We start from the raw sequence: 115,343 nt of genomic DNA on the forward strand, positions 1-115,343 counted from the left end.
CAGTATGGCTCTGGTTGCGAAACTAACCCACGAACTCGGAGGTCAGCACCTCGTGGGGAGTCATTATGTCTATGTTCTCTTATGATTTCTTCGAAAATTGATAGGCTGGCGAACTCAGGTATTGATATATCCGGCTTTCATGAGTTGGAATTTGAATTCTATGTTGTTGGCAAGGCCAAACTTCCGTCGCTGGCCGCTGAGTTTTATCACCCCGACAACAGCATGAGAGTGAGCACTCAAAAGCACCCTAATGGCTTTGGTTATTCATTCAGGCTTCGGATTGACGGAATTTTGCAGGAAAAGGATATTGCTAAAACACTGGTTTGGCTCAACAACGTGGCAAATGAGCACAGTGTAATATTGGAAAACTGGCGTGTTGTTCAAAAAACATAACAAGGCCAAACACAACGCACTAGCTTCGCTAGTGCTGGACTCGCAACAAGTTGCTCGCCTGTGTTGGCGGCGTTATGCAGTAATGGAAACTCAAGATGAAATTTAAATATCTCTTATCGTTAGCACCTTTAATCTTTTGCTTTAAAGCGACAGCCGAAAATTCAATACTTATTCATGCCATTCATAAAGAGACTTTTGCTTGCACAGAGCATTATGAGGGGCAGTTCCAATATGCTGGTGATGCTTTAGGTACTGATTGCGTAATTGGTGGTTGGTATGAAGACGAGAAAAGATTATTTCAAAGAACTTATGTGAATGATGGCTTTAGCAATGAAGATTGGTTTGGCTTTGACAAAGAGGTCTTGTCGCCTTGTGACTGTACAGTAGAGAAAATCAATATCAACTCAATTACTAATCAACCGGGCATTATGAATCCTGGGCGGGCCAGCTCAATAACCTTTAAAACTAAAGAAGGACACTCAGTTTTACTGGCTCATGTGCAGGGTGTTAACGTCAAAGAAGGTGATACTGTGAAAAGAGGCGTTGCTGTAGCCAAAGTTGGTAACAATGGCTATAGCCGCAATCCACATATTCATATAGGTGCATGGGATGCTGAAGGGACGCCGTTGCAAATACGTTTTGATCAAAGCACTCTTGCTCTCTCTGATAGAGAATAGGTAAATATTCATTAATGCATAACAAGCGCCATCAAAAACGCGCCCTTTGGGCGCTCGACTCGCAACAAGTTGCTCGCGTTTGTGGCGGGCGTTATACATTACGTAGGTTCTCATGAAGGCTTTATTGTTCATATTATTTACTCTACTGAGTAACCATGTAGCGGCTTGTGATAAAGGACCGTCAAAAGATCAGGCTTTTGCGTTAAAGCATGAAGATCGAGGAGTTGATAGTGAGTTGAATTACTACTCGCTATACATCCCAATCAAGCTAAAGAAAATGTATGTGTATTCCATATATGCGCAACTCGCTTCGACGTTTGATTTAGGTTTAAATTTCATTGAACAAGGTGAGTATGAAGGGGATTATTATATTACCTATTTAGGAGTTGCTCCCTCATCAGAGAATGAAGTTACTATTAAAGTGAGCTACAACGCGCCTTACAAAGACCGAAGAGCTATAGCTCTTTGCGGTAACTTTAAATTTTATAAGCTTTCTGATTTATTAAAGGTGATACCTCCAGCCAAAAGGCCAGAGATGCCTCCACCACCGCCACCACCTCGTCCGGAGAGTGACGATGTATAACAAACGCCATCAAAACGCGCCTTTGGCGCTCGACTCGCAACAAGTTGCTCGCGTGTGTGGCGGGCGTTAGAGAGTTATCATGAAATGTCGTACCCATTTAGATAATGAAGCAATGAATATTAGGGTCAGATCAAAATTAACCTGACTTTCAGCTTCTCGCTCATAGCTGCCGCTGGTTTAGCATCAGCGTGGTGCTGCTGGTATGCTTTATTTTGCTGTTGGGCATCATACTGTGCTTGGGGAAATAAGCTGAAAGGTCGCTAATACCATGCACCATCGCTTTTCCCGCAAACATTGCCTTAAATTACTTGCTGCCGCTATGGCTGCTCGCTTGCGCTTTTTATAGCAAAATCCTGCAAAAGCAGCGTTAAAATATGCTAATTTTGCCGGTTTTAAACAGTAACGGGCGTGCTATGGCACATTCTGCAGCAATAGGTATTTTTGACTCCGGTATTGGTGGGCTGTCGGTGGCCCGAGCGGTGCGTCAACTACTGCCCAATGAACAGCTTATTTATGTTGCCGACAGCGGCCATGCACCTTATGGCGAAAAAACGGATGAGTATATTTATCAGCGCATGCAAGCGATTACGCAGCATCTTATTGGTTGTGGTGTTAAGGCCATAGTGGTGGCGTGCAACACCGCGACCACGGCGGCGATAAAAGAGTTAAGAGCGCAATATTCGCTGCCTATTATCGGTGTTGAGCCTGGCGTAAAGCCGGCGGTACTAGCCAGCAAAACCGGTGTAGTGGGCGTGCTTGCCACGCCGCGTACCTTGTTAACACCGGCGTTTGCCAATTTAGCTCAGCGCTATGCTGGTAAAGCAAAAATAGTGCTGCAACCTTGCCCGGCGCTGGTGCCAAACATTGAAGCGCTTTCGCTGGATGGCGCCGCCATGCGCGAGCTTATAACAGGCTATATTCAGCCGCTTTTAACGCAGGGTGCCGATACCTTGGTGCTGGGCTGTACGCATTACAACTTTATTGCTGATGTCATCGCCGATATTGCCGGGCCTGATATCAACATAGTGCGCACTGAAATGGCAGTGGCTAAGCAGTTGCAGCAGCGGCTGGTACAGGCGATGTTGTTAAACGCAGGCGCAAAAATGGCTGCAGACAGGTTTTATAGCAGCGGTGATCTTGTTTTATTTACCCGCCAGTTGCTAAGGTTATGGCCTGATACTGCGATGGCTAACCCGCTGTAGTTTCCATAAAAAAACAGGTGGCCAAGGCCACCTGTTTTAAATGTTGTTTAAAGGCGTAAGACTATTCAGCCATTGTTGCCCATAAATCATACTCATCGGCTTCTTCTACTATCGCGTCAATAATATCGCCGGGTTTAACCGCAGTTAAACCATTTAAATATACAGCGCCATCAATCTCTGGTGCGTCGGCAAAGCTTCGGCCAATGGCGCCTTCTTCGTCTACTTCGTCAATTAACACTTTAATGCGTCGGCCAATTTTGGCTTGCAAACGTGCAGTGCTGATGGCCTGCTGAGTTTGCATAAAGCGGTGGTAGCGCTCTTCCATGATGTCATCTGCAACCGGGTCGGGCAGGTCGTTAGCTTTGGCGCCTTCTACCGGGCTGTATTTGAAGCAACCAACGCGGTCAAGTTGTGCTTCTTGCAGCCAGTCGAGCAACATTTGGAAGTCTTCTTCGGTTTCCCCGGGGAAGCCAACTATAAAGGTTGAACGGATGGTAAGCTCCGGGCATATCTCACGCCATTTTTTAATGCGCTCCAGAACACGGTCTGCCTGTCCCGGGCGCTTCATCAACTTTAAAATACGTGGGCTGGCATGCTGAAACGGAATATCTAAATACGGCAACACCTTGCCTTGCGCCATTAAAGGGATAATGTCATCCACGTGCGGGTAAGGGTAAACATAGTGCAAGCGCACCCATATACCCATTTCACCCAATGCTTCACACAAGGATTGCATAGAGGTTTTAACCGGTTGGCCATTCCAAAAGCCGGTGCGATGTTTTACATCTACGCCATACGCGCTGGTGTCTTGCGAGATTATCAATAGCTCTTTAACGCCAGCATTTTTTAAACGCTGTGCTTCGTCCAGTACTTCACCTACCGGACGGCTGGCTAAATCACCCCGCATGGATGGAATAATGCAGAAGGTACAGCGGTGATTACAGCCCTCAGAAATTTTTAAATAGGCGTAATGTTTTGGCGTTAATTTAACGCCGTGATCCGGAACCAGCATGGTGAACGGGTCGTATTTGGGTTTAGGCACAAACTCATGAACTTGTTTAAGTACGTTTTCGTAACTGTGCGGGCCGGTAATGCCCAGTACGTTTGGGTGTACCTGGCGAATTTCATCTTCGCGCGCGCCCAAACAGCCGGTAACAATAACTTTGCCGTTTTCTGCCAAGGCTTCCCCAATGGTTTCTAACGATTCTTGTACTGCGCTGTCGATAAAACCGCAGGTATTTACGATAACTAACTCAGCATCATCGTAGGTCGGAACAATGTTGTAACCTTCGCTTTTTAACTGGGTAAGAATGCGTTCAGAGTCGACCAGATTTTTCGGACAGCCCAAACTGACAAACCCAATGGTATTGCCTTTACCACTGCCTGTTTTTACCTGATCAGACAGGCTTTTAGCGGCGGTATCCAAAGTGGTGGTTTGTGTCGGATCAAAGGTCTGTACTGTCATAGTGTCTCTTAAAATGGGCTGAGCCGGAAAAAAGTCGGCGGATTATACCTGAAAGCGGCAGAAGAAACAGGTATGGCTGGCGATAAAATAACCACATTTCAGCAGATATTGGTATTGCTGAGTGTATAGAACGGCCAAAAGGTATAGAACGCGTTAAATTACGGCTCAACTGACAGATCTGGTCAATACTGTTAGCTGTACATGTTTAAATGTATTTTGGGTAAACAACACAGGAGTTCTTATGATAAAGGCATACGCAGCATTAGAAGCTAAAGGAAAATTAACCGCTTGGGAATATGAACCCGGTGAACTTGGCCGGCATGATGTTGAGATTGACGTGGATTATTGTGGCATTTGTCACTCAGATTTATCAATGCTGCATAACGAATGGGGCATGTCGTCGTTTCCGTTGGTTGCTGGGCATGAGGTAGTAGGGCGGGTAGCCGCAGTTGGTGCGGATGTTAAGCATTTACAGCAAGGCCAGGTGGTTGGTCTGGGCTGGCATTCTGATTATTGTAAAGTGTGCTCAAGCTGCGGTAGCGGCGATCAGAACCTGTGTTCGACTGCCGAGGGCACCATAGTAGGTCGCCATGGTGGTTTCGCCGAAAAAGTTCGCGCCAACGCCAGTGCCGTAATCCCACTGCCTAAAGGTATGGATGCAAAAACTGCCGGCCCACTGTTTTGTGGTGGTATAACCGTGTTTAACCCTATGGTGCAGTTTGACGTTAAACCTACCGATAAAGTGGCGGTTATTGGTATTGGTGGGCTTGGGCATATTGGTTTGCAGTTTTTACGTGCCTGGGGCTGTGAGGTGACGGCATTTACGTCAAGTGACAGCAAAGCTGCTGAGGCGAAAGAGCTGGGAGCCCATCATTGCATTAATTCGCGTAATGCTGCAGAAATTGAACAAGCGGCTGGTAAGTTTGACTTTATTATATCTACTGTAAACGTGAAGCTGGACTGGAATTTGTATTTGTCGACGTTAAAGCCAAAAGGCCGTTTGCATTTTGTTGGTGCGACATTAGAGCCGCTTGATTTGAATGTGTTTAGTTTAATTATGGCGCAGCGCAGTGTGTCAGGCTCGCCTGTTGGTAGCCCGGCAACCATTGCTAAAATGCTGGAATTTGCGGTACAGCACAATATTAAGCCTGTGGTTGAGATGTTTAAATTCGAGCAGATTAACGAAGCGTTGGCACATTTAGAAAGTGGTAAAGCGCGCTACCGAATTGTGCTTGAACGGTAATGCCATATTGGTATTAAAAACACCGGTCTATACCCAGTACTAATCAATTTAGCATAATCGGTTTGCCCTTAACTAACCGTTGAAGCCCTGGACGGGCTGAAACGAGCCCCCAGGGAGGGGGGGACGGCGTGTTAGTGTGGGCAAACCAATGGCTACCTAAAATTAACTAACTGACATTGCGGTTTATACCGGCGTTTTGTGTCTTTAAACCTTATATGGCATGGCGCCAAGGTAATCTTTTTTACCTACATCAACACCATTATGGCGCAAAATTGCATAAGCCGTTGTAATGTGAAAGTACACGTTTGGCATTACATGCTGAATTAAGAATTCATACCCATGCAGGTATTTACCTTCCCAACGCGGTTGGGTGATATGTTGTGTGGCGGCAGTAATAAAATCTGCTTCACTAAAGGTAGCCAAATAATCCACTGTATCGCGGATGCGCTGCTGTAAGTCTGCCAGCGTGGTTTCATCATCGGCATGTTTTGGGGCGCTATCTACTTTACCGGTTAAACGCGCTGCACCCAGTTTGGCACTGTCACAGGCAATTTGGATCTGCCGTGTCAGGTTAAACTGATCTGGTGCCAGTCTGGCATTTAGCAGCACCGTGACATCAAATTTTTTGCTATCAGCAAAGGCGGCAGCTTTATCTAATATAGCGCTAAGGTTTTGCAGCATTTTACTGTTTTGTACTACGGTCAAATCATAAAACATGGTACAGACCTCTTCTAAGGTTAATGATGATACTGACTAATCAATTGGGGCGTAAGCAGGCACTGACAATAGCAAAATGGAATTAAAAATGTACGATTAGTCTTACCGTTGCAAAGTTACTGGTTTTTCTTAAAAAGCGGGTTTATGCTGCAATAAGATTAGGTTAAAAGTATTAGCAGCATGCTTAGGTAACTATAACAACGGAATATAAAAAGGTTACGATGGATCAAGATGAATTAACCGCTTATAACAAATTAAATGTATTGATTATTGATGATCAGGTATTGGTACAAAATGTCATTAAGTCGGCTTTAGTTGAACTTGGTATCGAAAATATTAAATGCGCCGAAAATGCCTATTACGCCCTACGATTATGCGAACAAACCTCATTTCATGTTGTCATTTGTGCCTTCAATGTCAAAAGCGATAAAGATGGCTTCCATCTGCTGGAAGAACTTAAGTTTAAGCGGCACATAACCAAATGCACCATTCTGATTTTTCTTAGTGCAGAAACCAGTGAACATCTGGTGAACAGTATTGTTGAGTTGCAGCCGGATGATTTCTGGGTCAAACCGCTAAACACTAAGCATGTACAAAGTCGTCTGCCCTTAACACTGGAAGTTAAGCGCACTTTATTTAATGTGTATCAGGCTATTGACCGTCAGGATTACAGCAAGGCGATGTACTTTGCAGAGCGGCACTTATTAAACCCGGCATTGGCTAAGTACCATTTACAGATGAAACGATTGACCGGTGAATGTTTGCTTAACTTACGCGAGTTTTCTGATGCAGCTCAGTACTACGAGAATTTGTTGCAAACTCATAAAGTGTCCTGGGTGTATTTGGGCTATATCAAAGCATTATTACAACAAGACAAACTGGAAGACATTACGTCGTTGCTTACAGAGCTAACCGACAAAACAGATACCCGTTTTGCTACTTATGACATGCTGGCACATTACTATATTGGCAAACAGGACTTCGCGCAGGCGTACGAAGAAATTAAGAAAGCGACCCGGTTAGCACCGCGTAATATTGAACGCAATAAACGCTTGCTCGACCTGGCGAGATTGAACCATGATCATGTTGGCCAGTATCAAGCTGCCATTGCTATGGCAAAATATGCAAAAAACTCTATTCACGACTCACCAATTTTAAGACTTAATGTCGTACGTGCAGGCATCGATTATGCCACTACTTTGGAAAAAGCAGAGTCAATTAAAGTACTTAATCAAGCAGATTTGTTGTTAACCGAACTGGAAAAACAAATACCGTTATCAACGCAGTTAAAAGATCAATTGTTGGTAGTAAGAGCCCGACTACATACCGCAAAAGAAGAACGTCCTAAAGCTGAAGCGATAATTGATAACCATATCAGTTTGCGACCAGGGACGTCGGTAGAGGACAATCTGGATAAAGTGAAAGCACTGCACGAGTTAGGCCGTCGGGAGGACGCTGTAACCCTATTAGATGCGATAAAGCGGCAAATTAGTGGAAACGGTTTGACTGATCAGGTTGTAGGGAAGTACATAGAGCAGGAATTGGCTGAGCGTGCAGCTGTGCATTTTACGCCACAACAGCTAAACCGGATGGCAGTAGAGCTGTTCAAGCGCGGCAAATTTCATGCGGCGTTAAACTCGTTAGAGCAGGCGTTTTCACTGACACCAAGAAATATGAGTGTGGCACTGAATATTCTTAAAGTATTAGTGGTTATGCTAGAGAAAAAGCAGCTGGATGAAGGGCATAAAACGCTGATAGAAAAGCTGTTATTGCAGTTACAACATGAAACATTAAATGCCGAGCAGCAAGTGCTGTTTACTGAATACCAGCAGAAACTGCAGCCGCACTAGCGGCAACAGTTGCTGCTATTTACGCTACTACCTTGCTTTGCGATTTACCAGCTTATACAGCGCAGGTAATAACACCAGCGTTAGCAGGGTAGCGGAAATAATACCGCCAATAACCACTGTAGCAAGCGGGCGCTGAACTTCTGCACCGGTGCCGCTGTTAAACGCCATAGGCACAAAGCCCAAGCTTGCCACTAGTGCTGTCATTAATACCGGTCTTAGGCGCTGCACTGCGCCTTGATGTATCGCCTGCAATAACTCAAGGCCCTGTTCACGCAGTTGTTTTATCATTGCCAACATCACTACACCGTTAAGTACGGCAATGCCTGATAAGGCAATAAAGCCGACCGCGGCAGAAATAGACAGTGGCATATCGCGCAGCATTAAGGCCGCAAATCCACCGGTTAACGCCAAGGGTACGCCACTAAATACCACCATGGCGTCTTTTGCAGAATTAAGTGCGCTAAACAACAGGCCAAAAATCATCAGCAAGGTGAGTGGCACCACCCACATTAAGCGGTTTGATGCAGATTGCAGTTGCTCAAAAGTACCGCCATAACCCAGCCAGTAACCAGCCGGTAGCTCAAGGTTATTGGTCATTAGCTGCTTGGTTTCGCTAATAAAACTGCCAAGGTCGCGCCCTGAAACATTAGCGCTAACCACGATATTACGTTTAGCACTTTCGCGGTTTATCTGATTGGGCGCCTCAATTTCGTCAAAATGAGCGACTTCACCCAGTGGCACATAGGTTAGCTCAGTACTGCTTTTGCTTGAAATGCCGAGCAATGCCAGTGGCAGGCGTTTTAACTGCTGGGGGTCGCTCCTGAGATTCTCATCCGCTCTGATGATAAGGTCAAACGCTTTATCACCCTCGTAAATGAGCCCAACCTGCATGCCGCCAACCATGGTTTGAATGCTATGTTGCACGCTTGCGACATCAATACCCAAAAGTGCCAAATGCTCACGGTCTGGTTCAATTGACAACATCGGTAACCCTGTGGCTTGCTCCATGCGTACATCAACTGCGCCGGGTATCGTTGCCAGCAATGTGGTAGCAGCTTCGGCAAGCCTGGTTAATTCAGTTAAATCATCGCCATATATTCGCAGCGCAACGTCACTACGCACGCCGGCAATCAACTCGTTAAAGCGCATCTCAATGGGTTGAGTAAACTCGTAGTTATTTCCCGGTAAGGCTTCAACGGTACTGCGTAGTAATGCGACAAAATCTGCTTTACTCATGCCTGGATCAGGCCACTGCGATTGCGGCTTTAGTATAACAAAGGTATCGGCGACATTAGGCGGCATTGGGTCGGTGGCAATTTCCGCCGTACCCAGCTTGCTGAATACCCGCTCTACCTGAGGTAGGGTAGCAATTTCACGCTCCAGCAGTAGTTGCATCTGTAGCGATTGGGTTAAGCCGGTACCCGGGATACGCAGCGCATGAAGGGCAACATCGCCTTCATCCAACTGTGGCATAAACTCACTGCCAAGCTTACTGCCTTGCCAAAACACCGTCGCCATAACCAGTAGCGCAGTACTGATAAATAGCATTGAGTGGCGCAAGCTCTGCCGGAGTAACATCGAGTAGCCACGTTTTAACAGGCGCATCAGCGTTGAGTCTTGCTCGTTAACCCTGCCACGGACAAAAATGGCCACCGCGGCAGGTACAAAGGTAATGGCCAATAGCACCGCACCCGCCAGTGCAGCAATAACCGTAAAAGCCATCGGATGAAACATTTTACCTTCGACGCCGCTTAGCGCAAAAATAGGTAAAAACACCAGCATAATAATTAACACACCAAACACGGCTGGGGTAAAGACTTCCCGCGTGGCTTGATACACTTCACTTAAGCGCTCGTCGAGGGTTAATAGCCTGCCTGTTCGGTGTTGTGCCAAACCTAAACGACGCAGGCAGTTTTCCACCACAATAACGGCGCCATCGACCATTAAACCAAAGTCGATAGCGCCTAAGCTCATTAAATTACCACTGACTTTATTGATGGCCATACCGCTGATGGCAAACAGCATACTTAGCGGAATAACCAGTGCTGTTATCAGCGCAGCGCGAATATTACCAAGAAAAATAAACAGCACCACGATGACTAATACCGCACCTTCAAACAGGTTTTTCTGCACCGTAGCAATGGTTTTATCGACCAGCGTGGTGCGGTTATATACCGCCTGAGCAGTAACATCCTCTGGCAATGAGCGGTTAACCTCATGCAGTTTTTCTGCTACCGCTTGAGACACGGTGCGGCTGTTTTCACCCATTAGCATAAATACGGTACCCAGCACCGTTTCTTCGCCATTTAAGCTAGCCGCACCGGTACGCAGTTCTTTACCTAAATAAACATCAGCAACATCATGTAACCGCACAGGGCCATCATCGCGCTTGGCAATAATTAACCCGCCAATATCATCAAGTGTGCGTAATTGGCCTGGCGAGCGCACTAACCATTGTTCGCCGCGTTGCTCAATATAGCCCGCGCCAACATTGCTGTTATTCCGGCTAAGCGCCGTGGCAATGTCATCCAATGTCAGTTTAAATGCCAGCAACCTGGCGGGGTCGGGCGCGACTTGGTACTGGCGCTGGTAGCCCCCAATACTATTAACTTCCGTTACCCCTTTTACCTTTACCAGCTGCGGCTTAATGACCCAATCTTGCAAGGTGCGCAAATCTTCAGGTGTATAAGCCGTGCCATCCTCTTTTACCGCATCAGGCTCGGCGCTAACGGTATACATAAAAATTTCGCCCAGGCCGGTAGCAATAGGGCCAAGGGTGGGGTTGGTGTCTGCAGGTAAGTTGGCTCTTACGGCTTGTAAGCGTTCAGATACCTGCTGGCGCGCCCAGTAAATGTCGGTGCCATCATTAAACACTACCGTAACCTGCGACATGCCATAGCGTGATAGCGAACGGCTGTATTGTAGTTTGGGTAAACCGGCCATGGCATTTTCAATAAGCACGGTTAGTCGTTGCTCTGCTTCCAGTGGCGAATAGCCAGGCGCAGCCGTATTAATTTGCACTTGTACATTAGTGATGTCGGGCACGGCATCCATCGGCAGGCGCTGTGCGTTATAAATACCGGCTACAACAAGCAGCAAGGTAAACCCCAGCACCAGATAGCGCCGCTCAAGGGCAAACTTTAATAGGGTATCAATCATAGCGCCCTCCTAGTGATCATGGCTGGCGCCAGATTTAAGCACGTCAGCTTTAAGCACAAAGCTGTTGTCTGTGGCGTATTCCGTACCGGGCTTTAGGCCAGATATGACTTCAATGTAATCGTCATCTTCACGGCCAAACTGCAGCATGCGTACTTCAAAGGTATTGCCATAACGGGCAAATACCACTGGCATATCTCGAAAGCGCTGAATGGCAGTTTTTTTCACCGCCAGCGCCACCGGTATTGTTGCTGTGAGAACTTGCGCTTTAACATGCATACCGGGACGCCAGTAACCACTGCGGTTGTCCAGCACGGCTCGTACCCGCGCAATATGGCCTTCAGTCATTTGCGGCGCAATGTAACTGATGTTACTGCTGGCACTTTCACCGTGGTGCAAGCTGGATACCGTAACGGGCATACCAAGACGCAAGTGGTCGATATCGTTGGGAAAAGCTGAAAGTTCTACATAGACTTCACTGTAATCAACGATGCTAAATAACACCTCATCGCGAATGAGCTCATGGCGGTTAAAAAAGCGCTCTGTAACAATACCGTTTGCCGGTGACACAATGTCGTACAATTTTAACGTTGCAGCATTGCTAACGCGGGCTAGTAGCTGGCCTTTTGTCACCGTATCACCTTGCTTTACCAAAACCTCTGTTAAGGTGCCGAAGTAGGGCGCTCTGACATTAAAGTTAGCGGTGGGTGGGGTGCTGATAACGCCAAATAAATGGGTTTTCTGGCTTAATTCCTGCGCGTCGGCGATATCGGTGGCAATACCCGTTAACGTAAAGATCCTGTCGGTAAGTTCAACCCGACCTTCAAAGCTGTCGTAGTGCCAATGGTATGGTTTGCCCTGATGGCTAACAGCAATGTCGACACTGTAAGAGTGCGGCTCAGCAATGCTGATATCACCTACCAGATATTGTTGCTCCGGTGTAAATTGGATAGTGTCTTGTTGGCCATCCAGCCGGTGAAGTGTCACTTTAGCATCTATCTCAGTGGGTAATAAGAGCTCGCCGTTGGCATAGGCATACAAACGCATTTCCGGCGGTATACCCGCTTCGAAAATGGTGACTTCCAGCGAAAAGTCAGCTTGTGTTAACAACTTGCCACCATTAGGACCTTCTGCCTCTGCGGTTGCATGCTCATCACCATGTTCATCCATATGTTCGCCATGTCCGCCTGAGGCCTGCGCCACCGCGGTAAAAATCAGTAACAACATTACAAGCCAAAGGGTTGGTGTATTAAACGTCTTATTCATTTTTATACTCCACTGTAACAACCGGCGTCTTGGTATTTAAGCTGATGGGTTGGCCGGTCAGGCGCTCCAATTCCAGCAAGGTAAGATGAAAACGGCTTTGGCTGGCTATAACATCGCGCTGTGCCTGCGCTAGCTCTTCTCCTGCAGATAACAGGCTAAGTAAGTCAATCTGGCCCTGTTGATATCCTTGCAGACTTAAACTGTGCAATTGCATGGCTTCGGGTAGTAGCTGTGTCTGAATGATATGCACTGTATTGCGCAGTTGCTCCAGTGCGAGCCATTGTTGCTGTACCAGCAAGGATAAAGCCGTGCGGCTTTGCTGGTGTTGTATCGCCAGGAACTCTTGTTCTGCCATGTGTGCCTGGCGTTGGCCTGCTTTGGGATCGGATAACGTAAGCGGCATACTCAAGCCAAACACCAGAGCATTGTCGTTGCTGGCTTCGTTACGTCTAAGCCCAGCCGACAGGCGCACGTCAGCTTTACTGTTAGCGTCGGTTAAGCGCAGTTCGCTTTGTGCTACACGCTCTAGCGTAATGTAGCGTTGTAGCGCTGTACTTTGTTGCAGTTGATACTGAAGTTCCGACAGCGGGGGCACTAACGGCAAGGTGGTTAAATCGCCGGATACAGCATCAAAGTCAGGGGGGCGGTTCCAGCTTGCCGCCAACCGATAGCGCTGGCTTTCTATGGCTTGCTTAATGTCTGCCAGTTCTATTTCACTGCGTATCAGCCGCAGTTTAATCCGGCTAATATCGGCATCATTCAGGTTACCCGCTTGGCTGCGTAACTGTGCTGTAGCGAGCACAGCTTGCTCCCGGCGAATTTTGTCGCGGGCCCATTGTTGTAAGTTTTGCAATTGCAGAAGTTGTAAATACTGCTCGGTAGTGTCTGCCAGTGCATCTAATCGCTCCAGCTCATAATTATCACGTTGAAGTTGGCTTTGCTGTTGCGCCAGTTCAACCCGACGCTGACGTTTATCGCCAAGTTCAATTTGCTGGCTTAGGCTTAGCGTAAGCTCTGCCCCGGCTACACCCCGGCTGTCGCCAGTGCCCAGCACGTTTTCCAATGAGGCATCCAGTTCAGGGTTAGGGGTTAAAGATGCCTGCAATTGTGCCGCTTCCGCCATTCGCAGCTGATACGGAAAGGCTTGCAGCCTGGTGTCGTGTTGTAAGGTACGTTGCAACGCCTGTGGCAGAGTCAAACTGCTGGCTCGTGCTTGCAGGCAATAGCCTGCGGCTACCAGTACGGCTGGTAGCAAAAAAGTCATACGCATAGGTATGCTCCTGTTAGTTAATCAGTATGAAAAATGATAAACGAGCAGGTTTAACTATTAGGGGGAGGGACTGGAGGACGGTAACTAATTGGGCGGATAGCTTGGCTAGCATCAATGATTGCACTGTCGCTGAAATTTAATAGATCAATGCCATGAAAAAATGCGATATGGCAGGTGACATGCGCGTGCTCACTATGATGATCTGCATTATCAGCTATGGAATTACTGTGGTTATCGTTCAGACTGGTATAGGCATGGTCATGATCAGGTAGGTGCATGACCATAGCATCGCAGGCGACTACAGCATGGTTTAGCATGACAGCCAGCAATATCAATAAGCCTAAGGTCTTACGCAGCATTGTACCCTTGATCTTAGCACCTTCTTTTAGATTGGCTACATGTTAGCGCTTTGCGTTAAAATAGACAAGTTACCATCGGTCAACGGCAAACCTTCATCGATACTTTTGCCATTTAATGATACTTTTTATCATTTAACGATACTTTCTTTGTGCTTTACGTTTACGTTCTGCTTCGCGTTCGGCTTTGTCTTTTGCTTTTGCTGCTTCTTCTGCCTTAGCATCAATTTGCTCCTGGCTTACCATTTCTGGTGTTTCCAGCGTTATACCGCCAAGGTTTCCGGCGCGTAGTTCCGTAATGAGAATGCTACCGACCTTTTCTAAGTCTACAATACCGCCTTTGCGCATTGCACCGCGTTTTATACCAATAGCATCCATTAGCGCAAGGTCGTTTTCCGGTAGTTCGGTCAGGCCAAAGCGTTGCATAACGGCTTGCGGATAGGTGGCTAACAGGTATTCCGCTGCAAACATGGCAATATCGGCATAATCAAATACCGTATCTTTAATTGCCCCGGTTACCGCTAAACGATAACCACAGGTTGGTGGGCTAAGTTTGGGCCATAAAAAGCCTGGGGTATCTGTCAGCACAACGTTGTTGTCCAGCTTAATACGCTGCTGCATTTTGGTTACACCTGCTTCATTTCCCGTTTTGGCGATCGTGCGACCCGCGAGTGTATTGATCAGCGTTGACTTACCTACGTTAGGAATCCCCATAATCATGGCGCGTGCACCGCGAATATCCAAGTTACGCTCAGGCAGCATGTCGTTACACAGTTGCAGTAAAGCCCTTATTTGCTCGGGGTTTTGCTGGCTTATTGGAATCGCTTTGATGCCAGTTTGACTATCAAAATGATTAATCCAGCGCTGGGTTAGCAGCGGGTCGGCCAGGTCTGCTTTATTTAGCACTTTTATACAAGGGGTGTTGCCACGCAGCTGCGGTACTAAGGGGTTTTCGCTGGAGAAGGGAATACGCGCATCCAGCATTTCGATAATAATATCGACCTGCGGCATGACTTCAGCAATTTCTTTACGGGCTTTGTGCATATGGCCCGGAAACCAGTTAATCGACATCCGTTAGTACCTTAAAATAGCAAATGGCAGACAGTTAGCCTCGTACACCTGCAGGCATCGGCTGTCACAATGGGCGCTATAATAGCGTAAAAAACGATAAAGGTGTGTCAGTGTAAGACAAACTGGTAGAAACTTAATGCAGATAACGGCGCTAGCAAGGCAGAGTAACAGGCAGCACTAGGCAGATGAATAACACCAAGGCTTCTAAATAACAGTAATAATTGATACAACCCGATTAAAGGCGGCAAGAGTGTTATCCAAACGCTGCCGGTTAAAGAGGGAAATAACCAACTAAAAAGCGGATTACAGCTGCTGGCTAATACGAGCAACGCCAATAATAGCAGGTACTGCTTCGGAGACAGCTCCGGCATTGGGGTCAAATTGTCCATAGTGCTCTGCAATTAGGAAATACAGTAAGGGTAATATAGAAAAACACTGAGGCAGTTACCCGTACTGTTTTGTGTAAAAGTGTAATAACGCGGCAAGCTTAGGCATTTGCCCACGCTTTAGCAATGTTTTTGTTAAAAAAATATCACTGAATGGGCAAAGCGCTCTCAATATTATCTTCTACTGGCGGCTCATAACGGCGAATTTGTAGCACAATGCCCAGATGTGGGTGATCCAAATAATGAATTTCACCGCTTATTACCCGTCGACTCTGGCGTACATAGACAGTTTGCAGGCTATTTTCATCGGGAATGCGCAAATTAAATTCAGTGTTTACAAATAAGTAATGATCTAAATGTAATTTAAATAAACCATCAAGTTGCCAAACTTGATCTGGCAGATAACGCAGTGTCATGCTGTCAGTGCTATCAGGGGTGTCGGCAACCGATAGCGCAGTTTCACGTAGTTGCCCCGTTACCTGCAGTTGCTCCAGCAGTTGTTCAATATTGGTAAGTAACTCATTGGGCTGTTCACCTGGCGCTTGACTGGTGACATAGTCGTTCGAAAGGGGATCGATAGTACTGATTGCCGGGGTAGGGTATGTCTCGGTGTTATCGACGTCGGTGTGCTGTTTAATTTGCCCCCAATAGTCAAACTGTTGGCTGAAATTTTTGCCTGCATACCAGCGACTGGCAATAGCACGACGCTCAGTTACAGGCGCCTGACGCCAGCTGGTGTGCAGCAGAACATGGCTGCCTGATATGCGGTTAATCTTAGTGGCAATGTCGGTAAGCTGTAATGATGGCTGCTCTGCTAAGTAGGGATTTAGCTGGTGCTTACCATTTCCGGTTACCAGTGCAGGTAAGTGGTCTGGGTAAGGTACTTCGCTGTAAGCATCAATGGTGTAAAACAAGCTGTTATGTTGCCAACTGTATGGTTGCGTCTCAAAAATACACAGCTGTTTAGGCAGCGTGTTAAAGAACGGTTTATCCGTTAGCAGCGGCGAAGTTGTTTCTGCGCATAATGGCAGCGTTGCCAACAGGTTTAACAAGTTAGGTTGTAGCCTCGGGGTAAGCAAATCGAAGGCGCGTCCGGGTTTTATGGGTGTCACCGTGTCGCCAAAAGTTTCTTGTAGAACTTGCGGCGGTGTTTGGCTAAAAACCACCATCTCAACTTCAAACCAGCGCTGCTCTTGTGCTTGTAACATTGAGCTTAATACTGCGAGACACAACACGCTGCAATTGACCGCTTTACTCATTTTTCTACCCTATGTTTGGCAAAATCTGACAACATATTGGCTATCAGGCTCAGACGCTGTGCGCCATCGTTTGACGCTATACTAAAGCGTAACTTTTGCCCACCTTCTAGCTTAAATATTCTCGATTGTTTCTGGATAAGCTCGATAATATAGGCAGGTGATACCGCCGTTTTGTCACTAAATTCGACTACGCCGCCTTTGTTATTGGCTTCAATACGTCGAATACCTAATTCTAAAGCCTGTAGTTTAAATTCGGACAGGGTAACTAAATTTTTCGCCGCATCGGGTAATAGGCCAAAGCGGTCAATCAGTTCAACCTGTACTTCATCCAGTTCATCTACACTTCGAGCTGAAGCGAGCTTCTTATAGCAGGACAAACGTAAGTTTACATCGGGTATGTAACTGTCAGGCAATAGTGCCGGTATGCGTAATTCCATTTCTGTTTGCTGACTAAGCATGGCATCTAAGCTAGGCTCACGGCCATTCTTTAATGCCGTTACCGCTTGCTCCAGCATGTCCATGTATAAGCTAAACCCAACTGATTCTATCTGTCCGCTCTGTTCATCACCCAATAACTCACCGGCACCACGAATTTCTAAGTCGTGTGTAGCCAGGGCAAAGCCTGCGCCTAAATCTTCCAGGTTGGCTATGGCATCTAAGCGTTTTTCGGCATCTTTAGTCAGACGCTTAGGAGGCGGAGTTAGCAAATAGGCGTAAGCCTGATGATGTGAACGACCAACCCGTCCGCGCAATTGGTGAAGCTGCGCCAGGCCGAAATTATCCGCGCGGTTAATAATAATCGTGTTAGCCGTCGGTACGTCAATACCGGTTTCTATGATAGTGGAACACAACAGCAGATTAAAGCGCTGGTGATAAAAGTCGGCCATGATCTGTTCCAGCTCACGTTCACGCATCTGACCGTGTGCTATGCCAACAATGGCTTCTGGTAACAACTCAGCGAGCTCGTTAGCGGTTTTTTCGATGCTGGCGACGTCGTTGTGCAAGAAGTACACCTGGCCACCGCGTAAAATCTCCCGCATTACCGCTTCACGGATCAGGCCTTTTTCAAACTCGCGTACAAAGGTTTTCACTGCTAAACGTCTGGCGGGTGGGGTAGCAATAATGGATAAATCCCGCATGCCAGACATCGACATATTCAACGTTCGCGGAATAGGCGTTGCCGTCAGGGTTAGAATATCAATATTGGCACGCAGAGCCTTGATTTTTTCTTTTTGCCGTACGCCAAAACGGTGTTCTTCATCAACGATGAGCAAACCTAAATCTTGCAGTTTAATGTCGTCTTGCAACAACTTATGGGTACCAATAAGAATATCCACCTTGCCATTTGATACATCGGTTAAGATGGCTTTTTGCGTTTTAGCATTAACAAAGCGTGATAGTACTTCTACCCGTACCGGCCAGTTAGCAAAGCGATCTTTAAAGTTTTCAAAATGCTGCTGCGCCAACAAGGTGGTGGGCACCAGTATAGCAACCTGTTTACCATCATTGACTGCCACAAATGCGGCGCGCATAGCCACCTCGGTTTTGCCAAACCCGACGTCGCCACATACCAGGCGGTCCATCGGTTGCGGTGTTTGCATATCCTGTAGCACGGCGTCGATTGCATCTTGCTGGTCGGCGGTTTCCTCGTATGGGAAACTGTCTGCAAAAGCGAGGTATTGTTGTTCATCTACGGCAAAAGCGTAACCTTTATGTGCTGCACGTTGGGCATACACATCGAGTAATTCTGCGGCAACATCCCGAACTTTCTCTGCCGCTTTACGGCGGGATTTTTCCCAGGTGTCATTACCCAATTTATGTAACGGCGCATGTTCTGCGTCGTTGCCACTATAGCGGCTTAGCAAATGCAAAGAGGTTACCGGCACATACAGCTTGCTGCCACCAGCATATTCAATGGTAACAAACTCAGCGCTAATACCTGCTGCATCAAGCAATTGCAGACCCTGGTATCGACCAATACCATGTTGCAGATGCACGACGGGTTGGCCAATATTTAATTCAGCCAGGTTACGGATCACCGTCTCATTGGAGACTTGCTGGCTGCGTTTACGTCGTCTGCGTTGGCTAATTTTTTGACCAAATAGCTCATTTTCACTAATAAAGGCAAAAAGTGCGGGTTGCTGCACCAAAACACCTTGTTCTAACGCACCAACTACAATGCCTAAATCGTCAGCACTGCGGTTGAAGGCAGTGAGATCAGCAAATTGCGATATGTGTATTCCGGCTTTGTGCAGCAGTTGTAACAGGCTTTCGCGTCGTCCTTCACTTTCAACGAAAAACAGGGCTCTGCCACGCTGTTGCTTTAACCCGACAATAAACTGCTGTAGTGCTTGCAGCGGATTCTTCAGCTGGTGGTTGACGCTAAGATCAGCCAGCGCGGTAACGGCCAAATTGCCCTGGCCTGCACGCTCTGGCAGCATGGCCTGGCTAAGGCGGATGCGGCTATAGTTTTTTAAACCGGCAAATAATTGATCGACGGATAAGTACAACTCAATAGGCGGTAAGATAGGCCGCAGTAAGTCAATAGATCTATCTTCGTAGCGGCGTTTAAGTTCTAGCCAAAAGCGCTCAGCACTATGCTCAATGTCACCTAACAACAGACAGCGGCTTGTTGCTGGTAGATAATCAAACAAGGTTGCCGTTTTTTCCGTAAACAGCGGTAAATAATATTCTATACCCGCAGGCAACATCCCCTGGCTGACTTGCTGATATAACGATTCTTTCTCATTTCGCGCTGAAAAACGTTCCCGATACGCCATACGAAAGCGTTCTATCGCCGCTTTATCGGTTGGAAATTCATGCGCAGGCAACAATTCAATTTGATTAACTTGCAACAGGCTGCGTTGGTTATCCGGGTCAAAGGTACGTATACCATCAACATCATTGTCAAAAAAGTCGATACGAAAGGGCGTGTTGGCGCCCATCGGGTATAAATCGAGAATTGAACCACGGGCAGAGAATTCGCCATGCTCCATAACTTGCTCAACACTACGATAACCTACGGCGGTTAACTGACGTTTTAGTGCTGCCAAGTCAACCTGCTGGCCTTTTTTAATTAAAAAACTGTTTTGTTCAAGGAAGTCTTGATGACAAATGCGCAGCAATAAGGTGCTTACCGGCACGATAACCAAACCACGTGTCATACGAGACAGTTGGTATAGCGTGGTTAAGCGCTGGGAGACAATGTCTTTATGCGGTGAGAATACATCATAAGGCAAGGTTTCCCAGTCTGGGAGTGTCAGAATTGGATAGCCGTCTTGTTGATAAAACACGCCAAGCTCTTGCTCTAACCGCAAAGCCGTGGGGGTATCCGGCACCAGCAACAGGTATGGTGCGTCATGTTGCTGTAGCAGTTGCGCAATAGCCAGCGGCAAGGCCGCACCTTGCAAATTGCCCCATTGCAGTTGGTCTGCAGCATGTTTAATCTGTGGTAATGCGGAAATTAAATCCATGTAAAACGACTAACCTTCAATGCACTTAAGCCAATACTAGGGCAACTAAGTTTGCTGACGCTGTTCGGCTTTTTGTTTTAATAAACGCGATTGCTGATGCAGGCTCGCGCGAACGATAAGTTCACGATCTTCATCTCTTATGCGCGACAACACAACCTTAATTTGCCATTTTTCTGCTACGGATTCGCAACTAACGACTTGGCCATAACAAAACACGGCACCGTCGTTATTGGCTAAAAACAGTTTAAGTTCCAGTGTTTGCAACGGTGCTAACGGGGCATCGGCCAAATAACAGCAACCACTACCGCTATAACTTTGTGTGGTAAAACGTTCGCTGGGGTTATCTTGCTGTTTTAGAACGTAATGCAGTAGCAGGTCGATTTTTCGGGCTTGCTGTTGCAGGTAATTAGCAAGCTCGTCCGCTAATTCTCCCAAGCGGTTTAACGACCGTAAAGCAGAGCCATTTAAACTGTTAACATCAGATGCCAATAAAAACGGCGGTGGAATCGCAGCTACTAGTTCAGCAGCTGTGGGTAGAGCACCGGCAATAGGTTTAGCATTAATACTAATACCGTGCTCTACGCTGAAATAATCTTCATAGGCATCAGCTAACTGTTCTATTGTTAACTCTTTCATTGCGCTACCTTTGCAAGCTGCTTGTCACGACTGACAATTATCTCTATGATCGACGCCACTTTACCATCTAACGTGGGCATTGTCCTGAATATTAGGATGCAGTTACCAGTCAGTTTGTTTATCGGTTTACGCTATAGCCAAAGCCGCAAGGGTAATGCCTTTATCTCCTTTATCACGCTGTTTTCTGTGGCAGGTATTTTTCTGGGCGTAATGGCGTTGACGATTGTCAGCTCAGTGATGAATGGTTTTGAAGGCGAGTTGAAAAAACGCATCTTGGGTGTGATCCCGCATTTGGTGATTACTTCAACAGCGGATAGTAGTGATAGCTGGCAAGATGACGTGTTGCAGCAACCACTGGTGCAGCAGGTTACGCCATTTTTACAAGCTGAAGCGCTGGTTCAATCACCTCGACAGCTCACAGGCGTTTTGTTGCAAGGTGTCACGGTTGATGCGTTACCCGATTTTATGCAACAGGCACTTATTGTCGGCGATTGGCAGCAGTTTGCTAGTCAACGTTATGGTGTGGTACTTGGGCGCGGCCTTGCTGAACAATTAGAAGTGTCAGTGGGTGATCCGTTGCGATTTATGTTGCCCCAGGCTGGCAGCTATACCCCAATGGGGTGGGTACCACGGCAGCGATTATTTACTGTTGTGGGTATTCTTGAATCCGGTTCAGATGTCGATAAACACCTGGCAGTGGCTAATTTAGCTGATTTAAGCAAGCTCATTAGTAGTAGTGCTCAGTTGCAGTGGCGTGTAACGCTTTCGGATCCCTTCGCTGCCCCGGCGCTAGCAGAACAGTTATCATTAAATACATCATTACAGGTAGAGGACTGGCGGCAAAGCCAGGGCAAGCTGTTTGCTGCGGTTGCGATGGAGAAAGCCATGATGTGGTTGATGTTGTTGCTTATTGTAGCCGTTGCTGCATTTAACATCGTGTCCGCGCTGGTAATGATGGTGACGGACAAACAGGCAGAAATTGCGATTTTAAAAACGCTTGGGATGAGCGATCGACAGTTATTTAATGTTTTCGCGGTACAAGGCTTAAGCAATGGTGTCGTCGGTGCCTTGGGTGGCGCTATCGCCGGGGTGTTACTGTGCTGGCAGCTTAACCCTTTGCTAGCGCTAACGGGGTTACAGCTGGTCCCGGGTATTTCCTTACCAGTTGATATTCGATTTAACCAATTGTGTTTAATTTTGTTCAGTGCGGTTGCATTGACGTTGCTTGCGGTATGGTATCCGGCTAAACGTGCCGTGAGCATTAATCCAGCGGACATATTGCGTGATGAGTAACGTATTAACAGCAGATAAAATTTGTAAAAGCTATCGTGATGGACAGCAAGTAACAGATGTATTGCACGGAGTTGATCTTTGTATTAATCAAGCAGATATGTTGGCTATAGTGGGTAGTTCTGGTTCAGGCAAGAGCACATTGCTACATATTTTAGGTACACTAGATAAGCCTGATAGCGGTTCGTTAAGCTTGTTAGGTAAAAATGTCGCCACGTTATCTTCCGCTGAAAAAGCACGGTTGCGTAACGAGCAACTGGGATTTATTTATCAATTTCATCACTTGCTAATGGACTTTACTGCGTTGGAAAATGTCGCTATGCCTCTGTTAATTCGAGGGTTGTCTGCGTCAGTTGCACAACAGCGAGCGCAAGCGATGCTTCAGCGGGTAAGCTTGTCACACCGTGCAAGCCACAGGCCGGCTGAACTAAGTGGCGGGGAGCGTCAGCGTGTCGCTATTGCCAGAGCGTTAGTTTCTGAGCCCGCGCTTGTTTTAGCGGATGAGCCGACGGGTAATCTTGATCAGCATACTGCTGAATCCATTTATCAACTGTTACGTAGTTTAAATCGCGAGTTGGGTACCAGCTTTATTGTGGTAACGCATGATTTACAGCTGGCATCACGACTTGATCGTTACGTGCTGATGCGGGATGGCCATCTGGAGAGCTCAAATGGCTAGTTTGGCTTGGCAATTAGCAAAGCGCTATCGTAATACGCGCCATAGTAGTGGCTTTATTCGTTTTATTTCGGCCAGTTCAACTTCAGGTATTGCACTTGGCGTAGCTATTCTAATTCTAGCGCTTTCGGTCATGAATGGTTTTGAACTCGCGTTAAAACAGCGATTGTTGTCAGTTATCCCCCATGTTGAACTAGAAGCTGTGCAACAACAAATACCAGATTGGCAACGCAAACAGCAAAAATTTGCCAATGTAGCCGGTGTAGAAGCTGTTGCTCCCTATATTAAAACCAATGGTATGTTACGCTTTGGTACCGCTGTTAAAGCGGCTGAGGTGCGGGGTATTTCACTTAGCAATGAACGACGCATCAGTGATTTTGCCCGCTATGTCAGTGCAGGCCAACTTGATACGCTAACAAATAACGACGTGGTGTTGGGGCAGGGGATTGCTGATGCACTGGGGGTGCAAATTGGCCAACAAGTACAGCTTTTACTGCCAAAACTGACCGACGACGGTCGACTTGCCAGCCACAGCACGGCGAACTTAACCGTCAGTGGTATTGTGGCAGTAGGTGGGCAACTGGATTACAGTCAAATATGGTTAAATATGTCAACGCTTGGCACCTTACTCGATTTTCCTGCGAATACCGTTCAGGGTTTTGCATTTAAATTGAATGACATTTTTCAGGCGCCGCAAATGGCTCGGCAACTTGGGCGAGAATCTGAAGACTATGTTTATTTGCTGGATTGGTTTCGCAGCCAGGGCCATGTATATCAGGATATTCAGATGGTACGCAGTATTTTATATCTGGTACTGGCGTTAGTTATTGCCGTCGCGTGTTTTAATATCGTTGCAACACTAGTGATGGCTGTGCGGGAAAAAGAAGGTGACATTGCCATCTTGCTTACCATGGGAGTATCACCAACGACAGTGATCCTCACGTTTATGTGGCTGGGTTGGCTTAATGGTTTAGTTGGCAGCGTGATTGGCGCTATCTTGGGCGTTATTCTGGCATGGTATATTGAGCCTATTTTTGCTTTCGTTACGCAGGTACTTGGGCACTCGTTACTTGATCCTAGCATTTATTTTATCAACTATATTCCGTCATTATTACAGTGGCAAGACGTATTGTTGACTCTGGGTGTTGCACTTATCATGAGTCTGCTTGCTACGTTATATCCGGCTTGGCGTGCCAGCAAGGTACAACCCGCCAGAGTGCTGGGACAGCGTTAATGCTTATTGTGATGTCTGCGTTTTAGTTTTCTTAATAGCTGCGCTTTTCGAATAGAAACTCGCCACAGCCAGTCAATAATAAAATAGCCCGCAACGGCTGAGCAAATGCCCATTAGCAAACAGCCCGTGATAAAAGGTTTGCCAATAGAGCTAATACTATGTTGTAGCCATGACCAGCTCGCCTCGAAAGCAAAGTGTTCCACCGGGATACGTAAAACAACACACCCCACCAGATAACTCAGATAAAACAACACCGGCATAGTTAATGGATTGGTCAGCCAAACCAGTGACACCGACAGCGGTAAATTGACCCGCATCGGTATAGCTACCGCAGCTGAGGCTACCATTTGAAACGGGATAGGCATCCAGGCAAAAAACAGCCCAACCGCAAAGGCGCCGCGCGCTGAACGCCGGTTTAAGTGCCACAAATTGCCATCGTGCAGCAAACTACCAAACAACTTTAAAAGCTTTTGTTGCTTGATTTTCTCTGGAGATGGTAAATATTTTTTAATAAAGTTCTTTGGCATACAACCTATTCACAAAAAACAAACATGAAATCTTTTTGTATCGGTGTGCTCATTGGCAGCCTATTGTCATTATTTTTGCCAATAGTGCCACCTTTTTTCTCAGTATTTTTGCTATTAGTGGTAATTTTGGTGGCACTGCGATGTCACTACCACTGTTTCACTGGTGTTGCAGCGTTTTTCTTGTGTTGGATTTGGCAATTTGATGACTATCAGCAAGCACAGCAGCACCTGCTGAACGTAAAGCAATCCATTAACGGCACTATTACCGAAAAGCCAAAGCACTTTGCTGAGTATAGCCAATTTATACTGCGTCTGGAGACTGGGCCTGCAGCGGGCTATTTTGTCTCGTTGAATTGGAGCGTGCCGCCAATGTCGCTGCACGCTGGGCAACGCTGGCAGTTAAATGCCAGGCTAAAACCGGTAGCGGGTGTGGCTAATCCTGGTGGAGTAAACAAAGAAGCGGCAGCGCTGCTGCAAAAAATTGTTGCGCAGGGCAGCGTAATCTCCGCCGAGCCGGCTATGTTGCTGGGACAACAAGATGATTTACGGCAGCGTTGGCTTGAAGACATTGCGTCTAATGTCAGTTCATTGCCTACAGGGCCTTTGCTGTTAGCGCTGACAATGGGCGAACGTCAGTTTTCAACATCTTTGTGGCAAGGTTTGCAGCATTCAGGTTTAGCTCACCTAATGGCAATATCTGGCTTGCATATTGGTTTGGTGTTTGGCTGGAGCTTACTGCTGCTGCGTTTATTACCCTGGCCGTTACGTTGGTTAGTTTGGCGCCAGCCGGTTGCGTTAGTGGGGAGCCTGTTCTTGTGTCTGTGTTATGCCTGGCTTGCCGGTTTTGCCATACCAACAGTTCGCGCAACGGTAGCACTGTTGCTGTTAGTTACCGCGTTGTTACAGCATAAATCGATAAATTACAGTAGCTACTGGTTATTACTAAGTGCCGTGTTGTTGCTTTTTGAGCCATTCTTTGTCTTGAGTAAAAGCTTTTGGTTGTCACTGTTGGCGGTTGCGATCATCTTCTTTGTGCTGTGGCGCTTAGGAACATTCGTTGGCGGCTGGCGTAGTAAGCTTAGACAGTTTGTGTATTTTCATCTTAGCTTAACCGTTTTTATGGCACTGCTTAGCCTGTTGTTATTTGATGGCAGTGCCGTACTTTCTATCGTGTCGAATCTATTGTTTATTCCTTGGTGTAGTGTGGTGGCAATCCCGCTAGTGTTGCTAACGTTAGTGGTGGAACTCTGCGGCGTGCCCGGAAGCGGGTTATTGTGGCAACTCTGTGATTGGGTATTTCGTCCACTGCTATGGTGGTTAAACTGGTGCGCAGAGCATGGCCAGTGGCTGGCGCTGCCAGACATATCTGCGGTTTGGCTGGTAAGTGCAGGGGCAGTGGGGTTACTGAGTTATCTCTGTGGCATACGACGTTTCTGGTTTTTACTGCCATTGTTATTACTGCCGATATTGCACAGCACACTTAGGCCAGCACAGTGGCAATTACATTTAATTGATGTTGGCCAGGGACTTGCTGTGCTGTTGCAATATGGCGATCGGGGGCTGTTATATGATGCTGGCCCGCGCTATGGCGCTTATAGTGCAACAGCCTCTCAGGTACTGCCTTATTTACGCCAGCGCGGTATTAAACGGCTGGACTATTTGCTGTTAAGTCATGATGACAGCGATCACACCGGTGACTGGACGCTGTTGCAAAAAGCTTACCCGCACGTAAGGCTTTATGCGGATATTTCGCATTTAGCTGCAGCAACACCATGCCAACAGTTACCAACCACCTATTTTGACGCCCAGTTGACGGTTTTGAGTACCGACGGCTTTAGCAGCAAAAATGATCGCTCTTGCGTGTTATTAATTCAGTTGTATGGCTGGCATATTTTACTGCCTGGTGACATAGGTCAGCAGGTTGAACGCCAGTTGTTGCAGCGCTATCCCAATTTACGCGCTAACGTTTTAATTTTGCCGCATCATGGCAGTAACAGTTCCAGCCATTTTGCGTTTTTGCATCAGTTGGCGCCACAAATTGCGTTTAACAGTGCCAGTCTATATAACCGGCACCAACATCCTGCGACACAGGTACAGCAAAGGTTGGCGGCGTTGGGCATTTCGTTAATTAATACGGCACAAAGCGGTGCTATACGGCTTGATATCACTGAGGCTGGGCTGGATGTCACAGAGTATAGAGCGCAAAGAATACCCTTTTGGCTGCAAAAGCCGATTGGAAATGCTGAAACCTTGCGAACAACACGTTAGAATAAGCAAAATATTTTTTGTAGGACAGCACTTTGGCGCAGTCGAACATCATAACATCCTCTACCGCACGACGCTTGTTAAGCTATGTTAGACCATATCGTATCGGCTTTATTGCGGCGGCGTTGGGTATGCTGGGCTACGCGCTGGTTGACGTGTATTTTATTTCAAATTTGCCGGATTTTATTGATAAAGGCATCAATGGTAAAAACACTGACTATTTACGTTATGCCCCCATTTTTGTTGTCGTTATTTTCTTTATGCGTGGCCTGTGTAACTTTGTGGCGAGTTATTGCCTGAATTGGGTGGGCACACATATTGTACAAAATATGCGCCAGCAATTATTTGAACACTTTATGCGTTTGCCGGTGAGTTTTCATGATCAGCATTCCACCGGCGAATTGATCTCAAAGGTGACCTATAATACCGAACAAATTAAACAAACCACTTCAAAGGCGTTGGCCGTATTAGTACGTGAAGGCGTATTTGTCTCTGGCTTGCTGGTGATGATGTTCTACTATAGTTGGCAATTGTCTGCGATTTTTCTGCTAATTGCCCCCGTTATTGCGGTAGTTGTTCGATTTGTCTCAAGACGTTTTCGCTTGTTAAGTCGCAATATTCAAACTGCCATGGGGGATGTGACAACCAGTTCTGAACAAATGCTAAATGGCCATAAAGTCATTTTGTCATTTGGTGGACAGCAAATTGAAAGCCAGCGTTTTGCCAGCATCAACAATCTTACCCGCCGTCAGGATGTCAAGATGGAAGCAACGCGGGCTATTAGCGTATCGACTATTCAGATTATTGCTTCATTTGCTCTTGCGTTTGTGGTTTACATGGCCAGCTTTCCGGAAATGCTTAATAGCTTGTCAGCCGGGGTGTTTACCACCATCGTTGGTTCGATGATGATGTTATTGCGCCCGCTCAAGCAGTTAACAACGGTAAACAGCGAATTTCAGCGTGGTTTATCTGCCGCAGCCAGTGTATTTGAAATATTAGACCAGTCGGTAGAGCAAGATAATGGCACCACTAAGCTGGAACGTGTAACAGGTGACATTCGCTTTGAACGGGTTAACTTTAGTTACCCCGGGCATGAGAAGCAGGTGCTGTTTGATATCAGCTTTAGCGCGCCTGCGGGCAAAACTATTGCATTGGTTGGCCGTTCAGGCAGTGGTAAAACCACCATTTCAAGCTTGTTGCCACGCTTTTATGAGCTAACTAGCGGCGATATATACATTGATGAACATAATATTAGTGACTGCACATTGGCTTCACTGCGTCAGCAGTTGGCGGTGGTGTCGCAGCATGTCACGTTATTTAACGATACCATTGCCAATAACATTACCTACGGTTGCACGGCGCCGGTATCAAATGAGCAGTTATTAGCGGTTGCTGAAAAAGCCCATGTGTTGGAATTTGCTGAACAGCTTAAAGACGGGCTGCAAACCGTTATTGGCGAGAATGGGGTAAGTTTGTCAGGTGGACAGCGCCAGCGAATCGCTATAGCCCGTGCTTTATTTCGTGAAGCCCCAATTTTAATCCTGGATGAAGCAACATCTGCACTGGATACTGAATCTGAACGTAAAATTCAAGCTGCGTTGAATGAACTGCTTAAAGGCCGCACCAGCATTGTCATTGCGCATCGCTTATCAACGATTGAAAATGCAGACAGCATCATTGTCATGGAACAAGGGCGCATCGTAGAGCAGGGTAATCATACCGAATTGTTAGCATTAGATGGAGCTTATGCACAATTATATAAAATGCAATTTGGCGAACAGGCGTGAGTCAAGGTAGCCGTTGGTTGGAACAGCTTTGGTATGAAAAAGACCGCCCGTATTGGTATTTACTCCCCCTTGCTTGGTTGTATGCCGTTCTAACCAGTGTGCGCCGAGGCTTGTTCCGTATAGGTTTAAAGAAACAATATAGGCTACCTGTGCCAGTTATCGTCGTGGGCAATATCAGTATTGGTGGTACCGGTAAAACTCCGTTTACACTGCAGTTGTGCCATCTGTTACGACAGCAAGGTTGGAGGCCGGGTATTGTCAGTCGCGGTTACGGCGCTGATATTCGTCAGCCAACGCTGGTGAATGTTAATTCACCAGCTGGGCAGGTCGGTGATGAACCTTTATTACTGGCTCAGCGTAGCGGTGCACCGGTGGTGGTTTGCCCGGACCGTGTTGCCGCCGTGCAGTACTTATTGCAGCATACTCAGTGCGATATCGTGATCAGTGATGATGGCTTACAGCATTATCGCTTAGCCAGGGATGTTGAAATTGTGCTTATTGACGGCAGCCGCGGTTTTGGCAATGGGCAGTTATTGCCGGCCGGGCCTTTACGCGAAGGTATCTGGCGTTTAAAACTGGTTGATTTGGTTGTTGCGAACACTCAGTTAGATGTCCTAGCCGATGGGCTTATGCAACTGACACCTGCGGCCCCTGCAGCATTAATCGGCGATGCTTGTTTAGCGCAGGGGACAGCGGTGACCCTGGTCGCAGGCATTGGTAATCCAGTACGTTTTGAGCGCACTGTGCTAGAAGCGGGTTTTAATATCTCGGCAACACGGTTTTTTTCTGATCATCATCAGTTCACTGAGGCCGATTTAGCTGATATTCCAGGGCCACTGCTGATGACTGAAAAAGATGCGGTAAAATGTCGCAACTTCGCCAAACCAAACTGGTTCAGTTTAGGGGTTGACGCCAAACTGGACAGCGCACTTACTACAAAATTACACTTAATCCTGACTAAACTGCGGAGCAGAAATGGCACTTAAAATAGCATTAACCGATATTCTGGCGTGTCCGCTATGCAAGGGCAAACTAAAGTATGATCAGCCATCGCAACAGCTAATCTGTACTTTTGATCGTTTGGCGTATCCGGTGCGAGACAATATACCGGTGCTTTTGGCTGATGAAGCACGCCAGCTAACGCTGGAAGAGGTGGAACAATGGCGTTCCTAGTCGTTATTCCGGCTCGCTTTGCCAGTAGTCGGTTGCCGGGTAAACCGTTGGCTGATATCGGCGGAATAACCATGATTGAGCGTGTCTATCAACAAGCACTTAAAAGTGGTGCCAGCCGTATTGTTATTGCCACTGATGATCGCCGCGTTGCTGACGTGGTTGACACCTTTGGCGGTGAGGTTTGCATGACGCGTGCAGATCATAACTCTGGTACCGAACGTTTAGCCGAGGTGGTTAGCAAGCTGCAACTGCCTGCGGATACGGTTGTAGTAAATGTGCAGGGCGACGAGCCTTTTATTCCGCCTTTAATCATAAAACAAGTGGCGCAAAATCTTGCTACGCAGCACAAAGCACAGATGGCGACACTGGCGGTGCCGTTAACAAACGCTGCGGAAATTGCCAACCCGAATATTGTTAAAGTGGTGAGTGATAAAAACGGATATGCGCTGTATTTTAGTCGCAGCGTTATTCCGTTTGACCGTGACGGCCAATTTAAGCACGAGCTTGCAGCGCATTATCGTCGTCATATTGGTATTTATGCCTATCGAGCCGGCTTTATACAGCGTTATGTTGACTGGCCAGCGTCAACCTTAGAGCAGATTGAAAGCCTTGAGCAACTGCGTGTGCTGTGGCAAGGCGAAGCCATACATGTTGATACGGCGCTGGAAACCCCTGCAGTAGGGGTAGACACCCCTGAAGACTTGTTACATGCTCAGCGTTATGCTGCAAGTTTAACCTAGTGCAAGTGCCGTTTACGCTGATAGACGAGCAGCCTGATTTCGTTGTGTTAAACAAAGCCGCAGGGGTTAGTTTTCACTCTGAGGATGGCGCCGGTTTAGTGGTTTTGGCTGCGAAGCAGTTAGGCTATCCATTGTTTAGCGTGCACCGGTTGGACAAGGTTACGTCAGGTCTTATTATTCTTGCTCGCAGCAGTAAGGCCGCGGCTGAGCTTACCCAACTCTTTAGTACACATCAGGTACAAAAATTTTATCTGGCCTTGTCGGTAGCCAAACCTACCAAGAAGCAGGGTTGGGTAAAAGGGGATATGGCTCCTGCCAGACGTGGCGCCTGGAAGTTACTCACTAGTCAGCACAATCCGGCGGTGAGTTATTTTGTTAGTCAGGGTTTTGCCGATTTACCTTTCAGAGCGTTTTTAATCAAACCTTTCAGTGGTAAAACACACCAAGTCCGCGTTGCGCTTAAAAGCATTGGTGCAGCCATTTTGGGGGACGAACTGTATCAAGGCAGTACTTCGGATCGGGTTTATTTACATGCCTACGCACTGCATTTCAACTTGCCAGGCAAAGTATTTCACTATGTACTACCACCCGACCAAGGCCAATTTTTTCAACAATTGTGTCAATATAATGCACTTGCACAATGGACAACGCCATGGCAGCTAAATTGGCCTGGTTATAAACTACAGCAAAGAGCTAACGAGTAAGCATGTCAGATTATCTATTACGTTTTGCCGGTATTGGTCGTTTATACGGTGTTACTGCACTTGAAACCTTTCGTCAGGCGCATGTGTGTGTCGTTGGCATTGGCGGCGTAGGAAGTTGGGCCGCTGAGGCATTAGCCCGTTCAGGGATTGGTGAAATTACGCTTATTGACCTGGATGACGTGTGCATAAGCAATATTAATCGCCAATTGCATGCATTGAGTGACACAGTAGGCCAGGATAAAGTGGCGGTAATGGCCCAGCGTATAAAAGCGATTAATCCAGACTGTATTGTGCATCAAATAGAAGATTTTATTGCCACTGATAATTTACATCAGCTTATTTCGCCAAAGCTGGACTATGTTATAGATGCTATTGACTCAATCAAAGCAAAAGTTGCCCTACTTGCATATTGTAAACGCAATAAAATTAATGTGATTAGTACTGGCGGTGCCGGCGGGCAGACTGATCCTACCCAAATACAAATTGCCGATTTAACCCAGACTATCAATGATCCTTTACTTTCTAAAGTACGCAATACCTTGCGTCGAGATTACAATTACAGCCGTAACCCTAAACGCCGCTTTGGTATAGACTGCGTGTATTCAACAGAACAGTTAGTTTATCCGCAACCTGATGGCACGGTATGTCAGCAGAAAGCTGCACAGCAAAATACTAACGGCGATGTAAGCAGCATGCGGTTGGATTGTAGCGGTGGCTTTGGTGCGGTAACTGTAGTTACCGCAAGTTTTGGTTTTGCTGCTGTGTCAAAGGTGCTTAAGAAGCTGTCACGGCCTAATTAGTGTTGTTTGTTTTAACAGCAGGCTTTGATTTTTTCTGCCATCGCGGTTAATCCGCTGCCGCGTGATTGACTTAGATACGGTTTTAAATTGAGTTGGTCAAACTTGTGGTTTAAATCAAATTTAGCCAGTTCAGCACTGCTCATCCCATTAACCAGGCAGAGCATTATCGCCATCAAGCCTTTAACAATGCGCGCTTCACTATCCAAAACAAAATAATGCTTGTCGTCTGTTTTGTTATGGTAGTGCAACAACCAGGCCCGGCTTTCACAACCTTTAACTAATAATTCTGGTTGTTTCATCTTCTCTGGCACAGGCGGGAGTTTTTTGCCCAGTTGCATTAACACTCTGTATTTGCTCTGCCAGTCTTTTGCCTGGGTTATCTTAGACAGATCCTGCTCATTAATCTGTACTAAAGCGGAGCGAGTTTCTGCTAATAATTGTTCTAATTTCATGCAGTTAATATCTCCACAGCCTGCTCCAATGCAAGCAAACACCGGTTTACATCGTCCAGTGAATTGTATGCGGCAAAAGAGCACCTAACTGCACCAGGCCGCGCTAAATAACTAAATAATGGCATAGCACAATGTTGGCCTGAACGCACTGCAATGTATTGCTGATTTAATAATTCAGCCACATCTGCAGGGTGCTCATTACTCACATTTAATGCCACTATGCCTGCATTATGCACAGGCAAAGATAAAATATCTATGCCTTTTATTACAGACAACCCATTATAGAATTCTTTTAATAACAGTAATTTATGCTGAATTAGTTGTTCAGTGTTATAGAGTTGTAACCAATCAATGGCTGCAGCCAGGCCCAAAGCCCCAGCAATATTGGGCGTACCGGCTTCTAATTTAAAGGGTAGTTTATTAAACGTAGTGTTAACAAAGCTTACCTGTTCAATCATCTCACCGCCGGCAAAAATAGGCGTTAGTTGTGCTAGCCAATCCTTTTTGCCATACAGTATACCGATACCGGTCGGGCCGTAGAGTTTATGACCAGAAAAAACATAAAAATCACAGTCTAGTTGCTGCATATCGGGTTGTTTGTAAACAACACCTTGCGCACCGTCGACAACGGTAATAGCCCCCGCTTTTTTTGCTAGCGCTAACATGGCGTCTATGGGTTGAATATGCCCTAATACATTAGAAATATGACTAAAACTCACTACTTTAGGTTTACGTTCAAGCAGTTGTTGATACGCTGTCATATCCAATTGGTTATCGGCTGTAAGCGGCACAACATCAATGATGACACCATAACGCTGGCAATGTAGTTGCCACGGTACAATATTGGCGTGATGTTCTAATTGCGTTAGTAAAACGCGATCGCCAGCGCCAAGCACTGTGTGCATTAAACCGAAAGCAATTTGATTTAATGCAGCTGTAGCACCACTGGTAAAAATAACTTCTTCTGATGATTTTGCATTTATATACCGGCAAACAGTCGTGCGAGCTTGTTCAAAAAGTCGCGTTGCCTGCTGGCTTAATTGGTGTGCCCCCCGATGTACATTACTATTGTGTTGTTGATAAAACTGGCTAATAGCACTGACAACTGCATCGGGTTTATGCATGGTTGCAGCGTTGTCCAGATAGACCCAGCCAGGGTTGTGTTGAAAAAAAGAAAACTGCTGGCGAAACTGCTGTACATCAAAAACAGGCATAGGGGCAGGGATCCGCGAACTAAGATGGAGCGATTTTGCCTGTTTTCTTTAACAGGAGCAAACCAGCAGGTTAAATTAGGCAAGAAAAAAGCGACCTAAGCCGCTTTTTGTGTAAGAGAAAATTACCGCTTATTCAATGGGGGAAAATCTCGTGCGGTGTATCCGGTGTAAAGCTGACGCGGTCGACCAATTTTATGGCCTTTTTCACCTAGCATTTCATCCCAGTGAGAAATCCAGCCAACAGTGCGAGACATGGCGAAAATCACGGTGAACATGCTTGTTGGAATACCAATGGCTTTCAAAATGATGCCAGAGTAGAAATCAACGTTCGGGTACAATTTCTTCTCGATGAAGTACGGGTCTTCCAGTGCGATACGTTCCAATTCCATTGCCACATCTAACAACGGGTCTTTAACGTTGAGTTCTTGCAACACTTCATGGCAGGTTTCACGCATAACTTTGGCGCGTGGGTCAAAGTTTTTGTAAACGCGGTGGCCAAATCCCATCAGACGGAATGAGTCATTCTTGTCTTTAGCACGGGCAACAAATTCTGGAATACGATCAACCGATCCAATTTGCTGTAACATTTTCAAACAGGCTTCATTAGCGCCACCGTGGGCAGGGCCCCACAGGGATGCAACACCGGCCGCAATACAGGCGTAAGGGTTAGCGCCTGATGAGCCAGCTAAACGTACTGTCGACGTTGAAGCATTTTGTTCATGGTCAGCATGTAACATAAAGATACGGTCCATAGCTTTGGCCAGTATCGGGCTTACGGTGTAATCTTCCGCTGGAACAGAAAACATCATATGCAGGAAGTTTTCTGAATAGCTTAATTCGTTGCGCGGATAGACAAACGGTTGACCTACGGTGTACTTGTAAGCCATAGCAGATAACGTTGGCATCTTTGCGATTAAGCGATGCGCGCTACGTTTACGCTGTGCCGGGTCATTAATGTCTAAATCAGAATGGTAAAATGACGACATTGCACCTACAACACCACATAACATCGCCATAGGGTGAGCATCTACGCGGAAGCCCTGAAAAAAGGCCGCGATTTTCTCATGCACCATGGTGTGGCGAGTAATGGTGTGTTTAAAGTGATTATATTTTTCTGCGCTGGGGAGTTCACCTTCTAATAACAGGTAGCACAGCTCCAGGTAGTCGGAATGATCAGCCAGCTGCTCTATAGGATAACCGCGATGTAATAACACGCCATTGTCGCCATCGATATAGGTGATTTTAGATTCACAAGAACCGGTAGACATAAAACCCGGATCGAAGGTGAAGTAACCATGCTGACCCAAGGCGCGAACATCAATTACGTCAGTGCCGGTGCTGCCAGAATAGATTGGCAACTCGAACGATTTCCCATCGATCTGCACGACGGCCTTTTTATCTGCCATTGGATTTCTCCTGTTGTTGTAGTATCGGGTTAAAGGAATTTAGCAAATTGGTCGCCATTCTACCTGCAAACGACCCCTGAAAGTCAATTTTAATGCGTTTTTGCTCAATAAGTATTCGACTCTAGTATTATTGCTCTAAGGTGTAAAATGTGTAATGTTCCAAATACGGATTTTTTCGAGTAAAACTAAACAAAAATTGTAATAACGACTTACGAAATATATACTATTGCGGTTTTTAAACAGTTCACTCAGCAAGCACTTTTTGCTTTTTTTTGCTGATATGTCAGCACTGATCCAGTTTGGGCAATAAAGTGTATAGGGTTTGGGTGTTGACTGTTTATACAGCAATGACAACGACAATGACAACAAGAGCTCGATTATGGGCATCGATGGGCAAGCACTGTGAAAAAACAAAGACCAGTAAATCTAGACCTCTCTACCATATCGTTTCCGGCACCTGCCATAGCGTCAATTCTGCACCGTGTTACCGGCGTAGCATTGTTCTTTGCTCTGGTATTCGTTATCTGGGCTTGGGCGTATTCGCTTCAAGATCAGCAGAGCTTTGACTATGTTAAAGCACTAATGACGTCTCACCTGGCTAAATTTATTGCTTGGGGCACTATCACTGTTCTTATCTATCACCTGGTGGGCGGTATACGCCATCTTGTTATGGATATGGGGCACTGGGAAGAGCTTAAATCAGGTAATTTAAGCGCGAAAATTACGATTGCGGTGTGGATCGTATTAGCAGTACTAGCAGGAGTATGGTTATGGTTCTGAATCAGGCAAGCCTGAAACGCGATGGCGTCCAGGATTATGTATCGTTGCGGGCAACAGCAATTGTGCTGGCGCTGTATAGCGTTTTTATTCTGGGTTTCTTTATTTGCACCCCGGAAATCACCTTTGACGTATGGCACGGTTTATTCGCCAACGTACTGGTAAAGGTGTTTACCTTATTAGCGTTAGTGTCTATTGCTGTACATACCCGTATTGGCTTGTGGCAGGTCATCACAGACTATGTTAAGTCAGCTGCGATGCGTGCAGTATTACAATTTTTCCTTTATGCCCTGGCTTTCGCATATGTTGCGGTTGGCCTGTTTGTTCTGTGGGGTGCCTAAGTGACTATTCCAGTAAGAGAATTTGACGCCATTGTAATTGGCGCCGGCGGTGCGGGCATGCGTGCAGCACTGCAAATTACCGAATCAGGTTTAACCTGCGCATTATTATCTAAAGTGTTTCCTACCCGTTCTCATACGGTGTCTGCTCAAGGCGGTATTACCGTTGCATTGGGCAATAGCCATGAAGATAACTGGGAATGGCACATGTTTGATACTGTTAAAGGCTCCGATTATATCGGTGACCAGGACGCTATTGAATACATGTGTAAAACTGGCCCTGAAGCAATAACTGAATTAGAAAACATGGGCTTGCCATTTTCACGTTTAGAAAATGGCCGCGTGTATCAGCGTCCATTTGGTGGTCAGTCAAAGAATTTTGGTGGCGAGCAAGCGGCGCGTACTGCAGCAGCAGCTGACCGTACAGGCCATGCCTTATTGCATTTGCTGTATCAACAAAACGTAAAAAACAGAACTCAGGTGTTTTCTGAGTGGTATGCACTGGATTTGGTTAAAAACCAAGACGGTGCCGTTGTGGGTTGTACCGCTATTGATATTGAAACTGGTGAAATTGTTTACTTTAAAGCCAAGGCTACTGTACTAGCCACCGGTGGTGCTGGTCGTATTTATGCTTCTACTACTAATGCTCACATCAATACGGGTGACGGTGTAGGTATGGCTTTGCGTGCTGGCGTACCGTTGCAAGATATGGAAATGTGGCAATTCCACCCAACCGGTATTGCCGGTGCTGGAACGCTGGTGACAGAAGGTTGTCGCGGTGAAGGCGGTTACTTGCTAAACAAAGATGGCGAGCGTTTCATGGAACGTTATGCGCCAAATGCGAAAGATTTAGCCGGCCGTGACGTAGTAGCACGTTCAATGATGACTGAAATTCGTGAAGGTCGCGGATGTGATGGCCCATGGGGTCCACACATTAAGCTTAAACTTGATCACTTAGGCGCAGAAGTACTTGAGAGCCGTCTGCCAGGTATTTGTGAATTATCTCGTACTTTTGCTCACGTTGACCCGGTTAAAGAACCCATTCCGGTTATACCAACCTGTCACTATATGATGGGCGGTATTCCTACTAATGTGCATGGTCAAGTCATATCGCCTAAGGCGGATGGTTCTGAGCCAATTGTCGCTGGTTTATTCGCTTGTGGTGAAATTGCCTGTGTATCTGTACATGGTGCGAACCGTTTAGGTGGTAACTCACTACTTGATTTAGTGGTATTTGGACGCGCTACCGGCCTGCATTTAGGTGAAGCTTTAGCGGCTACTGCAGAGGCACGTGCTGCAAGCCAGTCAGATATTGATGCGGCATTAGCCCGTACCAAGCGTTGGGAAGATTCCAAACCTGGTCAGGGTGAAGACCCGGTGCAAATTAAGAAAGACTTACAGCAATGTATGCAACTTAACTTCTCGGTATTTCGTGAAGGTAAAGCCATGGCTGAAGGTTTAGAGCAACTCAAAGAAATCCGTGAACGTCTGAAGTTTGCCCGTCTGGATGACAAGAGTTCAGATTTCAATACCGCGCGTATTGAATGTCTGGAGCTTGATAACCTGATGGAAACCGCTTTTTCTACGGCCGTGGCTGCGAATTTCCGTACAGAAAGCCGTGGTGCACATGCTCGTTTTGACTTCCCGGACCGTGATGACGCCAACTGGTTATGCCACAGCGTTTATTCGCCAGATACTGAGTCGATGATTAAGCGTAAAGTTAACATGGAACCTAAGTTCCGTGATGCTTTCCCGCCTAAAGCACGTAATTACTAAGAGGGCACAGCGATGAAGAAGTTAGTTATCTCCGTATATCGTTACAACCCTGATGTCGACAAAGCGCCGCGCATGCAGGATTACACACTGGATAACCCGGAAGGCCGGGATATGATGGTGTTAGATGCATTGATTAAGCTTAAAGAGCAAGATCCCTCGTTATCATTCCGTCGCAGCTGCCGCGAAGGCGTGTGTGGTTCAGATGGTTTGAACATGAACGGTAAAAATGGCTTAGCGTGTATTACGCCTTTGTCTGCTGTAGGTTTGAAGGGAGGCAAAATTGTTGTTCGCCCTTTACCCGGTTTGCCGGTTGTGCGCGACTTAGTCGTCGACATGAGTCAGTTTTATACTCAGTATGAAAAAGTGAAGCCTTACCTCATCAATGACGGTAAGTTGCCTCCAGCTGGTGAGTTTCTGCAATCTCCAGAAGAGCGTGCTAAGCTTGATGGGTTATACGAGTGTATTTTGTGTGCATGTTGTTCCACGTCTTGTCCGTCGTTCTGGTGGAACCCGGATAAGTTTATTGGACCAGCTGGTTTGCTTCATGCGTATCGCTTTTTGGCCGACAGCCGTGATACTGCAACAGAACAACGTTTAAACGATTTGGATGATGCGTTCAGCGTATTCCGCTGCCATGGCATCATGAACTGCGTTAACGTATGTCCTAAAGGGTTAAACCCAACTAAAGCGATTGGTCAGATTAAATCTATGTTGTTGAACCGGGCGCTGTAATGCGCCCTTTTTTGATATGTGAATGAAAAACAGCCTGGTAACCTGCGAACAGGCTGTTTTTTTGCTACTTTTTCCAGGTGCGCGGAAATTAAGGGAAACTAAATGCACGAAGGTGTAATGAAGGCGTGGCTCGAGTCTTCTCATCTTGGCGGTGGCAACATGGCCTACGTCGATGAGCTGTATGAATCCTACTTAGCTGAACCTACCAGCGTCGGTGACGAATGGCGTGAGTTTTTTGCTAAGTTGCCTAAACTCGACGGTGTCGATCTTGAAACCCGTCACTCAGACGTTCGACAACAATTCGCTGAATTAGCCCGGAATAAACACCGCGAAGTGGTGGTGGTTAACTCAGGTACTGCCTCCGACAATCGTCAAGTTAAAGTGCTGCAGCTGATTAATTCGTACCGCTTTCGCGGCCATCAGCAAGCCAATCTTGATCCACTAGGTTTGTGGAAGCAATCACGTGTACGTGATCTTGAATTGTCTTATCACGACCTGTCTGAAAGTGATTACGATACCGAGTTCAATGTTGGATCACTTGCCATTGGCAAAGAGACAATGAAATTAGGCGAGTTGCACAAGGCATTGGAGAAAACCTATTGTGGTTCTATCGGTGCGGAATATATGCACATTGTCTCTACTGATGAAAAACGCTGGATCCAACAGCGCTTAGAGTCGGTTCAGTCAACACCTTCGTATGATAAAACAACTAAGACCAGTATTCTTAAAGGGTTAGTTGCTGCCGATGGTTTAGAAAAATATCTTTCTGCTAAATTTCCTGGTGCTAAGCGTTTTGGTTTAGAAGGCGGCGACGCCATGGTACCGATGCTTAAAGCGATGATTCACCGCGCCGGTGAGCAGGGCGCTAAAGATTGCGTAATTGGTATGGCGCACCGTGGCCGGTTAAATACGCTTGTTAACGTACTGGGTAAAAACCCGTCTAAGTTGTTTGATGAGTTTGCAGGTAAATATGAAGTAGTTGGCGCCGGTGATGTGAAATATCACATGGGTTTCTCGTCAGATTTTGAAACCTCAGGCGGCAATGTACACTTAGCGCTTGCGTTTAACCCCTCGCATCTGGAAATTGTTAATCCTGTGGTTATTGGTTCAGTACGCGCGCGTTTAGACCGTCGTGGTTGCACCGACGGCTCGCTGGCATTACCTATTACTATTCACGGAGACTCGGCGTTTGCGGGGCAAGGTGTAGTCGCTGAAACCTTCAATATTTCGCAAACCCGTGCCTTTAAGGTTGGCGGTACTATTCGCTTGGTTATTAATAATCAAGTGGGTTTTACCACGTCTAATCCAGAAGATACGCGTTCAACTGAATATTGTACTGATATCGCAAAAATGGTTCAGGCACCAATTTTCCATGTGAATGGTGATGATCCTGAAGCCGTAATATTTGTTGCTCAACTGGCGGTAGATTATCGCAATACTTTTAAGCGGGATGTAGTTATTGACCTGGTGTGTTATCGCCGTAACGGTCATAACGAAGCTGACGAGCCAAATGCCACTCAGCCATTGATGTATCAGAAAATTAAAAAACACCCGATACCACGTGAAATCTATGCCAAAAAATTGGTAGCAGAAGGCTTATTCACCACTGAACAAATTAGTGAGATGACAGAGCAATATCGTGATGCGCTAGATAAAGGTGACTGCGTTGTTGAAGAGTGGCGACCAATGACAGAAACGTCTGTAGATTGGACACCGTTTTTGGGCCACGATTGGGACGCAACCTATGACGCTAGCGTGACAGTAGAAAAGTTGGTTGATTTAGGCAAAAAAGCGACCCATATTCCTGAGTCACATACGCTACAACGTCAGGTTGGCCGTGTTTACGAAGACCGCGCTTTAATGTTGGCGGGTGAGAAGAAAATTGACTGGGGCTTTGCTGAAATTCTGGCGTATGCCTCAACGGTTGCTGAAGGGAGCCGTATTCGTATTGTAGGGCAGGATTCGGGTCGTGGTACCTTTTTCCACCGTCATGCTGTACTGCACAATCAGACCGACGGTAACACCTACACGCCGCTGGAACACATCAACGATGAGCAGGGACCATTTCAGGTTTATGATTCGGCGTTGTCAGAAGAGGCGGTTTTGGCGTTTGAATATGGCTATGCCACAGCAGAGCCTCGCGCGATGGTTATTTGGGAAGGCCAGTTTGGTGATTTTGCCAACGGCGCCCAAGTGGTCATTGACCAATTCTTAAGTTCTGGTGAGCAGAAATGGGGCCGTTTATGTGGTTTAACTTTGCTTTTACCGCATGGTTATGAGGGGCAAGGTCCTGAACACTCTTCAGCACGATTAGAACGTTTCTTGCAGTTATGTGCTGATCACAATATGCAGGTTTGTGTACCAACGACACCAGCGCAAGTGTTTAATATGTTACGCCGCCAGATGGTTCGCCCAATGCGTCGTCCACTTATTGTTATGTCGCCTAAGTCGTTGTTACGTCATCCTTTGGCAACGTCTACGTTAGAAGAACTTGCTGCTGGCAAGTTTCATAATGTGATTGGTGAGATCGATGATATCAAACCCACTGACGTTAAGCGTGTGGTGTTTTGTAGCGGTAAAGTATACTACGAGTTGCTGGAAGAGCGTCGTAAGCGTGAGCAAAGCGATGTAGCTATTGTTCGTGTTGAACAGTTGTATCCGTTCCCGCACGAAGAAATGGCAGAAGTACTAAGCCAGTATCAGCATGTTACCGATTTTGTCTGGTGTCAGGAAGAACCTCAAAATCAGGGTGCATGGTACTGCAGTCAGCACCATTTCCGTGCTGCAATTCCAAAAGCGGGTAGTCTGACGTATGCAGGACGTGATGCTTCATCATCACCTGCAGTAGGTTACCTGTCTGTGCACAACAAGCAGCAGCAGGCGCTGATTAACGACGCACTGACTATTAAATAAGATATTATCCGGCTCTTTAATAGAGCCGGTTACCAAAATTAGACCAACCGGTAAAAGGTGAAAAAGTGGAAATTAAAGTACCCGTACTTCCAGAATCTGTTGCAGACGCAACCATCGCCACCTGGCACGTTAAAACTGGCGAAGCCGTAACACGCGACCAGGTATTAGTTGATATTGAAACCGACAAAGTGGTACTAGAAGTTGTCGCGCAGGCCGATGGCGTTATGGGTGAAATCATTCATGACTCAGGTGCAACGGTAACGGCAGAAGAAGTTATCGGTAAAATGGAAGCCGGTGGCGCGCCTGCGGCGAAAAAAGATGACGCACCGGCAAAACAAGATGATACAAAAACGGATGCAGCGCCTGCTAGCTCAGATGACAGTAATGATGACGCATTAAGCCCGTCAGTCCGCCGCATGATTGCTGAAAAAGGCTTAGATGCCAGCAAAATTAAAGGCACTGGCAAAAATGGCCGTGTTACTAAAGAAGATGTAGAGAAGTTTGTTTCTGCTGCACCCGCTAAAGCTGCTGCTCCGGCTGCCGCGCCTGCTGTTGCTGGTGATCGTAGCCAGAAGCGTGTACCAATGACACGTCTGCGTAAAACTATTGCAAACCGTCTGTTGGAAGCGAAAAACTCTACCGCAATGTTGACCACGTTTAACGAAGTTAACATGAAGCCTATTATGGACCTGCGTAAACAGTATCAAGACGTATTTGAAAAACGTCACGGTATCCGTTTAGGTTTTATGTCGTTCTACGTTAAAGCGGTAACAGAAGCATTAAAGCGTTTCCCTGAAGTTAATGCCGCCATTGATGGCGATGATATTGTTTACCACAACTATTTCGATGTTAGCATTGCCGTATCTACACCACGTGGTTTGGTAACACCTGTGCTACGTGATTGCGATAAAATGAACCTGGCAGAAATTGAAAAAGCCATTAAAGAGCTGGCGTTAAAAGGCCGTGATGGCAAATTAGCCATGGACGACTTAACGGGCGGTAACTTTACTATCACTAACGGTGGTGTATTTGGCTCATTAATGTCAACGCCTATTATCAACCCACCACAGTCTGCCATTTTAGGTATGCACAAAATTCAGGACCGTGTGATGGTTGTTGATGGCAAAATGGAAATTCTGCCAATGATGTACCTGGCACTGTCTTATGATCACCGTATTATCGATGGTAAAGAGTCGGTTGGTTTCCTGGTAACCATTAAAGAGTTACTGGAAGATCCAACACGTATTCTGCTGGATATCTAATTATTCAGAAAAAGTAAGTGAAAATGCTGTTGTTTTGCTACAACGGCATTTTTTATTGAACCGATTGGCACTATAATATGTGCCGATCTATCTCAGGCTGACCATAGTGGCCAGCCTCCATATTCAAATGAACGGAAAATAGCCATGAATTTGCACGAGTATCAGGGTAAACAACTGTTTGCCCAATATGGTTTGCCTGTATCTAAAGGCATCGCCGCAGCTACAGTAGAAGAAGCGGTAGCAGCTGCAGATATAATCGGCGGCGATATGTTTGTTGTTAAGGCTCAGGTTCACGCTGGTGGTCGCGGTAAAGCGGGCGGTGTGAAACTGGTTAAGACAAAAGAAGACATCAAAGCTTTCGCAGAAAAATGGCTTGGTAAAAACCTGGTTACGTATCAGACAGACGAAAAAGGTCAGCCTGTAAGCCGTATTTTGGTTGAAACCTGTACTGATATCGCTAAAGAACTGTACTTAGGTGCAGTAGTAGACCGCTCTTCACGTCGTATCGTGTTTATGGCTTCTACTGAAGGTGGCGTGGAAATTGAAACTGTTGCCCACGAAACACCAGAAAAAATTCTGAAAGCGGCTGTTGATCCATTGGTTGGAGCTCAGCCATACCAGGGTCGCGAGTTAGCATTCAAACTAGGTCTTGAAGGCAAGCAAGTTAACCAATTCGTGAAAATTTTCATGGGTCTTGCCAAACTGTTCCAGGAAAAAGACTTAGCCTTATTAGAAGTAAACCCGTTGGTTATTACACCAGCTGGTGACTTACACTGTTTAGATGCCAAACTGGTTATCGATGGTAATGCGTTATACCGTCATCCAGAATTAAAAGCTATGCAGGATCCATCACAAGAAGATCCACGTGAAGCACACGCTGCATCGTGGGAACTGAACTATGTTGCCTTAGGCGGCGACATTGGTTGTATGGTTAACGGTGCAGGCCTGGCAATGGGTACTATGGACATCGTTAAGCTGCACGGTGGCCAACCGGCTAACTTCTTAGACGTTGGCGGCGGTGCGACTAAAGAGCGCGTTGTTGAAGCGTTTAAAATTATCCTGTCTGACACTGCGGTTAAAGCTGTTTTCATCAACATTTTCGGCGGTATCGTGCGTTGCGATATGATTGCTGAAGGTGTGATCGGTGCGGTTAAAGAAGTTGGTGTTAAAGTTCCTGTTGTTGTTCGCTTACAAGGTAACAATGCTGAACTGGGCGCTAAAGTACTGCAGGAAAGCGGCCTGAACATTATCGCTGATACAGACCTGACTGGCGCTGCCAAGCAAGTTGTTGCAGCAGCGGCTAAGGCATAAGGGGTAAGCAATGAGCGTTTTAATTAATAAAGATACCAAAGTAATTTGTCAGGGTTTTACCGGTGCACAGGGTACGTTCCACTCTGAGCAAGCCATTGCTTACGGTACTAAGATGGTTGGTGGTGTTACACCAGGTAAAGGCGGTCAAACGCATTTAGGTTTACCTGTATTTAATACCGTTAATGAAGCAGTAGCAGCAACGGGTGCAACCGCATCTGTGATCTACGTTCCAGCTGCATTCTGTAAAGACTCTATTCTTGAAGCGGCAAACGGCGGCATTAAGTTAATCGTCTGTATCACTGAAGGTATCCCAACATTAGATATGTTGGATGCTAAAGTGAAATGTGACGAGTTAGGTGTAGTGTTAATTGGCCCTAATTGCCCAGGCGTTATCACACCGGGCGAATGTAAAATTGGTATTATGCCAGGCCACATTCACCAGCCAGGTAAAGTAGGTATTGTGTCGCGTTCAGGCACACTGACTTACGAAGCGGTTAAGCAAACAACCGATTACGGTTTTGGCCAGTCTACCTGTGTTGGTATCGGTGGCGACCCAATTCCAGGTTCTAACTTCATCGATATCCTGAAATTATTCCAGGAAGATCCACAAACTGAAGCGATCGTAATGATCGGTGAAATTGGTGGTTCAGCTGAAGAAGAAGCGGCTGCTTATATCAAGCAACACGTGACTAAGCCTGTCGTATCTTACATTGCCGGTGTAACTGCACCAGCAGGTAAGCGTATGGGCCATGCCGGCGCTATCATCTCTGGTGGTAAAGGTACTGCTGATGAGAAGTTCGCTGCATTGGAAGATGCTGGCGTAAAAACCGTTAAGAGCTTAGCGGACATCGGTAAAGCACTGAAAGAAATCACTGGCTGGTAACAGCTAAGTTTAGCAGTGTAAAAACCCGTCTTTATGGCGGGTTTTTTTATTGCCACCATTTTTTGTTGCTGTTCTTGTTGCCAATCTTGCTGCCATTCGTGTTGCCATTCTTTAGCCATGGTTGATAAATATCTGCTGTAGCCTTTTATACTGCGTTGAAGTGCGGTGTAATATGTGTAACTTAACTGATGACGATATCTCAATGAACGTTGGCGTTTTCCCCGGCAAGTTTTTACCACCACACCGTGGTCACATTACCGCCATACTGCGCGCGCATGCGCTGTGTGAAAAACTGTATGTGGTCGTTAGTGAGCGGTGTATTGAAGATGGCGAACTTTGTAACAGAGCGGGCCTTAATTATATAAGTGGTGTGTTACGTCAGCGTTGGTTGTCGCAAGAATTGCAGGGGCTTGAAATAGTCGTGTTATTGCAAAACGAAGACGCCATGGCACCTTTTCCACAAGGTTGGGGCGACTATGCCACGTTGTTGACGCAAACAGTGCCAGAACCTTTTGGCGTTATTTTTGGCGGTGAGGAAAGTTATCGCGACGGCCACAAGCAACATTTTCCTGATGTCGACTACCGTGTACTGGATCCAGAACGCACGCAGTGGCCAATTAGTGGTACTGAAATTCGTGAGCAACCTTACCGGCATTGGGATTACATTGCCGGTGCGGCCAGGCCGTTTTTTGCCCGTAAAGTGTTAATTACCGGTCCTGAGTCATGCGGTAAAACCACCTTAACCCGCAAATTAGCGAAAGTGTATTGTAGCTCCTGGTCTGAAGAACTCGGCCGGGATTATCAACACGATGTGGTTGGCGGCAATGGCAATTTATTTGATCTGGAAGATTTTAACCGTATTACCCATTTGCAATATGAACAGGACTTAAAGGCGCTACGCACGGCTAACAAAGTGTGCTTTTTTGACACGGATGCGGTGGTAACCGCTTTTTTTAGTCAGGTGTTTTTGGGCTCGGTAGCCAACAGAGTGGAAAGCTTTATTGAGCCGTCAAAGTACGATTTAGTTATAGCACTAAAACCAACAGTACCTTGGGTTGCCGATGGCATGCGTGAACTTGGCGAGCAAGGGGTGCGTGATGTTAGTTTTGAACAACTGCTTAAGCTGTATAGACAGTATGGTTTTAATACTGACGCCTTTGTTGTTATTGCTGAGACAGATTATTACAGCCGGCTTGAACATTGCATCGCGGCAGTCGACCATCTGCTATATGGCAAGGTAAAAACCATTTTATAGTAAAAGTTATGTTTTTTATTTGTCCTTAAGATTAATTTAAGTTTGCTATTGCACACTGGTTATAACGGTAACACAGGAGTCCGTTATGACCAGTCAGATGCGAAGTGCCCAAACGTTTAACCGTACCGGAATCGTCGATTTTAGTACGCCACAACTTACCCTTGATGCAGCCAATGTTAACGCCTCTAGTCAGGCAGTGCATGGTGTGTTGCATCTGATTGAGCCTCAACATACTCAGCGCGCACCATTGCAATGCTTTATCGCCGACGGCTTTGCCACGCATTATCAAGCCCACGTTACGCAGTTTATGCCGCATTTGCTGGGCGTAGCGTTGGCAGACATTTGGCAAGCTGCGCTAGGTATTCGCTTTGCCAGTGCCACGTTATTCACTGAGCAATATTTATCTGCTCCAGCTGAGCAGATTTTACAACAGCATAATATTGCCTGCCTTCGCTCAGGCATTGCAGAAATAGGCCATTTATACGCGCAAAACTGCCAGGCATTAATGCAATTGTTTGTGTTAATGGTGCAAGCGCTTTATCAACTGAATATTCAGCAGTTGTTATTTGCCGCCACGGCAGATCTTAAACGCTTATTAACCCGCCATGGTATTGCATTGACTGAAGTGGCTGATGCGACCGCTGATTGTCTTGGCGATAAAGCAGCAGAGTGGGGCAGTTATTACCAATCTAAACCAAAGGTATGCGTACTATCTGTCGCTCAGGCCGCAGGCCGTATTCAAACTGATCCTCGTTTGCAACAACTCATTTTCCGTCACTGGCCGCAACTGCATACCCTGGTTGACACGTTAAAGGAGGCTCAATAATGCAATTTACCCTCGCTGATTCAGCGCGTCTTATCGACGCTAGTAATAATTTTACGTTAGACAGTGCAGCCATCCAACGTCGGGTTCAGCAATGGCAGACGTTACTGTTGGGTTATGAAGGCTGCCGCGTAGTGTTAACAGCTGATAGCGGCATTAACTGGATACTAGTGGATTTAGCCTGTTTAACCGCCGGTATTTTATTAACGCCGTTACCCACCTATTTAAGTGAAGTGCAGCGCAGCGCGGTGCTCACCAAATTGCAGCCAAATTTGTGGTTAAGCGATGTTGAAATTACCGATGTCGCTTGTACCTTACTGGAAGAGTTCGACGGTTTGTTGTTATATCGCCGTGAGGTCAATAGCAATGTTATGGTTGCTGCTGGTACCCAGAAAATCACCTTTACGTCAGGCTCAACTGGCGACCCTAAAGGCGTGTGTTTATCCGCCCGCAGTCAACTTGATGTCGCTTTAGCATTAAAAGCACGGGTTGAGCATATCAGCGAGAGTAGAGCCCGCCATCTATGTTTATTGCCACTGCCCACCTTATTAGAAAACATTGCCGGGGTTTATGCGCCTTTATTGGCAGGCGGCGATGTCATCGTAGCACCTGATGCACTCAGAGGCTTCAGTGGTAGCCGGTTAACCGCGCCACAGCGCTTATTGCAACTGATTAGTGCGCAGCAACCGAAAAGCCTGATCTTAGTGCCCGAACTGTTAAAAATGCTGATCCAGGCTGCTTCGCAAGGCTGGACGGTACCCACTAGTTTGGAGTTTATTGCTGTGGGTGGTGCCTATGTGTCACCGGCGTTAATGAAAAAAGCCGCATCACTTGGGCTGCCGGTTTATCAAGGTTATGGCCTGAGTGAATGCGGCTCCGTGGTAGCGTTGTCAGACACACCGCCTAAATACGCGACCGAAAGCGTTGGACAGCCACTGGCATGTCGGGATGTGCAAATTATTAATGGTGAGCTTGTAGTGAATACGCCGTTTCTTGGTTATCTGGGCGAGGCTCATTCGGCTACTCAGCAGGTTTACACTGGGGATCTTGCCGAGTGGACTGCGCATGGTGCGCTGCGCATTTTAGGCAGACGTAAAAATATGCTGATTAACAGTTTTGGCCGGAATATTTCACCTGAATGGGTAGAAACGGCGCTAACCGATAGCGGCGTAGTACAACAGGCGATGTTACTCGGAGATGCGCAGCCCTATTGCGGCGCACTATTATTTGCGCCAGCTGAGGTTAGCGATATCAAACTAGATGAGGTTGTGGCAAAAGTAAATTTGCAACTGCCTGATTATGCAAGAGTTGTAAGTTACCATCGCTTGGCGGCACCTTTTAGTGTGCAACACAGCACCCTTACCGACAATGGCCGACTGCGACGCAGCCGTATAGAACAATGTTATGCACCACAAATTTCAGCACTGTTTACAGGAGACAAGTATGAACTTTTATCAATCCCTGCTTGAAGCAACCAGCGAAGAACGTCAGTACTTGTTAAGTGCACCTATGATTAAGCGATGTTTTGATGGCGATTTTACCTTGGATCATTATGTCGCGTTTTTGCTGCAGGCTTATCATCATGTTAAGCACACCGTACCCCTGCTGATGGCGGTGGGGGCCCAGTTGCCAGAAGAAAAAGAATGGTTGCGCGAAGCCGTAGCTGAATATATTGAAGAGGAATTAGGCCACCAGGAGTGGGTGCTTAATGATATCGCCGCCTGTGGTTTTGATAAACAACAGGCCCGGGCCAGTACCCCCGCATTTGCTACCGAAATGATGGTGTCTTATGCCTACGATGCTATAAGACGAACCAACCCTTTAGCCTTTTTTGGTATGGTGCTGGTGTTAGAAGGCACTTCTATCAATCTGGCCGAGCAGGCCGCGTCACACATTGCCGGCAAACTGGGTTTACCGCGTAAAGCCTTTTCTTATCTGAACTCTCACGGGGCGTTAGATCAAGAACACATTAAATTTTATGAAAACCTGATGAACAACATTACTGCGCAAGAAGATCAGGCCGTTATTGTGCATGCAGCCAAGCGTTTTTACCGTCTATACGGTGATGTGTTTCGTTCACTTGAAACGCCGCACGGCCTTAATAAACAGGAGCAAGCCGCATGAATAAACTGGACGATAAACGCATACTGCTTACAGGCGCGACCGGGGGTATTGGCCAGGCTGTGTTACAACAGTTACTGGTTTGCGGTGCTAAGGTTATTATCACCGGGCGCGATAGTCTTATGTTAAATAAATTAGCCGGATTAGCTCCGGAAAAAATTAACACCTTTGCTGGCGACTTAACCGATGACGCCACCCGCCGGGCATTGCTAGCTTATTGTCAGCAGTTAGGCGGCATAGATATGTTAATTAATAACGCCGGTATTAGCCAGTTTAGTGCCGCAAATGATCAGCAGCTGCAAACCCTTGTTAATACCAATTTATTGTCTCCTATGCTGCTTACGCAGCTGTTTTTACCTATGCTGCGCCTAACCAAAGGTACTATTTTAAATGTGGGATCCACGTTTGGCAGCATAGGTTATGCCGGTTTTACCGGCTACTGTGCTACTAAGTTTGGTTTGCGTGGCTACACCGAAGCGTTAAAACGCGAGCTGGCAGATACCGGTGTCAGGGTGCTTTATTTAGCGCCCAGAGCCACCCGCACCGCAATTAATTCGCCACAGGTAGATGCATTAAACCAGGCATTAGGGCAGGGAGTAGACACCGCCGATTTTGTGGCAAAAGCCTTAGTTGAACAGCTGCAAGGAGGTCGTCCACGTCGTTTTCTTGGTATGGCTGAGAATGTGTTTGTCAGAGTAAACGCGCTGTTTCCAGCGGTTGTCGATCATGCCCTCAGCGGTAAGTTAAAACAAATAAAACAGTTTTTTATAGGCACTGGCGTAAAAAACAGTGCGGAGGTGTAATATGAACATTAAATTGATACTGGCGTCAGTCTTGCTATTATCCGGTAGTGCCGTGCACGCAGATGTACTGGATGATATTAAACCGCTACAACAGCGCTGGGCTGAGGTGAATTACCAGTTGGATGAAGGGCAACGCGAGTCAGCGTTTGAGGCCTTGTTACAACAAGCCGATGCCGTGGTGCAAGCCAATACTGACAAAGCTGAAGCCTATATCTGGCGTGGCATTATTGCTTCAAGTTATGCCGGAGCAAAAGGTGGCTTAGGGGCGTTGTCGCTAACTAAACAGTCAAAAGCGGATTTGGAGCAGGCTATTGCGTTGGATGATACCGCATTGCAAGGTTCAGCGTACACCAGCTTAGGTGTGTTGTACTACAAAGTGCCAGGTTGGCCTGTTGGTTTTGGCAGTGATAAAAAAGCCCGGGCTATGTTAACAAAAGCTGTTGAATTAAATCCCCAAGGTATTGATCCAAATTATTTTTATGCGGAATTTTTACTGGAAGAGCGCGACTATAAAGCAGCAATGCGTTATCTTGAGTTAGCGAAACATGCCCCGGCGCGGCCAGATAGATTGTTAGCTGATAGTGGGCGGCAGCAAGAGATTGCTGCGCTGGAGCGTAAGCTGACTAAAAAGCTTAAATAACCTATTTAATGTTACGTGTATTAAAAAAGAGGAAACAATGCGTTTACTGCTGGTTGAAGATGATATTGCGCTGCGGGACGGTTTGCAGCAAGCGTTAACAGGCCAAGGCTTTGCGGTAAATGCAGTAAGTACCGGCCAGCAAGCACTGGCAGTGGCCCGTGCCGGCGATTGCGATACGGTAATTTTAGATTTAGGCTTGCCGGACATTGATGGCTTGTCTGTGCTTAAGCAATTACGGCAAAAATGGCCGCGCATGCCAGTATTAATTCTCACTGCCCGTGATGGTATTGAAGACAGGATTAAAGGCTTAGATTACGGTGCCGACGACTATTTGGTAAAACCCTTTGCCGCACCTGAATTGTTTGCCAGGCTACGGGTAATAGAGCGGCGTCAGGGTACCGCATCCAGTCATTTAATTCGCTGTGGCGAGGTCGAGTTGGATAGTACCTCGATGCAGGTTAGTGTTGCTGATAATACGGTGTCTTTGTCCCGACGCGAGTACGTGTTGTTAAAAGAGTTGATGGAATCGGCTGGTCGTATTAAAACCCGCGAACAGCTGGAAGCCAGTTTATACAGCTGGGGTGAAGAAGTGGCCAGTAATGCTCTGGAAGTGCATATTTCAAATTTGCGAAAGAAATTACCTACCGACTTTATCCGCACCGTGCGCGGGGTAGGTTATAGCATTAGCCGGCCATGACCTCGGTTCGGCGTTACCTTATTTCGGTGTTAATTGCGGTATTGGTGTTAACCAGTTTTTTGGCTGCTTTGCAGAGTTATCGCTTAAGCGCCGACCGTGCCGCAGAGCTGTTTGACCAAGACTTAGAACTGGTTGCAGCGGCAATTCTTAATCAATATCAAATGCAGGCGCCTCAGTCTGGGCAAGGTTTGGCAATTCAGCTTGTCCAGCAAGGGAAGGTCACCTATGCCAGTGAACAAGCGCCTCGTGAACGACTCAAGGCGCCGGAAGGTTTTTCAGAACAGAACTTTTCGGGTAAGCGTTGGCGGGTGTATCTGCAACATAGTGAGAACAATTCGCAAGTTATGGTAGCCCAACCGCTGCAGCAGCGTTTACAACTGGCTGATGAGGTGATTACCGCTTCTATTTATCCTGTAGTATTGAGTTTGCCGTTTCAGGCACTGTTAATTTGGCTAGTGGTAAGCCGTGCGCTGCGCCCCTTGCATGAGTTTTCTACGCAGCTAACGTCACGTAAAGCGAATGAGTTAACACCGGTAACCTTAACGCAGGTACCAGCAGAGCTTAAGCCGGTATTAAGCTCAACAAACAGTTTGTTTGAGCGTTTATCGGGGGCTTTTGCCCGCGAGAAGCGTTTTGCATCCGATGTTGCACACGAGTTACGCACACCGCTAAGTGTGTTGGAAATCACCTTATTTAATGCGCTTACCCACTGGAAGCAGCAGGGTATGTCAGATAAAGATGAGAATATGGTGGCGCTGCAGAAAGGGGTGGAGCGGATGCGTCATCTTATTGAACAAATTATGTTGCTTAACCGCACGCATCCGGATAACTTTCAGGCAAAAACTAAACTTCTGGATTGGGCGGCGCTGTGTCGTGACGTTGTGGCTGACTGGTATAGTCAGTTAGAGCAAAAGCGGCAGCAAATTAGCATCGAGGGTGAAGAGCATCTTGAGGTGAAAGCTGACGAGTTTGCCTTACGGTTGCTGGTGTCCAATTTATTGGGGAATGCGATAAAATATACACCGTTACAAGGTCAGATAATATTGACGCTAACACACACCGAGGATGCAGCCGTACTCGAAGTTGCCGATTCGGGCCCGGGTATTGCGCCGGAGGAATATCAGCAGGTGTTTAACCGGTTTTATCGGGTAGGTGGCGACAGGCATCATTCCGGGGCGCCAGGCTCTGGCTTGGGGTTAGCTATTGTAAAGGATATTGTCATGTTGCATAACGGCAAAATCAGCCTGGGAAAATCTGACTTTGACAGTGGTTTAAAGGTTAGGGTGGAGCTACCGCTATGATGTCGCTGTTGCGCGGGTGTTATATTGCCTTATTACTATTGCCCTTCAATGTACTGGCGCGGCAAGAGTTTGTGCTGGTACTTAAAGATCATCTGTTTAGTCCTTCTCATTTGCATGTGCCTGCTGGCGTGAAAATAAAAGTTCGTTTGATAAACCAAGATGCCACACCGGAAGAGTTTGAGAGTTTTGCCTTAAATCGCGAGAAAGTGGTGTTGGGAATGGCTGAAGCGGTATTGTATCTGGGCCCGCTTAAAGCCGGAGAGTATGACTTTTTTGGCGATTTCCATCCTGACAGCGCCAAAGGCGTATTAATTGCGGTACCAGAGCAAGAATGGCAGCAGCAGGTGACACATGTTGATTAATGCCGTGTTAGTGTACACCCGCGAGTTGCTGCCGGTATTGCTGCTAGTGGCGCTGATATTGCGTATACAGCGTAGCGGCAAACGCAAGTTGTTGCTGCAATCAGCGGCGATGTCACTATTGCTAATGCTGCTGTTGGCACCCTGGCTTGGCGATATTACTCAACTTGCAGAGGGCAATGGCCTTGAGTTGTTGTTTGTTGCAGCACATGGTCTTACGTTGTTAGCTCTGATGCTTTTTGCTGGGGCCGCGAAGTGGCACCGCAGCGCGGCAATAATTGCACTATCAGCACAAGCAGTGCTGTGCGGTATTAATCTGTTGTTGTACGGACTTACCAGCCATGGTTCACATGAGGCAACCGAAAGTATATGGCTTGGTGCCACCTTAGGCGTAGGAATTGGCCTTAGTATTGCTGTGCTTTGGTATCAGCTGCTGGCTGAGCTGGACCGATTTGGCTTTTTTGTGCTGGCATTGATGACCGGTTTTATTGCCGCACGCCAAAGCAGTGCTATTGTGGCGTTGCTGGGACAAATTGATTGGGTGTCGTCCGGGCAAGTTATATGGGACAGTGGTCAGTTAATCAACGAACAATCGGAAGTGGGTGTGTTTATACAAGCGTGGTTTGGCTACGAAGCGACCCCAGATGCACTGCAGCTTAGCTGCTGGATCCTAACCTTGGTGTTAATGACGATATTGTGGCAGTGGCGGAGACCAACGCAATGAAACTAATACAGTTAACAGTCTTATTGTCTTTGCTGACAAGCGCAACGGTACTGGCCGATGGCCGGGTCGTAGACAAGGTATATCATCCCTATGTGCAGCCATTAGAACGCGAGTTTGAATACCGTGCTTTGTATCAACGTCAAACTGATCATCCTAATAATAATGCGATGGCACAAAAGCTGGGTTATGGTTTTTCTATTGCCGACAACATGGCGGTGTCGTTGTATTTACTGGCTGAGCGGGTAATGCCAGACGATTACACCGTATCGAGTTATGAAGCTGAACTGCGTTGGATGCTTACCGAACAAGGCCAGTATAGTTGGGACTGGGGGCTATTGTTTGAACTGGAGCATCATCAGCAAACAGACAATAATGAATTTACGACCGGCTTGTTAGTAGAAAAAGAGTTTGAGAATACCAGTGTTACTGTTAACACGTTTTTGGTGTACGAGTGGGGTGCCAGCATTAAGAATGAACTGGAAACCGAGTTGCGTTTACAGTACCGTTATCGTTATTTGCCAGCGCTGCAACCGTCGATAGAAGTATATGCCGGAGAGGGTTACAAAGGCGCTGGCCCGGGGTTTATGGGCGTGCATAAGTTTAGCCCAACCCGGCAGTTGAAGTGGGAAGCAGCGGTGGTATTTGCGCTGGATAATGATACCATTGACCGCACCGTGCGCTTTGCGCTGAAGTACGAATTCTAGCCACTTTTTTTAGCGTGTTAAGTAACAGCGGAAACAGCGGCATAGGTCGGGTGAAAATCTTTATCATTCTCCAAAGCAGGCAGTAGCCAGCGGTATTTCTGCTGCTATAATGCCGCATCTTAACTAAGTTCCAGCGAAAAAGGACAGACTATTTTATGGCGGACGCAGAACATCGCCCGAGCAATTTTATTCGGCAAATTATTGATACCGACTTAGCATCCGGCAAACACAGCGCGGTACAAACCCGTTTTCCACCTGAACCCAACGGCTATTTGCATATTGGTCATGCTAAATCGATCTGTCTGAACTTTGGTATTGCACAAGACTACCAGGGCAAGTGCAACTTGCGTTTTGATGATACCAACCCGGAAAAAGAAAACGTCGAGTTTGTTAACTCTATTTCGCAAGACGTTAACTGGCTGGGTTTTCAATGGAGTGGCGATGTACGCTATTCGTCAGACTATTTTGACGCCTTGTATGGTTACGCGGTTGAATTAATTAATAAAGGTTTAGCCTATGTTTGCTTTTTAAACGGCGACCAAATGCGTGAGTACCGCGGCAATTTAACCCAACCCGGTAAAGCCAGCCCAACCCGAGACACCAGCCCGGCAGAGAACTTAGCCTTATTTGAAAAAATGCGTGCCGGTGGCTTTAAAGAGGGCGAATGTTCACTGCGGGCCAAAATAGATATGGCCTCCAGCTTTATGTGTATGCGTGATCCGGTTATTTACCGGGTTAAATTTGCCCATCACCATCAAACGGGTGACAAGTGGTGCATCTATCCGATGTACGACTTTACCCATTGTATTTCAGACGCTATTGAAGGCATTACGCATTCTTTGTGTACGCTGGAGTTTCAGGACAACCGCCGTCTTTATGACTGGATCCTGAGTAACATTACTATTGCCTGCCACCCGCAACAGATAGAGTTTTCCCGCTTAAATCTGGAATATGCGGTAATGAGCAAGCGTAAACTGCAAACGCTGGTTGAGCAAAAAGTAGTATTGGGTTGGGACGACCCGCGCATGCCAACGATTGCCGGTTTACGCCGCCGTGGTTATACGCCGGCGGCTATTCGTGAGTTTGCCAAGCGTATAGGTGTTACCAAGCAAGACAACGTTATTGAAATGAGTGCACTTGAAGCCTGTATTCGTGAAGATTTAGACGCTGCCGCGCCGCGTGCGATGGCTGTGCTTGAGCCGCTTAAAGTCACGATTACTAATTACCCCGCTGATGGTATTGAGTGGGTAGTCTCACCTAATCATCCCAAAGATGACACCATGGGCAGCCGCAAGTTACCGTTTGGCCCGGTGGTGTATATTGATAAAGCCGATTTTCGGGAAGAGGCTAATAAAAAATATAAGCGGTTGGTGTTAAATGGTGATGTGCGGTTACGCAATGCCTACGTTATTCATGCCGATGAAGCGGTAAAAGATGCTGATGGCAATATTGTTGAACTAAAGTGCAGTTATTTACCAGAAACCCTGGGTGAAAACCCGGCTGATGGCCGCAAGGTGCGTGGTGTGATTCATTGGGTTGAGGCTACGCAGGCGTTGCCAGCCGAGTTTCGCGTTTACGACCGCTTGTTTAGCGTGGCGAATCCCGCCGCAGAAGTCGATTTTCTCACCGTGGTTAACCCGCAATCTTTAGTGGTAAAACAGGGCTTGGTTGAGCCGTCGTTAAAAGACGCTAAAGCAGAGCATGCCTATCAGTTTGAGCGCGAGGGCTATTATTGCGCTGATAATCGTGACTCAACCAGTGATAAATTGGTATTTAACCGTACTGTTGGCTTGCGAGATAGCTGGGGTAAAGAAGACGACATCTAATTGGTGAAGCCAAAACCGGCCGCGTTACTGAGTAACGCGGCTTTTTTTTATTTATTTTTTTAATATCACGCCTAAGCCAACAATAACGGCTACCGCACCACCGACCAAAAACCAAATCGCATTATCAGTAGGGTTACCTGTTACCAGTTCTGTCACTTTAGAGGCGTTAGAGTTGTATTCTGTATAACCAAAATACAGCAGTATTGCACCAGCCACTAATATTGCCAATCCAATAATTTTATTCATCTTTATCTCCATTGTTATAGTTAACTATCATTGTTGTTTTTGTCATTGAGATTTGTCAGGTAAATATCAATATTTATATTAACTGGTTGTTTCCACTGAGGCTTATACTGCCACTATTCTCTTATTAGACAAGCTTTTATTGTCGGTACAAACGCCTATTAATGATCCGCAACTCTGGTATTATCAGTATCAACACTCACATTATGTTAACCACGGTACCCCTATGGATTTGTTATTGGCAGTATTGTTTTTTGCCTTTTCCACGACTATTACTCCCGGTCCTAACAATGTAATGATTATGTCGTCTGGCGTTAATTATGGCGTTAAAGCCAGTGTGCCGCATTTGTTGGGGATTTGTTTGGGTTTTCCGCTAATGGTGTTATTAGTGGGGTTAGGCTTTGGAGTGGTATTTGAGCGCTATCCGCATTTGCATCAGCTAATTAAAGTGCTTGGCGTTGCATACTTGGTGTGGCTGGCCTGGAAAATAGCCAGCGCGGCGCCCAAAGCAATAGAGCAAGGTAAAAGCAAACCCTTCAGCTTTATGCAGGCAGCGTTATTTCAGTGGGTTAACGGTAAAGCATGGGTAATGGCCAGTGGTGCGGTAGCGGCGTTTACTACCGTAAGCGGAGTGTATTGGTTAGAAGTGAGCATTATTTCCTCCGCCTTTTTGCTGGTTGCGTTTCCTTGTGTTGGTAGCTGGTTGTTGTTTGGTGCAGCACTGCGGGCGGTATTGACTAAACCGCTGTTTCAACGAATATTTAATGTCTGTATGGCGCTTATTTTATTGTTATCAATGTTGCCTGTATTGGCTGATTTATGGCGCTACTATTTTATGTCGGCTGCGGCTTAATCCTTTTACGTTAAACACGGCAAAATTTGCTATGTCAACCGCAGTAACACATAGTGTTTAACCCAAAAAAAACAAGGAGTTTCAGATGAAAATATTTATCACGGCTTGCCTGCTCGTTATGACAACGCTTATCGCCACGGTCAGCTTTGCGCATACTGAAGCGGTAACCTCTGAGCCTGCTGAAGCTCAGCCGTTAACCGTATGGGTGGACGTACGCAGTGCAGAGGAATTTGCCGCTGGCCATCTTGAGGGGGCGGTTAATATAGTGCACACCGACATCGCCAAGGGTATTGCTGCGCTTAATCTGGATAAGTCGACTCCTATAGCGTTGTATTGTAAAAGCGGTCGTCGGGCGGGTATTGCCTTAGATGTATTACAAAATAATGGTTACAGCCAGGTGACGAATCACGGTGGCTATGAAGCTTTATTGCAAACGCACGCTACTGAACATGAACGGCAGTGAAGAAAAAATAAAACTGGAACATGAAGCCGCGCGGCTTTTTATGCGGCTTTATGAACAGCGCTTTGGTGTAGCTATGCGTCACATTTGGCATAATGAACCGGCACGGCCTGACGTGTCTTGCTATTACGATGAGCATAAGCTCGATTTAGAAATAGCGCATTTGTATGGCAGTGAAGCAGAAGCCATGCTTATTCTGGGGCGTGACTTGGGCGATAAAACCCACAAAGAACTGATGGCACTGCTGCGCACGCCACCGCAGCACCGCTTACTGACCGCCTTAAATTGTTTAATTGGTAACAAAGCAGATAAAAGCTATCAAACTGACCGTGTCTGGCTGGTAATACGCAATGCTAATCCGCTTTGGACACGGCGCGATATATTGCAGCATCTCAAGGCGCTGCATATGCCAAAGCAGCATCCGTTCGAGCAAATATGGCTTATTGGTGATATGCAGGGCCAGTCAGGCATAGTGGCGTTATATCCACCGGCACTTAGTGCACTGGAGCAAGGCTGATGCTGATTTTTTATCAGCGCTGGTCACGGCGTTTATATCGGCTACGGCCCCTGTTTATCGTGTTATGTGTTGGTGCTGCCACAGCATTTGTTTGGTTATTATTTAGTGGTACACCACAACAAGGTCAACAGTGGCAATTAAGCGCAGTGGTAACTGCATTAACCGCACTGTTGCTATGGTTATGGGCAACGCTGTTTCACATCGATTTACCGGTAAGCGCACCGGGGCAGGGTTTTGCTACCAGGATCAAAATCCGGCTACACCTTATGATGCTGTATATTTTAGCGCTATTGGTGTCGGTATTATTGTTAGCGACAACCTATCTTGGCCTGCGGGTACTTAAAGGTATAATAGCCAACTTGTTTTTCAGCTGATTATATTACTTATGCCTGATAGCGCTACCCGCTGGGACATTTTTTGTGCCGTAATTGATAACTTTGGCGATATCGGCATTTGCTGGCGCTTAAGCCGGCAATTGGTGCAGGAGCACAATGTTGCTGTCAGGTTGTGGGTTGACGATTTACAAAGCTTTCAGCGTATTTGCCCACAAATTGATATTCAGGCAGAGCAACAACAAATTGCCGGAGTTACTATTATACTGTGGTCGCCCAATACAGATTGGCAGCAGGTGCGTATCGCTAACGTGGTAATAGAAGCGCTGGCGTGCACCATTCCGTTAGCGTACCAGCAACATATGGCGCAAGAAGAGCATAAACCGCTCTGGCTTAATCTGGAGTATTTATCGGCTGAAGACTGGGTGGAAGGGTGTCACGCGTTACCTTCACCTCAGCCACATTTAGCGCTGGATAAATATTTTTTCTTTCCAGGTTTTACGGCCAATACCGGTGGATTGTTACAAGAGGCAACACTGCAACAGCAGGCTGAAGCCTTTATCCAAGACGCTCAAGCTCAGCAGGCATTCTGGCAAAGCCTTGGCGTGAATAACAGCGCGGCCTATCAGCAGAAAATATCCTTGTTTGGTTATGATCACCCGCAATTAGCTAGTTTGTTAACGTGCTGGCAGCAGGCGGCAAAGTCTACTTTATGCCTGGTACCTGAGGGGGTTTTAGCAAAGCAGCTGTCAAAGCTGTACCCGGAGCTTGCCAAGCAGGGCGACTGTAACCTTGGTAATTTACGCTTAAAAGTACTGCCATTTATGCCACAAGACCATTACGATAAACTGTTGTGGGCTTGTGACATTAACTTTGTTCGTGGCGAAGACTCTATTATTCGCGCACACTGGGCCGCTAAGCCGTTTATATGGCAAATTTATCGCCAAGCTGAGCAGGCGCATCTGGAGAAACTTGATGCGTTTGTGCAGCGTTATACCCAGTTGATGCCCTCAGATGTGGCCAAGGCACTAACCGAATTTTGGCGGGCATGGAATACAGACAACCATTTGGCCCAAAGCTGGCAGAAATTTAGTGCAATCTTGTTGCAAATCGCCGAATATAACCAGCTTTGGCGAGCAGAGTTAACGGCGAATGGAGATCTTGCCAGCAACCTCGTGCACTTTGTCGAAAAAAAATTTATAATGCGACGCAATTTTTCCTAAACGAGAAGATATTTCAGTCATGATGAAGACAGCTCAAGAACTGCGTGCTGGCCAGGTGATTATGGTTGGCACTGAAGCAATGGTAATTTTAAAGGCCGAATTTAATAAATCAGGTCGTAACTCAGCCGTTGTTAAAATGAAAATGAAAAACCTGCTGAATGCTCAGGGCATGGAAACCGTATACCGTGCTGATGACAAATTCGAACAGGTTCTGTTAGAAACTAAAGAAGTAACATACTCTTACTTTTCTGATCCTATGTATGTATTTATGGATCAGGAATACAACCAATTTGAAGTTGAAGCAGAAAACATGACCGAAGCACTTAAATACCTGGTTGACGGTATGGAGTGTTCAGTGGTGTTCTACAACGAGCGTCCAATCTCAGTAGACTTGCCAACGGTAGTAGTGCGTACCGTTACGTACACTGAACCAGCAGCACGTGGCGACACGTCTGGTAAAGTATTGAAGCCAGCTAAAATTGAAACCGGTTTTGAACTGATGGTGCCTGCTTTCGTTGAAGAAGGCGACAAAATCGAAATCGATACCCGTACCGACGAGTATCGCAGCCGCGCCAAGTAATTTGGCAGGTTGAATTCAAAAAAGGCGCTTCGGCGCCTTTTTTGTTGTCAGTAGTTTCAACGTTAATAACTTTACTCTGATGAGCAATGAAGCTGGTGAGCTTTGCTTAGCTTCTCTCCTCCACAGAGTTTTATTCCGTTTGAGAAAAAAAGACATATAAGGTGTAATTGACAGATTAGATCAGGCTAGGGGATAACAAGGAAATAAAGATGTCAGTGCTGGAAATGTATAACGAGTTCAGGGAAACATTCCCGAAGACGACAGAAAAAACGGATAATGAACACATCAAGTTTTGGGGGGATATTGATCCTGACTTTTGCTATTCCTGGTTCGAAAGCCTGGCTAAAACTATAAATTTAGATATGGCAAAAGAAGTAGATCCTAACGAGTACAAAGAGGTATTTGAATTTTTGCGTTCACGTTTCCTGCAAGGAGACGAAAAAATGAAAGACTGTATTGAAGTGTCATTTACTGAAAATCTGTTTTGGAAAATACCGTTTGAAAAAGCTCAACCTTATTGGACTATATTTCCAGACTTATTAAAGGGTTTGTATATTAAATTTCACAAACGGACACCTGGATAGCATGGCAAAACAACTTCAGTCGCTACGCTCCGTGTACAACTTTCTATGGCAATTTTTTATGAGATCCGTCTAATCCAAATGGCGACTAAACATGTGATAACTAAGGTATAGGCAGGGATTATTTTCGGCGTCGGTGTTTCAAACCACCGGTTGTCAAAGGCGTTAATCGATTATGAAGCATGAACTAGCATATAAAATATCTAAGCGGTTTTCTCCGCCAAAGACTGATTTGAGAAAAGCCCTCATTCTTGACGACTACGGCGATGAATCTTATGCACTAATGGAAATCACGCATAAGTTGCCGGAAGATCCCTCGATAGAAGAGTTTAATTACTATGGTTGGATCTACTCATTTATGGCCGCTGAAGACCTGCTTTTCTACCTTTATGCAGTGTTGGTAGTTGCCGATACTGTTCGTACTATTGATGATGGACCTGATTGGCTTGATTCATACATATTTAGTGTGGATCGTTCTCTTCCTGAGATAATCCAACTTGTAGAAGAGGATGTCGAGTCATTAAGGGCAGAGCTGAAGGCACTTTCTCGTATCCTCATGGTATATGAAGAAGAGCAAGCATCAGTACCAAACATTATGAAATTTATAGAGTTGCCGATATGAGGCGCTTAACAAGCAGTACCAGCGAAGGCATTCTCGGCCTGGGCGCAATTCGTGCTGCAAAGTGCAGGTCGTAAACAATTCAATGAATACAGGAAGATAAATGCCACATTTTATAGTTGATTGCGCAGTTGAAATATTAGAATGTCACGCTGAAGAATATATAGCTGAGCAAATTTACTTGGTTGCTGTTGCATCTGATTTGTTTGATAGCGGAGATATTAAGGTCCGTGTAAATCCTTATAGCAAGTATATAGTGGGAGGGAAGCGTGAGCTTTTCATCCACGTTTTTTCGAGCATTATGCAAGGTCGCACAATTGAGCAGCGAGCACAGTTATCACATTCGGTTGTTGAGACATTAGTTGCACTGTTTCCGCATGTGCCAAATATTGCTATGAATATCAGTGAGTTTGAAAAAGCGACTTATTGTAACCGGGGTATGCTTTAATAAACATTGCTAAACCGCGCCGTTTCATTCGGCCAGTTTGTGGCCTGAACTTCAACAGCGACGCCGTTTTACACGCCACATTTGGACGTTAAGATTTTAGATATGTATTTTAAATTACTGCTTTTATTCATCATTTGGGTTAGTCCTGCGCTTGCATCTGAGTATCGTGTTGTTACAGATCCTGACAGGCAAAGAGACATTCCCATTCACGTTAGCTTCCCGCTGGATGCGTCGGTCTGTAATGTTGAAAATCGATGCCCTGTTGCTGTTCTAAGTTCTGGTTATGGCGTGGCTTTCGATAAATATTCATTTATTTCAGTTATCTTGAATAAAGCTGGCTATCTCGTTGTTGCTATTCAGCATGAATTGCTAGGCGATCCCGCACTTGCTGTTACAGGTAACCTTTATACTGAACGAAGTGAAAACTGGAAACGGGGCGCTGAAACCGTAAAGTTTGTTCGCAGCAAGTTGCAGTCAGAATTTTCTGACTTTGATTTCAATAGATTAACCTTAGTTGGTCATTCGAATGGCGGTGATATTTCCAGTTGGTTGATTAATGAAGGTGTGGATTTTGTTGAGACACTAATAACCTTGGATCATCGGCGGGTTCCATTACCCAGGGGTGAAGTGCCCAATGTTTTTTCTATTCGCGGTAGTGATTATCCGGCGGATGAAGCGGTGTTGTATACAGATCGAGAAAAAACGATGCTCAATGCGTGTATTGTGCAGATCGCAAATTCCAAACATAACGAGATGACAGATTTTGGCCCTGATTGGCTTAAAACTTCAATAACAAATGCTTTGCTGGGGTTTTTATCTGGTAAATGTAATAGTTCGTATAAAGCTTAACAATTAACTCTATTGAAGGCCGTTGTTTCTGCCTGAGACGATGATGCATACTCGCGAGTTTTAGTAGCGGCCTTGAGCGTTACATGATTCAGGAAATACCTAATGTATAAATTGTTAGTCTGTGTTTTGTTAATATCGAGTGTAACGGTTGCTGAAGACATTGACTTGGTCTCAGAGAGACTAGAGGTTATAAACAAGCTAAAACATGAAATTTCAGAGCAGTATGTTCTTGAGGAACAGATTCCAGCAATATTGAGTTCATTAGAAACCTTATCTTCGGCTGAAACACTGCAGCAGGCTTTTAGTCATCAAGACTTTGCTGATGTTATAGATAAAAAATTAAATGAATTTGATAAGCACTTTAGCTTTTCGTGGCAAGCCAAAGAAGAAGCAGCGACGAAACAACCGTTAGAAAGCTATTGGGACAGGCTTGAACGCAAAAATTCAGGATTTAATAAGGTTGAAATCTTAACTGGTAACGTGGGTTATATTGATTTTTGGGGCTTTGATAAAGTAAACGATGATTCAACCGCGCGTGTAGCTAAAGTGATGGCGATGGTGTCTGAGGCGAACGCGATAATATTCGATGTTCGTAATAATGGTGGCGGGCACCCCGAGATGTCTCAGTTACTGAGTAGCTACCTATTCAAAAACAGGACGCATCTGAACAGTATTTATTGGCGTTATTCTGACCAAGTTGATGAGTTTTGGACCTTCAGAAAGGTTAAAGGGAAAAAACTTGCCGATATACCTATTTACATCTTAACGAGTAGTAAAACATTTTCAGCTGCGGAAGATTTTGCTTATAGTTTACAAAGCTTAAAGCGAGCGGTAATTGTTGGTGAGGTGACAGCTGGCGGTGCTCATCCAATGCGTTTTATAGACCTTAGCAACGGGTTTATTGCGGGTATTCCCTATGGAAAAGCAATAAATCCGGTAACGAAAATTAATTGGGAATGGGTTGGTGTACAACCTGATTTGGTCACATCAGCACAAAGCGCTTTTGATCTTGCATACTACACGGCGCTTAGCACCCTAATAAAAACAGAATTAAGCGTTGCCGCAAAGCATGAAATAGAAAATAAAATAGAAGAGTTGGCTATTACGTTACATCAATAAAGGCTGATTTAGATGTTTTAGGAGAGAGCATGATTAATGCGTTTAAAACCTGGTGGAATTCTGTATCAAAAGTTCAGAAAACTGGCTTGGTAGTTCTAGCGGCCTTTGTGTTGGCAGTTATTATTATGAGCTTTGGCGTTACTATAGGCTCATCTGTTGGCAAGGTGCTGTAAAATTGTGACGACGTTGCTTAAAGAAAGGCTGCCGCTCATTGTCACCAAATGGCATTAAAATACCACAGCTTGAAACATTGTTCTTTGCTTGGAGCCTGAGATGACAAAATATGTAACACAGCCATTAAATTCGCGCTTTTCGGTCGCGGTGCTTTGTGTCTCACGGCTGTTTATGGCAGATGTTATTTTTCTGCCGGAGTTATAAATGGAATTTCTTGATCACCCTATAGCATTGATCATTGTCGGTATTCTTAGTTTCCCTGTTTACAAAACACTGGCTAAGGTTTTTTTCGGCGAGAATTATGAAGATCTGGCTGAAACCATCAGATTTGTGGCAACAGCAGATTGGTATTCACTGTTTAAAGGCAGGTTTTGGGAAGACTGGGATGCTACAATGAAATTTAATATTTTCATTGCCTTATGCTTTGGTTGGGTAGCTGCGGTTACTGAGATCTTGGCAAGATACGTACTGTAATAATAAAGCGTGCCTGTTGGTGCCTGCAGCCGCTAGACTTGGATTAAGTTGTGCATGGAGTTACAGCAAGCGGATTTGAACAAGAGAGCGTTAAGGAGAAGATATCCGTGATTACATTTAGACCCGCTAAGGATTTGGCTAAAGCGGCACGTTATACTCTGACGAATATGAGACCCTATTACGAGCAATATTCCGTTGAGTGGGATGAAGCACAGATTGAAAAAATGACACAAGCACTGGTCAACCTAGATATTTTGCTTGCAGGTGAGCCAGTAGGGGTTATTAGATTGTCCTTCGACAGTGAAGGGGCTTACCTGCGAGATTTGCAAGTCGATCAAAACTACCAGAATAGAGGTATTGGTGCTTACGCACTTGCAGAGGCAAACCGACTAGCCAAAGTGCAGAGCGTTCAGGTGCTGCTGCTTAGAGTGTTTAAACATAGTCCAGCAGTTAATTTGTATAAACGGCAAGGTTTTAATATAACTCGCGAAGATGAGCGGTTTTATTACATGAGCCGAGCTGTTAGCTAGCAAACAATGTTGCCGGTAACATGGCATTATTCTATACGGTGTTTGTGCTTTGTCTTTCGTATAGCATATTAAAAATCTACCAGCTAAAGTGCCGCATTCTGTTACCCTTAACCCGAAAGTAAACAATAAAAGTACGTCTTTATGCCCTCAGAAAAACACAAGATGCTTAGCGGGCAGTGGTATAACCCGCTTGATAAAGCGCTAAGTGCCGAGCGCCTTGCATCGCGCAAGTTGCAGCATCAGTTTAACCATAGTTCGCCTGAAGATGAAGCAACGCGCAGGGCGGTGGTAAAACAGTGGTTACCTAACACGGGAAAGCATTTTTACGTTGAGCCACCATTTTATTGTGATTATGGCTACAACATTAGAACCGGCAGCAAGGTATTTTTTAATTTTAACTGTGTGGTGCTGGATGTGGCGCCAGTAGTTATTGGCAGCAACGTGTTTTTTGGCCCGGCAGTGCAAATTTATACTGTAAACCATCCCCTGGATGCCTTAAAACGACGCACTTTGCTGGAGCAGGCTTTGCCGGTAACCATTGGCAATGATGTATGGATTGGCGGTGGTGCCGTGATTTTACCCGGCGTAACCATAGCTGATGGCAGCGTTATAGCTGCAGGTAGTGTGGTCACTAAAGATGTGCCGATGGGGGTACTGGCTGGTGGCAATCCATGTAAAGTAATTAAAGCCATTAATGCGGTTGATTGATATCACCCAAGTAAATTTAATGTAATTATTTAGTGTTAATCTGGTATTCAGCACTAGCCTGTAACTATAATCGGCGCAGAATCAGATTATAGGTACCTAAAAATGAAATTCTCTCATAGTGTTATTGCAGTAGTCTTACTCGTGGCATCGCAAGCGAATGCCTGTGGTTTCAGGTTAAGTGATGGCAAGTTACTTAAATGCGGTATGTCACGCATCGAACTGATATCACTGGCCGGTGAGCCGCTATTTAAAGATATAGAAACCCTTGGTGTTGGTAGCGGCGAGCCGGTAAAAGGCGAAACGATAGAAACTTGGTCTTACAGGCTTACCGGTGATATTGGCGGTGATTATTTGCTTAGTATTATGTTAACCGGTGGGAAGGTATCGGCGATACATCGCAAGCAGCAGGGCCGTATTTGATACGTTAACGCGATAGCAGATACAAATCGCCCAGTGTCATTGCGTTTCCACCCAGTTTAAGTTGGCTAAGCAGCAGCAGCGCGCAACTGTATGCATCTTCCAGCGCGTGATGGTTTGCCATTGGCGGCAAACCATGGCGTTGCAGGCAGCTTGGCAGTTTTAACGCATCATGTTTTACCACTTTGCCCTGACGCAGTAAGCGTTGCCATTCTATTTGCATGGTATCAATAAATTTAAACCGAGGCGCCTTACCAAAACAGCGTTGACAGGCAAAGCGCAAAAATTGCTCATCCATTTTGCTATGGTGGGCAACAAACACATAACCGGCATACTGGTTTAACAGCTCTGTAAGAATATCGGCTATGTCGTGCGCTGATTTAAGCTCTCTGTCGTGCAAGCCATGATAAATGGCACTTTGCCCCACACTTACCGGGCTATTAATCAGATAATGTCGTGCTTGCGCTAAGACAATTTCTTGTTGGTGTATTGGTACCCAGCCAATGCTGACAATATGATCTTTACGCGGATTAAGGCCGGTTAACTCTAAATCCAACACTAAAAACGGGCTGTGCTCAACCAAGGTGGTCGCCGCCGGAAACGGCTGACTAATAAAGCGATTAACTACAGCATTGATTGCTGTGTTTTGACGAAACAACCAGTTAAACATTTACATGTCCCGACAAAAGCGGTGTTTCAGGCTGCCTTGTGCATCATTAATTACGGCAAAGCTGTCTTTAAGCTGATGGCGTGCCAGGCCGGAGACGTCCATTGGGTCGAGTAAATTTGTCACATCGTGGCCTTGTTGCAGGTCGTGCTGATGCTTCTCCCAGCGCAGTTGCGCCAGTAAATCAAAGGCATCGTTGATGTTCAGGCTGTCTTTACTGTCTATTACACCTTTTTCGGCCAATTGTTGTAACCGGCGCCGTGTATTCACCTCTGTGATCCCGGCTGACAGTGCATAAACGCGCACCAGATCGGTAAGTAAGCTGATACCGCGTTTTTTTAAATCCAGGCCTTTTTTATGTTTTCCGTCTGCTTCCAGAATAAAGTTTTTAAAAAAGCCAAGTGGTGCAGTGCGCTGCAAAGCAGCTTGTGCCAGATGGTACAAAAACAAGGGAGCTTTTGCCGTACGTTGTAAAATGTCCTGCTGTAAGGCGTTAAACAAGCCTTTGCTGCCATCAATAACACGTAAGTCAAAAAAGATACTGGCTTTGAGCAGTGCTTCTGGTGTGGGCGTGGCTATCCAACGGGCAAAACGCCCCGACCAGCCTTTTAAGCTTAACCGTAGCTCAGGATTGGTTGCCATGATATTACCCGGACATAACGTCACACCACATTGCGCTAAGCCCTTACAGACAAATTCAGCCAGCTCAGAAAAATACTCGGCAACGGCGCCTGTGGGTTCTTTCTCCAATAGCAGTGCATTGTCCTGATCTGCGTTTAAACTTTGGTCCATTCTGGCTTGCGAGCCAAAGGCCAGCCAGCTAAATATGCAGGGAGCTTCACCTAATTTTTGTTGAGCCAGGTAAATTAGTCGCTGCGTTAGGGCGTCGGTAATAGTTGTAATTATGTGGCCCGCTTCGTGGGCGGGTACCTGTTGCTTATTTAATGTGATAGCAAGCGTAGCAATTTGCTGGCTGCAGCGTTCTAATCCATCAACGTCAGGCTGGCGATGGATCTCGCCGATAAGATACACCGGATGATCCTGTTGGCTTCGTATGATGTCGGTGGCACTTAGCATACCGCAGCAAATACCTTGCGCCATTACTGGTAAGTGGTGCACATTGTGTTGGCTCATCTGTTGCACGGCTTCATATAAATAAGCATGAAAATCAATACTGTGTGGTTGCCGTGTCATTACATGGTTAACCTGGGTACTGGCCGGTAACCCCAACGCGAGCACACGGTTACGTAAGTCGCGGTCGGTGATAATGCCAACCAGCTTATCTTGCTCTTCAACTAATAACGATGACACCCGATGGTCTGACATCAATTTGGCTGCGTCTTGTACGCTTTGCTCTGGCCGTATCGCGACTTTACGCTGCTGCACAACATCGCTAATTTTAAGCGTAAAACGCGAGCCTTGCTGTTGTTCACGGTATTGATGCAAACGTCGGCTAAACAGACGCTGAAAAAAAATATCAACATTTTTATACTGATAACGACATTGGTGAAATGCTTCAGCATCCAGCCAATAAACCAGGCCGTCTTCTTCACATATTAAAGTGTCGTTGTCAGTTAAACGGGTTAGGAGTTGCTGATAGCCATAAAAGTCGCCAGCTTGCAGTTTGGTTAACAGTTTCTGTTGATCACTATACAACGCAAAAATTCCGGTGCGAACAATAAGCAACCGGTCACTGTTAACCTGCACCTTATCCCGCGCTTTGCAATACACCACATTAATGTGGCTGGAAAATTGCCCAAGGTTTGCCTCGCTTAGTTGGTTAAACGGGGTAGTCTGTGCAAGAAAATGAATAACGTCAGCAACTTCCATTCTGGCTCCGGTTACACCGAAATTGAATTCTCGTTAAGCCGCTTACCCAGTGCAAACGGCGGTTATTAATGCATCATCTGCGCTGAGCGATTGCCACTGAGCACTCAACGGAGCTGAACTTATTGGAATATCCAGCTGTTCTGTAAAATCTGCGCGTGCCATCTGGCCACAATGCAATACTACTGGCACCCGTCGTGCCATCGCCCGACGTTCAAAAAAATACAAATCAACTAATTTTACGTCTGGGTTTTGTGTATTGGCTGACGCGTTAGCCACATCTGCAGCAATAAAGCGCAATGTTTGCGGGTATAAGTAACTCCAGGGACGCCAGGCCGCTTTTTGTTCGATGGCTTTAACCACAACCACGCCAGCGGGCAGGCGTGACGCTTGGTATTGATACCAGCTATATTCACCTTGAATTTGAAAGCCAAGCATAGCCGCACCGGCAAACACCGGAATTAACCAACGTGGTGCGCGGTTGCTGCTGAGTTTTCTCAGTAACAGTGCAATACCTGCGGCGCCAAGTCCTGCGAATACCGTTGCAATCAGTTCCCAAAGCATAGTGTTTTCCTGAAAAGGACGGGCTTTCACCGTGAAAGCCCGTCTCATTATTGTGGTCTTGCTTTAGCATGTAAAGCAAGTAGGTGTTTGATGTTTAGTGGTCTGTAGCAGCACCGGCACCTTTGGGGTAACGCACACTTTCAACCAATTCCTGGATGTGTTTTGGTGGCGCTTCAGTGGCAGACGATACCGCAAAAGCAACGGCAAAGTTAATCATTGCACCTATAGCACCAAACGACAGTGGCGATATTCCGTAGCCCATTGAACCAAACAACCAGTTATCCGGAGTATTGGCAAATGTTGCTGTACCTGGGATAAAGAACCAACCTAAGTACAAGAAGATATACAGCACGGTAGATAGTAAACCGGCTAACATCCCCGCTATAGCACCTTTGTTGTTAACGCGTTTGGAGAAGATACCCATCATCAGCGCCGGGAATATTGACGCTGCGGCGATACCAAAGGCGAGAGCTACCGTTTGTGCTGCAAAGCCGGGCGGATTCATCCCTAACCAGGTCGCAATAACAATGGCCACTGCCATTGAGATACGAGCGGCACGCAATTCACCTTTTTCACTGATATTGGGATTAATGGACCCTTTAATTAAGTCATGACTTACCGCTGATGAAATCGCCAGTAATAAACCTGCTGCAGTAGATAGCGCTGCAGCCAAACCACCGGCAGCAATTAAGCCGATTACCCAGCCTGGTAAGTTGGCAATTTCAGGGTTTGCCAGTACCAGAATGTCGTTGTTTACTGTTAACTCATTACCATTCCAACCACGCTCAGTTGCCGTTTGCTTAAATGACTCTGACTTGTCATTGTAAAGCTGAATACGGCCATCGCTGTTCTTATCATCAAATTTAATAAGGCCTGTGGTTTCCCAGTTTTTAATCCAATCTGGACGCTGGGCATACTCGATAGCATCAGCTGTAGTGCCAGCAGGATAGATAGTGGTTAACAGGTTTAACCGTGCCATTGAAGCTACAGCTGGAGCGGTTAAATACAACAGCGCGATAAATACCAGAGCCCAGCCCGCTGACCAACGTGCATCTGATACCTTAGGAACGGTAAAGAAACGAATAATAACGTGTGGCAGGCCTGCAGTACCAATCATCAGTGATAAGGTAAATAGCACCATGTTCAGCTTATTCGATACATCACCGGTGTAGTCGGTAAAGCCCAGATCACGTACCACCATATCCAGTTTTTGCAGTAGTGGCATACCCGATTCAATATGTTCAGAGAACAAACCCAGCGGAGGTAAAAAGTTACCGGTAAGTTGCAGTGAAATAAACACTGCCGGAATGGTATAAGCAATAATCAGTACCACATACTGCGCAACCTGAGTGTACGTAATGCCTTTCATACCACCCATAACCGCGTATAAAAACACGATGACCGCAGCAATAATAAGGCCGGTATCGCTTTCAACTTCCAAAAAGCGGGAGAAGGCAACACCTGCGCCTGTCATTTGACCGATAACGTAGGTTACCGAGGCAATGATTAAACAGGCAACGGCGACAAAACGGGCATTTTTACTGTAAAACCGGTCACCAATAAACTCGGGTACAGTAAACTTGCCAAACTTGCGTAGATAGGGCGCCAGTAGCATCGCTAGTAACACGTAACCGCCGGTCCAGCCCATTAAAAAGGTCGAGTTAGCGTAACCACCAGCAGCTATAAGGCCAGCCATTGAAATAAAAGACGCCGCTGACATCCAGTCAGCAGCGGTTGCCATACCATTCATTACCGGATTTACGCCGCCACCGGCAACGTAAAATTCTTTGGTTGAGCCGGCCCGCGCCCATATCGCAATCGCAATATACAACGCAAAAGAGCCGCCCACAAAAATCAAATTAATTGCAAATTGACTCATGACGAACTTACTCCTCGTTCAGGCCAAATTCTTTATCGAGCGTATTCATTCTCCAGGCATAGAAGAAGATTAAAACGATAAAGGTTAAAATGGACCCCTGTTGTGCGAACCAGAAGCCAAGATCGGTACCGCCTACACTGATGCCAGCCAGTAGAGGTCGAAATAAAATCCCCCCGCCGTATGACACCAAAGCCCAGACGATGAGGCAACCTACGATCAGGCGAAGATTCGCTGACCAATATGCTGCAGCATTGCTATCGTGCTCAGTCATAAATACACTCCTTTCCTTTGTTATTTTTATCTTGCAAAGTTAATCTAGCAGTAGTTAACACAAGTTAAAGCCCGACTTTAGTCGAAGCCGGTGCGTGGCTAATTGACTTGTGCCTTGTGTTAGGCCAAAAGTACAGCATAAGAAAAACAACAGGAGAGCGCCGTGGCCGCTTGGGTAGTTGCCGTATTGGCATTGGTATATGTTGGTGGTTTGTTCCTCATTGCCAACTGGGGCGAGCGTCACGCTGACGATAAACTAATACGAAAGTATGGGGGGCTGATTTATAGTTTGGCCCTGGCGGTTTACTGTACCTCCTGGACATATTACGGTGCCGTAGGCACGGCGGTGACGCAGGGGTGGGACTACATACCTATTTATCTTGGGCCGGTACTGCTGTTTGTATTTGCGCAACCCTTTTTGTTTAAGTTGCTTTATGTATCTAAAAAACAAAACGTTACCTCAGTTGCAGACTTTATTTCTTCCCGTTATGGCAAGCGCAAAAACATTGCCCTACTGGCCTCATTAATTTGTTTAGTAGTGGTTGTACCCTATATTTCGCTGCAGCTCAAAGCGGTATCCAGTTCCTACCAGGTTTTACTGGGAGGCGATTTTACTGATGAAGCGTCTAATTGGTGGCAGGATAGTGCGTTTTTAAGCACTGTTGCGATGGCATTTTTTGCCATTTTATTTGGTACTCGTAAGTTACACCTTACTGAACAAAGCCGTGGCGTGATGGTCGCCATAGCGTTTGAGTCGGTTGTTAAACTTTTTGCGTTGTTAACACTTGGGTTAGCCGTTTATGTTTTTGTGCTGGGTGAAAGTAGCGATATTTTTTCGCGTTTTGCCAGTCACGCCATGGCGCAGCAACAAAATAGTGAATTTGATGTACTTGAGTTTATAACCAAAACCGTATTAGCCATGGTAGCGGTATTTTTACTGCCAAGGCAGTTTCATGTGGCCTTTGTTGAAAATGTATCGCATCACCATTTACGGCACGCCAGACGCTGGTTTTCGCTGTATTTGTTTTTGGTCACGATTGTGGTTATTCCTATTGCGATTGGCGGTATGCAGCTTTTTCCGCAAGCACTTAACTCTGCCGACAGTTTTGTCTTGTTGATCCCCGCACAGTCGGGTTGGAACACCTTAAGCGTATTAGTTTTTATTGGTGGGTTTTCTGCTGCCACTTCGATGATTATTATCGCGACACTGGCACTCTCTACTATGATCAGTAATGACGTAATTATGCCTAGTTTATTGCGCAGCAGTAAAAAACAAGGCTTACCACATGACTACAGCCTGCTGATATTGCTGGTGCGCCGTAGCATGATTATTCTGGTAATGGCACTGTCATACTTGTATTACAGGGTGTTTGCCCGTAACTATGAACTGGCCGAAACCGGCCTGTTAGCCTTTGCCTTGGTGATCCAGCTGGCGCCTGCCGTAATAGGCGGTTTGTATTGGCGTCGTGGTAATGCCTGGGGCGTTTATCTGGGCATGTGCATTGGTTTTGTGTTGTGGTTTTATACCTTGATGTTACCGCAGCTGGTCAGCACAGGCGCCATTGACAGTGACATTATGCAAACCGGTTTATTTGGTTGGTCGATACTGGTGCCGACAGCGCTGTTTGGCACTGAACTGGATAGTTTGAGCCATGGTGTGTTGTTTTCGTTAGGGTTTAACCTGCTGTTTTATATTATCGGCTCGTTAGCGACACAAGTGAATTTGCAAGATCGGTTACAGGCGGTGGCTTTTGTAAAACCCAATTTGCCGGTTAACCATCAGGATACGCCCGCCAGAAGAATACGTATTCGTAATACCGATTTAAAAATTTTGCTCGAGCGTTTTGTCGGTGCTAATCGTGCTGCAGAATGTTTACAAGAGTATGGCCGTCGCCAGCAGGTTGGCTTGCAGCTGGATGACTTTCCCAGTGTTGGCTTGGTTGAGCATGTTGAAAGAGAACTGGCGGGGGTAATTGGTGCATCGTCAGCCTCAGCGATGGTGAATGCTGTGCTGGAAGGCCGCCAACTGGCGTTTGAAGACGTTGTTACCTTATTTGATGATACAACACAGGCCATTCAGTTCTCGCGTAAAATTTTGTTTTCAACCTTAGAGCATTTAAGCCAGGGCGTCAGTGTTGTAGACCGTGATCTTAATCTGGTAGCGTGGAATCGCTCTTATCTAGACATGTTTGATTACCCGGAAGCGATGGTACGTGTTGGCCGGCCAATAGCCGACATTGTGCGTTTTAACGCGGAGCGTGGCTTATGCGGGCCGGGTACGGCTGATGAGCATGTCGAAAAACGCATTGGCCATATGCAAAATGGTACTGCGCATGTATTCCAGCGGGTTAGGCCGGATGGTAAGGTGATTGAAATGCGCGGAAACCCGATACCAGGTGGTGGTTTTGTTACCAGTTTTACCGATATATCTGATCACGTTAAAGCGGTACAGGGGCTGGCAGAGGCTAAGCAGCACCTGGAAGAGCGGGTTCACGAGCGCACCCAAACCATATCTGAGATTAATCATGAATTACTATCTGAAGTAAAACGGCGTCGAGAAACCGAACAACAACTTTTACAAGCAAAAGCGGAAGCCGAAGTGGCGAATGCGTCAAAAACACGCTTTCTGGCACTGGCCAGCCATGATATTTTGCAGCCATTGAATGCTGCACGCTTGTTTACAGCAGCCCTGGCGGGCAGTAAAGATGCCCAGCAGCAGCAACATATCGTGGGGCAGTTGGATAACTCCCTAAAAGCCTCAGAAGAACTTATTTCGACCTTACTGCAGATTGCTAAGCTTGATGATGGCAAGCTAACCCCGGATGTGCAAACCGTAGCGTTAAAAGAGCTGTTGTCGCAACTTGCAGATGAGTATAGCTTGCTAGCAAAACAAAAAGGTTTAGAACTTATTGTGCGCAAGGCGGATTATCAGGTGCAGACCGACCCGACATATTTACGGCGGATTTTACAAAATATGTTGTCAAACGCCATAAAATATACCAAACAGGGACGTATTTTAGTGGGCGGGCGTAAACGTGGTGACCAGTTACTGATCCAGGTATGGGATAGCGGGCCTGGCATAGCCGAACCTGATTTACTACGCATATTTGAAGACTTTTATCGCATTGACGCCACAGCCAAAGGCCAGCAAGGGGTAGGGCTGGGGCTCGGAGTGGTTAATCGTATGGCAAAATTGCTGGGACATACACTTAAGGTGGCGTCCTGGCCAGGCAAAGGCAGCATGTTCAGTATTCAGTTACCCTTGGTCGCGACTAAAGCTCGCACAGAGCTGCCACTGCCAAATAGTGCTATACAGCGCCCGGTACAGGGGTTGTCTGTGGTGTGTGTGGACGATGACGAGGCAAACTTGTCGGCGCTGTCAATACTGCTTCAGCAATGGCAAATTGAAAATGTAGCCTGTTTTTATGATGAGGACAGTTTGTTGGAATACGCACGAAGCCATCCGGCACCGGATGCATTGTTAATAGATTATCAATTGGGCCAGCATTTGGACGGCTTGCAGCTTTATGCTCGTATCAAACTAATTTGGGGTAATGTAAACGGTATCTTAGTATCGGCTTCACCCGAGGCGGGCTTAGCGCTAAAAGCAAAGCAGCATGGACTGATGTTTTTGGCTAAACCTATTAAACCCGCGGCGCTCAGAGCCAGTTTAAATCATTTAAAAATGCTCAAGCGCGCGGGAAGTGCCGAATAATATGTTTAAATACCCAGTTCTGGTGTTAATGCAGCAGTATTGATTGCTAGTGCTGCGCCATTGCTTTATTAACAGGTGGTTCCAGTGTTAAACGCTGTGCTTGAATAACCACTTGAGTGCGGTTGGTGACACCCAGTTTCCGAAATATGGCCGTAATATGCGCTTTAACGGTGGCTTCAGAAATATGTAAATCGTAGGCTATTTGTTTATTTAGCCAGCCTTCGGTTAGGTAGTACAAAACTTTATATTGTTGATGCGTCAGCTGTGCCACCTTAGCGGCTAAATCTAAATCATCCTCAGCTTCGGCATTATGGTGATCTAGCACCTGTTTTTTCAGTGCTGCGGGTACCCAGAGTTCGCCATCCATAACGGCATTAAGCGCCGCGCTGATATCCGATGGGTTTGCTGACTTTGGCACATACGCCGACGCGCCAAATGCCATAACACGACGAATAACGTCCAGCTCTTCACTGGCAGATATAACGACTATAGGTAAGCTGGGAAAGTTCTTTCGTAGTTGTATTAAGCCTAAAAAACCGCAGTTGCCGGGCATATGCAAGTCTAATAACAGTAAATCCGTATCAGGGTGTTGCTCAAGGGCAGTACAGGTGCTGTCAAAGCTATCTGTTTCAATGGTTGCTTTGGTAGCAAAAGTGCTGCTGATGGCATTTATCAGCGCATTGCGAAACAATGGGTGGTCGTCTGCGACGATCAGTTTTGCCATCTTGTCCTCCGGCGAAGGGAATTGTAATTATTATGTCATTTATAAACAAAAGGCCGCTATATGCGGCCTTTATACTGCGTCTCGTAGAGCGCGGTGTCAAGCGTACACTTTTAGTTTGCTTACTTACGATTCAAACGGTTATTTACCAGTGTTTCTACAACAGAGGGATCGGCCAGAGTAGAAATGTCGCCTAATTGATCATGCTCGTTAGCGGCAATTTTACGTAATATACGTCGCATAATTTTACCTGAACGTGTTTTAGGCAGGCCGGTTGGCGCCCATTGGATCAAATCCGGAGCGGCAATAGGGGATATTTCTTCCCGTACCCAGTCACGTAGGGCTTTGGTCAGCTCTGCGCTGGGTTCAACACCCACTCTTGGCGTAACGTAAACGTAGATCCCCTGGCCTTTAATATCATGTGGATAGCCAACCACCGCTGCTTCTGCCACAGCATCATGTGCTACCAGGCAGCTTTCAATTTCAGCAGTGCCTAAACGGTGACCAGAAATATTCAATACATCATCAACCCGGCCGGTTAACCAGTAATAGCCATCAGCATCACGTTTGGCGCCATCACCGGTAAAGTACATGCCTGGATAAGTACTGAAATAAGTTTGTTCAAAGCGCTCGTGATCACCATATACGGTTCGCATTTGTCCTGGCCAGCTGTCTTTAATCACCAGGTTGCCTTCGCATTCGCCGTTTAATTCGTTACCTTCGTTATCTACAATGGCGGGCTTAACCCCAAAGAAAGGCCGTGTTGCCGAGCCTGGTTTTAATGCGGTACAGCCTGGCAATGGGGTGATGAGAATGCCGCCGGTTTCTGTTTGCCACCAGGTATCGACAATAGGGCAGTTGCCTTTACCAAATTTCTCGTGATACCAGCTCCAGGCCTCAGGATTTATAGGTTCACCCACACTACCCAGAGTTTGCAACGAAGACAAACTGCATCCGTCAACCGGTGCATCGCCGTGCGCCATTAAGGCTCTTATAGCCGTTGGCGCTGTGTAAAGGATATTCACTTTATACTTGTCAACTATCTGTGCCATGCGTTTAACGCTGGGGTAATTAGGCACCCCTTCAAATAAAACACTGGTAGCACCGTTTGCTAGTGGCCCATATACGATATACGTATGACCGGTTACCCAGCCTATATCTGCGGCGCACCAGTAAATGTCACCTTCGTGGTAGTCAAATACATATTGATGTGTCATCGATGCCCACACCATATAGCCACCGGTAGTATGTAACACGCCTTTGGGTTTACCCGTAGAACCGGATGTGTATAAAATAAACAGCGGATCTTCTGCTTTCATAGGCTCTGCAGGACAGTCACTGCTTTGCTTACTCAATAAGTCGTGATACCAGACATCTCTGCCATCCTTACCGGCATTCATATCAACATTTTTGCCAACATGCTTGACTACAATCACATGTTGTACCGGTGAGTTATCCCCCAAATGCGCCAACGCCATGTCTGTGTTGTCTTTCAGGTTTGTTACCCGGCTGCCACGTAAGGACTGATCAGCTGTGATAACCAGCTTGGAGTCACAATCAACAATTCGACTACCTAAAGCATCCGGAGAAAATCCGGCAAAAACTACCGAATGCACGGCACCAATGCGAGCACAGGCGAGTAATGCGACGGTGGCTTCGGGGATCATCGGTAGATAAATGGTTACTTTGTCGCCTTTGGTAACACCCAAGGCTTTCATGCCATTGGCTAACTGACATACTTGTTGATGAAGCTGAGCGTAGGTTAGTGATTTTTGCACATCAGGTGAGTCACCTTCCCAAAAATACGCCACTTGATCTGCCCGTTCGGGCAAATGACGGTCAAGGCAGTTATAACTGGCATTTAATACACCATCGTTAAACCAGTTAATATTTACTTTACCGCTGACGAAACTGGTTTGTTTTACGTTAGTGAATGGGGTAAACCAGTGTAGCCGTTTGCCATGTTCGGCCCAGAAACTATCAGGTGAACTTACCGACTGCTGATACATTTGCATATATTGCTCGTTGGTTAGATGCGAACGCTGTGCTGCGCTGGCCGGAACCGGATAGACTGATTGATGTGACATAACTTCCCCTAAAACTAAACTTAAAATTTTAATACTGCCTTTCTATACAAGCCGCAAGGCAATTGGAATTAGACCTTAGTCTAGCGAATAATTCAGTGCGTTGCCCCGCCTTAATAAACATACTTACGCGGGTTGTTATGGATAGCAGCGGTGGCTTATTTGCGACTAAAGGCTAATTGCGCAGATTACAAGCGTGAACCAAAGTTGAAACGCAAAAAAATTACCATTAAAAGAACAAAGATGGAGAGACGGCGAATGAAAAAAATAACAACATTATCTTATCTCGCAGCCTGTATTGTTATGGCAACAGGCAGTGCCCAGGCGACAGGCTTTAACATTGGCGATACTGACGTAACCTTTGGTGGCTATGTCAAGCTGGATGCAATGTACACTGATAGTTCAGATGGTCAAATAGCAACCGGCATTGGCCGTGACTTTTACATTCCCAGCCTGACACCGGTTGGTGGAGCAGACGAAGGTGGTACCTTTGACTTTCACGCACGTCAATCCCGTTTCTTCTTTAAAACCAGTACTAAGCTAGAAAACGGTAAAACCATTGGTGGTCATATTGAGTTAGATTTTATGGCAACAGCAGGTGGTGACGAACGTATTACAAATAGTTATTCACCACGCTTACGTCAGGCTTTCATTACGTATGATGGTTGGTTATTTGGACAGTCATGGTCCACTTTTATGGATCTTAATGCGTTACCAGATACATTAGATTTTATCGGTAATACTGATGCAATGCCCTTTGCCCGGCAGGCTCAAATTCGCTACACCAGTGGCAATTTTCAAGTGGCCATTGAAAACCCTGAAACAACAGTAACTCCTTTTGGTGGTGGTGCCCGCATTACTACCGACGACAATGCTATGCCTGATTTAGTATTTAAATACGGCCAAAAAGCAGATTGGGGGACCTGGTCTGTGTCAGCATTAGTACGACAGTTAGCATATGAAACAGCTACTATAGATACGACGACATCAGCTTTTGGCGTAAGCGCAACAGCGAAAATTCTACTTGGCAATAATGATGACATTCGTCTGACCGCAACAACCGGCTCTGGTGTGGGGCGTTATATTGGTTTAAATGCGGTTAATGGTGCAGTGCTCGATGCACAGAATGAATTAGAAGCCATTGATTCTACCGCTTTTGCAGTAGCGTATAAGCATAACTGGAACAGCCAATGGCGTAGTAGTTTAGTTTATTCCATGCTGAGTGTTGATAATGATACCGCGCTTACAGGAACCTCTGTAACAAAAACCACCAGTAGCTGGACCACAAACTTACTTTACCAAGCGGCGAAGAAACTGATGTTTGGTGTTGAATATAAGTTCGCTAACCGCGAGGTTGAAACCGGCTTAGATGGCGATATGAACCGCATTCAGTTCAGTGCTAAATACGATTTTTAGTCTGAGTTAGATAAACCTTTTACATAAATACGATTATTTCAGTTAGTACATAATAAAAAAGCCAGACACTGTCTGGCTTTTTTAACTTCCTAAAGCAGATTATTCACTGGCTTTAGGTTTAGTCATTGGTGCTGATACTGCTTGACGAGCAAAAGCTGAACCCGCCGGACGCTCAGAACTAGCAACAACCGGACGCTCTGTTGCAGGCATCGCAACCGATGCAGCAGGCGCTGTGTCAGCATTCTCTACCGTTTCGGGTTTAGTCATCGTAGCAACAACCATCTGCGCATAACGACTGCCAGCTGGTTTAGCACTTGCCGGAGCTTTGGCAACAGCTTCAACTTTAACTGCAGGTGCGCTTACTGTAGGGGCACTTGTTTCTTCAGCTGCAACTGGCGCTGGTACTGCTGGTTTTTCAGCAACAACGGGTTCTGCTTCAACTTTAATTACAGCTTCAGTTGGCTTTACTGATTCCGCAGTCGCTACCACAGCTTTATCAGCTGTTTTTACCACTACTTCAGCTGCATCAGCGGCAGTGACGTTAGTTTCTACGCTGACAATGGGCGCAGACTCATCAGCGTCAGTAGCTTCTGTTACGGCTTTATCTACCTTTTTCACAGCAGGCTTACGACGGCTGCGACTTTTCGGCTTGTCTGTAAGCTCTGCTTCTGTGGGCTTAGCATCAATGGTTTCTGAGGCCTCAACTGGCTGAACGTCATTAGATACTGTTTCTTTTGCAACAACTTTTGGTGCAGGAACCTTATCTGCTTGCTGCTCAGTAGCTTCAACCGCAGTTGGCTCAGTGCTGGTGACTGTTACTTTTTCGCTTGTTTCTGCGCTTGCAGTATCAGTGCTCTGTGCCGTTTCATCGGCTTGGTCATGATCTTTTTTACGTTTTTGACCCGCAGCGCGTAAGTGACGTGGTGACCGGCGATTACGGCTACGAGGCTCAGTACCATCCTGCTCGTCTGTTGTCTCTGTTGCTGCACTTGAATTACTATCAGCAGTATCCGCCGTATCCGCAACCGCAGTTTCAGTTACAACTTTCTTTGCAACAACGGGTTCCGCAGCAGTTAAAGGCGCAGCTGTAGTCTCTGGTTGTGCTGGAGCTGGCGTGGTAATTTCTGCTATTGGTGCTGCAGGCGCTACGGCTTCAGAAATTACAGGCATTGCCGTTGTTTCAACGGTTGCAGTTACAGGCTTGTCCATACGTACAGATTTGCGCATATTGCGACGCTGACGGCGTTCTGTTACACGTTGTGGCGCAGTATCAACGTCGTGATCTTTTGCCACAGGTGCACGCTCTACAGGCTTCTTCGCTTCATGTGCTGGGCGAGGAGTGCGCGGCTCTTGTGCTGGGCGCGGCTGACGTTCAGGCTTTGTTTGTACTGTTTCATCTTTTTGAACGTTTGCTACCTTATCTTCGTTTTCGTTACGACGACGCGGCTTATTGCGACGACGGCTGTTATCGCGATTTTCGCGATTGCCGTCACGGCTTGTTTCACGACTACCATCACGACTACCAGAGCGCGGGCCTGAACGCTCACCTTGTTTAATTGAGGGTTTGGCCGTCGCATTTTCTTCTGCCGGAGCAAATAACTTACCAAACCAATTACCAATAGCGGCAAATAAGCCAGGGCTTTGTTCGGTTACCGGTTCCGGTTTGGCGGCGGGACGAGGTGCACTGCTATCTGCAATATTTATGGCAGAAATGGCCGGCTTTTCTTTAACAGCATCCGATGTCGGTTGATATAAACTACGTGTTAGCTCTGGGGCTTTCACCATATTGTAGCTAGCGTCGTCAATTTCTTCGTCTATACGAATGCGGATAACTTCATGATTAGGCGTTTCCAAATGCTCGTTTGGAATAACGAATACACGGATACCTTGACGCTTTTCGATACGACGCACGGCTTCACGTTTTTCGTTCATCAGATAGGTTGCAACCGACACGGGTACCTGAGCATGTATTTGACTGGTATTGTCTTTGATCGATTCTTCTTCAATTAAACGCAGAATTGATAATGCTGAAGACTCTGTACTACGAATCGTGCCACGACCATGACAACGAGGACAAACATGTGTCGCCGAGTCACCTAAAGATGGGCGTAAACGTTGGCGCGACATTTCCAGCAAGCCAAAGCGTGAAATACGGCCAATTTGCACCCGGGCACGGTCATGTTTGACGGCATCTTTTAAACGATTTTCTACTTCGCGTTGATGGCGAACAGGTGTCATGTCGATAAAATCGATGACAATTAAACCGCCTAAGTCGCGCAGGCGTAACTGACGGGCGATTTCGTCGGCAGCTTCTAAATTGGTATTAAAGGCGGTTTCTTCAATATCGCCACCTTTGGTAGATTTAGATGAGTTGATATCAATAGCGGTTAAGGCTTCAGTGCTGTCTATAACGATAGAACCGCCTGAGGGTAAACGCACTTCGCGACGAAACGCAGATTCAATTTGAGTTTCAATCTGGAAATGCATAAACAGCGGTACTTCGCCCTGATACAGCTTAACGCGATGTGCAAAATCTGGGCGGAACTGCTGAATATATATCTTGGCTTCTTCGAAAACCCGTGGATTGTCGATTAATATTTCACCAACGTCACGGCGTAGGTAATCTCGGATCGCTCGGAATACAACATTGCTTTCCTGGTGAATTAAGAACGGAGATGAGCGTTTTTGTGCTTCTTCAGTAATGGCTGACCAGTGTTTTAATAATGCCTTTAAATCGTAGTCTAATTCTTCAAACGATTTACCAACACCCGCTGTACGGACAATTAAACCCATACCATCAGGCATTTGTAATTGGCCTAAAGAGTCTTTTAATTCTTGACGTTCGTCGCCTTCGATACGGCGTGAAATACCGCCAGCACGCGGATTATTTGGCATTAAAACCAAATAAGAACCAGCCAGGCTGATAAAAGTGGTTAACGCTGCACCTTTTTGACCGCGTTCTTCTTTATCAATCTGGATAATAACTTCCTGGCCTTCTTTTACCACTTCTTTGATATTAGGTCGACCGTCGAAGCTGTAGCCAGAAGGGAAGTACTCGCGGGAAATTTCTTTTAACGGTAAAAATCCATGACGGTCAGCGCCGTAGTCGACAAAAGCCGCTTCCAGGCTGGGTTCAACCCGAGTGATTCTACCTTTGTAAATGTTGGCTTTTTTTTGTTCGTGGCCAGGGCTTTCAATATCCAGGTCATACAGTTTCTGGCCATCAACCAGTGCTACGCGGATTTCTTCTTCCTGCGTGGCGTTAATTAACATTCTTTTCATTATTAGTGACTCGCATTTTGCAGCCACAACGCAACCCAACGGGCATATGCGTGTTCAGACGTAATCAAACACTAATGGGTGCAGTCTCACGACTGGAATGTCTGAATGAAATCAAATTGTCACAATACGGGCTAGCGGCCTCTGTACCATGTATGCTGTTTTCGTTTTTGGATCTGAAACACACCGCTTTTCAGCGCTGCGTTATAGCAATATCTTTTATTGCTCTGGTTGACCGGAATTCATGTTTTGCCGTTGTTGATAATAAATTACGCAACATTATCTCAGGCAAATGGCGATTGGTTTACGTCAGGGGTATAAAAAACGTTGGTTTTCACCACGATTTCGGTATGATCACTCCCCCAAGCGCTGCCGCACAAATTCTCTTACGTCACTTTGAGCGCCCTAATTGCCATTTTTGGCATAATTAGCGGGATGATTATCCCACTAATAAGCAGCCGATAGCAACTGAAATCTAATATTAGCAGAGTATTCAAAACCCATGACTGATGAAATCAAGTTACCTGTGCAAATAATTGAAATAGAACCTGATTTTATTGGTCAGCGGATAGACAATTTTCTGCTGGCGCGGCTCAAAGGTGTACCAAAAAGTGTTATTTATCGGGTTTTGCGAAAGGGAGAGGTGCGAGTAAACAAAAAACGCATCAAACCTGAATATAAGTTACAGCACTCTGACGTTGTGCGTATTCCTCCTTTAACTGTTGCCGCTGCTGGCGAACCTATTTCGGTTAAGCTTTCAATGGTCAAGAATCTGGAACAGCACATACTGTTTGAAGATAACGACTTGATTGTACTTAACAAACCTTCAGGCATGGCAGTGCATGGCGGTAGTGGTTTGCAGTTTGGTGTGATAGAAGCATTAAGAGCGCTCAGGCCTTTGGCTAAGCATTTAGAATTAGTTCATCGATTAGACCGTGACACCTCTGGGTGCTTAATGATTGCGAAAAAACGATCGGTGCTGACACATTTGCACGAGCAGTTGCGTAATAAAACGGTAGAGAAAAAATACTGGGCATTGGTAGCAGGTGACTGGGATAATAAAGTGCGTAAAGTTACTGAACCGCTTAAAAAGAATACTCTACAATCCGGAGAGCGGGTTGTTAGGGTAGACGAAGCAGAAGGCAAGCCGTCAGAAACACGCTTCCGTATATTGCAGCGATATCAGCAAGGCACATTAGTTGAAGCTTTTCCGGTAACTGGTCGTACTCACCAAATCCGCGTTCATACTGCGTGTAAAGGTCATGCTATTGCTTGTGATGACAAATATGGTGACAACACCTTTACTGCCCAGATGCACCAAATAGGTTTAAACAGGTTGTTCTTGCACGCAAAAACGTTAAGTTTTATGCACCCTAATACGGAAACAACCATGCGGATAGAAGCGCCTTTAGACCCGGTGTTAGAGCAAGCACTTGCCAAATTAACGAGAAAATAGCGCGATGCAGAATGATGTACAAGAACAGGTATCTTTGGTGGTATTTGACTGGGACGGTACGGTAATGGATTCTATTGGCCGTATTGTGTCATCTATGCAAGCTGCGGCTAAACAGACGAATTTAGTTGTGCCCAGTGCGTTTGCGGTAAAGCAGATTATTGGCTTAAGCCTTGACCCGGCATTTGATGTGTTGTTTCCGGGCATTGGGAATACGCAACGTCAGCAATTGTTTGATTATTATCGTGATTATTATGTTATGCATGACACCACACCCACGCCGCTGTTTGCCGGTGTTGAGCAGGTATTGCAGCAACTAAAAGCCCAAAATATCAAATTGGCGGTTGCCACGGGCAAGGCGCGCAGAGGGTTAGCGCGTATGTTTGATGAGACTGGACTGGAGAAATACTTTGATACCAGTCGCTGTGCTGATGAAGCGCAATCTAAGCCGCATCCAGATATGTTGCAACAAATTTTGCTGGAGTTGGATATTAAAGCACAGCATGCAGTGATGGTGGGCGATACCAGCCACGATATGAAAATGGCACAGGCAATAGCTATGCCGCGAGTAGGTGTTACTCATGGAGTGCATGACCGCGACGTATTAAGTCAGTATGCACCTAAGGCCATTATCGATTCTATCCCTCAATTGCTGCAGGTGCTTTAACTCTGCAATACATTATTTGAGTAGCACATTAACGTCTTCATTCAGTAACAACTGATTTAGCTTTATAAGCGGCAAACCAACCAGGCTATTGGGGTCATCGCCGCTTAATCTGTTAAATAGACTAATGCCTAAGCCTTCGCTTTTAAAGCTGCCGGCACAATCAAGAGGTTGCTCTTTCTCGATATACGCTTTTATTTCAGCGTCAGATAAGTCTCTGAAACAGACATTAAATGGCTCAACAATAACTTGAGCATTTCCACTTTGTGCATTTACTAGGGCTAAGCCGGTTAAAAAGGTTACGCTTTGACCACTAAAACGCGTTAGCTGTGCTACAGCATTGCCAACGCTGTGTGGTTTGCCGATAATATCGCAATTAAATACGGCGACCTGATCTGAACCAATAACAAGCCCTTCAGACAATCCTTGGGCAACAGCCTGTGCTTTTGCCAGTGCTAAACGTTTTACCAGCTGCTCAGCGTTTTCACCGATTAGCGGGGTTTCGTCGACGTCAGGTTTTAGTGTGTTAAATTCTGGGATGAGTTTGGCTAAAAGTTGTTGGCGATACACCGAGGTCGATGCCAGATATATCGTTGGATAAGAACGCGTGGCCATTGTTAAATCACCTTAAAATTCAAAAGTGTGACGCACTATAAACAGAATGGAAAAAATGCGCGATAAAAACGACAAAAATCTGCCAGAACCCTTTGACAGCAAGGGGGCGCTTCTATATGATGCGCGCCTTATGCAAAAAGTAAAAATGCCCGTTACTATAGATCCGGTTAAAGCAGCGCAAAAACGCTCTGATTACGAAGGTTTTGTACCACTCGTAACCTTAACCCGGTTAACTGACAGTCTGCTTAACCCGCAGGGTGAAGTCGCGGTACGAGTTGAATGCGGTACTGACCAGCAAGGCCTAACTGTAATACAGGGTAGCGCTTCTTGCGAAGTGAGTGTAACCTGCGAACGTTGTGGCGAAGCCATGACAGTGTCGCTGGACTGCAATTTTGCATACACTCCGGTTAAACCGGATGATGACGCTGCTTTGGAGTTAATTCCTGAGCGTTACGACGTGATCGATAAAAACGAACACGGCGAAATAAATTTACGGCAGTTAGTGGAAGATGAGCTGATTCTGGCTTTACCTTTGTTCCCAATGCACGACGAAGCGGCTTGCGCCGTTAGTTCAGCATCGATGAGCTTTGGTGATATAGGCCCAGAACCGGAAAAACCCAATCCTTTCGCTGTACTGGCAGAATTAAAGAAAAAGTGAGTTTAGGAGAAATACCATGGCTGTTCAGCAAAACAAAAAATCACGTGCACGCCGCGACATGCGTCGTTCACACGATGCATTAACTGGCCCTACGCTGTCAGTTGATTCTACTACTGGTGAAACGCACCGTCGTCACCATATTACTGCCGATGGTTACTACAAAGGCCGTAAAGTAAAATAAGTCTGGATGCACTCTGTGCAGCCGCTAAAGCTAACCTTAGCTTTAGACATGATGGGGGGCGATCACGGCCCCCATTCTACTATTCCAGCCGCTTTGGCTGCGATCTGCGAATTCCCTGATCTCCATTTAATATTATGCGGTGACGAAGCGCTGCTTACCGAGCAGTTGAAGCTTCATGGCGTATTTCCTCATCCTCAGTTAACTTTGCGTCATAGCAGCCAGGTTGTTTCCATGGCTGAAAAACCTGCGGTAGCACTGCGTTCTAAGCGTGACTCATCTATGCGTGCGGCGTTGGATCTAGTGGATAAAGGTGACGTACAAGCTTGTGTTAGCGCTGGCAATACCGGTGCACTTATCGCTATGGCGCATTTTGTCTTGAAAATGTTAAATGGTGTTGACCGTCCTGCACTGATCAGTGCCTTACCTGCCATTGAAGGCAACCCGGTTTATATGCTTGATTTAGGTGCAACGGTTAATTGTGACGCCGACACCTTATTTCAGTTTGCCGTTATGGGTTCGGTGATGGCCGAAGAGGTTATCGGTATTAGTAAGCCTAAAGTTGCGCTGCTGAATGTCGGTGAAGAAGAAATTAAAGGCTCCGATCAGATAAAGCGTGCGGCGATGCTATTAGCTGATTGCGCAGAAATTAATTACATTGGCTATATTGAAGGGAATGACATTTTTACAGGCAAAGCTGATGTCATCGTTTGTGATGGTTTTGTTGGAAATGTTGCGTTAAAAACCTGTGAAGGTGTAGCAAAACTCATTCTGCGACGTTTTGAATCCAGTATTAAAGAGCGGGCCACTGCGCAATTAATAGGCTGGCTAATCAAACCTTTTATAAAAAACCTTTATCAGGGCGTGAACCCCGACCACTATAACGGCGCAAGTCTGATAGGATTGCGCGGAATTGTAGTGAAAAGTCATGGAAATGCGACTAAAGAGGCATTTCTCAGTGCCATCCGGCAAGCAGTTCGCGAAGTTGAACGTCAGGTTCCCGCAAAAATTAAAGACCGGTTGGAACACGTATTAATTGATAAAGCGTAGGTCCTCATGTATTCACGCATTATAGGTACCGGGAGTTATTTCCCGTCGCAAGTTCGCAGTAACGCCGATTTAGAATCTATGGTTGAAACCACCGATGAATGGATTATAGAACGTACAGGAATTAAAGAGCGTCGTATTATCGCTGACAACGAAAGTGTTGCAACGATGGGCGCGCAGGCTGCATTGAAAGCTATAGAAGCCTCAGGTATTGATAAAAATAGCATCGATATGATTATTTGTGCTACAACCAGCGGCTCGCGCTCCTTACCTAGTTCTGCCTGTGAGATACAGCGTGAACTGGAAATTCCAGCCATTCCAGCATTTGACATTGCCGCCGCCTGCGCGGGCTTTTGTTATGGACTCAGTGTTGCCGACCAGTATATTAAAACTGGTATTGCCAAACGAATTTTGGTGATTGGTTCAGATTGTTTATCTCGCTTAGTAAGCCCCGAAGATCGCAGTATGGTGATTTTATTCGGTGATGCTGCTGGTGCTGTACTCATTGAAGCATCAGAACAACCGGGTATTTTATCAACCCATATTCATGCCGACGGCAAATATTCTGAATTACTTTACGTTGATAACCCAATACGCGGTAATGAGCAATCTGTTCATCAGTCATGGGGTTCAATGAAAGGCAATGACGTATTTAAAGTTGCCGTAACTAAACTGTCTGAAGTCGTTGAGCAAACGCTGGCGGCAAACAATATGAATAAATCTGATATTGATTGGCTGGTACCACATCAGGCAAATTTACGAATTATTTCGGCGGTGGCGCGTAAGCTCGATATGTCAATGGAACAAGTGGTCATTAATTTAGACCGCTATGGTAATACTTCTGCAGCCACAGTCCCAACCGCTCTGGACGAAGCTATTCGTGATGGCCGGATAAAACGTGGTCAGACATTACTTCTCGAAGCCTTTGGTGGTGGTTTTGCCTGGGCTTCTGCGCTGGTTCGCTATTAATTACATTACCGTCAGTTCGGATAAATGTTTAGCATAAGTTAATTTTAGGACACAATAATGACGACATTAGCAATAGTATTTCCGGGACAGGGCTCTCAGTCAGTCGGAATGCTGGCTGAGTTACATCAGCAATTTGATATCGTTAAAGATACATTTACAGAAGCGTCTGAGGCGCTTGGCTATGATTTATGGGCGTTAGTGGCCAATGGCCCCGAAGACAGTTTAAATGAAACTCACCGTACTCAGCCTGCATTGTTAACGGCATCTGTTGCTGTTTGGCGTTTATGGCAACAACGCCATGGTACTGCACCAGCGTATTTTGCCGGTCACTCCTTAGGTGAATACTCGGCGTTAGTCTGTGCTGGGGTGATATCCTTGGCTGATGCCGTAATGCTGGTTGAAAAACGTGGGCATTACATGCAACAAGCTGTTCCTGCAGGTGTTGGTGCCATGTCAGCGATTATTGGTTTGGATGATGCGGCTATTGCGAAAGCCTGTATTGAAGCTGCACTAGGTGAAGTGGTATCGCCGGTGAATTATAACTCGCCAGGTCAGGTCGTTATTGCTGGCCATAAAGCAGCTGTTGAACGCGCAGGTGAACTGTGTAAAGCCGCCGGAGCTAAGCGCGCCTTACCTTTACCTGTTAGTGTGCCATCACACTGCGCCTTAATGCGTCCTGCTGCGGAAAAATTAGCTGCTGATCTGGCGGCACTTCAGTTTAACAATGCTGTCATACCCGTAGTGAATAATGTTGATGTTGCAATTGAGACTGATGCATCGGCAATAAAAGAGGCTCTGATACGGCAGTTACACAGTCCCGTTCGCTGGACAGAAACAATTGAATGGTTAGCTGCACAAGGCGTTACACAAGTACTTGAACTTGGCGCAGGTAAAGTATTAAGTGGACTAATAAAGCGGATCGACAAAAACGTCACCGTTGCTTCAATTGGCGATGTTGCATCACTTCACGCCGCACTGGCTGCAGAATAAGGGTTGAGCATGACGAATTTTATTTCACTGGATGGCAAAGTTGCATTAGTTACTGGTGCAAGTCGCGGTATTGGCCGAGCTATTGCTGAACAACTTGCTGCGCTGGGCGCAAAGGTTGTTGGTACAGCAACCTCAGAAAAAGGTGCTGATGCCATTAGCAGTTATTTAGGTGACAAAGGTTGTGGTCTGGTGTTAAATGTCGGTGACACTGAATCAATTGAGCAGTGTTTAGCCCAGATTAAAAACCAGTTTGGCGATATTGATATTTTGGTTAATAATGCTGGCATTACGCGTGATAATTTATTAATGCGGATGAAAGATGACGAGTGGTTTGACATAATGCATACCAACCTGACATCGGTGTTTCGCCTTAGTAAAGCCGTAATGCGCAGTATGATGAAAAAACGTTTTGGTCGCATTATTAGTATTGGTTCAGTGGTAGGCTCTATGGGCAATGCGGGGCAAACTAATTATGCTGCAGCAAAAGCCGGCGTTTTGGGTTTTACTAAATCACTGGCAAAAGAAGTGGCATCACGTGGTATTACCGTCAATGCTATAGCGCCAGGTTTTATTGATACTGACATGACAAAAGAGTTGTCAGATGAACAAAAAGAAGCGATTTTCGGCCAAGTGCCAGCTAATCGTTTAGGCCAGCCAGAAGAAATTGCGGCAACGGTAGCGTTTTTGGCGTCTACCCATGCAGCTTACATTACCGGTGAAACGATTCACGTAAACGGCGGTATGTATATGGTGTAAGCTGGGGATAAATAAGCAGGTTTGACCAGCATAAAATGCTGTTTTGATTACTTGCAACCCTGAAAGCTTACGCATAAACTAGCGCCACACAAAATTGCACGAATTGTTGCGATTTATATGAGAAAAAGGAAGAAAAGATGAGCAACATCGAAGATCGCGTTAAGAAAATCATTATTGAGCAACTGGGCGTTAAAGAAGACGAAGTAAAAAATGAAGCGTCTTTTGTTGATGATTTAGGTGCGGATTCACTTGACACTGTTGAGCTGGTAATGGCGCTGGAAGAAGAGTTTGATACTGAAATTCCAGACGAAGAAGCTGAAAAAATTACGACTGTTCAGTCTGCTATTGATTACATCAAAGCACACGCAGAGTAAGCTCACTGCTTGCAGAACGGGTAGCTAGGCTACCCGTTTTCGTTTTACGATAGAAGTATTTTCCATGGCGGAGGGTGTTGTGGCAAAACGTCGTGTTGTAGTTACCGGTTTAGGCATGCTTACGCCGCTGGGTAATGATGTAGCCTCAAGCTGGCAAGGTTTACAGCAGGGTAAAAGTGGTATTTCACTGATCGAACACTTCGATACAAGTGCTTACACTACCAAATTTGCTGGATTGGTCAAAAATTTTGATGTGGAACCATTTTTTTCAGCTAAAGAGGCGAAAAAAATGGATCTGTTTATTCAATATGGCGTCGCTGCCGGTATTCAGGCATTTAGAGATTCAGGCATCGAAGTTACTGAGCAAAATGCACCACGTATAGGAGCTGCTATTGGTTCTGGTATTGGTGGCTTAGGCTTAATTGAAGAAAACCACACCAAGCTGATAAACAGTGGACCTAAGCGGCTATCACCGTTTTTCGTACCATCTACCATCATTAATATGATTGCCGGCCAATTGTCTATTATTCTGGGCCTGCAAGGGCCAAATATAAGTATCGTTACAGCTTGTACCACAGGCGTGCACAATATTGGTCATGCTGCGCGGATGATTAGTTACGGCGATGCAGACGTAATGGTGGCTGGTGGTGCAGAGAAAGCATCAACCCCGTTGGGTATGGGAGGCTTTGGTGCTGCCCGTGCTTTGTCTACCCGCAATGAATCGCCACAACAAGCCAGCCGGCCATGGGATAAAGACCGCGATGGTTTTGTACTTGGCGATGGTGCTGGTGTCATGGTGTTGGAAGAATATGAACACGCCAAGGCTCGCGGTGCAAAAATTTATGCCGAACTGGTTGGCTTTGGTATGAGTGGTGATGCTTATCACATGACGTCACCGCCAGAAAACGGTGCCGGTGCTGCAGCTTCGATGCGTAATGCGTTAAACGATGCCCAGATTAATGCAGAGCAAGTGGCTTATATTAACGCGCATGGTACTTCTACACCCGCCGGTGATATAGCTGAAACAATGGCGATTAAATCGGTATTTGCCAGCAATGTAGACAAAGTGATGGTGAGTTCGTCTAAATCGATGATTGGCCATTTACTTGGTGCTGCTGGTTCGGTTGAGTCCATTATCACGGTATTGTCATTGCTTGATAACGTTGTTACGCCAACCATTAACCTGGACAACCCTGATGTGGGCTGTAATTTAGACTATGTACCGTTTGAATCTCGTCAGGTTAAGATGGATTACGCTCTTTGTAACTCGTTTGGCTTTGGTGGTACTAACGGTTCTATCCTGTTTAAACGGGTATAGCTAACTGTTTTAGTAGATATATTCTGCTGTTCTTTAAACAAAGGCTGCCCAAGTGCAGCCTTTGTTTTATCTGCATTTTAAGGCATACTGCCGCCAACTCTTATTATCCGGAAACAGGTGTGCAAGCGGTTATACATCCACAGGATCGCAGCTTTAATTACGGTGATGGTATCTTCACCACGATACAAGTACGTGATGGAAAACTCATGTTGTGGGAGCTGCATTTGCAGCGTTTACAATTTGGTGCATCCCGCTTGGGTTTTGGCGATATTGACTGGCCACAGCTGCAATTTCAGGCAGAGGCCGCCATCAGTAGTGCTCAGCAGGTTGTTAAAGTACTCATTTCACGTGGTGAGGGAGGGCGGGGCTATGCTTGTCAGGGCATCGACAGTCCCAGGGTTTATATCAGTAGCAGCGCTCTACCAGATTACAGCGGTTTGCAGCGTAACGGTTTGATTCTACGTACTGCTTCATTGCAACTTGCTGTACAGCCCATGTTAGCTGGATTAAAGCATAATAACCGGTTAGAGCAGGTATTGTTAAAGCAGGAATTGGCGCAATCTGATGCAGATGAGCTTTTGGTTTTGGATCAGCTTGGGTATGTTACAGAAGCGACGGCGGCAAATATCTTCTTTTACAAAGATAATCAGTGGCATAGCCCAACGCTGTCACGCGCTGGGGTAAACGGTGTTATGCGTCAGCATATTATGCAGCAAATTAATGTCACAGAAGTCGACTGGAAACATAATGTACTGTCGTCAGTTGAAGCCATGTTTATTTGTAACGCGTTAATGGGCATAGTGCCAATACGCCAATTTGAATGTCAAACGTTATCGTTGTTGCCCGTTCAGCAATTGCAGCAGGTTGTATGCTAAAACCATTAAAAATTTTCGTACTATTGGCATTGTTATTGGGGGCGGGTTATTACGCCACAGTACGCTACGTTCAGCAAATTCCTTTGTTGTTGCCTACTCAATTGTATCCTGTCGTTGCGGGGAGTTCAGCTGCTTTGTTATGCAAACAATGGCAACAGCAGCAACTGCTAAGCTCAGAGCAATGTTTGTTGTTGAAAGTGTATCTGAAATTACACCCTGCAGAGGCCTTTGTGCAACAAGGTGTATACCGTATTAGTACCGAGCAGACTTTACTACAGGTACTGGCATTATTTCGAAGTGGTAAAGAGGCGCAGTTTTCACTAACATTTATTGAAGGTGAAACCTTGGCACAAAGTTTAAATCGGTTAAATCAGGCTGAATATTTACAACACGATATTCAAGCCGCGCATCAGGTTCTGCAGTTGTTGCAATGGCCCGCTGAATGGGGGCCGTCACCAACAAATGCTGAAGCACTACTTTACCCCGATACCTACTATTACACCGCGAACAGTAAAGCCAGTGAACTGGTAATCCGTGCACAAAACGCATTACTTACTGAATTAGAACAAGCCTGGCTGCAACGCCAGGGCGATTTACCGCTTTACAATCGGTATCAGTTACTGGTGTTAGCCTCTATTATTGAAAAAGAAAGCAGTTATCCACCAGAGAAAAACGTTGTGGCGTCGGTTTTTATTAACCGGTTACATAAGAATATGCGATTGCAAACCGATCCTACCGTGATATATGGCTTGGAAAACTTCAACGGCAATATTACTCGGGCCGATCTGGCAAATCCACATCTTTATAATACTTATCGCCATCGTGGTTTGCCGCCAGGTCCCATCAGTTTAGTGGGGCGTGCATCTTTGCAGGCTGCAGCGCAACCAGCGCAGACAGATCTATACTATTTTGTCTCCAAGGGAGACGGCACACATCAGTTTTCATCTACGCTAGAGCAACATAACAACGCAGTGAAAAAGTATATTTTAGGATCAAAACAATGAGTGCAAAGGCTAAATTTATTGTGGTTGAAGGCCTGGAAGGAGCCGGAAAAAGCACTGCCATAGCGCATGTTAAACAGTTTTTACTTCAATTGGGCCATGATATTGTTTGCACGCGTGAGCCTGGCGGTACGCCTTTAGCGGAAAGTTTACGTGGCTTAGTAAAGCAGGTGCAAACTGACGAAATTATTGCACCGCAAACCGAGTTGTTGCTGATGTATGCTGCACGCATGCAATTGGTTCTGAACGTGATTAAACCAGCATTAGCCAGTGGAAAATGGGTGCTGGCAGACAGGCATGACATGTCATCAAGAGCCTATCAGGGCGGTGGGCGTCAGCTGGATGAGCATTTTATTAATCAACTTCGCGTTGCAGTTCTGGGCGATTTAAAGCCAAATCTTACTTTGTATCTGGATATTGACCCTGCTATAGGTTTAGAGCGAGCTCGTGTTCGGGGTGAATTAGATCGCATAGAACAAGAGAAACTGACGTTTTTTCAGCGTACCCGCGAGAAATATTTGCATATCGCCCGTTCAGAGCCCAATGTTGTGGTTATAGATGCAAGTCAATCAATCGAGCAAGTTGAAAAAAGTCTTACCCTAGCCCTGCAGCAAGCATTAGGAGCGTAACATGGCACCCTGGTTAGTGCCGTACCAACAACAATTGCGTCAGTTGTTAGCTAATAAGCAGTTGGCACACGGCATTTTGTTTACCGGGCCTAGTGGGATAGGCAAGCAGATGTTGGCTAATTGGTTGACCGATGCGTTATTATGTACAGCCACAGTTGTACCTTGCGGTCAGTGCAAAAGTTGTTTGTTGCGGGGCGCTGGAAGCCACTCAGACCTGCTTATAGTTGATTGTTCCTGCACTAGCATCGGGGTTGACGCTATGCGTCAACTGAGCCAGTTTATGTATGGCCGCGCACAGCACCAGCCTCATAAAGTTGTATTACTGGCTGAAGCCGATAAACTTACCGAAGCGGCGGCAAACGCACTGCTAAAAACATTGGAAGAACCGCCGCAAGATAGCTTCTTACTTTTGTGTAGCGCCAATGCCAAAAGTTTACCTGCCACATTGCTAAGTCGTTGTCAGCAATGGGCTTTGCCGGCAGACTTCAGTGACGACGCTAAACACTGGTTGTCGCAACAAACAAACCGGCCGGTGCCCGATTTTTTACTTACATACACCGCAGGTGGGCCGTTAAAAGCATTACAACTATTAGAGTCTGGTGAAGCCGACCAACTACAGGTTACTATTATTAGTCTGTCGCAGTTTTTCAGTCATCAGCTGTCATTAAACGATTGTGTCAAACAGTTGGATAGTATTAGCGGGCTTACTCAAATTTTTGGTTGGTATTTACGCCAACAGTTGTTACCCGCTTTAATAGCGCAGCCATCAGAGCGAATACTGGCAATTCATCAGTTATATAGCCGCTGGTGCCGTGACGACGCTCAAATTTTAGGGCAAAATAAGCAGCTGGCACTTAGTGCATTTTTAACAGAGTTAAAACGGCTGCAAGGTTAAAAGGGATCCGTGATGGAAGAGCTAACCATAGGCTTTAATGATTTAAAAGATTTATATCGCAGTTATATGCCATTTTTAAAAAGTGGGGGCTTATTTGTAAGGACTCCCAGGCAATACAAAATGGGCCAGTCATTAGCGTTGAGTGTTACCTTACCTGATGCACTTGAAGCACAGGTTGTAACGGGGAAAGTGGCTTGGGTCACTCCCCATGGCTCCCAAAGCTCAAGTCCAGCGGGAGTTGGCATCAGCTTTATTGATGATAAATCACAACTTGGCGCGCAAATAGAAAAGCTCCTAGGCGGCATGCTTAATGGTGCCGATCCGACACATACCATTTAAATTGAGAGTATTACGTTGTTTGTAGATTCGCATTGTCATCTGGACCGGTTAGAACTCGATAAATTAGGCTTAACGTTGCCACAAGTCATTGCACAAGCAAAGGCTAATCAGGTACAACACATGCTGTGTGTTTGTGTTAGCTTAGCCGAGTTTGAGCAAATGGCGCAGAGTGTTGCTTCGTTTTCTAACGTGTCTATATCATGCGGTGAGCATCCGTTACATCAGCAAGATAATGTTGATGTTGCGCTGTTGTTAGAGAAATGCAGTTTGCAGCAGGTCGTCGCAGTAGGTGAAACCGGGTTAGACTATTTTTACGCGCCAGAGGCTAAATTAAACCAGCAAGCGGCTTTTGTTAGCCACATACAGGTTGCTAATCAGGTTAAAAAACCACTTATTATTCATACCCGTGACGCGCGCTCTGACACTTTGGCATTAATGCGCAGTCATCAGGCTGAAAACTGCGGTGGGGTATTGCATTGTTTTACCGAAAGTATAGAAATGGCTAAAGCCGCACTAGACTTAGGCTTTTACATCTCTATTTCTGGCATTATGACATTTCGTAATGCGGCTGAGTTGCGAGACGTTGTTAAAAAGCTTCCACTTGATCGGCTATTAATAGAAACCGATTCTCCTTATTTGGCACCAGTGCCTTTTAGAGGTAAAACTAATCAGCCTGCTTATGTGACTGCCGTCGCTGATGCGATAGCTGAAGTAAAAGGAATCAGTGTTGATAAGCTGGCAGAAATCACCACGGCTAATTTTTACAACTTGTTTAGCCATATTAAAAAAACTAATTAATTTCATAACCTTAGATAAAAGTAGCCCGGAACCAATCCGCATTGTTCCGGGCCTAGGGGAATGGCTCATAGGGAATGAGCCGTGCGCTACTGTTTCAACTGCTGGGAGAGAATTCAACTAACTTACAATATGAGTTAAGGTAAGATTCAGTTTAGTTAACATGTAGATTTTTGCCCGTTATTATCAAGTGCCAGATGTTGATGATCTAAGAAACAAATTCTGTTTTTGCACCCAGCTTATCCTCAACTTATCCCCAGTTTTCCTCATCAAACAGGCAACATTACTGCGTTGCTCCTTTTTTAGGTGCACTATAGTCGCGAGCTTTATTTAATACACCAAGCTATTAGTAGAGCCTGTTTAATAATTAAAAAGTCTAAAAAAAGTTTACTGAAATCCAATCCGTTGTGACGAAGGGCACAAGTAATCCCACTATTACTGTAAAGATGATTACACACACTTTAGTCTAATTGTCGACAATGTTGGCAGTATATCACTTGACTAAGTTAATAAAACGCTTTAAAACTGACTTATATTATTTTTATGTCGACAATCTATGCTAATTCAACATCCATCGCTTCGATTGCCAATTACTGCTGCTGATAGAGTACTTCTGGAAATTCAGCGTGCCATAGTCGCAGGTGAAATTACTGCAGGCAGTAAAATAAGTGAACCTGAGCTAGCAAAGCAATTTGATTTAAGTCGGGCGCCATTGCGCGAGGCCTTAGCCCGGTTGGAGCGCTGTCACCTCATTGAACGTATTCCTAATGCGGGTGCCCGGGTCGTGAAATTGTCGACAAAAGGGTTGTTATCGCTTTATCAATTAAGGGAAACGCTTGAAGGCTTAGCCTGCCGTTTGGCGGCTGAACATATGGCCGATAGTGAAATCGCCGATTTACGTCAACTATTGGATCAACATTTATCAACGCAGCGCGTGCGTGAAGGGGAAAGCTATTATCAGGAAGCCGGTGATTTGGATTTTCATTACCGTGTCATTTTGGGTAGTAAAAATGATTATCTGATTAATATTTTATGTGACGAGTTGTATTACCTGGTTCGAATGTACCGGGTACAGTTGGGGATGAACGGACCGCGCGTTTCGCGGGCATTTGACGAACATAAAGCTATTCTTAATGCCATTGCTAACCGCGATGGTGAACTTGCCGATTTACTGATGCGCCGACATATCGCGGCATCACGGCGCAATATTGAAAAACAACTTGAACAAACGGGGAGCTAACATGAGCACACTAACCGCCGGACAAAAGTTTCGCGCTGCGATTACCGCGAATCAACCGCTGCAAATCGTCGGCACTATAAATGCTTACACCGCTATGATGGCTGAGCGTACTGGACATCAGGCGCTATATTTATCCGGTGCTGGTGTGGCCAATGCCTCTTTTGGCTTACCCGATCTTGGAATGACATCGTTAAACGATGTATGTGAAGACATTCGCCGCATTACTGCAGCTTCTAGTGTACCGCTTTTGGTTGATGCCGACACAGGCTGGGGTGGGGCGTTTAATATTTCCCGCACAGTAAAAGAAATGACCCGCGCAGGTGCGGCTGGTTTTCATATTGAAGATCAGGTAGCGCAAAAGCGTTGTGGCCATCGGCCAAATAAAGAAATTGTTAGCTTAGAAGAAATGGTCGACCGGGTAAAAGCCAGTGTGGATGCTCGCACCGATGAAAGTTTCTTTATTATGGCGCGTACTGATGCGCTAGCGCAGCAGGGTGTAGAGGCTGCTATTGAACGTGCTATTGCTTGTCAGGATGCCGGTGCCGATGCCATTTTTGCTGAAGCGGTGCATACCTTGGATCAATACAAAGCTTTTACTAACGTATTAAAGGTACCTGTACTGGCCAATATTACAGAGTTTGGCCAAACGCCACTGTTTAACAAAGCCGAATTAGCTGCTGTTGGTGTTGCGATGGTGTTGTATCCGTTAAGCGCGTTTCGTGCAATGAACAAGGCCGCGCTAAATGTATATCAGTCAATCTTGGCTAATGGCGATCAGAAAGCTGTAGTTGACAGCATGCAAACACGGGCTGAACTTTACGACTTTTTAAATTATCACAGCTTCGAAGAAAAATTGGATCAGCTGTTTAGCAGCAAGACGAAATAAGCATTCAACAGATTAAAGAAATGGGGACGAAACAATGGCAAACGCAAAACAGTTAACGGGCGCCGGCTTACGCGGCCAGGTAGCAGGTAAAACCGCACTCTCAACCGTAGGTAAAACAGGCTCAGGTTTAACCTACCGTGGTTATGACGTAAAAGATTTAGCGGCCAAGTGCGATTTTGAAGAAGTAGCGCACCTGATACTAAAAGGGGAGCTGCCAACAGCTACCGAGTTATCCGCTTATAAAACAAAGCTTAAAAGCTTGCGCAGCCTGCCTCAGGCGTTAAAAGATGTGCTTGAGCGCATTCCGGCCAGCGCACACCCTATGGATGTAATGCGCACCGGCTGTTCTATGCTGGGGAATTTGGAAACAGAGCAAAGCTTTGCCGAGCAACAAGACGCTACAGATCGCATGCTGGCGATTTTTCCGGGCTTAGTAAACTATTGGTATAACTACAGCCATCATGGCAAGCGTATAGATGTAGAAACCGCTGCAGACTCTATCGCTGAGCAATTTTTGTGGACCTTGCACGGTGAAAAGCCGCAGGCATTACATACAGAAGTGATGCAGGCGTCGCTAATATTGTATGCAGAGCATGAGTTTAATGCTTCTACTTTTACCGCTCGCGTATGTGCTTCAACACTCAGTGATATGCACTCGTGTATTACCGGCGCAATTGGTTCATTGCGTGGCCCGTTGCACGGTGGTGCCAACGAAGCGGCGATGGAATTAATTGAAAAGATGGATAACGCCGACGATGCCGAGCAAAAACTGCTGTGCATGTTGGCGCGTAAAGAAAAAATTATGGGCTTTGGTCATGCTGTTTATGCTGAGTCTGATCCACGCAATGCCGTTATTAAAGAGTGGTCTGAAAAGCTAGCCAACGCTAACGGTGATACTAAACTGTATGATGTATCTGTGCGCTGTGAGGCGGTGATGTGGCGCGAGAAAAAATTGTTTTGTAATGCCGATTTCTTCCATGCGTCTGCCTATAACTATATGGGTATTCCAACGAAGCTGTTTACACCGATTTTTGTTTGTAGCCGCTTAAGTGGTTGGGCAGCGCATGTTATGGAGCAGCGTGCAGATAACCGTATTATCAGGCCAAGTGCTGACTACGTTGGCGTAGAGCCACGTAACGTGAAGCCGATAGCCGCTCGCGGTTAAAAGAACAGCAACGTTGAGGGGAATTGCAACTGATCGGTTGCAACACCCGGCATGCTCGCCACAGCAATTACGCAGGACTTTCCTGTCCTGCGCCAGAGGCCAGCCGAAGGCTGTTCAAATTCGTTCCAGACGAATTTGTCGCCCATGCCTACGGTAGGACTCAGACACTCTGTGGCTGCGCTAGCGGGGTTCCAACCTCACATTGCTGCAGATAAATAGACAGTTCAGCTTCAGGTGATAAAGCCATATCGGCTTGATCTAATCCAACCGTTGAAGCCCCGGACGGGCTGAGACGAGCCCCCAGGGAAGGGTTTACGGCGTGTTGGCGTGGTCAAGCGGGTTTGTGCGTTAAGCCTTAGTCTGGTTATAACCAAGACAAACAGGTAATTACAATGAACAGCCAATACCGTAAAAAACTGCCCGGCACTAACCTGGATTACTTCGACACCCAGGCCGCGGTAGATGCAATAGAGCCCGGCGCATACGCCAAACTACCTTATACCTCGCGCGTGCATGCCGAAAACTTGGTACGACGCTGCGATCCGGCGATGCTAACCGAGGCATTAAAACAGTTTATTTATCGCAAGCGCGATCTAGACTTTCCGTGGTTTCCGGCCCGCGTGGTGTGCCATGACATATTAGGCCAAACTGCTTTGGTAGACTTAGCGGGTTTGCGTGACGCCATTGCCGAAAAAGGTGGCGATCCGGCCAAAGTTAACCCGGTGGTGCCTACCCAGTTAATTGTTGATCACTCATTAGCGGTAGAGCACGCTGGCTTTGAAGCTAACGCGTTTGATAAAAACCGCGCAATTGAAGACCGACGCAACGACGATCGTTTCCACTTTATTAACTGGACCAAAAAAGCCTTCAAAAACGTTGATGTTATACCGCCGGGTAACGGCATTATGCACCAGATTAATTTAGAGCGTATGTCGCCGGTTATTCACGCCAAAGATGGTGTAGCCTTTCCGGATACCTTAGTGGGCACGGACAGCCATACGCCGCATGTAGATGCGTTAGGCGTTATTGCCATAGGTGTGGGCGGTTTAGAAGCCGAAAGCGTAATGCTGGGCCGTGCCAGCTGGATGCGCTTACCAGATATTATTGGCGTACAGCTAACCGGTAAAGCGCAGCCTGGTATTATGGCTACCGACATTGTATTGGCGTTAACCGAGTTTTTGCGCAAACAAAAAGTAGTCTCCAGTTATTTAGAATTTTATGGCGAAGGTGCCGACAGTTTAAGTTTGGGTGACCGGGCTACTATTTCTAACATGACGCCAGAATATGGTGCCACAGCAGCCATGTTTAGTATTGATCAGCAAACGCTGGATTATTTAACCCTAACCGGTCGCGAGCCGGAACAAGTTAAATTGGTAGAAACCTATGCCAAAACTGCTGGCCTTTGGAGCGACAGTTTAAAAACGGCCGAGTACGAGCGGGTGTTAACGTTTGACTTGTCCAGCGTTGGCCGCACTATGGCCGGGCCGTCTAACCCGCACGCGCGTTTGTCTACCAGCGACTTAACCGCTAAAGGCATTGCCGCTAAGTATGACGTTGAAGAAGGCAAAATGCCGGATGGTGCGGTCATTATTGCTGCTATTACCAGCTGTACCAATACCTCTAATCCACGTAATGTTATTGCAGCTGGCTTGTTAGCACGAAATGCTAATAAACTGGGGTTAACGCGTAAGCCTTGGGTGAAAACCTCATTGGCACCTGGCTCTAAAGCCGTGCAACTGTATTTAGAAGAAGGTCATTTACTAAATGAGCTGGAGCAGTTGGGTTTTGGTATTGTCGGTTTTGCCTGTACCACCTGTAATGGCATGAGTGGCGCACTGGATCCGAAAATTCAGCAAGAAGTGATAGAGCGTGATTTATACGCTACGGCCGTATTATCGGGTAACCGAAACTTTGATGGTCGTATTCACCCTTATGCTAAACAGGCGTTTTTAGCGTCACCCGCGTTAGTGGTAGCGTACGCCATTGCTGGTAGCATTAGGTTTGATATTGAAAAAGACGTGCTGGGTTACTTTGATGGCAAAGCCATTACGTTAAAAGACATTTGGCCAAGCGATGCTGAAATTGATGCGGTAGTAAAAGCCAGTGTTAAACCAGAGCAGTTCCGTAAAGTTTACGAGCCGATGTTTGCCGTTGAAGTGGACTACGGTGACAAGGTTACACCGTTGTATGACTGGCGGCCACAAAGTACGTATATCCGTCGCCCACCTTATTGGGAAGGGGCACTAGCAGGTGAGCGGCCATTAAAAGGTATGCGCCCGCTGGCACTGTTGCCAGACAACATTACTACCGACCATTTATCTCCGTCAAACGCGATTATGTTAGACAGCGCAGCGGGTGAATACTTGCACAAAATGGGCTTGCCAGAAGAAGATTTTAACTCGTACGCCACGCACCGGGGGGATCACCTTACCGCGCAGCGCGCAACCTTTGCTAACCCTAAGTTGATTAACGAAATGGCCATTGTTGATGGCAAGGTTAAGCAGGGCTCGTTAGCACGGATAGAACCAGAGGGTAAGGTTACCCGCATGTGGGAAGCCATTGAAACCTATATGCAGCGTAAGCAGCCGCTGATTATTGTCGCTGGTGCCGATTACGGCCAAGGCTCGTCACGCGATTGGGCCGCCAAAGGCGTGCGATTAGCCGGTGTTGAAGCTATTGCTGCAGAAGGTTTTGAGCGTATTCACCGTACCAACTTAATTGGTATGGGCGTGCTGCCGCTGGAGTTTCAGCCGGGCACTACCCGTATTACGCTGGGCCTGGATGGCACTGAAACCTACGATGTTGTAGGGGAGCGCACACCGCGCGCGACCTTAACGTTGGTAATACACCGCAGTAACGGCGAAAGCTTGAACGTGCCGGTAACCTGCCGGTTAGATACCGCCGAAGAGGTGTCTATTTACGAAGCCGGTGGTGTGTTGCAGCGTTTTGCGCAGGACTTTTTGCAGGGTACTGTTTAACTGTTGTATAAACAGTATGCAGTAATTGCTGTGATTACAACGCTCTGAACTGCTTGTCACAGCAACTCGCCCTTATGCCTTCGGCAGGGCTCAGACACTCTGTGACAACATTTCAGAGGTTCTAATCTTCGCAAGCAGAGCGTTTGGTTCAAGCAAGAAGAGTCGATACCCTGTTTTGTCGGCGCAGAGTGTCTGAGCGAGCGTGCAAACGCGAGCGAGTTGCTGCGACGAGCCAAAAAGGGTTGTCGACTCGTACTCCACACAAATATATAGACTTCATTGGGTAACCACTATGAGCTCACCACAAATAAAAATCCCGGCCACCTACATGCGTGGCGGCACCAGTAAGGGCGTGTTTTTTAACCTGGACGACTTACCAATATCGGCACAAACACCGGGTAAAGCCCGTGACATGCTGCTGCTACGGGTTATTGGTAGCCCTGACCCTTACGGTAAACACACCGACGGCATGGGCGGGGCTACGTCTAGCACCAGTAAAACGGTGATTTTAAGCAAAAGCAGTAAAGCAGAACACGACGTTGACTACCTGTTTGGTCAGGTTGCTATTGATAAACCTTTTATCGACTGGAGCGGCAACTGCGGCAATTTAACCGCAGCGGTTGGCTCTTTCGCTATCAGCAATGGTTTAGTGGCACCAGATCGCATCCCGCAAAACGGTATTTGTACTGTGCGCATCTGGCAGGCCAATATCAACAAAACCATTATTGCCCATGTACCCATGACTAACGGCGAAGTTCAGGAAACCGGCGAGTTTGAGTTGGATGGCGTTACTTTTCCTGCAGCAGAAGTGCAAATTGAGTTTTTAGACCCCGCCGCTGATGAAGGCGAGGGCGGTGGTGCCATGTTTCCTACCGGTAACCTGGTAGACTCGCTTGAAGTGCCAGGCATAGGCACCTTTAAAGCCACGATGATTAATGCGGGTATCCCAACCATTTTTGTTAATGCTGCAGATATTGGCTACAGCGGTACCGAACTGCAAGACGCGATTAATGGCGATGCCGCTGCACTTTGCCGGTTTGAAACCATTCGTGCCTATGGTGCAGTAAAAATGGGGCTAATCACCGACATTAGTGAAGCAGCCGAACGCGCGCATACGCCTAAAATTGCGTTTGTTGCACCGCCGCAAAGCTATGTATCGTCAAGTGGTAAGCAGGTAAATACCAAGGATATAGACATACTGGTACGGGCGCTGTCGATGGGTAAATTGCATCACGCCATGATGGGTACAGCAGCGGTGGCCATTGGCACTGCAGCCGCCATACCCGGCACCTTAGTACATTTGGCCGCGGGTGGTGTTGATCGTGAAGCCGTAAGCTTTGGTCATCCATCCGGCACTTTGCGGGTAGGCGCAGCCGCAACAAAGATAAACGGGCAGTGGACAGTAACCAAAGCGATTATGAGCCGCAGTGCGCGTGTACTGATGGAAGGTGTTGTTCGGGTACCAGGTGATTGTTTCTAGTTTTTGCAATTGGGTTCAAACACCGTATTGCTCCTAAGTAAGGGCAAAATGCCCTTACTTAGCTTAATTCGAGATAACAATACTCAGATATTTACCATGGAGCAGATAATATTCTCCGCTGTTTCAGTTTAGTTCTTACCACCATTGATAGACCGCTGTGTGGACGAACCTGTTTTGCGACGGCGCGCAGAGGCACCAATCGAAAACAAGCCTAAGCTCATTAAGGCAAGCATGCTTGGTTCTGACACTGCTACCACGGGCACATTTACCATAGCGGCACGGATAAAATCAGCATGAATGAAAGTAGGAACATACCCACTGAATTCTCCAAAACTAGAATTCAGGCCGCCGCCGATATCGCCAAAGTTAGTACCAAAACTTAATCCGTAACTGTTAATGCCTGATATTAAACCATTAATAAAATTAGGGCCGCCTGAGTCTCCACCAGCTACGCCTACTTCACGATCACCTAAGCCTACATCGTCAAATATGCCACCTAAGCCAAGGGCACTGGCGATTCTGCCCGCTGTATCATTAATTGCTAAACCGTTATCGAAATCTGACAAATATGAAAATTCAACATCGGCAAACCCAAAAAAGTTTTGCCCAGCAAATTCACCATCAGTATCTCGATTTGTAAAAAAACCATTAAATAGTTCATTGCCCCACGCGAAGTCATACATGTTGTCACCTTCACGTAAATAGCCAGTTCTATTTAAGCTATTTAAGCCGTTGCCGTCGCCTCTTAAGCCATAGCCTGCCACGTTAAAATCTAGTCCTGTAAGATCACCCTCGGTATATATGTCATGCGAGATAGCCCACGCCGGAGCTTCTTCAGCTAAGCGAAGAACGGCAACGTCGTTTTGATCAATAACTTCACCGGAGTAATTTTCATTAACGAAGTAGTCGGTAACCTCAATTCTTACCACATCTGGCTGAGTTGCATATATGCGTTCATCAGGTGAAAGGCCACCGTCAGGCTGGAACGAGATAGTTGTCGACAAGGGGTTCGCTGTGCCGGCACCGCCGGAGACGCAATGAGCAGCGGTTAAAATTGACCTGCGATCATTCATTAAGGTGCCCGAACAAACAAAACGTTCACCATCGCCATAATCCATCAACATGCCTACAACGCCACTATATGCGGGATATGAGGGATGATAAATCGAGTTTCCCAAAAGATTTGACGGTGAGCCGGTACCACCCTCTGCCGCACCAGTCAATAAACTGCGTGCGGTCCAACTGAAAGCATCACTACCACCGCTTACAATTAAGCTTGCATGTGAAGAAAACACGGCACTCATACTAATTACAAGTGTTACTGCTGCTGAAGCAAATATTTTTCTTGTAGACATGTTTATGATCTCTTCTGATAGTTGTTATTGGGCAATTTAATTCTTTATATGTTAATTCTCTGTGCGTTAGCTTTTATTAAATGGATTTAGTTAAAGTTCCAGAGCAAGTGCCATACCAGAATAAAAAATAGAACTTAATCATGTGGTTGATGATTCTAAGTGAACAATGACTGCAATTTGTGTAAAAAAACATGACACATTTAAGCGACTTGTCAGATGTAGCTAATGCAGAAGAAATTGATCAATGTCACAAGCGAGGCACAAAGTGTGTTCGAAGAGTTACTAGCCGAGGCAATGAATGGTTGACACTAACAATTCATTTATCTGATGTGGTGCTATTATGATTTTATGCTGTTTGCGGCAAGCAATTCCTAAAGATCAGGGTACTTTAAATATTGTATATAGCGTGCTTTATCTAACATCTTCGGTAGCTCTTGCCAGAGTTGCTCTGTTATCTGCCGGTGGTGTCGATAAAATTGCTGGCTTACCATTAAATAACCATAACTAACATGCAATGGTGGATAGAGTATTTGCAGTGGCGTCATAGTTAAGTGACGTTCTCTGGCGTCAATGCCATTGAGCTGACATAGCACTGTCGTGGTGTCTACTCTACCTTCGATTACCAGATCAAGTGCATGAGCCGGTGAATGTGCTGGCACTAGTACGGTATTGGCTGGAAAAGGGATTGGACGATACCCCAGAGGACGAGCCAGGGTGATTTCTTGTTCTCGAGCCCGAATTTTTTCAGGTAGTGGGTTATCAAACCGATATGCTAAACACAAACCTAGCTGGTTTATTGCATACCTACTGTCGGCTTCGTTATTTGTACCTTGAGGAAAAACAGTAAAATGTGCTCTGTCCGCCTCATAGGCTGCGACAAGGGCATCAGCTTCATTGTTTTCTAGCTGTTGCAGGCAACGCAACCAGGGTTGACGCACCAGCTCAAGCGTAATTCCCACATTATTTGCTACTTTTTGTAGATGCTCTATCGTCGCACCCGGTGCGTCAGCGGGTATGATTGCACCATTGCCAGCATAGTAAGGCAACAATTGTTTGTCTTCGTAGCAAAATCGCAGTATTAGTTGTTGTGTTGCGACAGCTTCATCTTGAAATTTAAGCACATCAGCTTGCGAAAGTGGGCAAATTAAAGCCAGACCAACGAGTAGTATGGTGAAGTTACTGTGGCAGAAAAAACCGATATTAACCATTGATAACGTAGCACCTTTTTAATGCCATCTTTTATGTTACTCCCACTGATTTGCTAATGATTAATTAGAAAGTGAGAGGTTAGCGCTAGGCTTTATGTCGCTAGGTTAACGTGTCACTGTTGTAATTACAAATGTGACACAAAGTCGCGTTGCAACCATACTTAGACGTGTTTAGATGTTGGTAGCTAGGGCTGGAAATTTTACCGTTACCAGATGAGTTTACGTTATTAAAACGTAAAAATGAAAAAACTCGCAGCCGCGAGCATTTTTGAAATTATTGGTCGGTACGAGAGGATTCGAACCTCCGACCCCTTCACCCCCAGCGAAGTGCGCTACCAAGCTGCGCTACGTACCGACTTAGGGCGTATCATAATGATTCCCCGTCAGAAAGCAATGCTCTATTCGCTGACTGCGGTAATTTTCACCAGTTGCATTTGTGCTGATTGACAAAGCTGTTACGTTTCAAAGTACCCACTATAGATATCTTATTGCTACCATCGGCTGGCTATCTATACGTCTTTACCTTTGTTAATATGGAATTCTTATATTTCCGTGAGTGTTTGACGTGCTGTGGATCCCCTTTACCTTGCTAGCAGCCTTTATGCAGGCTTGGCGCAATGCGTTTCAAAAACAACTTAGCAAAGATGTCAGTGTGACGGGTGTCACGCTGGCCCGTTTTATTTGGGCGTCGCCTTTAGCTGCATTGTATTTATGGCAATTGTATCATTGGCAACCTGTTGAACTGCCAACGTTTAACCTGACTTTTTTTTGTTTTATTGTCGCGGCAGCCTTGGCGCAAATACTGGCAACGGCCCTAATGGTTAGGCTATTTAAGTTAAAAAACTATGCCATCGGAGCCGGCTTGGTGAAAAGTGAGGCGATATTAGCCGCAATACTAGGTGTATTGTTATTTAGCGAAACACTAAGTTTACTTGGTTGGTGTGGTGTCGCGCTTGGCGCAGTGGCTGTGTTCTTACTCAGTGGGGCCAGCATAAAAACCTTTTCTTGGCCGGTGTTATTATTGGGGTTGGCAAGTGGTTTGGCGTTTGCGTTAACCTCACTGTGGGTGCGTCAAGCGAGTTTGGTACTTGGCTTGCCTTTTCCGCATGGGGCGGCCTGGGTGCTCATACTGGTTATTATGCTGCAAACCGTTTTGCTAGTGCTGTGGTTAAGTATAAAAGACCGTGCAACACTGGTTGCTCTTTGGCAGCGACCAAAGTTAACTCTGTTGGTTAGCGTTTGCAGTTGTGTAGGCTCGATTGGCTGGTTTACGGCAATGAGCCTGGAGTCGGTAGCCTTGGTAAAAACTTTAGGACAGGTTGAAGTGTTGTTCATGTTACTGATTTCGGCCTTTATTTTTAAAGAAAAATTACAAAAAACAGATCATTGGGGTTTGTTGTTGATTGTGTTGGCAGCAATAGCGGTAATGTGGGCTTAATTACATACAGAGCTGGAGAATTTTCGCTAACTCAGTAAAATGACCGCTCTTTGCCTTTACCCATACAGTGAAACTTGTGTCTGATATAGATATATACGCCGACATTCGGCCTTATAACGATAATGAAGTGGCTCCGGCAATTGCACGCTTAATTGCCGACGATGAGTTCATCAAGGCGATTTTGCATTATCGCTTTCCGCATTTATCCGGCCGTTTTGGCTGGCTGTTATCGCCATTTATTAAGTTTGCCCTTACAAGGCGCTGGTCAAAGATTAAAACTGTTCAGGCGGTACAACGACAAGTTGCTGGTTTTATGGACCGGATGATCGATAAAACCACCAATAAAGTGACGGTATCGGGTCTTGAGCATTTAACACCGGGTAAAGCCTATTTATTTATATCTAACCATCGAGACATTGCCATGGACCCGGCATTGGTTAACTGGTGCTTGCACCACAATGGCTTTGATACTGTACGTATTGCTATCGGCGATAACTTGCTGCGAAAAGCTTGCGCGACTGAGCTGATGAAACTGAATAAAAGTTTTATTGTAAAGCGGGGCGCGAAAGGCCCGCGTGAAATGCTTAAAAATTTTTCACAATTGTCGGGGTATATTAAACATTCGCTGGAGCAGTGTCAGTCTATTTGGATTGCACAAAAAGAAGGACGGGCGAAAGATGGCAATGATGCAACTGACCCGGCAATTCTGAAAATGTTTTACATGGAAGGTAAAAAACGTGGTGAAGATTTTGCCAGTTTTATGCAAAGTCTGAATATTGTGCCGGTGTGCCTATCTTACGAATACGACCCCTGTGATGTAAGTAAAATATCAGAGCTGTGGCAAAAACGCGTGGCAGGGAACTACCAAAAAGCTGAATTTGAAGATATCGACAGTATTATAAAAGGCATTGTTGGCTATAAGGGCCGTGTTCATGTTGCCTTTTCGCAACCTCTGCAACAGGCTCCATCAGAACCAGAGCAATTGGCACAGGCTATTGATAAACAAATTTGGCAACAATATCGCTTGTTTCCGGTAAATTATTTAGCAGCGGGGCAACAACACAATAGCATTGATGAAAAAGTGGCTGAGCAATGGCAGCAGCGGTTGCAAGGGGTGCCCAAAGACGCGATATCCATGATGAGTGATTTGTATGCTGCGCCTTTAGTTAAACAGCTCCAGCTAGAGAAAGCATCGCATTGAGGTATTTGGTCGGCGTAACGTTGTTGTGGGCGTTCTCGTTTAGTTTGATTGGAGTCTATCTGGCCGGTCAGGTTGATGCCTATTTAGCGGTGTTAATCCGCGTTGTGCTGGCATGTTGCGTGTTTCTGCCGTTCTTAAGGGCACAGCCTTGGCCCTTAGTAATCAAATTGCTGACGTTAGGTGCTGTGCAGTTAGGGCTGATGTATTTATTTTATTATCAGGCTTTTTTGTTGTTGAGCGTGCCAGAAGTGCTTATTTTCACCATATTTACGCCAGTTTATATCACCCTATTGTATGACCTGATGCAGCGCCGCTTCCAATATCAATTTTTGTTGGCAGCAATAGTTGCCGTGCTGGCCGCTGCAATTATGCGTTATCACAGATTAAGTGAGGACTATTGGCTTGGCTTCGCACTAGTTCAGGGCGCCAATCTGTGTTTTGCTGTCGGTCAGGTGGGCTATAAATTATTAATGTCAAAACACATCAAAGCAATAAGGCAACATCAATTATTTGCTTGGTTTTACCTTGGTGCGTTAATTGTGGCTTTACCGGCCTGGGTTTGGCTTGGAGGGCCGAAGTATCCGGCAACTGCCGAGCAATGGGGCGTGCTATTGTGGTTAGGTCTGGTGGCATCAGGTGGTGGTTATTTTTGGTGGAATAAAGGGGCGACGCAAGTAAGCAGCGGCGTGTTGGCCGTAATGAACAATATGCTGATCCCTGCGGGTTTAGTAGTTAATATTGTTGTGTGGAATCGCAGTGAAAACTTACTGAGCATTGCACTGGGTTCATTATTATTAGTCATATCTTGCTGGTTATGCCAACCGCCGCGGCAAGTTGACGATTCTGGAGAAAAAGATGGCAAGACAAGTTAGTTATACTTTTAAAAAACAGCGTAAGGTCATCAATTTTAGCTATGACAAGCATCATGATATGTACGAGGCGGTCGCCGCGGCAGAAGGCATAGATTTAGCTGCTTTTCTTGCCATGGAGCAACAAGTGGCAATGACAGCTAAACGCGGAGCAGCGGTGAAGAATTATCGTCAACAAGAATTTGCCCGCATGGGCTTTGCCGATATCGCCTTTGTGCGGGAAGAAAAGTAAACGCAGAGCAGGAGCGTTACCTCTGGCTAATTTGCTGTATTAAATCGCAGGCAATAAAAAAGGACACTTAAGTGTCCTTTTTTTAGCAAGTGCTTAAATTACAGAACTGTAACGTTAGCAGCTTGTGGGCCTTTTTGGCCTTGTTCGATTTCGAACGCTACACGTTGACCTTCGTTTAAGGTTTTGTAGCCTTCAGTCTGGATCGCACGGAAGTGAACGAATGCGTCAGCGCCGCCGTTATCTTGAGTAATGAAACCGAAACCTTTATCAGCGTTGAACCACTTAACTACACCAGTTACTTTAGCCATGAATGACTCCTAAAAATTTAAATAAAACTAATTGACGCTTAATTGCGCTTTTAGCCTGACTGTTACCTTACTTATGCGGCCAAACGTGCGTGAATCTTCAGGACATGACTTACAATGAAGCTGTGTAGCGAAGTTTTCATAAACATTTTGTTACATAGGTCTGCTTTACAGGCCGAGACGCACTATAACAGGTCTGGACGGAATGTATATAGCAAAACACAAATAAACCGTTGTTAGGCAATAAAAAAGCGTAAAAAATAAAAAAGGCCGGAGATCCGGCCTTTTTGACTTGTTGCTTAATTATTGAGCATTAAGCATTTAATGCGGTTTGCGGCGCAATAAAGGCGAAACCTAAAGCTTCAGCCACACTTTCATTTGTTACCATGCCGTTTATAACGTTCAGGCCATTCATCAGATGAACATCATCTAACAATGCTTGCTTGTAACCTTTATTAGCCAAACGAATAATAAATGGCAGGGTAGCGTTGTTTAATGCAAAGGTAGAAGTACGTGGCACCGCGCCTGGCATGTTAGCTACGCAGTAATGCACTACTTCGTCGACAATATAAGTTGGGTCAGCATGGGTAGTCGGTTTTGATGTTTCAACACATCCACCCTGGTCGATAGCAACGTCGACAATAGCTGAACCTGGCTTCATGCGTTTAATATGGTCTTTAGTCACCAGTTTAGGCGCGGCTGCACCCGGCACTAATACACCACCGATAACTAAGTCAGCTGCCAGTACTTCTTGCTCTAACGCATCCGCAGTAGAGTAAATGGCTTTAACCGCGCCGTTAAATTGGGCGTTGATGCGGCGCAATACGTCTACACTACGATCCAGAACCGTAACATCAGCTCCTAAACCCAGTGCCATTTGCGCGGCGTTAGTACCCACCATGCCACCACCGATAACTACAACTTTTGCTGGTGCTACACCCGGTACGCCACCTAATAACATGCCGCGGCCGGCACAAGATTTCTCTAGTGCCCTTGCGCCTGCTTGAATTGACATACGGCCGGCAACTTCAGACATTGGCGCCAGTAGTGGTAAACCACCGCGATTGTCGGTAACGGTTTCATACGCTATACAAATGGCTTTTGATTTAATCAAATCTTCTGTTTGCGGTAAATCAGGTGCCAGGTGTAAATACGTGAACAGCACCTGACCTTCCCGCAACATGGCACGCTCAACAGCTTGAGGCTCTTTTACTTTAACGATCATGTCTGCCTGAGCAAATACGTCTGCTGCGGTTGCTAAAACTGTAGCACCGGCAGAAGTATAGTCTTCATCAGTAAAACCAATACCCATACCCGCATTGGTTTCTACCAGTACGCTATGTTTATGATTTATCAGCTCACGAACGCTAGCTGGAGTCATGCCAACACGGTATTCGTGGTTTTTAATTTCTTTTGGTACGCCAATGATCATCGTTTTATGCCCTATATTGAGGTAATTGTTGGCTGAGGTAACATTTATGCGCAGTATACTGCTAATTATATAGAATTAATGCTTGTTTTATAGCTATCTTGTAGTGTTTAATTCTGTTTAAATTTAAAAAGCAAATTTTTAAACTGCTATGTATTCTTTAAGTAAAAGTATCAAGAAGTTAGACCGTATTGACCGCAAAATATTGTTAGAATTACAACGTGACGGTCGGTTAGCTAATGTTGAACTTGCCCGCAGGGTCGGGCTCAGTCCTACGCCCTGTCTTGAACGCGTGCGTAAACTGGAAGCTGAAGGGGTGATATTAGGCTACACCGCACAGGTTGATCCGCAAAAAGTTGGGGCGGCGCTTTTGGTGTTTGTAGAGATTACGCTAAGTAAAACCTCCCCTGAAGATTTTGATGAATTTAGCAAAGCAGTAGAAAAGCTGGAGCAAATTCAGGAGTGCCATCTGGTATCGGGTAGTTTTGATTTTTTACTTAAAACCAGGGTAGCCAATATGGCAGCGTATCGTGAGTTGCTTGGTGAAACCTTACTTCGGTTACCCAGCGTCCGGGAAAGCCGTACTTATGTGGTTATGGAAGAAGTCAAGCAAACTACCTTTGTTGCAATCAGTAGTTAAATACGGGTTCAGCCACGCTTCACGGATGCACTTTTATAGTGTCTCTGGTATCTTAGCCTGCAGTACTAAACCTTGGTGCGCTTGAATAAAAAATAAAGACAATAGGTAGGGCCTTGCATTTGCAAAACAGAGTGTATTTTCCGTTAAACGGTGTGCAGCGGTTGCTGGAAGTTGGATTGATTGTGTTTTCCAGCCTTAGTGTATTTTTGTTGCTGGCATTGTTGTCATTTGACCCGGCAGATCCAAGCTGGTCACAAACGGGTTATCAAACCAGTACCCATAATTATGCGGGGCCTATTGGTGCCTGGTTGGCTGATTTACTGTTGTTTTGTTTTGGTTGGATTGCCTATTTAGTGCCTTTGTTAGTAGCCATTACCGGTTATCTTTTATTTAAACGCTTTCATGATTTACTTAGTCTTGATTATCTTATTTTAGGGTTACGCGTTATAGGTTTGGTGTTGACGCTTATCACTTCAACAGCCATTAGTAGTTTGAATTTTAACGATATATTTTATTTTTCGTCGGGTGGCGTTATTGGTGATGTAGTGAGTGGTGCCATGCTGCCGTATTTTAACTTTATAGGCACTATTTTATTACTGTTATCCGGTTTTGCTACCGGACTAACATTTTTGACAGGTATATCCTGGTTTACTGTGGCAGATGCGATAGGAGCGGCCTGTTTTACCGCAATGCAGTTTGTGATGTCTTTGCCGCAACGTCTACGCGAGCGCGGCAAAGATGATTACGACCCCTTTGCCGAAGAAAATACCGCAGGGCATATTGATGATCAGGAGGAAGAAGCTAATTTTACTGCTGAGCCAACACCTGCGCTGACAAGCAACAAAAAAACACCTCAATTGTCAAAACCTGCTGTTGAGCCCCTGCCTATTACGCCTTTGGATGTTAAACGCGATGCTAAAGCGTTTTATAGTGTCGATACACTGGCAGACGAGAACTTGTCATTTAGCGCTATTGACGAAACCGAAACAGCGTATTTTGGTGAGACATTACAGCAACTGGATTTACCGGCAGATGTTGCTTACGAGCCTATGGTCTCTGAAATTACGGACGAAGAAGACGACGGCGAAGAAGTGTCGCATCAATTAGAAGAACTGCCGTCTTTAGCGCTGCTAGATCGCCCGGATAAAGCCGAAAACCCGATTGACCCAGCAGACTTAGAACGGGTGTCTCGTTTAGTAGAAGCAAAACTATTAGATTTTAACGTTGAAGCAAACGTGGTAGGGGTTCATCCCGGCCCGGTAGTCACCCGGTTTGAGTTAGATTTAGCGCCGGGCGTTAAGGTAAGTAAAATTACCGGTTTATCGAAAGATTTAGCGCGTTCTTTGTCGGCAATAAGCGTGCGTGTGGTTGAGGTGATTCCGGGGAAATCTTTTATCGGTTTGGAATTACCGAACCAACATCGTGAGATTGTTCGGTTGTCAGAGGTTATTGGCGACGAAATTTTTGAACAATCCAAATCGCCACTTACAATGGTATTGGGCAAAGACATTGCCGGTAAATCTGTGGTGGCTGATTTGGCTAAAATGCCGCATTTATTGGTCGCGGGTACCACAGGTTCGGGTAAGTCGGTTGGGGTTAACGTAATGATTTGTAGTTTGTTATATAAATCAACCCCTGAAGATGTTCGCTTTTTAATGATCGACCCTAAAATGCTTGAGTTGTCAATTTATGAGGGGATCCCACACTTACTCACCGAAGTTGTAACTGACATGAAAGATGCCGCGAATGGTCTGCGTTGGTGTGTTGGTGAGATGGAACGGCGTTATAAATTAATGTCGGCGCTTGGGGTGCGCAATCTTAAAGGCTACAACGTTAAAGTAAAAGAAGCGATTGCTGAGGGCATGCCGTTAAAAGATCCGTTATGGCGGCCATCAGATGATATGCGTACCGAACAACCCCTGTTAGAGAAATTGCCTTCAATTGTCGTGGTGATTGATGAGTTTGCTGACATGATGATGATTGTTGGTAAAAAAGTAGAAGAGCTGATTGCCCGAATTGCACAAAAGGCAAGGGCCGCAGGAATTCACTTAATCCTGGCGACACAAAGGCCGTCGGTCGATGTCATCACTGGCTTAATTAAAGCCAATATTCCTACCCGTATTGCGTTTCAGGTATCGTCAAAAATTGATTCTCGTACCATTTTGGATCAGCAAGGCGCGGAAAGTCTGTTGGGGCAGGGTGATATGCTTTATTTACCGCCGGGTTCAGGCGTTCCAAACCGCGTACACGGTGCTTTTGTTGACGATCATGAAGTGCATGCGGTGGTGGCAGATTG

110 protein-coding genes and 1 tRNA gene (1 of these 111 running past the window's edge) are annotated in these 115,343 nt (G+C 46.0%); 81 read left to right on the forward strand and 30 right to left on the reverse strand.

The window, feature by feature from the left end; genetic code table 11:
- The 4 genes from ORJ00_RS16970 to murI form a co-directional block, all read left to right on the forward strand.
- The coding region (locus ORJ00_RS16970) for a ribonuclease E inhibitor RraB (RefSeq protein ID WP_306140408.1) at positions 1–393 on the forward strand (393 nt) is incomplete at its 5' end.
- A gap of 95 nt (positions 394–488) precedes the next feature.
- Positions 489–1,070, forward strand: coding sequence for a M23 family metallopeptidase (locus ORJ00_RS16975; RefSeq protein ID WP_306108638.1), 582 nt, complete (start codon positions 489–491; stop codon positions 1,068–1,070).
- A 112-nt stretch (positions 1,071–1,182) separates the two neighbouring features.
- A complete protein-coding gene (locus ORJ00_RS16980; RefSeq protein ID WP_306138211.1) occupies positions 1,183–1,653 on the forward strand; it encodes a hypothetical protein in 471 nt (156 codons plus the stop codon).
- Between the two features lie 413 nt (positions 1,654–2,066).
- Complete coding sequence (gene murI, locus ORJ00_RS16985) at positions 2,067–2,855, forward strand: glutamate racemase (RefSeq protein ID WP_306140409.1); 789 nt, start codon at positions 2,067–2,069, stop codon at positions 2,853–2,855.
- Between the two features lie 61 nt (positions 2,856–2,916).
- Here murI and rimO read toward each other — a convergent pair whose 3' ends face one another.
- A complete protein-coding gene (rimO, locus tag ORJ00_RS16990) occupies positions 2,917–4,320 on the reverse strand; it encodes a 30S ribosomal protein S12 methylthiotransferase RimO (protein WP_306140410.1) in 1,404 nt (467 codons plus the stop codon).
- A gap of 241 nt (positions 4,321–4,561) precedes the next feature.
- On the opposite strand from rimO, the gene ahr reads away from it, so the two are divergent.
- A complete protein-coding gene (gene ahr, locus ORJ00_RS16995; RefSeq protein ID WP_027670908.1) occupies positions 4,562–5,563 on the forward strand; it encodes an NADPH-dependent aldehyde reductase Ahr in 1,002 nt (333 codons plus the stop codon).
- 204 nt (positions 5,564–5,767) lie between these two features.
- On the opposite strand, the gene ORJ00_RS17000 is transcribed toward ahr, so the two are convergent.
- Positions 5,768–6,280, reverse strand: coding sequence for a DUF1993 domain-containing protein (locus tag ORJ00_RS17000; protein WP_306125512.1), 513 nt, complete (start codon positions 6,278–6,280; stop codon positions 5,768–5,770).
- 221 nt (positions 6,281–6,501) lie between these two features.
- On the opposite strand from ORJ00_RS17000, the gene ORJ00_RS17005 reads away from it, so the two are divergent.
- Positions 6,502–8,130, forward strand: coding sequence for a response regulator (locus ORJ00_RS17005; protein ID WP_305975354.1), 1,629 nt, complete (start codon positions 6,502–6,504; stop codon positions 8,128–8,130).
- A gap of 27 nt (positions 8,131–8,157) precedes the next feature.
- Here the strand turns inward: ORJ00_RS17005 and ORJ00_RS17010 are convergent, their stop codons facing one another.
- The 9 genes from ORJ00_RS17010 to ORJ00_RS17050 all read right to left on the reverse strand — a co-directional run bounded on the left by ORJ00_RS17010 (position 8,158) and on the right by ORJ00_RS17050 (position 21,003).
- Entirely contained in the window at positions 8,158–11,289 is a 3,132-nt protein-coding gene (locus tag ORJ00_RS17010) for an efflux RND transporter permease subunit (protein WP_306140411.1), read from the reverse strand.
- 9 nt (positions 11,290–11,298) lie between these two features.
- Entirely contained in the window at positions 11,299–12,552 is a 1,254-nt protein-coding gene (locus ORJ00_RS17015; protein WP_306140412.1) for an efflux RND transporter periplasmic adaptor subunit, read from the reverse strand.
- The gene (locus ORJ00_RS17020) at positions 12,545–13,822 is read right to left on the reverse strand and encodes a TolC family protein (protein ID WP_306140413.1); all 1,278 of its coding nucleotides are present in this window, start codon (positions 13,820–13,822) and stop codon (positions 12,545–12,547) included. The genes ORJ00_RS17015 and ORJ00_RS17020 overlap by 8 nt, the downstream gene beginning before the upstream one ends.
- 50 nt (positions 13,823–13,872) lie before the next feature.
- Positions 13,873–14,181, reverse strand: a complete 309-nt coding sequence (locus ORJ00_RS17025) for a hypothetical protein (protein ID WP_027670913.1) — start codon at positions 14,179–14,181, stop codon at positions 13,873–13,875.
- A gap of 132 nt (positions 14,182–14,313) precedes the next feature.
- Positions 14,314–15,249, reverse strand: coding sequence for a ribosome biogenesis GTPase YlqF (gene ylqF / locus ORJ00_RS17030; protein WP_305975364.1), 936 nt, complete (start codon positions 15,247–15,249; stop codon positions 14,314–14,316).
- A gap of 107 nt (positions 15,250–15,356) precedes the next feature.
- Complete coding sequence (locus tag ORJ00_RS17035; protein WP_027670915.1) at positions 15,357–15,638, reverse strand: hypothetical protein; 282 nt, start codon at positions 15,636–15,638, stop codon at positions 15,357–15,359.
- A 143-nt stretch (positions 15,639–15,781) separates the two neighbouring features.
- Positions 15,782–16,894 (reverse strand): CsiV family protein, encoded by a 1,113-nt coding sequence (locus tag ORJ00_RS17040; RefSeq protein WP_306140414.1) that lies wholly within the window; start codon positions 16,892–16,894, stop codon positions 15,782–15,784.
- Positions 16,891–20,367, reverse strand: a complete 3,477-nt coding sequence (mfd, locus tag ORJ00_RS17045) for a transcription-repair coupling factor (RefSeq protein ID WP_306140415.1) — start codon at positions 20,365–20,367, stop codon at positions 16,891–16,893. The genes ORJ00_RS17040 and mfd overlap by 4 nt, the downstream gene beginning before the upstream one ends.
- A gap of 45 nt (positions 20,368–20,412) precedes the next feature.
- Positions 20,413–21,003 carry a PilZ domain-containing protein gene (locus ORJ00_RS17050; protein WP_306125517.1) on the reverse strand — a complete coding sequence of 197 codons (591 nt, stop codon included), beginning with the start codon at positions 21,001–21,003 and terminating at the stop codon, positions 20,413–20,415.
- Between the two features lie 45 nt (positions 21,004–21,048).
- Between ORJ00_RS17050 and ORJ00_RS17055 the strand changes: the two genes are divergently transcribed.
- The 3 genes from ORJ00_RS17055 to ORJ00_RS17065 are packed head-to-tail and all read left to right on the forward strand — an operon-like array spanning position 21,049 to position 24,203.
- Positions 21,049–22,296 (forward strand): lipoprotein-releasing ABC transporter permease subunit, encoded by a 1,248-nt coding sequence (locus ORJ00_RS17055; protein ID WP_306140416.1) that lies wholly within the window; start codon positions 21,049–21,051, stop codon positions 22,294–22,296.
- Positions 22,289–22,972, forward strand: a complete 684-nt coding sequence (lolD, locus tag ORJ00_RS17060) for a lipoprotein-releasing ABC transporter ATP-binding protein LolD (protein ID WP_306140417.1) — start codon at positions 22,289–22,291, stop codon at positions 22,970–22,972. Before ORJ00_RS17055 ends, lolD begins: the two co-directional genes overlap by 8 nt.
- Complete coding sequence (locus ORJ00_RS17065; protein ID WP_306140418.1) at positions 22,965–24,203, forward strand: lipoprotein-releasing ABC transporter permease subunit; 1,239 nt, start codon at positions 22,965–22,967, stop codon at positions 24,201–24,203. Before lolD ends, ORJ00_RS17065 begins: the two co-directional genes overlap by 8 nt.
- On the opposite strand, the gene ORJ00_RS17070 is transcribed toward ORJ00_RS17065, so the two are convergent.
- Positions 24,200–24,730, reverse strand: a complete 531-nt coding sequence (locus tag ORJ00_RS17070) for a DUF2062 domain-containing protein (RefSeq protein ID WP_027670921.1) — start codon at positions 24,728–24,730, stop codon at positions 24,200–24,202. The genes ORJ00_RS17065 and ORJ00_RS17070 overlap by 4 nt on opposite strands.
- 24 nt (positions 24,731–24,754) lie before the next feature.
- Between ORJ00_RS17070 and ORJ00_RS17075 the strand changes: the two genes are divergently transcribed.
- From ORJ00_RS17075 to tcdA, 7 genes are read left to right on the forward strand one after another with little or no spacing between them, the layout of a single operon-like run.
- On the forward strand, positions 24,755–26,998 hold the full coding sequence (locus ORJ00_RS17075) for a DNA internalization-related competence protein ComEC/Rec2 (protein ID WP_306140419.1): 2,244 nt from the start codon (positions 24,755–24,757) through the stop codon (positions 26,996–26,998).
- Positions 26,999–27,030: 32 nt separating this feature from the next.
- A complete protein-coding gene (gene msbA, locus ORJ00_RS17080) occupies positions 27,031–28,782 on the forward strand; it encodes a lipid A export permease/ATP-binding protein MsbA (protein WP_306140420.1) in 1,752 nt (583 codons plus the stop codon).
- Entirely contained in the window at positions 28,779–29,768 is a 990-nt protein-coding gene (lpxK, locus tag ORJ00_RS17085) for a tetraacyldisaccharide 4'-kinase (RefSeq protein ID WP_306140421.1), read from the forward strand. The genes msbA and lpxK overlap by 4 nt, the downstream gene beginning before the upstream one ends.
- Positions 29,758–29,955: a Trm112 family protein gene (locus ORJ00_RS17090; protein ID WP_027670925.1), complete on the forward strand. Its 198-nt coding sequence runs from the start codon at positions 29,758–29,760 to the stop codon at positions 29,953–29,955. Before lpxK ends, ORJ00_RS17090 begins: the two co-directional genes overlap by 11 nt.
- Positions 29,943–30,695 (forward strand): 3-deoxy-manno-octulosonate cytidylyltransferase, encoded by a 753-nt coding sequence (gene kdsB, locus ORJ00_RS17095; protein WP_027670926.1) that lies wholly within the window; start codon positions 29,943–29,945, stop codon positions 30,693–30,695. The genes ORJ00_RS17090 and kdsB overlap by 13 nt, the downstream gene beginning before the upstream one ends.
- Entirely contained in the window at positions 30,695–31,399 is a 705-nt protein-coding gene (locus ORJ00_RS17100; protein WP_306140422.1) for a TIGR01621 family pseudouridine synthase, read from the forward strand. Before kdsB ends, ORJ00_RS17100 begins: the two co-directional genes overlap by 1 nt.
- 2 nt (positions 31,400–31,401) lie before the next feature.
- The gene (tcdA, locus tag ORJ00_RS17105) at positions 31,402–32,199 is read left to right on the forward strand and encodes a tRNA cyclic N6-threonylcarbamoyladenosine(37) synthase TcdA (RefSeq protein WP_306125523.1); all 798 of its coding nucleotides are present in this window, start codon (positions 31,402–31,404) and stop codon (positions 32,197–32,199) included.
- 11 nt (positions 32,200–32,210) lie between these two features.
- Here the strand turns inward: tcdA and ORJ00_RS17110 are convergent, their stop codons facing one another.
- From ORJ00_RS17110 to gltA, 3 genes are all read right to left on the reverse strand, one after another.
- The gene (locus ORJ00_RS17110) at positions 32,211–32,651 is read right to left on the reverse strand and encodes a SufE family protein (protein WP_027670928.1); all 441 of its coding nucleotides are present in this window, start codon (positions 32,649–32,651) and stop codon (positions 32,211–32,213) included.
- Positions 32,648–33,865, reverse strand: coding sequence for an aminotransferase class V-fold PLP-dependent enzyme (locus tag ORJ00_RS17115; protein ID WP_306140423.1), 1,218 nt, complete (start codon positions 33,863–33,865; stop codon positions 32,648–32,650). The genes ORJ00_RS17110 and ORJ00_RS17115 overlap by 4 nt, the downstream gene beginning before the upstream one ends.
- Before the next feature lie 122 nt (positions 33,866–33,987).
- The gene (gene gltA, locus ORJ00_RS17120) at positions 33,988–35,271 is read right to left on the reverse strand and encodes a citrate synthase (protein WP_027670930.1); all 1,284 of its coding nucleotides are present in this window, start codon (positions 35,269–35,271) and stop codon (positions 33,988–33,990) included.
- Positions 35,272–35,673: 402 nt separating this feature from the next.
- Here gltA and sdhC point away from each other — a divergent pair, with 402 nt between their 5' ends.
- The 20 genes from sdhC to glnS all read left to right on the forward strand — a co-directional run bounded on the left by sdhC (position 35,674) and on the right by glnS (position 56,516).
- Positions 35,674–36,051: a succinate dehydrogenase, cytochrome b556 subunit gene (sdhC, locus tag ORJ00_RS17125; protein WP_027670931.1), complete on the forward strand. Its 378-nt coding sequence runs from the start codon at positions 35,674–35,676 to the stop codon at positions 36,049–36,051.
- Positions 36,042–36,389, forward strand: a complete 348-nt coding sequence (gene sdhD, locus ORJ00_RS17130) for a succinate dehydrogenase, hydrophobic membrane anchor protein (protein WP_027670932.1) — start codon at positions 36,042–36,044, stop codon at positions 36,387–36,389. The genes sdhC and sdhD overlap by 10 nt, the downstream gene beginning before the upstream one ends.
- Complete coding sequence (gene sdhA / locus ORJ00_RS17135; protein WP_027670933.1) at positions 36,390–38,162, forward strand: succinate dehydrogenase flavoprotein subunit; 1,773 nt, start codon at positions 36,390–36,392, stop codon at positions 38,160–38,162. It begins immediately after the preceding gene.
- Positions 38,163–38,174: 12 nt separating this feature from the next.
- A complete protein-coding gene (locus tag ORJ00_RS17140; protein ID WP_027670934.1) occupies positions 38,175–38,894 on the forward strand; it encodes a succinate dehydrogenase iron-sulfur subunit in 720 nt (239 codons plus the stop codon).
- 102 nt (positions 38,895–38,996) lie between these two features.
- Positions 38,997–41,807, forward strand: a complete 2,811-nt coding sequence (gene sucA, locus ORJ00_RS17145; protein ID WP_305975392.1) for a 2-oxoglutarate dehydrogenase E1 component — start codon at positions 38,997–38,999, stop codon at positions 41,805–41,807.
- A 65-nt stretch (positions 41,808–41,872) separates the two neighbouring features.
- Positions 41,873–43,069 carry a 2-oxoglutarate dehydrogenase complex dihydrolipoyllysine-residue succinyltransferase gene (odhB, locus tag ORJ00_RS17150; protein ID WP_306125526.1) on the forward strand — a complete coding sequence of 399 codons (1,197 nt, stop codon included), beginning with the start codon at positions 41,873–41,875 and terminating at the stop codon, positions 43,067–43,069.
- 144 nt (positions 43,070–43,213) lie between these two features.
- The gene (gene sucC, locus ORJ00_RS17155) at positions 43,214–44,380 is read left to right on the forward strand and encodes an ADP-forming succinate--CoA ligase subunit beta (RefSeq protein ID WP_027670937.1); all 1,167 of its coding nucleotides are present in this window, start codon (positions 43,214–43,216) and stop codon (positions 44,378–44,380) included.
- Positions 44,381–44,390: 10 nt separating this feature from the next.
- Complete coding sequence (gene sucD, locus ORJ00_RS17160; RefSeq protein ID WP_027670938.1) at positions 44,391–45,263, forward strand: succinate--CoA ligase subunit alpha; 873 nt, start codon at positions 44,391–44,393, stop codon at positions 45,261–45,263.
- A 172-nt stretch (positions 45,264–45,435) separates the two neighbouring features.
- Positions 45,436–46,518 (forward strand): multifunctional transcriptional regulator/nicotinamide-nucleotide adenylyltransferase/ribosylnicotinamide kinase NadR, encoded by a 1,083-nt coding sequence (gene nadR, locus ORJ00_RS17165; protein ID WP_084153547.1) that lies wholly within the window; start codon positions 45,436–45,438, stop codon positions 46,516–46,518.
- A gap of 85 nt (positions 46,519–46,603) precedes the next feature.
- A complete protein-coding gene (locus tag ORJ00_RS17170) occupies positions 46,604–47,344 on the forward strand; it encodes a thermostable hemolysin (protein ID WP_306140424.1) in 741 nt (246 codons plus the stop codon).
- Complete coding sequence (locus tag ORJ00_RS17175; RefSeq protein ID WP_306140425.1) at positions 47,344–48,810, forward strand: AMP-binding protein; 1,467 nt, start codon at positions 47,344–47,346, stop codon at positions 48,808–48,810. The genes ORJ00_RS17170 and ORJ00_RS17175 overlap by 1 nt, the downstream gene beginning before the upstream one ends.
- Positions 48,785–49,465, forward strand: a complete 681-nt coding sequence (locus ORJ00_RS17180; protein WP_027670941.1) for an iron-containing redox enzyme family protein — start codon at positions 48,785–48,787, stop codon at positions 49,463–49,465. The genes ORJ00_RS17175 and ORJ00_RS17180 overlap by 26 nt, the downstream gene beginning before the upstream one ends.
- On the forward strand, positions 49,462–50,265 hold the full coding sequence (locus ORJ00_RS17185; RefSeq protein WP_027670942.1) for an SDR family oxidoreductase: 804 nt from the start codon (positions 49,462–49,464) through the stop codon (positions 50,263–50,265). Before ORJ00_RS17180 ends, ORJ00_RS17185 begins: the two co-directional genes overlap by 4 nt.
- Before the next feature lies 1 nt (position 50,266).
- On the forward strand, positions 50,267–50,905 hold the full coding sequence (locus ORJ00_RS17190) for a tetratricopeptide repeat protein (RefSeq protein ID WP_306140426.1): 639 nt from the start codon (positions 50,267–50,269) through the stop codon (positions 50,903–50,905).
- A gap of 37 nt (positions 50,906–50,942) precedes the next feature.
- A complete protein-coding gene (locus tag ORJ00_RS17195; protein ID WP_306125532.1) occupies positions 50,943–51,602 on the forward strand; it encodes a response regulator in 660 nt (219 codons plus the stop codon).
- Positions 51,599–52,903 (forward strand): sensor histidine kinase, encoded by a 1,305-nt coding sequence (locus ORJ00_RS17200; RefSeq protein ID WP_306140427.1) that lies wholly within the window; start codon positions 51,599–51,601, stop codon positions 52,901–52,903. Before ORJ00_RS17195 ends, ORJ00_RS17200 begins: the two co-directional genes overlap by 4 nt.
- Entirely contained in the window at positions 52,900–53,265 is a 366-nt protein-coding gene (locus ORJ00_RS17205) for a cupredoxin domain-containing protein (RefSeq protein ID WP_306125534.1), read from the forward strand. The genes ORJ00_RS17200 and ORJ00_RS17205 overlap by 4 nt, the downstream gene beginning before the upstream one ends.
- Positions 53,255–53,986: an FTR1 family protein gene (locus tag ORJ00_RS17210; protein WP_027670946.1), complete on the forward strand. Its 732-nt coding sequence runs from the start codon at positions 53,255–53,257 to the stop codon at positions 53,984–53,986. Before ORJ00_RS17205 ends, ORJ00_RS17210 begins: the two co-directional genes overlap by 11 nt.
- Positions 53,983–54,690 carry a hypothetical protein gene (locus ORJ00_RS17215; RefSeq protein ID WP_027670947.1) on the forward strand — a complete coding sequence of 236 codons (708 nt, stop codon included), beginning with the start codon at positions 53,983–53,985 and terminating at the stop codon, positions 54,688–54,690. Before ORJ00_RS17210 ends, ORJ00_RS17215 begins: the two co-directional genes overlap by 4 nt.
- 155 nt (positions 54,691–54,845) lie before the next feature.
- Positions 54,846–56,516, forward strand: coding sequence for a glutamine--tRNA ligase (glnS, locus tag ORJ00_RS17220; protein ID WP_306140428.1), 1,671 nt, complete (start codon positions 54,846–54,848; stop codon positions 56,514–56,516).
- Positions 56,517–56,567: 51 nt separating this feature from the next.
- Here glnS and ORJ00_RS17225 read toward each other — a convergent pair whose 3' ends face one another.
- A complete protein-coding gene (locus ORJ00_RS17225; RefSeq protein ID WP_027670949.1) occupies positions 56,568–56,762 on the reverse strand; it encodes a DUF3185 family protein in 195 nt (64 codons plus the stop codon).
- 223 nt (positions 56,763–56,985) lie between these two features.
- On the opposite strand from ORJ00_RS17225, the gene ORJ00_RS17230 reads away from it, so the two are divergent.
- The 16 genes from ORJ00_RS17230 (at position 56,986) to ORJ00_RS17305 (ending at position 66,646) form a co-directional block, all read left to right on the forward strand.
- Complete coding sequence (locus tag ORJ00_RS17230) at positions 56,986–57,612, forward strand: LysE family translocator (protein WP_027670950.1); 627 nt, start codon at positions 56,986–56,988, stop codon at positions 57,610–57,612.
- Between the two features lie 85 nt (positions 57,613–57,697).
- The gene (locus ORJ00_RS17235) at positions 57,698–58,075 is read left to right on the forward strand and encodes a rhodanese-like domain-containing protein (RefSeq protein ID WP_027670951.1); all 378 of its coding nucleotides are present in this window, start codon (positions 57,698–57,700) and stop codon (positions 58,073–58,075) included.
- A complete protein-coding gene (locus tag ORJ00_RS17240; protein ID WP_037054241.1) occupies positions 58,062–58,589 on the forward strand; it encodes a hypothetical protein in 528 nt (175 codons plus the stop codon). Before ORJ00_RS17235 ends, ORJ00_RS17240 begins: the two co-directional genes overlap by 14 nt.
- A complete protein-coding gene (locus ORJ00_RS17245) occupies positions 58,589–58,963 on the forward strand; it encodes a hypothetical protein (protein ID WP_306140429.1) in 375 nt (124 codons plus the stop codon). Before ORJ00_RS17240 ends, ORJ00_RS17245 begins: the two co-directional genes overlap by 1 nt.
- An 11-nt stretch (positions 58,964–58,974) precedes the next feature.
- Positions 58,975–60,144: an elongation factor P maturation arginine rhamnosyltransferase EarP gene (gene earP, locus ORJ00_RS17250; protein WP_306140430.1), complete on the forward strand. Its 1,170-nt coding sequence runs from the start codon at positions 58,975–58,977 to the stop codon at positions 60,142–60,144.
- A 19-nt stretch (positions 60,145–60,163) separates the two neighbouring features.
- Complete coding sequence (gene efp / locus ORJ00_RS17255; RefSeq protein ID WP_240474864.1) at positions 60,164–60,724, forward strand: elongation factor P; 561 nt, start codon at positions 60,164–60,166, stop codon at positions 60,722–60,724.
- A gap of 209 nt (positions 60,725–60,933) precedes the next feature.
- Positions 60,934–61,308 (forward strand): DUF7674 family protein, encoded by a 375-nt coding sequence (locus tag ORJ00_RS17260; RefSeq protein ID WP_306140431.1) that lies wholly within the window; start codon positions 60,934–60,936, stop codon positions 61,306–61,308.
- Positions 61,309–61,480: 172 nt separating this feature from the next.
- Positions 61,481–61,927, forward strand: a complete 447-nt coding sequence (locus ORJ00_RS17265; RefSeq protein WP_306125542.1) for a hypothetical protein — start codon at positions 61,481–61,483, stop codon at positions 61,925–61,927.
- Between the two features lie 100 nt (positions 61,928–62,027).
- The gene (locus tag ORJ00_RS17270; protein ID WP_305975426.1) at positions 62,028–62,372 is read left to right on the forward strand and encodes a 5-carboxymethyl-2-hydroxymuconate Delta-isomerase; all 345 of its coding nucleotides are present in this window, start codon (positions 62,028–62,030) and stop codon (positions 62,370–62,372) included.
- Positions 62,373–62,474: 102 nt separating this feature from the next.
- Complete coding sequence (locus ORJ00_RS17275; protein WP_306140432.1) at positions 62,475–63,221, forward strand: alpha/beta hydrolase; 747 nt, start codon at positions 62,475–62,477, stop codon at positions 63,219–63,221.
- A gap of 102 nt (positions 63,222–63,323) precedes the next feature.
- Positions 63,324–64,340, forward strand: coding sequence for a S41 family peptidase (locus ORJ00_RS17280; protein ID WP_306140433.1), 1,017 nt, complete (start codon positions 63,324–63,326; stop codon positions 64,338–64,340).
- Between the two features lie 29 nt (positions 64,341–64,369).
- On the forward strand, positions 64,370–64,513 hold the full coding sequence (locus ORJ00_RS17285; protein WP_306125543.1) for a hypothetical protein: 144 nt from the start codon (positions 64,370–64,372) through the stop codon (positions 64,511–64,513).
- Positions 64,514–64,718: 205 nt separating this feature from the next.
- On the forward strand, positions 64,719–64,988 hold the full coding sequence (locus tag ORJ00_RS17290) for a hypothetical protein (RefSeq protein ID WP_306140434.1): 270 nt from the start codon (positions 64,719–64,721) through the stop codon (positions 64,986–64,988).
- Between the two features lie 50 nt (positions 64,989–65,038).
- Positions 65,039–65,518: a GNAT family N-acetyltransferase gene (locus ORJ00_RS17295; protein ID WP_306140435.1), complete on the forward strand. Its 480-nt coding sequence runs from the start codon at positions 65,039–65,041 to the stop codon at positions 65,516–65,518.
- A 141-nt stretch (positions 65,519–65,659) separates the two neighbouring features.
- Positions 65,660–66,226 (forward strand): sugar O-acetyltransferase, encoded by a 567-nt coding sequence (locus ORJ00_RS17300; protein WP_306140436.1) that lies wholly within the window; start codon positions 65,660–65,662, stop codon positions 66,224–66,226.
- Positions 66,227–66,328: 102 nt separating this feature from the next.
- The gene (locus tag ORJ00_RS17305) at positions 66,329–66,646 is read left to right on the forward strand and encodes a hypothetical protein (protein ID WP_305974366.1); all 318 of its coding nucleotides are present in this window, start codon (positions 66,329–66,331) and stop codon (positions 66,644–66,646) included.
- Between the two features lie 4 nt (positions 66,647–66,650).
- Here the strand turns inward: ORJ00_RS17305 and ORJ00_RS17310 are convergent, their stop codons facing one another.
- From ORJ00_RS17310 to ORJ00_RS17330, 5 genes are all read right to left on the reverse strand, one after another.
- Positions 66,651–67,313, reverse strand: a complete 663-nt coding sequence (locus ORJ00_RS17310) for an exonuclease domain-containing protein (protein ID WP_027670203.1) — start codon at positions 67,311–67,313, stop codon at positions 66,651–66,653.
- Entirely contained in the window at positions 67,314–69,140 is a 1,827-nt protein-coding gene (locus ORJ00_RS17315; protein WP_306140437.1) for a DUF294 nucleotidyltransferase-like domain-containing protein, read from the reverse strand.
- A 42-nt stretch (positions 69,141–69,182) separates the two neighbouring features.
- Entirely contained in the window at positions 69,183–69,701 is a 519-nt protein-coding gene (locus tag ORJ00_RS17320) for a hypothetical protein (RefSeq protein ID WP_305974363.1), read from the reverse strand.
- Positions 69,702–69,795: 94 nt separating this feature from the next.
- Positions 69,796–71,580, reverse strand: a complete 1,785-nt coding sequence (locus tag ORJ00_RS17325) for a sodium:solute symporter family protein (RefSeq protein ID WP_027670200.1) — start codon at positions 71,578–71,580, stop codon at positions 69,796–69,798.
- A gap of 7 nt (positions 71,581–71,587) precedes the next feature.
- A complete protein-coding gene (locus ORJ00_RS17330) occupies positions 71,588–71,851 on the reverse strand; it encodes a DUF4212 domain-containing protein (protein ID WP_027670199.1) in 264 nt (87 codons plus the stop codon).
- Between the two features lie 162 nt (positions 71,852–72,013).
- Here ORJ00_RS17330 and ORJ00_RS17335 point away from each other — a divergent pair, with 162 nt between their 5' ends.
- Positions 72,014–75,565, forward strand: a complete 3,552-nt coding sequence (locus ORJ00_RS17335) for a PAS domain-containing hybrid sensor histidine kinase/response regulator (protein WP_306137580.1) — start codon at positions 72,014–72,016, stop codon at positions 75,563–75,565.
- 46 nt (positions 75,566–75,611) lie between these two features.
- Here ORJ00_RS17335 and ORJ00_RS17340 read toward each other — a convergent pair whose 3' ends face one another.
- Together ORJ00_RS17340 and acs are read right to left on the reverse strand one after the other, a co-directional pair.
- Positions 75,612–76,289, reverse strand: a complete 678-nt coding sequence (locus tag ORJ00_RS17340) for a LuxR C-terminal-related transcriptional regulator (protein WP_027670197.1) — start codon at positions 76,287–76,289, stop codon at positions 75,612–75,614.
- A 119-nt stretch (positions 76,290–76,408) separates the two neighbouring features.
- Positions 76,409–78,373, reverse strand: a complete 1,965-nt coding sequence (gene acs, locus ORJ00_RS17345; protein WP_305974359.1) for an acetate--CoA ligase — start codon at positions 78,371–78,373, stop codon at positions 76,409–76,411.
- 255 nt (positions 78,374–78,628) lie between these two features.
- On the opposite strand from acs, the gene ORJ00_RS17350 reads away from it, so the two are divergent.
- On the forward strand, positions 78,629–79,786 hold the full coding sequence (locus ORJ00_RS17350; RefSeq protein WP_306140438.1) for a DcaP family trimeric outer membrane transporter: 1,158 nt from the start codon (positions 78,629–78,631) through the stop codon (positions 79,784–79,786).
- A 99-nt stretch (positions 79,787–79,885) separates the two neighbouring features.
- On the opposite strand, the gene rne is transcribed toward ORJ00_RS17350, so the two are convergent.
- Positions 79,886–83,068, reverse strand: coding sequence for a ribonuclease E (gene rne / locus ORJ00_RS17355; protein WP_306140439.1), 3,183 nt, complete (start codon positions 83,066–83,068; stop codon positions 79,886–79,888).
- Between the two features lie 499 nt (positions 83,069–83,567).
- Between rne and rluC the strand changes: the two genes are divergently transcribed.
- Positions 83,568–84,521: a 23S rRNA pseudouridine(955/2504/2580) synthase RluC gene (rluC, locus tag ORJ00_RS17360; RefSeq protein ID WP_306140440.1), complete on the forward strand. Its 954-nt coding sequence runs from the start codon at positions 83,568–83,570 to the stop codon at positions 84,519–84,521.
- 4 nt (positions 84,522–84,525) lie between these two features.
- Positions 84,526–85,185 (forward strand): HAD-IA family hydrolase, encoded by a 660-nt coding sequence (locus tag ORJ00_RS17365; protein WP_305974355.1) that lies wholly within the window; start codon positions 84,526–84,528, stop codon positions 85,183–85,185.
- Positions 85,186–85,197: 12 nt separating this feature from the next.
- On the opposite strand, the gene ORJ00_RS17370 is transcribed toward ORJ00_RS17365, so the two are convergent.
- The gene (locus ORJ00_RS17370; protein WP_027670190.1) at positions 85,198–85,797 is read right to left on the reverse strand and encodes a Maf family protein; all 600 of its coding nucleotides are present in this window, start codon (positions 85,795–85,797) and stop codon (positions 85,198–85,200) included.
- Positions 85,798–85,852: 55 nt separating this feature from the next.
- Between ORJ00_RS17370 and yceD the strand changes: the two genes are divergently transcribed.
- The 19 genes from yceD to prpF all read left to right on the forward strand — a co-directional run bounded on the left by yceD (position 85,853) and on the right by prpF (position 104,370).
- On the forward strand, positions 85,853–86,455 hold the full coding sequence (gene yceD, locus ORJ00_RS17375) for a 23S rRNA accumulation protein YceD (RefSeq protein ID WP_306140441.1): 603 nt from the start codon (positions 85,853–85,855) through the stop codon (positions 86,453–86,455).
- Between the two features lie 16 nt (positions 86,456–86,471).
- The gene (gene rpmF, locus ORJ00_RS17380; protein ID WP_008223049.1) at positions 86,472–86,636 is read left to right on the forward strand and encodes a 50S ribosomal protein L32; all 165 of its coding nucleotides are present in this window, start codon (positions 86,472–86,474) and stop codon (positions 86,634–86,636) included.
- Positions 86,637–86,642: 6 nt separating this feature from the next.
- On the forward strand, positions 86,643–87,683 hold the full coding sequence (gene plsX, locus ORJ00_RS17385; RefSeq protein ID WP_306125550.1) for a phosphate acyltransferase PlsX: 1,041 nt from the start codon (positions 86,643–86,645) through the stop codon (positions 87,681–87,683).
- A 6-nt stretch (positions 87,684–87,689) separates the two neighbouring features.
- Positions 87,690–88,649 carry a beta-ketoacyl-ACP synthase III gene (locus ORJ00_RS17390; protein WP_027670187.1) on the forward strand — a complete coding sequence of 320 codons (960 nt, stop codon included), beginning with the start codon at positions 87,690–87,692 and terminating at the stop codon, positions 88,647–88,649.
- Positions 88,650–88,706: 57 nt separating this feature from the next.
- Complete coding sequence (fabD, locus tag ORJ00_RS17395; protein ID WP_370304657.1) at positions 88,707–89,639, forward strand: ACP S-malonyltransferase; 933 nt, start codon at positions 88,707–88,709, stop codon at positions 89,637–89,639.
- Positions 89,640–89,648: 9 nt separating this feature from the next.
- Positions 89,649–90,395, forward strand: a complete 747-nt coding sequence (fabG, locus tag ORJ00_RS17400) for a 3-oxoacyl-ACP reductase FabG (protein ID WP_306140442.1) — start codon at positions 89,649–89,651, stop codon at positions 90,393–90,395.
- 137 nt (positions 90,396–90,532) lie between these two features.
- Positions 90,533–90,769, forward strand: a complete 237-nt coding sequence (acpP, locus tag ORJ00_RS17405) for an acyl carrier protein (RefSeq protein WP_027670184.1) — start codon at positions 90,533–90,535, stop codon at positions 90,767–90,769.
- 79 nt (positions 90,770–90,848) lie between these two features.
- Positions 90,849–92,087 (forward strand): beta-ketoacyl-ACP synthase II, encoded by a 1,239-nt coding sequence (gene fabF, locus ORJ00_RS17410; RefSeq protein WP_306140443.1) that lies wholly within the window; start codon positions 90,849–90,851, stop codon positions 92,085–92,087.
- A gap of 119 nt (positions 92,088–92,206) precedes the next feature.
- Positions 92,207–92,962, forward strand: a complete 756-nt coding sequence (gene pabC / locus ORJ00_RS17415) for an aminodeoxychorismate lyase (RefSeq protein WP_027670182.1) — start codon at positions 92,207–92,209, stop codon at positions 92,960–92,962.
- On the forward strand, positions 92,956–93,966 hold the full coding sequence (gene mltG, locus ORJ00_RS17420) for an endolytic transglycosylase MltG (RefSeq protein WP_027670181.1): 1,011 nt from the start codon (positions 92,956–92,958) through the stop codon (positions 93,964–93,966). The genes pabC and mltG overlap by 7 nt, the downstream gene beginning before the upstream one ends.
- Positions 93,963–94,592 (forward strand): dTMP kinase, encoded by a 630-nt coding sequence (gene tmk, locus ORJ00_RS17425; protein ID WP_306140444.1) that lies wholly within the window; start codon positions 93,963–93,965, stop codon positions 94,590–94,592. The genes mltG and tmk overlap by 4 nt, the downstream gene beginning before the upstream one ends.
- 1 nt (position 94,593) lies before the next feature.
- Complete coding sequence (locus ORJ00_RS17430; protein ID WP_306140445.1) at positions 94,594–95,487, forward strand: DNA polymerase III subunit; 894 nt, start codon at positions 94,594–94,596, stop codon at positions 95,485–95,487.
- A 12-nt stretch (positions 95,488–95,499) separates the two neighbouring features.
- A complete protein-coding gene (locus ORJ00_RS17435) occupies positions 95,500–95,826 on the forward strand; it encodes a PilZ domain-containing protein (RefSeq protein WP_027670178.1) in 327 nt (108 codons plus the stop codon).
- A 15-nt stretch (positions 95,827–95,841) separates the two neighbouring features.
- Positions 95,842–96,624 (forward strand): TatD family hydrolase, encoded by a 783-nt coding sequence (locus ORJ00_RS17440; protein ID WP_306140446.1) that lies wholly within the window; start codon positions 95,842–95,844, stop codon positions 96,622–96,624.
- Positions 96,625–97,177: 553 nt separating this feature from the next.
- The gene (locus ORJ00_RS17445; protein ID WP_306140447.1) at positions 97,178–97,861 is read left to right on the forward strand and encodes a GntR family transcriptional regulator; all 684 of its coding nucleotides are present in this window, start codon (positions 97,178–97,180) and stop codon (positions 97,859–97,861) included.
- Between the two features lies 1 nt (position 97,862).
- Positions 97,863–98,747: a methylisocitrate lyase gene (prpB, locus tag ORJ00_RS17450; RefSeq protein ID WP_027670175.1), complete on the forward strand. Its 885-nt coding sequence runs from the start codon at positions 97,863–97,865 to the stop codon at positions 98,745–98,747.
- 34 nt (positions 98,748–98,781) lie between these two features.
- Positions 98,782–99,912, forward strand: coding sequence for a bifunctional 2-methylcitrate synthase/citrate synthase (gene prpC, locus ORJ00_RS17455; RefSeq protein ID WP_305974347.1), 1,131 nt, complete (start codon positions 98,782–98,784; stop codon positions 99,910–99,912).
- 392 nt (positions 99,913–100,304) lie between these two features.
- Positions 100,305–102,890, forward strand: coding sequence for a Fe/S-dependent 2-methylisocitrate dehydratase AcnD (gene acnD, locus ORJ00_RS17460; protein ID WP_306140448.1), 2,586 nt, complete (start codon positions 100,305–100,307; stop codon positions 102,888–102,890).
- Positions 102,891–103,182: 292 nt separating this feature from the next.
- Positions 103,183–104,370, forward strand: a complete 1,188-nt coding sequence (gene prpF, locus ORJ00_RS17465) for a 2-methylaconitate cis-trans isomerase PrpF (RefSeq protein ID WP_306140449.1) — start codon at positions 103,183–103,185, stop codon at positions 104,368–104,370.
- A 128-nt stretch (positions 104,371–104,498) separates the two neighbouring features.
- Here prpF and ORJ00_RS17470 read toward each other — a convergent pair whose 3' ends face one another.
- From ORJ00_RS17470 to ORJ00_RS17480, 3 genes are all read right to left on the reverse strand, one after another.
- Complete coding sequence (locus ORJ00_RS17470; RefSeq protein WP_306140450.1) at positions 104,499–105,725, reverse strand: trypsin-like serine protease; 1,227 nt, start codon at positions 105,723–105,725, stop codon at positions 104,499–104,501.
- A gap of 371 nt (positions 105,726–106,096) precedes the next feature.
- Positions 106,097–106,933, reverse strand: coding sequence for a type 2 periplasmic-binding domain-containing protein (locus tag ORJ00_RS17475; RefSeq protein ID WP_306140451.1), 837 nt, complete (start codon positions 106,931–106,933; stop codon positions 106,097–106,099).
- 278 nt (positions 106,934–107,211) lie between these two features.
- Positions 107,212–107,288, reverse strand: a tRNA-Pro gene (locus ORJ00_RS17480).
- Between the two features lie 210 nt (positions 107,289–107,498).
- On the opposite strand from ORJ00_RS17480, the gene ORJ00_RS17485 reads away from it, so the two are divergent.
- The 4 genes from ORJ00_RS17485 to ORJ00_RS17500 all read left to right on the forward strand — a co-directional run bounded on the left by ORJ00_RS17485 (position 107,499) and on the right by ORJ00_RS17500 (position 110,673).
- Positions 107,499–108,371, forward strand: coding sequence for a DMT family transporter (locus tag ORJ00_RS17485; protein ID WP_306125558.1), 873 nt, complete (start codon positions 107,499–107,501; stop codon positions 108,369–108,371).
- Between the two features lie 76 nt (positions 108,372–108,447).
- Entirely contained in the window at positions 108,448–109,572 is a 1,125-nt protein-coding gene (locus tag ORJ00_RS17490; protein WP_306140452.1) for a 1-acyl-sn-glycerol-3-phosphate acyltransferase, read from the forward strand.
- Positions 109,569–110,444 (forward strand): EamA family transporter, encoded by an 876-nt coding sequence (locus tag ORJ00_RS17495; protein ID WP_306140453.1) that lies wholly within the window; start codon positions 109,569–109,571, stop codon positions 110,442–110,444. Before ORJ00_RS17490 ends, ORJ00_RS17495 begins: the two co-directional genes overlap by 4 nt.
- Positions 110,428–110,673 carry a DUF2960 domain-containing protein gene (locus ORJ00_RS17500; RefSeq protein WP_027670167.1) on the forward strand — a complete coding sequence of 82 codons (246 nt, stop codon included), beginning with the start codon at positions 110,428–110,430 and terminating at the stop codon, positions 110,671–110,673. Before ORJ00_RS17495 ends, ORJ00_RS17500 begins: the two co-directional genes overlap by 17 nt.
- A 98-nt stretch (positions 110,674–110,771) precedes the next feature.
- On the opposite strand, the gene cspE is transcribed toward ORJ00_RS17500, so the two are convergent.
- Together cspE and ald are read right to left on the reverse strand one after the other, a co-directional pair.
- A complete protein-coding gene (gene cspE / locus ORJ00_RS17505; protein WP_027670166.1) occupies positions 110,772–110,981 on the reverse strand; it encodes a transcription antiterminator/RNA stability regulator CspE in 210 nt (69 codons plus the stop codon).
- A 310-nt stretch (positions 110,982–111,291) separates the two neighbouring features.
- Complete coding sequence (gene ald, locus ORJ00_RS17510; protein ID WP_027670165.1) at positions 111,292–112,410, reverse strand: alanine dehydrogenase; 1,119 nt, start codon at positions 112,408–112,410, stop codon at positions 111,292–111,294.
- Between the two features lie 148 nt (positions 112,411–112,558).
- On the opposite strand from ald, the gene lrp reads away from it, so the two are divergent.
- Both lrp and ORJ00_RS17520 read left to right on the forward strand, forming a co-directional pair.
- Positions 112,559–113,047, forward strand: coding sequence for a leucine-responsive transcriptional regulator Lrp (gene lrp, locus ORJ00_RS17515; RefSeq protein WP_027670164.1), 489 nt, complete (start codon positions 112,559–112,561; stop codon positions 113,045–113,047).
- A 119-nt stretch (positions 113,048–113,166) separates the two neighbouring features.
- A protein-coding gene (locus ORJ00_RS17520) for a DNA translocase FtsK (RefSeq protein ID WP_306140459.1) crosses the window boundary here: on the forward strand, positions 113,167–115,343 show its 5' portion. The gene runs 307 nt beyond the window's last position; the window shows 2,177 of its 2,484 coding nt (coding positions 1–2,177); the start codon lies at positions 113,167–113,169; its stop codon lies beyond the right edge, outside the window.

The sequence above is a fragment of the Rheinheimera baltica genome, from assembly GCF_030731985.1.
Taxonomy (GTDB): Bacteria; Pseudomonadota; Gammaproteobacteria; order Enterobacterales; family Alteromonadaceae; genus Alishewanella; species Alishewanella baltica.

Coding starts and splice junctions, on each gene's coding strand:
- ORJ00_RS16975 (WP_306108638.1), top strand. CDS start 489: ATGAAATTTAAATATCTCTTATCGTTAGCACCTTTAATCTTTTGCTTT.
- ORJ00_RS16980 (WP_306138211.1), top strand. CDS start 1,183: ATGAAGGCTTTATTGTTCATATTATTTACTCTACTGAGTAACCATGTA.
- murI (WP_306140409.1), top strand. CDS start 2,067: ATGGCACATTCTGCAGCAATAGGTATTTTTGACTCCGGTATTGGTGGG.
- rimO (WP_306140410.1), bottom strand. CDS start 4,320: ATGACAGTACAGACCTTTGATCCGACACAAACCACCACTTTGGATACC.
- ahr (WP_027670908.1), top strand. CDS start 4,562: ATGATAAAGGCATACGCAGCATTAGAAGCTAAAGGAAAATTAACCGCT.
- ORJ00_RS17000 (WP_306125512.1), bottom strand. CDS start 6,280: ATGTTTTATGATTTGACCGTAGTACAAAACAGTAAAATGCTGCAAAAC.
- ORJ00_RS17005 (WP_305975354.1), top strand. CDS start 6,502: ATGGATCAAGATGAATTAACCGCTTATAACAAATTAAATGTATTGATT.
- ORJ00_RS17010 (WP_306140411.1), bottom strand. CDS start 11,289: ATGATTGATACCCTATTAAAGTTTGCCCTTGAGCGGCGCTATCTGGTG.
- ORJ00_RS17015 (WP_306140412.1), bottom strand. CDS start 12,552: ATGAATAAGACGTTTAATACACCAACCCTTTGGCTTGTAATGTTGTTA.
- ORJ00_RS17020 (WP_306140413.1), bottom strand. CDS start 13,822: ATGCGTATGACTTTTTTGCTACCAGCCGTACTGGTAGCCGCAGGCTAT.
- ORJ00_RS17025 (WP_027670913.1), bottom strand. CDS start 14,181: ATGCTGCGTAAGACCTTAGGCTTATTGATATTGCTGGCTGTCATGCTA.
- ylqF (WP_305975364.1), bottom strand. CDS start 15,249: ATGTCGATTAACTGGTTTCCGGGCCATATGCACAAAGCCCGTAAAGAA.
- ORJ00_RS17035 (WP_027670915.1), bottom strand. CDS start 15,638: ATGGACAATTTGACCCCAATGCCGGAGCTGTCTCCGAAGCAGTACCTG.
- ORJ00_RS17040 (WP_306140414.1), bottom strand. CDS start 16,894: ATGAGTAAAGCGGTCAATTGCAGCGTGTTGTGTCTCGCAGTATTAAGC.
- mfd (WP_306140415.1), bottom strand. CDS start 20,367: ATGGATTTAATTTCCGCATTACCACAGATTAAACATGCTGCAGACCAA.
- ORJ00_RS17050 (WP_306125517.1), bottom strand. CDS start 21,003: ATGAAAGAGTTAACAATAGAACAGTTAGCTGATGCCTATGAAGATTAT.
- ORJ00_RS17055 (WP_306140416.1), top strand. CDS start 21,049: ATGATCGACGCCACTTTACCATCTAACGTGGGCATTGTCCTGAATATT.
- lolD (WP_306140417.1), top strand. CDS start 22,289: ATGAGTAACGTATTAACAGCAGATAAAATTTGTAAAAGCTATCGTGAT.
- ORJ00_RS17065 (WP_306140418.1), top strand. CDS start 22,965: ATGGCTAGTTTGGCTTGGCAATTAGCAAAGCGCTATCGTAATACGCGC.
- ORJ00_RS17070 (WP_027670921.1), bottom strand. CDS start 24,730: ATGCCAAAGAACTTTATTAAAAAATATTTACCATCTCCAGAGAAAATC.
- ORJ00_RS17075 (WP_306140419.1), top strand. CDS start 24,755: ATGAAATCTTTTTGTATCGGTGTGCTCATTGGCAGCCTATTGTCATTA.
- ORJ00_RS17090 (WP_027670925.1), top strand. CDS start 29,758: ATGGCACTTAAAATAGCATTAACCGATATTCTGGCGTGTCCGCTATGC.
- kdsB (WP_027670926.1), top strand. CDS start 29,943: ATGGCGTTCCTAGTCGTTATTCCGGCTCGCTTTGCCAGTAGTCGGTTG.
- tcdA (WP_306125523.1), top strand. CDS start 31,402: ATGTCAGATTATCTATTACGTTTTGCCGGTATTGGTCGTTTATACGGT.
- ORJ00_RS17110 (WP_027670928.1), bottom strand. CDS start 32,651: ATGAAATTAGAACAATTATTAGCAGAAACTCGCTCCGCTTTAGTACAG.
- ORJ00_RS17115 (WP_306140423.1), bottom strand. CDS start 33,865: ATGCCTGTTTTTGATGTACAGCAGTTTCGCCAGCAGTTTTCTTTTTTT.
- gltA (WP_027670930.1), bottom strand. CDS start 35,271: ATGGCAGATAAAAAGGCCGTCGTGCAGATCGATGGGAAATCGTTCGAG.
- sdhD (WP_027670932.1), top strand. CDS start 36,042: ATGGTTCTGAATCAGGCAAGCCTGAAACGCGATGGCGTCCAGGATTAT.
- ORJ00_RS17140 (WP_027670934.1), top strand. CDS start 38,175: ATGAAGAAGTTAGTTATCTCCGTATATCGTTACAACCCTGATGTCGAC.
- sucA (WP_305975392.1), top strand. CDS start 38,997: ATGCACGAAGGTGTAATGAAGGCGTGGCTCGAGTCTTCTCATCTTGGC.
- sucC (WP_027670937.1), top strand. CDS start 43,214: ATGAATTTGCACGAGTATCAGGGTAAACAACTGTTTGCCCAATATGGT.
- sucD (WP_027670938.1), top strand. CDS start 44,391: ATGAGCGTTTTAATTAATAAAGATACCAAAGTAATTTGTCAGGGTTTT.
- nadR (WP_084153547.1), top strand. CDS start 45,436: ATGTGTAACTTAACTGATGACGATATCTCAATGAACGTTGGCGTTTTC.
- ORJ00_RS17170 (WP_306140424.1), top strand. CDS start 46,604: ATGACCAGTCAGATGCGAAGTGCCCAAACGTTTAACCGTACCGGAATC.
- ORJ00_RS17175 (WP_306140425.1), top strand. CDS start 47,344: ATGCAATTTACCCTCGCTGATTCAGCGCGTCTTATCGACGCTAGTAAT.
- ORJ00_RS17180 (WP_027670941.1), top strand. CDS start 48,785: ATGAACTTTTATCAATCCCTGCTTGAAGCAACCAGCGAAGAACGTCAG.
- ORJ00_RS17185 (WP_027670942.1), top strand. CDS start 49,462: ATGAATAAACTGGACGATAAACGCATACTGCTTACAGGCGCGACCGGG.
- ORJ00_RS17190 (WP_306140426.1), top strand. CDS start 50,267: ATGAACATTAAATTGATACTGGCGTCAGTCTTGCTATTATCCGGTAGT.
- ORJ00_RS17195 (WP_306125532.1), top strand. CDS start 50,943: ATGCGTTTACTGCTGGTTGAAGATGATATTGCGCTGCGGGACGGTTTG.
- ORJ00_RS17200 (WP_306140427.1), top strand. CDS start 51,599: ATGACCTCGGTTCGGCGTTACCTTATTTCGGTGTTAATTGCGGTATTG.
- ORJ00_RS17205 (WP_306125534.1), top strand. CDS start 52,900: ATGATGTCGCTGTTGCGCGGGTGTTATATTGCCTTATTACTATTGCCC.
- ORJ00_RS17210 (WP_027670946.1), top strand. CDS start 53,255: ATGTTGATTAATGCCGTGTTAGTGTACACCCGCGAGTTGCTGCCGGTA.
- ORJ00_RS17215 (WP_027670947.1), top strand. CDS start 53,983: ATGAAACTAATACAGTTAACAGTCTTATTGTCTTTGCTGACAAGCGCA.
- glnS (WP_306140428.1), top strand. CDS start 54,846: ATGGCGGACGCAGAACATCGCCCGAGCAATTTTATTCGGCAAATTATT.
- ORJ00_RS17225 (WP_027670949.1), bottom strand. CDS start 56,762: ATGAATAAAATTATTGGATTGGCAATATTAGTGGCTGGTGCAATACTG.
- ORJ00_RS17230 (WP_027670950.1), top strand. CDS start 56,986: ATGGATTTGTTATTGGCAGTATTGTTTTTTGCCTTTTCCACGACTATT.
- ORJ00_RS17235 (WP_027670951.1), top strand. CDS start 57,698: ATGAAAATATTTATCACGGCTTGCCTGCTCGTTATGACAACGCTTATC.
- ORJ00_RS17240 (WP_037054241.1), top strand. CDS start 58,062: ATGAACGGCAGTGAAGAAAAAATAAAACTGGAACATGAAGCCGCGCGG.
- ORJ00_RS17245 (WP_306140429.1), top strand. CDS start 58,589: ATGCTGATTTTTTATCAGCGCTGGTCACGGCGTTTATATCGGCTACGG.
- earP (WP_306140430.1), top strand. CDS start 58,975: ATGCCTGATAGCGCTACCCGCTGGGACATTTTTTGTGCCGTAATTGAT.
- efp (WP_240474864.1), top strand. CDS start 60,164: ATGATGAAGACAGCTCAAGAACTGCGTGCTGGCCAGGTGATTATGGTT.
- ORJ00_RS17260 (WP_306140431.1), top strand. CDS start 60,934: ATGTCAGTGCTGGAAATGTATAACGAGTTCAGGGAAACATTCCCGAAG.
- ORJ00_RS17265 (WP_306125542.1), top strand. CDS start 61,481: ATGAAGCATGAACTAGCATATAAAATATCTAAGCGGTTTTCTCCGCCA.
- ORJ00_RS17270 (WP_305975426.1), top strand. CDS start 62,028: ATGCCACATTTTATAGTTGATTGCGCAGTTGAAATATTAGAATGTCAC.
- ORJ00_RS17275 (WP_306140432.1), top strand. CDS start 62,475: ATGTATTTTAAATTACTGCTTTTATTCATCATTTGGGTTAGTCCTGCG.
- ORJ00_RS17280 (WP_306140433.1), top strand. CDS start 63,324: ATGTATAAATTGTTAGTCTGTGTTTTGTTAATATCGAGTGTAACGGTT.
- ORJ00_RS17285 (WP_306125543.1), top strand. CDS start 64,370: ATGATTAATGCGTTTAAAACCTGGTGGAATTCTGTATCAAAAGTTCAG.
- ORJ00_RS17290 (WP_306140434.1), top strand. CDS start 64,719: ATGGAATTTCTTGATCACCCTATAGCATTGATCATTGTCGGTATTCTT.
- ORJ00_RS17300 (WP_306140436.1), top strand. CDS start 65,660: ATGCCCTCAGAAAAACACAAGATGCTTAGCGGGCAGTGGTATAACCCG.
- ORJ00_RS17305 (WP_305974366.1), top strand. CDS start 66,329: ATGAAATTCTCTCATAGTGTTATTGCAGTAGTCTTACTCGTGGCATCG.
- ORJ00_RS17310 (WP_027670203.1), bottom strand. CDS start 67,313: ATGTTTAACTGGTTGTTTCGTCAAAACACAGCAATCAATGCTGTAGTT.
- ORJ00_RS17315 (WP_306140437.1), bottom strand. CDS start 69,140: ATGGAAGTTGCTGACGTTATTCATTTTCTTGCACAGACTACCCCGTTT.
- ORJ00_RS17320 (WP_305974363.1), bottom strand. CDS start 69,701: ATGCTTTGGGAACTGATTGCAACGGTATTCGCAGGACTTGGCGCCGCA.
- ORJ00_RS17325 (WP_027670200.1), bottom strand. CDS start 71,580: ATGAGTCAATTTGCAATTAATTTGATTTTTGTGGGCGGCTCTTTTGCG.
- ORJ00_RS17330 (WP_027670199.1), bottom strand. CDS start 71,851: ATGACTGAGCACGATAGCAATGCTGCAGCATATTGGTCAGCGAATCTT.
- ORJ00_RS17340 (WP_027670197.1), bottom strand. CDS start 76,289: ATGGCAAAACTGATCGTCGCAGACGACCACCCATTGTTTCGCAATGCG.
- acs (WP_305974359.1), bottom strand. CDS start 78,373: ATGTCACATCAATCAGTCTATCCGGTTCCGGCCAGCGCAGCACAGCGT.
- ORJ00_RS17350 (WP_306140438.1), top strand. CDS start 78,629: ATGAAAAAAATAACAACATTATCTTATCTCGCAGCCTGTATTGTTATG.
- rne (WP_306140439.1), bottom strand. CDS start 83,068: ATGAAAAGAATGTTAATTAACGCCACGCAGGAAGAAGAAATCCGCGTA.
- rluC (WP_306140440.1), top strand. CDS start 83,568: ATGACTGATGAAATCAAGTTACCTGTGCAAATAATTGAAATAGAACCT.
- ORJ00_RS17365 (WP_305974355.1), top strand. CDS start 84,526: ATGCAGAATGATGTACAAGAACAGGTATCTTTGGTGGTATTTGACTGG.
- ORJ00_RS17370 (WP_027670190.1), bottom strand. CDS start 85,797: ATGGCCACGCGTTCTTATCCAACGATATATCTGGCATCGACCTCGGTG.
- yceD (WP_306140441.1), top strand. CDS start 85,853: ATGCGCGATAAAAACGACAAAAATCTGCCAGAACCCTTTGACAGCAAG.
- rpmF (WP_008223049.1), top strand. CDS start 86,472: ATGGCTGTTCAGCAAAACAAAAAATCACGTGCACGCCGCGACATGCGT.
- plsX (WP_306125550.1), top strand. CDS start 86,643: ATGCACTCTGTGCAGCCGCTAAAGCTAACCTTAGCTTTAGACATGATG.
- ORJ00_RS17390 (WP_027670187.1), top strand. CDS start 87,690: ATGTATTCACGCATTATAGGTACCGGGAGTTATTTCCCGTCGCAAGTT.
- fabD (WP_370304657.1), top strand. CDS start 88,707: ATGACGACATTAGCAATAGTATTTCCGGGACAGGGCTCTCAGTCAGTC.
- fabG (WP_306140442.1), top strand. CDS start 89,649: ATGACGAATTTTATTTCACTGGATGGCAAAGTTGCATTAGTTACTGGT.
- acpP (WP_027670184.1), top strand. CDS start 90,533: ATGAGCAACATCGAAGATCGCGTTAAGAAAATCATTATTGAGCAACTG.
- mltG (WP_027670181.1), top strand. CDS start 92,956: ATGCTAAAACCATTAAAAATTTTCGTACTATTGGCATTGTTATTGGGG.
- tmk (WP_306140444.1), top strand. CDS start 93,963: ATGAGTGCAAAGGCTAAATTTATTGTGGTTGAAGGCCTGGAAGGAGCC.
- ORJ00_RS17430 (WP_306140445.1), top strand. CDS start 94,594: ATGGCACCCTGGTTAGTGCCGTACCAACAACAATTGCGTCAGTTGTTA.
- ORJ00_RS17435 (WP_027670178.1), top strand. CDS start 95,500: ATGGAAGAGCTAACCATAGGCTTTAATGATTTAAAAGATTTATATCGC.
- ORJ00_RS17445 (WP_306140447.1), top strand. CDS start 97,178: ATGCTAATTCAACATCCATCGCTTCGATTGCCAATTACTGCTGCTGAT.
- prpB (WP_027670175.1), top strand. CDS start 97,863: ATGAGCACACTAACCGCCGGACAAAAGTTTCGCGCTGCGATTACCGCG.
- prpC (WP_305974347.1), top strand. CDS start 98,782: ATGGCAAACGCAAAACAGTTAACGGGCGCCGGCTTACGCGGCCAGGTA.
- acnD (WP_306140448.1), top strand. CDS start 100,305: ATGAACAGCCAATACCGTAAAAAACTGCCCGGCACTAACCTGGATTAC.
- prpF (WP_306140449.1), top strand. CDS start 103,183: ATGAGCTCACCACAAATAAAAATCCCGGCCACCTACATGCGTGGCGGC.
- ORJ00_RS17470 (WP_306140450.1), bottom strand. CDS start 105,725: ATGTCTACAAGAAAAATATTTGCTTCAGCAGCAGTAACACTTGTAATT.
- ORJ00_RS17475 (WP_306140451.1), bottom strand. CDS start 106,933: ATGGTTAATATCGGTTTTTTCTGCCACAGTAACTTCACCATACTACTC.
- ORJ00_RS17500 (WP_027670167.1), top strand. CDS start 110,428: ATGGCAAGACAAGTTAGTTATACTTTTAAAAAACAGCGTAAGGTCATC.
- cspE (WP_027670166.1), bottom strand. CDS start 110,981: ATGGCTAAAGTAACTGGTGTAGTTAAGTGGTTCAACGCTGATAAAGGT.
- ald (WP_027670165.1), bottom strand. CDS start 112,410: ATGATCATTGGCGTACCAAAAGAAATTAAAAACCACGAATACCGTGTT.
- lrp (WP_027670164.1), top strand. CDS start 112,559: ATGTATTCTTTAAGTAAAAGTATCAAGAAGTTAGACCGTATTGACCGC.